This is a genomic window from Actinomadura chibensis NBRC 106107 (assembly GCF_001552135.1).
In the GTDB taxonomy this organism is placed as follows: Bacteria; Actinomycetota; Actinomycetes; order Streptosporangiales; family Streptosporangiaceae; genus Spirillospora; species Spirillospora chibensis.
The window spans coordinates 1-114578 of record NZ_BCQP01000012.1 but is presented as its reverse complement, the minus strand read 5'-3'; the positions used below and the strand labels follow the sequence as shown (position 1 = coordinate 114578).

Sequence of the window (114578 nt, the reverse complement as noted above, 5' to 3'; positions counted from 1 at the left end):
CGCCAGCGAGCCCGGCACGCCGTCGGAGACGAGGCGGTCGAGGACCGCCTCGCTCTCGTCGACGACGGCGCCGCGGATGGTGACCGAGATCCCCCCGGCGGTCACCACCGAGGTCACGCGCCGGCCCTCTTGGCTTCCAGCTCGCCGGTGATGGAGTCGAGCAGCTGCTTCCAGGACGCGGCGAACTTCTCGACGCCCTCGTCCTCCAGCACGCGGACGACGTCGTCGTAGTCGACGCCCGCGTCCTTCAGCGCCGCCATGTGCGCCCGCGCCTCGTCGTAGGAGCCGCGGACGGTGTCGCCGCGCACCTCGCCGTGGTCGGCCTCGGCGTCCAGCGTCGCCTCCGGCATGGTGTTGACCACGCCGGGCGCGACCAGCTCGTCGATGTACAGCGTGTCCTTGAGGTTCGGGTCCTTCACGCCGGTCGAGGCCCACAGCGGACGCTGCGGGCGCGCCCCCGCGTCCTTCAGCGCCTTCCACCGGTCGGTGCCGAACTTCTCCTCGTACAGCGCGTACGCCAGCCGCGCGTTGGCGACGCCCGCCTTGGAGCGCAGCGCCTTCGCCTCGTCCGACCCGATCTTGTCGAGCCGCTTGTCGATCTCGGTGTCGACCCGGCTGACGAAGAACGACGCCACCGACGCGATCCCCGACAGGTCGTGCCCGTTCTCCCGCGCCTGCTCCAGGCCCGCGAAGAACGCGTCGATGACCTTGCCGTAGCGCTCCAGCGAGAAGATCAGCGTCACGTTCACGCTGATGCCCTCGGCGAGCGTCGAGGTGATCGCGGCGAGGCCCTCCTCCGTCGCGGGGATCTTGATGAACAGGTTCGGCCGGTCGACCAGCCACCACAGCGCCCGCGCCTCGGCGATCGTCTTGCGGGTGTCGCGGGCGAGCCGCGGGTCGACCTCGATGGACACGCGGCCGTCGAGGCCGTCGGTCCGGTCGTAGACGGGGCGCAGCACGTCGCAGCCCCAGCGGATGTCGTAGGTGGTGATCGCGCGGGACGCCTCCTCGACGTCCACGCCGCGCACCGCGAGGTCGCGGACCTGGTCGTCGTAGGCCGTGCCCTTGCTCAGCGCCTTGGCGAAGATCGTCGGGTTGGACGTGACGCCGACGACGTGCCGGTCCTTGACCAGTTCGGCCAGGTTGCCGGTGCGCAGCCGGTCGCGGCTGATGTCGTCCAGCCAGATCGAGACGCCCTCGTCGGAGAGCCGCTTCAGGATGTCGCTCATCGCTCTGCTCCTCACGCTCCTAGTTGCCGGTGGTCTCGCCGCGTCCCGCGTCCTTCACCGACGCCCTGATCAGGCTGGCCTTCGCCGCCGCGACGACCCGCTCGGAGGTGATGCCGAACTGCAGGAACAGGGTCTTGTAGTCGGCCGACGCGCCGAAGTGCTCCAGGCTCACCGACTCGCCGGCGTCGCCGACGTAGGCGCGCCAGCCGAGCGCGATCCCCGCCTCGACCGACACGCGGGCCTTCACCCCGGGCGGGAGCACCTCCTGCCGGTAGGCGTCGGTCTGCTCCTCGAACCACTCCACGCACGGCATCGACACGACCCGGGTGGGGGTGCCCTCGGCCTGCAGCGTGTCGCGCGCCTCCAGGGCGAGCTCGACCTCGCTGCCGGTCGCGATGATGATCACGTCGGGCCGGCCGCCGTCGGCGTCGGCGAGCACGTAGCCGCCCTTCGCGACGCCCTCCGCGGACGCGAGGCCGCCGCTGCGGTCGAGCGTCGGCAGCTTCTGCCGGGTCAGCGCGAGCCCGGCGGGCCGGTCGGTGTGCCCGAGGACGGTCCGCCACGCGACCGCCGTCTCGTTCGCGTCCGCCGGGCGGACGACGTCCAGGCCGGGGATCGCGCGCAGCGCCCACAGGTGCTCGACCGGCTGGTGGGTCGGGCCGTCCTCGCCGAGGCCGATCGAGTCGTGCGTCCACACGTAGGTGACCGGCAGCTTCATCAGCGCGGCCAGCCGCACCGCCGGGCGCATGTAGTCGCTGAAGATCAGGAACGTGCCGCCGTACGGGCGGGTGCCGCCGTGCAGCGCGATGCCGTTGCAGATCGCGCCCATCGCGTGCTCGCGGACGCCGAAGTGCAGCGTGCGGCCGTACCGGTCGCCCGGGAACTCCTTGGTCTGGAACTCCTCGGGGATGAAGGACGGCTGGCCCTTCATCGTCGTGTTGTTGCTCTCGGCCAGGTCGGCCGAGCCGCCCCACAGCTCCGGCAGCACCGGCGCCAGCGCCGCCAGCACCTCGCCGGACGCGGCCCGCGTCGCGAGGGCCTTGCCCGCCTCGAACTCCGGCAGCGCGGTCTCCCAGCCCGGGGGCAGCGTGCGGGTGGAGATCCGGTCGTACTCGGCGGCCCGCACCGGGTTCGCCGCGCGCCAGGCCGCGAACGCCTCGTCCCACGCGGCGTGCTCGGCGCGGCCCCGCTCGCTGACCTCGCGCGCGTGGGCGAGGACGTCCTCGGGGACGGCGAACGTCTCGGCCGGGTCCATGCCGAGGATGCGCTTGGTCGCGGCGACCTCGTCGGCGCCGAGCGCCGAGCCGTGGATCTTGCCGGTGTTCCGCTTGTTCGGCGCGGGCCAGCCGATGATCGTGCGCAGCGCGATGAACGACGGGCGGGACGTCTCGGCCTTCGCGGCGGCGAACGCGGCGGCCAGCGCGGCGACGTTCTCCTCGTAGTCGCCGTTCGCCGTCCAGTCGACGTGGTGGACGTCCCAGCCGTAGGCCGCGTACCGGGCCCGGACGTCCTCCGACAGCGCGATCGCGGTGTCGTCCTCGATCGAGATGTGGTTGTCGTCGTAGAGCAGCACCAGGTTGCCGAGGCGCTGGTGGCCCGCGAGGGAGCTCGCCTCGTGGCTGATGCCCTCCTCGATGTCGCCGTCGGAGGCGAACGCCCAGATCGTGTGGTCGAAGGGGGACTCGCCCTCCGGCGCGTCCGGGTCGAACAGGCCGCGCTCGCGGCGCGCCGCCATCGCCATCCCGACCGCGTTCGCGACGCCCTGGCCGAGCGGCCCCGTCGTCGTCTCGACGCCCGCCGTGTGGCCGTGCTCGGGGTGGCCGGGGGTGAGGCTGCCCCACTTGCGGAGCGACTTCAGGTCGTCCAGCGTCATCGGGTAGCCGGACAGGTAGAGCTGGATGTAGAGGGTCAGGCTGGAGTGGCCGCAGGACAACACGAACCTGTCGCGGCCGGGCCAGTGCGGGTCCGTCGGGTCGTGCCGGAGGAACCGCTGGAACAGAAGGTAGGCGGCGGGCGCGAGGCTCATCGCCGTGCCCGGGTGGCCGGAGCCCGCCTCCTCGACCGCGTCCATGGCGAGGGCGCGGACCACGTCCACGGCCCGCCGGTCCTGGTCGGACCACTCAAACGTGCTGTTGTTCCTGCTCACGGAACGCCAGGCTCCTCTCGAACCGATGTGAAGATCCACACTGTGATGTTGTGCCGCGTCCGTCCGCCCCCGCGCCCCGTGGTCGGCGACGTCCGGCGGCGCGCCGCGCTTCCCCGGCCTCCCGGCGCCCCGTGCCGGCCCCGTTCGCGGCCCGCGAAGATCCATGCCGCGCCCCGTGGCGAGCCTATCGCGCGGACGGGCCGCACCACCCTTGCCCGGACGGCCCGCGCGCTAACCACCGCGCGGGTGACGTTCCCGGGACGCGGCGGGAGGCGCGCGCGGCGCGTCCGCGCCACCCGGTGCAAGGGTCGCGGAGGGGGCGCACTACAGTGATTGCGCGGTTGACGACAGCGGCCGCGGCAGGAACGAAGCCGAAATCGAACCAGCCGAGGCCGGCCCGGATCGCGGGGGCGCCGCCGACCTGGTACGCGATTTCCCATCCCTAGTTGGACGTGGACCCGATTGTGACGGTGCTCAGTAACAAGCGCGGGGTCGAGGTCGACCTCGACTCGCAGGCGCCGGGGGCGCCGGCGGCGCCGCTCGTGCCGGTGGCCGCCGCAGAGCCGGCGGAGGCGCGGACCCTCGGCGCGCGGCTGCGCGCGTACGTGGCGCTGACCAAGCCGCGGGTGATCGAGCTGCTGCTGATCACCACCATCCCGGTGATGTTCCTCGCGGACGGGGGCGTCCCGCCGCTGTCCACCGTGCTGCTGACGCTGGCGTTCGGCACCATGTCCGCGGGCGCCGCGAACGCGATCAACTGCTACATCGACCGCGACATCGACGCGAAGATGCGCCGCACCCGGCGCCGCCCGCTGGCCCGCCACCAGGTCACCCCGGCCCGCGCGCTGATCTTCGGGATCACGCTCGCGGCGGTGTCCACCGCCGGGTTCCTGCTCGCCGTGAACCCGGTCGCCGCCGCCGGGTCGCTGTTCGCGATCCTGTTCTACGTCTTCGTGTACTCGCTGCTCCTCAAGCGCCGCACCTCGCAGAACGTCGTGTGGGGCGGGATCGCCGGGTGCATGCCCGTCCTCATCGGCTGGGCCGCGATCACCGGCGGCCTCGCCTGGACGCCGCTCGTGCTGTTCGGCGTCGTGTTCCTGTGGACGCCGCCGCACACCTGGACGCTCGCGATGCGCTACCGCGACGACTACGCGGTCGCCAAGGTCCCGATGCTGCCGGTCGTCGCGAGCGAGCGCCGCGTCGTCACCGAGAGCCTCGTCTACACCTACGCCACCGTGGCGTGCTCGCTGCTGCTGTGGCCGGTGGCCGGGATGGGCCCGGTGTACGGGGCGGTCGCCGTCGTCCTCGGCCTCGTGTTCCTCGCCGAGGGGCACCGGCTGCTGCGCGCCGTGCGGGCCGGGGTGACGGGCGTCCACCTGCGTCCGATGCGGTTCTTCCACCTGTCCAACGTGTACCTCGCGCTGCTGTTCACGGCCGTCGCCGTCGACCCGATCCTGCGCTGAGCCGGGTCGCCGGGCGGTCACCGTCCGTGTCGGGGCGGCCTTAGCGCTCCGGACGACCGGCGGTTACGCTCTGCGGCATGGCGCAACTTGACCCCAAGGCGGTGCTGGAGGGCCGGGTGCCCGGCCGGCCCCCGGTCGGCATGATCATCGGCATGACCGTCTCGGGGCTGTGCGTGCTGATCGCGCTCGGCGCGGACGTCGCCCTCGGGGGAGCGGGGTTCTGGGTCGGGGTCGTCCTCGCCATCCTGCCCATCCCCGTGCTGGTCGCCCTCGCGCTCACCCTCGACCGGCTGGAGCCGGAGCCGCCGCGCGCCCTGGCCTTCTCCTTCCTGTGGGGCGCGGGGATCGCGGTGCTCGGCGCGCTCGTCCTCAACACCCTCGGACTGCTGTACGTGACCGTGCCCGTCTTCGGCGAGACGGAGGGGCACTTCGTCAGCGCCACGTTCGGCGCTCCGGTCATCGAGGAGACGCTGAAGGGCGCCGTCCTGTTCGGGCTGCTGTGGTTCCGCCGCAACGAGATCGACGGGTTCGCCGACGGGATCATCTACGCCGCCATGGTCGGCCTCGGCTTCGCCATGATGGAGAACATCACCTACTACATGCGGGCCTTCGAGGAGGGCGGGGCCCAGCAGCTCCAGGCCGTGTTCATCCTGCGCGGCCTGGTCGCGCCGCTCAGCCACCCGCTGTTCACCTCGATGACCGGGCTCGGCGTCGCCTACGCCGCCACGCACCGGCGCTTCCAGATCCTCGCGCCGCTCGCCGGGCTGCTCGGCGCGATGGTCCTGCACGGGCTGTGGAACGGCGCCGCCTCGTACGGGCTCGGCGGGCTCGGCGTCGTCTACCTGCTGGACTTCTGCGTCCTGGTCGTCCTGATGGTCATCGTGCTGGTGGAGCGGCGGGGGACCGTCCGGCGCATCGAGGCGTACCTGCCGATGTACGCCGGGACGGGCCTCGTCACGCCGCAGGACGTGCGGATGCTGCGCTCGCTGCCGTCCCGCCGCGCCGCCCGCCGCTGGGCCCGCGCCGTCGGCGGCCCGCCCGCCGCCCGCGCCATGACCGACTACCAGCTCGCCGCGACCGAGCTGGCGCTGCTGCACAAGCGCGCCGACCGCGGCGTGGCCGAGCCCGCCTGGTTCGTCACCCGCCGCGACTCGCTGCTGAACCTGATGGCGCTGGCCAGGCAGGCGTTCCTGCGGACGCCGCCGCGCCCCGGCGCGAGCCGCCTCGGCGGCCCGCCGTGGGCGGGGCCGGGACCGTCCGGCTTCACGCCGCAGGGCCCGTACGGGCCCTACGGAGGCCCCCCGCGCCCCGGCTACTGACCGGGCCCGGGCGCTCGGCGGGGGGCGGAGCGGGGGTGCGGCGGGGCGGCCATACGATTGGTGCCGTGGCAGAGCGTCGGACCTCCTCCCTCCTGACCCGGACCCGGGACGCCGTGTGGCGCCCGACCGCCGGGTCGCTGCGGCTGCTCGCGCTCCTCGGCGTCCTCGGCAACGTGGTGATCGTCGTCAGCGGGGGCGCCGTGCGGGTGACCAAGTCCGGGCTCGGCTGCCCCGACTGGCCGCGCTGCTCCGGCGACAGCCTCGTCCCGACGCACGACCCCGAGCACCACTGGCTCAACATGTCGATCGAGTTCGGCAACCGGCTGATCACGTTCGTGGTGCTGGGCGTCGGGGTGCTCGTGTTCGTCGCCGCGCTGCGGCTGCGCCCCCGCCGGAAGGACCTCGTGTGGTGGGCGCTGGCGCAGCCCATGAGCGTGGTCGCGCAGGCGGTCATCGGCGGGATCGTCGTCCTGACGAAGCTCCACCCGGCGGCCGTGTCGCTGCACTTCCTGGTCTCGCCCGCGCTGCTGGTCTTCTGCGTGGCGCTGTGGGTCCGCGCGGGGGAGGGCGACGCGCCGCCGCGCCCGCTCGCCGGGCCGTGGACGCGCCGCCTCGCCGCCGCGCTGCTCGTGTCGTGCGCGGCGGTGCTCGTCGCGGGCACCGTCGTCACCGGCACCGGGCCGCACGCGGGGGACGCCGAGTCCCGCCGGTACGGCTTCGACATCACCGACGTCGCCCGCGTCCACGGCGAGCTGGCCTGGGTCACGATCGGGCTGACGCTGGTCGCAATCCTCGTCCTGCACCGGACCGGCGCCCCGGCGGCGGCGCGCCGCCGCGCGCACGAGCTGGCCGCGATCATCGTGGTCCAGGGCGCGATCGGCTACATCCAGTACGCGCTCGGCGTCCCCGAGGGCCTCGTGCTGCTGCACATGCTCGGCGCGGTGCTGATGTGGATCACGGCGTTCCGGCTCTTCTTCGCCCTCCGCGACCGGGGACCGGCGCCGGTCGCCGACGGCGCCGCGCCCGCGCCGGAGCCCGCGCAGGCGGAGGCCCCGCAGCCCGCCTGACGCCCCTCGCTCAGCGCTTCTTGAGGAACGCGCGGAGGCGGTCGAGCGGCCAGGTGTTGATCACGTCGTCGGGGGTCAGCCAGCCGCGCTGCGCGGTGCCGACGCCGTAGCGGATGTTGCGGTGGTGCCCGAGCGAGTGCGCGTCGGTGTCGACCGAGAACTTCACGCCGAACCGCTTCGCGCGGCGGATCAGGTCGGCGGGCAGGTCGAGCCGGTCGGGGAACGAGTCGATCTCCATCGCGGTGCCGGTGCGGGCGGCGGCGCGGAACACCTCGTCCCAGTCGGCGTCGACCGGCGGGCGGCGGCCGATGCTGCGGGCCGTCGGATGTCCGATGACGTGGACGTGCGGGTTCTCGCAGGCGCGGACGAGCCGCCGCGTCATGGTCTCCTGGTCCTGCGTGAAGTGCGAGTGGATGGATGCGACGCACACGTCGAAGCCGGAGAGGAAGTCGGCGTCCCAGTCGACGCCGCCCTCCGGGCCGATGTTCAGCTCGGTGCCGTGCAGGAGCGTGAGGTCGCGGTACTCCTTCTGCAGCTCGGCGACCTGGGCGCGCTGGGCGAGCATCTTCTCGTCCGTCATGCGCTGCATCACGAGGTCGGGCGCGTGGTCGGTGATCGCGTAGTACTCCAGGCCGCGGGCGCGCGCGGCGGCGACCATGTCGGCGAGGGAGGCGACGCCGTCGGTGAGGTCGGTGTGGCTGTGCAGGTCGCCGCGCAGGTCGTCGACGGTGACGAGGCGGGGCAGGTCGTCCCTGAGGGCGGCCTCGATCTCGCCGGTGTCCTCGCGGAGGGCCGGGTGGATCCAGGGCAGGCCGAGCCGCTCGTAGACCTCCTCCTCGGTCGCCGAGACGATCAGCTCGTCCGACTCGGCCTCGAACAGGCCGTACTCGGACAGCTTGAGCCCCGCCTTCACCGCGATCTCGCGGGTGCGGATGTTGTGCGCCTGCGAGCCGGTGAAGTACTGCAGCGCCGCGCCCCACGACTCGGGCGGGACGACCCGCAGGTCGACCTGGAGTCCCTTCGCGGTGCGGATCGACGTCTTCTTCTCGCCGCTCGCGACGACCTCCGCGACGAACGGCAGCGCCGTGAACGCCGCCATGACCGGTTTCGGGTCGCGGGACGCGGCGAGGACGTCCACGTCGCCGATCGTCTCCCGCATCCGGCGCAGCGAGCCCGCGTGCTCGCACCGCTCGACCTCCGGCAGCCCGGAGAGCACGGCGACCACCTCGTCGGCGACGCCCGCGGCGGCGTCGAGCAGGACGCGCTCGCCCGAGCTGCGCATCAGCTCGATGCCGTGCAGGATGTTCTCCTCGGTCTTGGCGCCGAAGCCCTTCAGGCCGCGCAGCCGCCCCTCCTTGATCGCGGCGGCGAGGTCGTCCACGGAGGAGATGCCGAGCTCCTCGTAGACGGTGAGGGCCTTCTTCGGGCCGAGGGTGGGGATGGCGGTCAGCGCCCGCACCCCGGCGGGGATCTGCGTGCGCAGCTCCTCGACCTGGCGGATCGTCCCGGTGCTCGTGTAGTCGAGGACCTTCTTCGCGATCGCCTCGCCCACCGCGGGGATCTTGCGCAGCCCGGCGAGGTCGAGCTCGGAGACGTCGCCGGGATGGCCCGCGATCGCCCGCGCGGCCTTCTCGTACGCCCTGATCTTGAACGCGTCGCCGCCGGTGATGGACAGCAGGTCGGCCAGTTCCTGGATGAGGGCCGCAGCCTCGTCGTTCGCCCGTGCCATGCCTTCGAGTCTAGGAGCCGGGTACGACACTCCCCGGCCCGGCGCGGCCCCCCGGTGCGGCTCAGCGCAGCGGCGCGACCGGGCCGTTCGGGGCGTCCAGGCGGGCCCGCAGGACCTCGTCGGCGATCGCGGACACCTGCTCGTCGGGCAGCCGCCGGTAGCCGTCGGCGGTGACGACGGCGATCGTCGGGTAGATGCGGCGCGCCGGGTCCGGGCCGCCCGTCGCGGTGTCGTCGTCGGCCGCGTCGTACAGGGCCTGGACGCAGACCGTCGCCGCGTCCTCCAGGGACAGGTCGGTGCGGTACAGCTTCTTCAGCGCGCCCGCCGCGTAGGGGGAGCCGGAGCCGTCCGCGTGGAAGTGGCGGGCCTCCTGCGGGGCGCCGGTGATGTCGTAGGTGTAGATGCGTCCCTCGTCGGCGTCGGGGTCGTACCCGGCGAGCAGCGGGACGACCGCGAGCCCCTGCAGCGCCTGCGCGAGGTTCGCCTGGATGACCGCGCCGAGCCTGCGGGCCTTGCCCGGCAGCGACAGCGGGACGGTCTCCATCTTCTCGTAGTGCTCCAGCTCCACCTGGAACAGCCGGACCATCTCCAGCGCCAGCCCGACCGTCCCGGCGAACGCGACGGCTGAGTACTCGTCGCCGCGCTGCACCTTGTCGAGCTCGCGGTAGGCGATGCGGTTGCCCTGGGTGGCGCGCCGGTCGCCCGCCATCATGACGCCGCCGGGGAACGTGAGCGCGAGGACGGTCGTCCCGTGCGGCAGCTCGGGCACGTCGCCGTCCGGCACCCGGTTCACCGGCAGCAGCTCGGGGGAGTGGAGGCGCAGCAGGTCGACGAACGACGGCGACCCCGCCTCGAAGAACTCGGGCGGCATCCCCTGCTCCTCGCTCCGGCCGGCCACGGCTGCTCCCCTCCGCTGGACGATCGCTACGCCTCCGATCCTTCCACGCCGCGCCGACACCCCGCCACCGCGCCCGTCCGCGGCGCCGACGCCGCCCGCCGGTACGGGCCCACCGGCGTCATGCCTCGGGGGCCTCTGGAGGGTTCTTCTGGCCGCGGGTCGCCCCGGCGCAGGCGACGATGACGCAGCAGATCGCGACCCACTGCCGTCCGGTGAGGACCTCGCCGAGCAGCGCCAGCCCGACCAGCGCGGCGACGGCGGGCTCCAGGCTCATCAGGACGCCGAACACCCGCGCGGGCATCCGCCGCAGCGCCTCCAGCTCCAGCGAGTACGGGATCACCGACGACAGCAGCCCGACGCCGACGCCGACCAGGACCAGGCGCGGGTCGAGCAGCGCCGTCCCGGCGGACGCGACGCCGAGCGGCAGGATCGCGACCGTCCCGACGACGCTCGCGACCGCGAGGCCGGTAGAGCCGGAGAACCGCTTGCCGGTCGCGGCGGTGAGCAGGATGTACCCGGCCCAGCACGTCCCGGCGAGGAGCGCGAACGCGATGCCGACCGGGTCGAGGCCGCCGGAGCCGCCGCGCGCCAGCATCACGACGCCCGCCCCGGCGAGGACGACCCACAGCGCGTCCCGCGGCCGCCGGGACGCGACGATCGACACCGTCAGCGGCCCGAGGAACTCGATCGTCACCGCGACGCCGAGCGGGATCCGCGCGAACGACTGGTAGATCGAGAAGTTCATCAGCGCCAGCGCCAGCCCGAACCCGGCGGCGATGGCGAGGCTGGAGCGGGAGTGGTCGCGCAGCACCGTCCGCAGCGCCCGCCGGGCGAGGAACCCGAGGACGACCGCCGAGGTCAGCAGCCGCATCAAGACGATGGCGCTCGGCGGCAGCCGGTCGAACAGGTGCTTGGCGAGGCCCGCCCCGACCTGCAGCGAGATGATGCCGAGCAGGATCAGCGCGGGCGGCGGCACCGATCCGAGCGACAGCGCGCGGGCGCGGGCGCGGCCCGCCGCCCGGGACGCGCCCCCGTACGAGCCCGGCGCCTCAGCGGACGCCATCCGCCACCCCCGTCACTCCCATTTGAAGAACCTGGCGGCGAGGGCGAGGCCCGCGGCGGCCCACACCGCGAGGACGAGCATCGGCGTGCCCGGCAGGGCCGCGCCGTCCCGCAGGACGTCCCGCAGCCCCTCGGCCAGCGCGGAGATGGGCAGCAGCTCCAGGGCGTCCCGCACCCCGCCGGGGAACTTGTCCAGCGGGAAGACGACGCCGCCCACCGCGAGCAGCAGGATGTAGACGAGGTTCGCGGCGGCGAGGGTCGCCTCCGCCCGGAGCGTGCCCGCCATCAGCAGCCCGAACCCGCTGAACGCGGCCGTGCCGAGCAGCAGCAGGAGCAGCACCGACCCCGGGTCGCCGTGCGGGTGCCAGCCGAGCGCCAGCGCCACCGCGCAGATCACCGCGGCCTGCACCGTCTCGACGGCGAGCACGCTGAGCGTCTTCGCGGCGATCAGCCCGCCGCGCGGCAGCGGCGTGGCGCCGAGCCGCTTCAGGACGCCGTACCGGCGTTCGAAGCCCGTCCCGATCGCCTGCCCGGTGAACGCCGTGGACATCACCGCGAGCGCGAGGACGCCCGGCGCGAGGAAGTCGACCCGGTCGCCCGGCCCGAGGTCGAGCAGGGACGTGGCGCTGAACAGGGTGAGCAGCACCACCGGGATGATCAGCGTCAGCAGCAGCTGCTCGCCGTTGCGCAGCACGGCGCGCACCTCGTAGGCCGCCTGGGACAGGATCATCCGCGGCAGCGGCGCGGCCCCCGGCGCGGGGGACAGGTCGAGCGGGGCGGTCACGGGCGCAGCTCCCGTCCGGTCAGTTCGAGGAAGACGTCCTCCAGGGTGCGGCGCTCGATCCGCAGGTCCTCGGTGAGGACGCCGTGGGACGCGCACCAGGCGGTGACGGTGGCGAGGAGGCCGGGGTCGACGTCCGCCTCGATGAGGTAGTGCCCGGCGGGCGACTCCTTCGCCGCGCTCCCCGCGGGCAGCGCCGACAGCAGCTCCTCCAGCCCGAGCCCGGGCCGAGCCCGGAACCGCAGCTGCCGCTCCGCGCCCGTCAGCTCCTCGGGCGCGCCCTCGGCGACGACCTTGCCGTGGTCGACGATCACCACGTGGTCGGACAGGCGCTCGGCCTCGTCCATGTTGTGCGTGGTCAGCACCACCGACACCCCGGCTGCGCGCAGCTCCTCGACCAGCTCCCAGGCGGCGTGCCTGGCCTGCGGGTCGAGGCCGGTGGTGGGCTCGTCGAGGAAGACCAGCTCGGGGCGTCCGACCACGGCGACGGCCAGCGACAGGCGCTGCTGCTGCCCGCCCGACATGCGCCGGTACGGGGTGCGGGTGTGCTCGGTGAGGCCGAGCCGATCCAGCAGCGCGGCGGGGTCGAGCGGGGAGGCGTGGAACGACGCGACGAGCCGGAGGAACTCGCCCGCGCGCGCTGTGCCCGGCACGCCTCCGGACTGCGGCATCACGCCGACCCGCGGCTTGAGCGCCCGCCCGTCGGCGGCGGGGTCCAGGCCGAGGACGCGGACGGTCCCCGAGTCGGCCCGCCGGAACCCCTCGCAGATCTCGATCGTGGTCGTCTTGCCCGCGCCGTTCGGGCCGAGCAGCGCGGTGACCGCGCCCCGGGCGGCGCTGAGCGAGAGGCCGTCCACGGCCCGGCGTTCGCCGCCCGCCGCGGCGTAGCGCTTCACGAGCCGGTGCAGCTCGACAGCGCCGTCTCCGGGGGGTGTCATGCCGACGAGTCTAGATCCGGGGCGGGCGGGCCCGGCCCCCGGCACCGCCGCGGCGGCCGGGAAAGGCCGGGCAAAGCCACGGGGCTGAAGTGGATCTAGTTTCGCCCGCCTGAGCGGGGGGAATTCCCGCCGTGTCGCCGGGCCCGTCCCGGCGGCCGGGGCGGTGCGGCGCCGTGGCCGCGCCGGAGGAGGTGGGGGATGCCGTTCCATGTCGGTTCGGAGGTCGGGCGGCTGCGCGGGGTCCTGATCCACCGGCCCGAGCTGTCGCTGAAGCGGCTCACCCCGTCCAACGCCGCCGGGCTGCTGTTCGACGACGTCCTGTGGGTGCGGCGGGCGGTGGAGGAGCACGAGGAGTTCGAGGACGTCCTGCGCGCCCAGGGCGTCCGCACGTACCTGCTGCTGGACCTGCTGCGCGAGACGATCGGGATCCCGGAGGCGCGCAAGCACGTCCTCGACGCGGTCGTCGACCCGCACTGGTACGGGCCGCTCGCCACCGACGCGATCCGCAATTGCTTCGACGCCATGGAGGTCGACGAGCTGGCCGCGTTCCTGATCGGCGGCATCACCAAGCGGGAGATGCTGGAGCGGATGGAGGAGCCCGCGTCCATCGCGTTCCACTCCATCGGGACGGACGGGTTCGTCCTCACGCCGCTGCCCAACCACCTGTTCACGCGGGACACGTCCTGCTGGATCTACGACGGCGTCTCGATCAACACGATGCGCATGAAGGCGCGGATGCGCGAGACCGTGAACATGGAGGCGATCTACCGCTGGCACCCGCTGTTCGCGTCCGGGTACGGCAGGCCGGAGGCGGGCGGGTTCCACGTGTGGAACAGCGGGACGGCGATGGCCCCGGCGACGCTGGAGGGCGGCGACGTCCTCGTGATCGGCGACGGGGCGGTGCTGGTCGGGATGAGCGAGCGGACGCAGCCGCAGGCGGTCGAGATGCTCGCCCAGTCGTTGTTCGCCGCCGGGTCGTGCCAGAAGATCGTGGCGCTGCGGATGCCGCAGAAGCGGGCGTTCATGCACCTCGACACCGTGATGACCATGGTCGACCACGGCGTGTTCACCAAGTACGCGGGGATGGGGATGCTGCCGTCGCACACCGTCGAGCCGGGCGACACCGAGAAGGAACTGAAGATCACCGACCATCCGCCGGAGGACATGCACCGCGTCATCGCGGCGGCCCTCGGCCTGGACGACGTCAAGGTGCTCGTCCCGACGCAGGACGTGTTCTCCGCCGAGCGCGAGCAGTGGGACGACGGCGCCAACGTCCTCGCCGTCTCGCCCGGCGTCGTCGTCGCCTACGAGCGCAACGCGACCAGCATCGACCACCTGGCCCGCAACGGGATCGAGGTCATCACGATCCGGGGCAGCGAGCTCGGCCGGGGGCGCGGCGGGCCCCGCTGCATGACCTGCCCGCTCGAACGGGACGCCTGACCGCGGGACGATTCCCGCATGACTGAGGAGTGGACGATGGCGTTCGACCTTCGCGGGCGCAGCTTCATCAGGGAGCTCGACTTCACGCCGGGGGAGTTCGGGGCCCTGCTCGACCTCGCCGCCGACCTGAAGGCCGCCAAGCGCGGCGGCACCGAGGTCCCGGCGCTGACCGGCCGGAACATCGCGCTGATCTTCGAGAAGACCTCCACCAGGACGCGCTGCGCGTTCGAGGTCGCCGCGCACGACCAGGGCGCCCACGTCACCTACCTCGACCCGAGCGGCACGCAGATCGGCCACAAGGAGTCGATGAAGGACACGGCCCGCGTCCTCGGCCGCATGTTCGACGGCATCGAGTACCGGGGGTCGAGCCAGAAGCTCGTGGAGGAACTGGCGGCGTACGCGGGCGTCCCGGTGTGGAACGGCCTGACGGACGAGTGGCACCCGACGCAGATGCTCGCCGACCTGCTCACCATGCGCGAGCACAGCGGCGGGACGTTGGACGGCGTCACGTTCGCCTACCTCGGCGACGCGCGCAACAACATGGGCCACAGCTACGTGGCGGCGGGCGCGCTGGCGGGCGTGAACGTCCGCGTCGTCGCGCCGCGCGCCCTCTGGCCGGACGAGGAGAGCGTCGTCAAGCCGTCCGCCGAGGTCGCGGCCGCGACCGGCGCTGACCTCCGGTTCACCGAGGACGTCGCCGAGGGCGTCCGCGGCGCCGACTTCGTGATCACCGACGTGTGGGTGTCGATGGGCGAGCCCGCCGAGCGGTGGGACGAGCGGATCGCGCTGCTCCGCCCGTACCAGGTCAACGCCGAGGTCATGCGCGCGACCGGCAACCCGGACGTGAAGTTCATGCACTGCCTCCCCGCCTTCCACAACCGGGACACGGTCGTGGGGGAGCAGATCTTCCAGAAGACCGGCCTGGACGCCCTGGAGGTCACCGAGGAGGTGTTCGAGTCGGACGCCTCCATCGTCTTCGACGAGGCGGAGAACAGGATGCACACCATCAAGGCGGTCATGGTCGCGACGCTCGGCTGACCGGCCGGAGCGCGGGAGGGGAAGGGGGCAGGATGCGCGTCGTCGTCGCGCTCGGTGGGAACGCGCTGGTGGAGCGGGGCGACACGCCCGACGCCGACCTGCAGCGCGCCAACGTCGACCGGGCGGTGCGGGCGCTGGCGCCGCTCGCCGAGCGGCACGAGCTGATCGTCACGCACGGGAACGGCCCGCAGGTCGGGGTGCTGGCGCTGGAGAGCGTCAACGACCCGAACCTGACCCGGCCGTACCCGCTGGACACGATCGGCGCCGAGACCCAGGGCATGATCGGCTACTGGATGCTGCAGGCGCTGCAGAACGCGCTGCCCGGCCGCCAGGTCATGGCCATGATCAACCAGACGCTGGTGTCCGCGGTGGACCCGGCGTTCGAGAACCCGACCAAGTTCGTCGGGCAGGTCTACGAGCGGGAGGAGGCGGAGAAGCTCGCCGCCGAGTACGGCTGGACGGTCCGCCAGGACGGGGAGCTCTGGCGCCGCGTCGTGCCGTCCCCGCGCCCGCAGCGGGTGATCGAGACGCGCCTGATCAGGGAGCTGGTCCGGCTCGGCACGGTGGTGGTGTGCGCGGGCGGCGGCGGCATCCCGGTGTTCCGCAACGACGTCGGGCGGCTGGAGGGCGTCGAAGCGGTGATCGACAAGGACCTCACCGCGTCCGTCCTGGCCGAGAGCATGGACGCGGACGCCCTGCTGATCCTTACCGACGTCCCCCGGGTGATGCGCCACTACGGCACGCCGCGCCAGGAGGAGATCACCCACACGACGCCGCACGAGCTGCGCGCCGAGGAGTTCCCCGCCGGGTCGATGGGCCCGAAGGTCGAGGCGGCGGCGAGCTTCGTCGAGCGGACCGGCGACATGGCCGCGATCGGGCGGCTCGACCAGTGCGTGGAGATCCTCGACGGGACGGCCGGCACGATCGTCACCCCCAACGCGACCTGGCCGCTGGCGAGCACGCTGTGACCGCCCCGACCAGGCCCGCCCCCGTCTCGTTCGCGCGGAGCCTGCTGCGGACGAAGCCGGTCGACCGGATCGTCGCCGAGGGCGGCCGGGGCGAGGGCGGCGAGCTGAAGCGGACGATGAGCCTGCTCCAGCTCACCCTGTTCAGCGTCGGCGCGACGCTCGGCACGGGGATCTTCGTCGTCCTCGGCGAGGCGGTGCCGCTGGCCGGGCCCGCCGTCGTGCTGTCGTTCGTCCTCGCCGCCGTCACCGCGCTGTTCTCGGCCCTGTCGTACGCGGAGCTGGCCGGGACGATCCCCGTGTCCGGCTCGTCCTACTCCTACTCCTACGCGACGCTCGGGGAGCTGGTCGCGTGGGTCTGCGGCTGGTGCCTGCTGCTGGAGTACGCCGTGTCGGTGTCGGCCGTCGCGGTCGGCTGGGGCGCCTACCTGAGCGCGTTCTTCGACGACGCGGCGGGCTTCACGATCCCGGCGGCGCTGGCCGGGCCGCCGGGGGAGGGCGGCGTCGTCAACGTCCCGGCGGTGGCCGTCGTGCTGCTCGCGACGTTCCTGCTCCTGCGCGGGACGTCGGAGAGCGCCGCCGCCAACACGGTCATGGTGTTCCTCAAGATCGGCGTGCTGCTGTTCTTCTGCGCGGTCGCCTTCACCGCGTTCAAGTCGGGGAACCTGAGCCCGTTCGCGCCGATGGGCTGGGCGGGCGTCAGCGCCGCCGGGTCCAAGGTGTTCTTCTCCTACATCGGCTTCGACGCCGCCTCCACGGCGGGCGAGGAGGCGAAGAACCCGCGCCGCGACCTGCCGCTCGCGATCGTCCTGTCGCTGGCGATCGTCACGGCCGTGTACGTGCTGGTCGGGCTCGCCGCCGTCGCCGCCATGCACTGGACGAGGTTCAGCCTCAGCGGCTCGGAGGCGTCGCTCGCCGAGGTGCTGAACCAGGCGACCGGGCGCACCTGGCCGTCGATGATCCTCTCGCTCGGCGCGGTGATCGCCATCGCCAGCGTGGTCCTGACCGTCATGTACGGGCAGACCCGCATCCTGTTCGCGATGTCGCGGGACGGGCTCGTCCCCGACGTGTTCCAGAAGGTCAGCCCGCGGCGGCGCGTCCCGGTCGCCAACACCGTCATCGTGGCCGCGTTCATCGGGACGCTCGGCGCCGTCGTCCCGCTCGGCCGGCTGGTGGACGCCACGAGCATCGGCACCCTGTTCGCGTTCGCGCTGGTCAGCGTGGGCGTGATCGTGCTGCGGCGGACGCGTCCCGACCTGCCGCGCAGCTTCCGCACCCCGCTCTACCCGCTGACCCCGCTGGCGGGCGTCGCGTTCTGCGTCTACCTGATGGTCGGCCTCGGCGGGGTGACCTGGACGGTCTTCGCGCTGTGGAGCCTCGTCGGCCTCGCCGCCTACTTCCTCTACGGCCGCCGCCATTCGCGCCTGGCGGCCGAGCCGTCCGGACGGAGCGCCCCGTGAACGGGCCGCGCGTCCTGCTCGGCTACTCGCCGGACGAGCGCGGCGACGACGCGCTGGCGCTCGCGGCGCTGGTCGTCCGGTCGGCGGGCGGGTCGCTGGTGGTCGCGAACGTCCATCCGCCGCCCTGGCCCGCGCGCGGCCCCGGCTCGGTCGACGCCGAGTGGGTCGCCTACCTCAGGGACGAGTCGCGGGCGGCGCTGGACCGGGCGGCGGCGCGGCTCGCCGGGACGGGCGCGCCGGAGCCGACGTGGCGCGTCCACGGCCACCGCGGCAGCGGGCGCGGCCTCATCGAGATCGCCCGCGACACCGCCGCCGACCTGGTCGTGATCGGCTCCGCGCCGCGCGGGCGGCGCGGCCGGATCGCCATCGGCAGCACCGCCGACCAGCTCCTGCACGGCTCGCCGGTGCCCGTCCTGCTCGCCCCGCGCGGCTACGCCGCCGACCCGCCCGCCCGGCTGGCGCGGCTGACCGTCGCGTACTGGCGGCGGCCGGGCGCCGACGGCCCGCTGGCGAGCGCCGCCGCGTTCGCCGCGTCGCTCGGGGTGCCGCTGCGGCTGCTCACGCTCGTGCTCCGGCCGCCCGGCCTCGCCGCGAAGTTCCGCGACGCCGACGGGCTGATGGAGCGCCAGCGCGTCCAGGCGGAGGACGACCTGCGCCACGCCGCCGGGCTCCTGCACGCCGCCCCGCGCGTCGAGCGCGAGACGGTCACCGGGACGGGCGTCGCCAAGGCGCTCGGCGCGGTCGATATGCTGCCCGGCGAGGTGCTGGCCTGCATGTCCAGCCATGACGGGCCGCTGCGCAAGGTCTTCCTCGGGGAGCGCTCCGGCAAGATCGTCCGCGCCTCGGCGTGCCCGGTGCTGGTGCTGCCGCGCGGCGCCGCCCCGCAGGTCGCCTCGCGCACCGCCTCCGCCTAGGACGCGAAGGCGCAGGTTAGGTAAGGCTTACCTGCGTGAGGTACGACATCGGCGTTCCGGTGTTTGCCGGGAAGGAATTACGGCACACTGATGTTGTGAAAAACGTGAGCGAGGATCGGGCGAGCACGGAGACCGCGGGTGCGCGGTCCGCCGGCGTGCCGTCCGCGCCCGGCCGCACCGAGCGCGACACCCGCGCCCGGGTGGCCCGGCTGATCCTTGAGCACGGGCCGGTCACGGCGTCCACGCTGGGGGAGCGCGTCGGCCTCACGCCCGCCGCGATCCGCAGGCACCTGGACGCGCTGCTGGCCGAGGGCATGATCGAGGTCCGCAAGGCGCGGACGCCGCAGACCCGGCGCGGCCGGGGGCGCCCCGCCAAGTGGTTCGCGATCACCGACGCCGGGCGCAACGCGTTCGTGCACGCCTACGACGACCTCGCGACGAGCGCGCTGCGCTTCCTCGCCGAGACGGCCGGGGAGCGCGCGGTCGCCGAGTTCGCCCGGCGGCAGATCGCCGACCTGGAGCGCCGGTACCGGCCCGTCGTGCAGGACGCGCCGCTCCACCAGCGGGTCCGCACGCTGGCCGAGGCGCTGTCCGGCGACGGCTACGCGGCCGCCGCGGCCAAGGCCCCGCAGCCGGGCGGCGGCGAGCAGCTCTGCCAGCACCACTGCCCGGTCGCGCACGTCGCCGCGGAGTTCCCGGAGCTGTGCGAGGCCGAGACCGAGGCGTTCAGCCGCCTGCTCGGGACGCCCGTGCAGCGGCTGGCCACGATCGCCCACGGCGACGGGATCTGCACCACCCACGTCAGCCCGCACTCGCTCTGCGGGACCGGCGAGAGCGGCCGGAGCGGCGGCGAGCCCGCCGCGAGCGAAGAACTGACCAGTGACGAGGAGTCCGGAGGGACCTCCCTATGACTACGGCAGCCCACCCCGAACTGGAGGGGCTCGACAGGTACAAGTTCGGCTGGGCCGACTCCGACGAGGCCGGGGCCTCGGCGCGGCGCGGCCTGAACGAGGACGTCGTCCGCGACATCTCGGGCAAGAAGGGCGAGCCCGAGTGGATGCTCGACCTGCGCCTCAAGGGGCTGCGGCTGTTCAGCAAGAAGCCCATGCCGACCTGGGGCTCCGACCTGTCGGACATCGACTTCGACAACATCAAGTACTTCGTCAAGTCGACCGAGCAGCAGGCGGCGTCCTGGGAGGAGCTCCCCGAGGACATCAAGAACACCTACGACAAGCTCGGCATCCCCGAGGCCGAGAAGCAGCGCCTGATCGCGGGCGTCGCCGCGCAGTACGAGTCGGAGGTCGTCTACCACAAGATCCGCGAGGACCTTGAGGAGAAGGGCGTCATCTTCGTCGACACCGACACCGGCCTGCGCGAGCACCCGGAGATCTTCCAGGAGTACTTCGGCTCGGTGATCCCGGTCGGCGACAACAAGTTCGCCGCGCTGAACACCGCCGTCTGGTCGGGCGGCTCGTTCATCTACGTCCCGCCGGGCGTGCACGTCGAGATCCCGCTCCAGGCCTACTTCCGGATCAACACCGAGAACATGGGCCAGTTCGAGCGGACGCTGATCATCGCCGACGAGGGCTCCTACGTCCACTACGTCGAGGGTTGTACCGCTCCGATCTACAAGTCGGACTCGCTGCACTCGGCCGTCGTGGAGATCGTCGTGAAGAAGGACGCCCGCGTCCGCTACACGACGATCCAGAACTGGTCGAACAACGTCTACAACCTGGTGACCAAGCGCGCCGTCGCCTACGAGGGCGCCACCATGGAGTGGGTCGACGGCAACATCGGCTCCAAGGTCACGATGAAGTACCCGGCCGTCTACCTGCTCGGCGAGCACGCCAAGGGCGAGACGCTGTCCATCGCGTTCGCGGGCGAGGACCAGCACCAGGACGCGGGCGCCAAGATGGTGCACGCCGCGCCGAACACCTCGTCCAGCATCATCTCCAAGTCGGTGGCGCGCGGCGGCGGGCGGACGTCCTACCGGGGCCTCGTGCAGATCCAGGAGGGCGCCGAGCACAGCAAGTCCACGGTGAAGTGCGACGCGCTGCTCGTCGACCAGATCAGCCGGTCCGACACCTACCCGTACGTCGACGTCCGCGAGGACGACGTCGAGATGGGCCACGAGGCGACCGTCTCCAAGGTGTCGGAGCAGCAGCTGTTCTACCTGATGAGCCGCGGCCTCACCGAGGACGAGGCGATGGCGATGATCGTGCGCGGGTTCGTCGAGCCCATCGCGCGCGAGCTGCCGATGGAGTACGCCCTGGAGCTGAACCGGCTGATCGAGCTGCAGATGGAAGGAGCCGTCGGCTGATGGGGCTGGAGCAGAAGCCTCTGTCGACGCTGCACGACAAGGCGTCGTACGAGGTCGCCGACTTCGACGTGCCGACGGGCCGCGAGGAGGAGTGGCGCTTCACCCCGCTGCGCCGCCTGCGCGGCCTGCACAACGGCACCGCCGAGGAGGGCGGCAAGGTCCTGGTCGAGGCGGAGGCGGCGCCGGAGGTGACGGTCGAGACCGTCGGCCGCGACGACGCCCGCCTCGGCGCGGCCTACGTCCCCGCCGACCGGGTCAGCGCGCAGGCGTGGAACTCGTTCACCGAGGCCGTGGTCGTGACCGTGCCGAAGGAGACCGCCGCGTCCGCGCCGACCGTGCTGCGGCTGCGCGGCGAGGACGCCTCGGCCGCCGCCTACCGGCACACGACGGTGATCGTCGAGCCGTTCGCGGAGGCGACCGTCGTGCTCGCCCACCGCGGCCTCGCGACCTACGCCGACAACGTCGAGTTCGTCGTCGGCGACGGCGCCCGGCTGTCGGTGATCAGCCTGCAGGACTGGGCGGACGGCAGCGTCCACGTCTCCCACCAGCACGCCCGCCTCGGCCGCGACGCGCGGTTCGTCTCGCACAACGTGTCGCTCGGCGGCGACGTCGTGCGGATCTCGCCGTCGGTGTCCTACGACGGGCCCGGCGGCGACGCCGAGCTGTACGGGGTCTACTTCGTGGACGGCGGCCAGCACCTGGAGCACCGCCTGCTCGTCGACCACGCCGTCCCGAACTGCCGCAGCCGCGTCGACTACCGCGGCGCGCTCCAGGACCAGGACGCGCACGCCGTGTGGATCGGCGACGTCATCATCCGCGCGGAGGCCGAGGGCACCGACACCTACGAGCTGAACCGCAACCTCGTCCTCACCGACGGGACGCGGGTCGACTCCGTCCCGAACCTGGAGATCCTCACCGGCGAGGTCGCGGGCGCGGGGCACGCCTCGGCGTCCGGACGGCTCGACGACGAGCACCTGTTCTACCTCCAGGCGCGCGGCATCACCTTCGACGAGGCGCGGCGCATGGTCGTCCGCGGGTTCCTCGGCCAGCTCGTCGAGCGGATCGAGGTCCCCGACGTCCGCGAGAAGGTCCGCGAGGCGATCGAGGCCGAGTTGGATCAGGGGGCCCGATGACCGGAGCGAAGCGAGGATCACCGGACACCCGCCTCGGGGGTCTGGGGGCCGCCGCCCAGAAGGGCAGGTCGCGGTGACGTACGTGAAGGTCTGCGCGCTCGGCGACGTCCCCGCGGACGGGGCGATCGCCGTGGAGGTCGACGACACGCCCATCGCGATCGCGCGGAGCGGCGAGGACGTGTTCGCCGTCAACGACATCTGCTCGCACGCCGAGGTCTCGCTCTCGGAGGGCGAGGTGTACGACGGCACGATCGAGTGCTGGCTGCACGGGTCCTGCTTCGACCTGCGCAGCGGCAAGCCCACCAACCCGCCGGCCACGCAGCCGGTCGCCACCTACAAGGTCAAGGTCGAGGACGGCGACGTCTACGTCTCGCTCGCCGCCGACGACTAGGGCCCCACGATAAGGACAACGACGCACTATGGCCACGCTTGAGATCCGCGACCTCCACGTCTCCGTCGGCGACGGCTCCGACGGGTCGAAGGAGATCCTCCGCGGGGTCGACCTGACCGTGCAGGCCGGCGAGACCCACGCGATCATGGGGCCGAACGGCTCCGGCAAGTCCACCCTCGCGTACGCGGTCGCCGGGCACCCGAAGTACGAGGTGACCTCCGGCACGGTGACGCTCGACGGCGAGGACGTCCTCGCCATGTCGGTCGACGAGCGCGCCCGCGCCGGGCTGTTCCTCGCGATGCAGTACCCGGTCGAGGTGCCGGGGGTGTCGGTCTCGAACTTCCTGCGCTCGGCGGTGACCGCCGTCCGCGGCGAGGCGCCGAAGCTCCGCGAGTTCTCCAAGGAGATGAAGCAGGCGATGGACGACCTGTCCATCGACCCGGCGTTCGCGCAGCGCAGCCTGAACGAGGGCTTCTCCGGCGGCGAGAAGAAGCGGCACGAGATCCTGCAGCTGGAGATGCTGAAGCCGAAGGTCGCCGTCCTGGACGAGACCGACTCCGGCCTCGACGTCGACGCGCTCAAGGTCGTCTCCGAGGGGGTCAACCGGTTCGCGTCCGGCGACACCGGCGTGCTGCTGATCACCCACTACACCCGGATCCTGCGCTACGTGAAACCCGACTTCGTGCACGTGTTCGCGGGCGGCCGGGTCGTCGCCGAGGGCGGGCCCGAGCTGGCCGACGAGCTTGAGGAAGAGGGCTACGAGAAGTACGTGAAGGCGGGCGCGTCGCTATGAGCCTGAGTGAGGCGAACCGGGCGGCGTGGGAGGCCGCGCCGCCGGAGGGCGCCGGGAACCTCCTGCCGGAGGAGCTGAAGAAGGACTTCCCGCTCCTGCAGCGCACGGTCCGCGGCGGGCACCCGCTCGTGTACCTCGACTCGGGCGCGACGTCGCAGAAGCCCCTCCGGGTGCTGGACGCCGAGCGCGACTTCTACGAGCGGCACAACGCGGCCCCGCACCGCGGGGCGCACCTGCTCGCCGAGGAGGCGACGGAGGCGTACGAGAACGCGCGCGCGTCCATCGCCCGGTTCATCGGCGCGACGCCCGCCGAGATCGTGTTCACGAAGAACGCCACCGAGGGCATCAACCTGGTCGCGTACGCGATGAGCAACGCCGCGACCGCGGGCCCGGAGGCGGAGCGCTTCAGGGTCGGCCCCGGCGACGAGGTCGTCGTGTCGGAGATGGAGCACCACGCGAACCTCGTCCCGTGGCAGGAGCTGTGCCGCCGGACGGGCGCGACGCTGCGCTGGTTCGGCATCACCGACGACGGGCGGCTCGACCTGGAGCACCTCGACGAACTGGTCAACGAGCGGACGAGGATCGTCGCGCTGACGCACCAGTCGAACGTGCTCGGGACCGTCCCGCCGATCGAGCTGATCGCCGCGCGCGCGCACGCGGTCGGCGCGCTGGTCCTGCTGGACGCGGCGCAGTCCGTCCCGCACCAGCCGGTGGACGTCACCCGGCTGAACGTCGACTTCCTCGCCTTCTCCGGGCACAAGATGCTCGGCCCGACCGGCATCGGCGTCCTGTGGGGGCGGAGCGAGCTGCTGGAGGCCATGCCGCCGTTCATCACCGGCGGTTCCATGATCGAGGTCGTCCGGATGGAGGGCACCACGTTCATGCCGCCGCCGCAGCGGTTCGAGGCGGGCGTGCCGATGACCGCGCAGGCCATCGGCCTCGGCGCGGCGTGCGAGTACCTCTCCGAGATCGGCATGGACCGGGTGCACGCCCACGAGGAGGCCCTCATCGGCTACTCGCTGGAGCGGCTCACCGAGGTCCCCGGCGTCCGGATCGTCGGGCCCGGCACCACCGAGGCGCGCGGCGGCGCGGTGTCGTTCACCGTCGACGGCATCCACCCGCACGACGTCGGGCAGGTGCTGGACGACCTCGGCGTCGAGGTCCGCGTCGGCCACCACTGCGCGTGGCCGATCTGCCGCCGCTTCGGCATCCCCGCCACCACCCGCGCCACGTTCTACCTCTACAACACCCTCGGCGACATCGACGCCCTCGCCGACGGGGTGCGGCAGGCGCAGCGGTTCTTCGGGACGGTCTGACCCGGAACACGCCCACCGCCCGCCCTGTTGCACCGAGAAAGGCTTGGAAAGGACGACATGCAACTGGAGGCGATGTACCAGGAGGTCATCCTGGACCACTACCGCAACCCCCACCACAAGGGGCTGCGGGAGCCGTTCGAGGGCGAGGCGCACCACGTCAACCCGACGTGCGGCGACGAGGTGACGCTGCGCGTCCACCTGGACGGCGAGGGCCAGGCCGCCACGGTCGTCGACGTGTCCTACGACGCGATGGGCTGCTCCATCAGCCAGGCCAGCGCCTCGGTGATGTCCGACCTGATCATCGGGAAGTCCGTCAAGGAGGCGATGGCGGTCGGCGACGAGTTCCTGGCGCTGATGCAGTCGCGCGGCCAGGACGTCCACCCCGACGAGGACCTCCTTGAGGACGCCATCGCCTTCGCGGGGGTCTCCAAGTACCCCGCCCGGATCAAATGCGCCCTGCTCGCCTGGATGGCGTGGAAGGACGCGACCGCCCGCGCACTCGGAGAGGCAAGGTAGGGCCCCATGACCGAATCGACCGGCACGGCCGTCCCCGAGGAGGAGATCCTCGAAGCCCTCAAGGACGTCGTCGACCCCGAGCTCGGCATCAACGTCGTCGACCTCGGCCTGGTGTACGGCGTGGACGTCGCCGACGAGGTCGCCGTCCTGGACATGACGCTGACCAGCGCCGCCTGCCCGCTCACCGACGTGATCGAGGACCAGGCGCACAGCGCCCTGGAGGGCCTGGTCAAGGACGTCAAGATCAACTGGGTCTGGCTCCCGCCGTGGGGCCCCGACAAGATCACCGACGAGGGCCGCGACCAACTCCGCGCCCTCGGCTTCAACGTCTGACCCCGCCCCGCCCGTAAGGCGTCCGTGTGAGGCCGCGCCCCGCCGAGGGGTCGCGGCCTCACGTGTGTCCGGGGGAGTCCGGGGTGCCGACCGTCAGTCCGGGCGCGCGGGCGTCCGGGCGTCCTTGGGTTTGGTGGGCCAGAGGGTGTGGGTTATGGGCCAGAGGGACCAGATGGCGAGGACGAGGCCGAGGCGGGCCGTCCAGCCGGTGAGGGCCGCGGTGCGGTCGGCGTCGCCGACCCAGGCGATCATGGCGAGGAGCAGGGCGCAGCCGATGGCGGTGGCGAGCGCGGCCTTGCCGAACTCGCGCCACTCGTAGCGGGCCCGGGCGGCGCCGTACTTGGGCTTGCCGCGCGGGGGCGGGCCGCCCGCGAAGCGGTGCGCGAACCGCTCGTCGGCCCAGCGGACCATGCCGTGCCCGAACGCGACCGAGTAGCCGAGGTAGGCGGCGGCGAGGCCGTGCGCGAACCCGGCGGTCGCGCCGCCGCGCAGGTCGACCGCCGTCGCGACCAGCAGCACGAGGTCGATGAGCGGGACGCAGAGCAGCAGCGCCGCGCCGGTCCGCCGCAGGCGCAGCGGGTAGCGGGCGGCGAGCCCGGCCGCGAGGACGACCCAGAAGCCGATCTCGCAGCCGGCGATGACCGCGATGAGCACGTGGACCCCCTTTCCGTCGGTTCCATCGTCCGGGGCCGGGGGCCGGGAATCGTCGTCCGCTGTGCGGGTTCCGGGGGTCGTCCGAAGGATGTACGGGGCCTCCTCACCCGGACGGACGAGCCACGGCGCCGGAGATGCTGAGATGGGACGGTGCACCGCGTCCGACGCCTGACCACCCGCCACGACGCCCTGATCGTCGTGGCGGCGCTGGCCGGCGGGCTGACGATGCTCGCCGCGCACGGCTACTCCACCTGGACGAAGGACTGGGACCCCTCGTTCTGGGCGCGCCTCGTCCCGCTGCTCGGGCTGTGCTCGGCCATGCTGCTGCGCCGCACGGCGCCCCTCACCGCCCTCGCGCTGGCGACCCCGTTCAACTTCGCCGACGTCGCGTTCGGGCCGAGCATCGCCACCGCGATGATCTACGGCGACGCGCTGTACGCGGCGAGCCTGTACGGGCGGCGCCGGACGGCGGAGTGGCTGCTCGGCGCGACCGTCCTCGCCGCGCTCGGGGTCGCCGTGGGCGCCGCGATCGGGCTGCGCGGCGTCGCGCCCGGGGTGGTCGGCGGCGCGGTCGCCGGGCTCGTGTGGGTCGCGCCGGTGCTGACCGCGATGGCCGTCCGGGAGCACCGGTTCCGGGCGGAGGCCGAGCGGGCCCGCGCCGAGCAGGTCGCGCGGCTCGCCGAGCTGGACCGGCGCGCCGCCGTGACCGCCGAGCGCGCCCGGATGGCCCGCGAGCTGCACGACGTGATCGCCAACCACCTGAGCGCGGTGGCGCTGCACTCCTCGGCCGTCCTGAAGGTGCCCGACCTGGACCGGGACGGCGTCAACCGCGCCATGGAGGTCATCCGGGAGAACAGCGTCCAGGGGCTCGCGGAGATGCGCCGGATGATCGGGCTGCTGCGCGAGGGCGACGGCGACGACCCGGCCGCCCGGCCGCGGCTCGCGGAGCTGGACCGGCTCGTCCGGCACACCGCGCGGACCGACCTGTCGGCGCACCTGGAGGTCAGCGGGGAGCCGCCGGAGCTGCCCGCGGCGGTGGAGCTGGCGGCGTACCGGATCGTCCAGGAGGCGCTGACGAACGCGCTGAAGCACGCCGGTCCCGGCCGCGCCGACGTGCGGGTGGCCTACGCGCGGCGGCGCGTGGTGATCGACGTGCTGAGCCCGCTCGGCCGGGACGGCTCCCGGCTGCCGGGCACCGGCAGCGGCCTGGTCGGGATGCGCGAGCGCGCCGTGATGCTCGACGGGGAGTTCGACGCGGGCCCGGACGGCGAGCGCTGGCGGGTCCACGCCGAACTCCCCCTCGACCAGGTGAACGGCGGCCGGGCGCCATGACCGGAATGGAGCGAGGACAGGGCGGGGCGTCATGATCGATGTGCTGGTGGCGGACGATCAGGCGGCGGTCCGGGCGGGGCTGGTGCTGATCCTCGGCGCGGCGCCGGGGGTCCGGGTGGTCGGCGAGGCGGCCGACGGGCGGCGGGCCGTGGAGCTGGCGAGGGAGCTGCGCCCGCACGTGGTGCTGATGGACGTCCGCATGCCCCGCCTCGACGGGATCGCCGCGACCCGCGAGATCGCCGGGTTCACCGACGTGCTGGTGCTCACCACGTTCGACCTGGACGAGTACGTTTTCGGCGCGCTGCGGGCGGGCGCGTCCGGGTTCCTGCTGAAGGACGTCGACGCCGACCGGCTGGTGGAGGCGGTGCGGACGGTCGCCGCGGGCGAGGGGATCATCGCGCCGCGGGTGACCCGGCGGCTGATCGAGGCGTTCTCCGCCGCCCCCGCGCCGCCCGCGCCGCTGCCCCTGGACGAGCTGACCCCGCGCGAGCGGGAGGTGTTCGCGTGCCTCGGCGAGGGCCTGTCCAACGGGCAGATCGCCGCCCGCCTGGACATGGCGGAGACGACGACCAAGACCCATGTCAGCCGGATCCTGCAGAAGCTGGGGCTGACCAGCCGCGTCCAGGCGGCCATCCGCGCGCGGGAGACGGCCGCCTCCGGACTTTCCGGGCCGGACCCCCATAAGGGATCACCCGGGACGAGCTGACCCCGCAGGAACGATCTCAGCCGGACAGGCTGCGGATCAGGTCGGCGACCCGGACGATGCCGAAGCACCGGCCGAGCTCGTCCACCACGACGAGGTCGTCGTAGACGCGGTCGTCCTCCCGCCCGGCGGCCCGCAGCGCGGCGACGGCGGGCACCGTGCGCGGCACCAGGCGGGGCGGGTCGGCGAGCCGCGCCGCTGGGCGCCGGGCGTGCAGCGCGTGCCCGTAGGCCCCCGAGAGCCGCAGCAGGAACCGCGTCCGGTCGACGGTGCAGCGGGGGCGCTGCCGCTCGTCCACGAGCACGATGCTGGTGATGCCGGTCTCGGAGTTCAGCGCGGTGAGCACCTCCCCGGCGGTCGCCGTGTGCGGCATCGTCACCGCGGGCAGCGTGAACTCCGAGACGCGCGGGCCGAGCCCGAGGTCGTGCCGGGCGGGCTCGCCGGGCGCGGCGACCGGGATGTGGATCGGCATCCCGGGCCGCCACTCCGGCGGGGCGAGCGCGGGGCCCTGGACGAGCCGCACCCCCGCGTCCCGCATCCGCAGCACTTGCTCGCGGGTCGCCATCTGCGGCGCGAGGACGTGCGTCTCCAGCCGGTGCGCCAGTTCGACGAGGCTGTCCACGAGCGCGGCCCGGCGCGGCTCCGACATCGCCCTGCGGGCCAGGTCCGGATCGAGTTTCAGCAGGTAGCAGGCGCCGTCGACGAGCAGGTCGAGCGGCGCGTGCGCGGCGCCGAGGCCCGCGAAGCCGACCAGGTAGCCGGCCCTGCGCAGGCCGCCGAGCGCGGCGGTGAGTGGGGGGCGCACCGCGGGCGGGAAGCCCCCGGACACGCAGAGGATGATCTCCTGGGGGCGGCGTCCTGTCTCGGCCAGCCCGCGGTGCAGGCCGGCGAGGACGTCCTCCCCCTGGCAGAGGGTCTCGGCCCGGAGGCCGATCTGGATCGGCAGCGGGCTGCCGAGGCCGGCGCCGGCGCGGGCGGCCTCGACCGCGCGCCGCACGTCCTCGGAAGCCGGATCCGCCCGCATCGGGACGCGGGTCGGGCCGACCGGCGCGGCATGCGCCTCCACGGCGACGACGGTGCCGGTGCCGAGATCGACCACCGGATGGAACACCGCCCGCGCCGGAAGGAGGGCGTCAATCGCTTCGACGGCGGACACAACGGCATCATGTCGCCCGCCAACCCCCGAAACTAGATACGTCAGGAGAAGTTAACGCATAATTCGCGCTGCTCACAGGCCCCGACCGCCGACGAACGCGGAGAGCAGGTAGGTGGCTCCGGCGAGTGCCGCGAGCCACGCGTACGCGGAGATGTCGGCGCCGCGGAGCGCCTGCACCGTCAGCCCGCCGACCACGGCGACGGTCAGCACGTCGCCGGTCATCGCCGCCGCGCGCAGGTGCGCGCGGGCCCGGGTGCCCGAGCCGAACCCCTCGCTGAGCGGGAGCGCGGGCTCGTTGCGCCGGTACGCGAGGTAGCCCGCGTACCCCGCCAGGGCGGCGAGGGCGACGAGGGCCGTCCCGGACCGCCCGTCGGCGGCGAGCACGACCCCCACCACGACCCCGGCGCCGAGGACGACGCCGGGCACGGCCCACCTGCTGAGGCTGCGGCGTTCGGGAGCGATCCACATGGTCCTCATCCTTCCCGATCTGGGGAGCGGCGGACCGGCAACGCGCCGGGCTGTATCTTCTCGCTTCGTGGCTCGATTTCGATTGAACGGCTCGAAGATGCTCGCCGTCGACCTGGCGGGCGAGACGGTCCGGGCCCTGAACGGCTCCATGGTCGCCTACGAGGGCCAGATGGCGTTCAAGCGGCAGGGCATGACGGGCGGCGAGGGCCTGCGCGGCGCCCTCAAGCGGAGGATCGCGGGCGAGGGCATGACCCTCATGGAGGTCACCGGACACGGGACGGTGTACCTGGCGAGCGAGGCGACGGAGGTCACGCTCGTCCAGCTCGGCGGCGACACCCTGTTCGTGGAGTCGGAGAGCCTGCTCGCGCTGGACGGCAACCTCCAGACCGGCGTCCAGTTCGTGGGGCTGCGGGGGATGGGCACGGGGCAGGGCCTCGCCACCACCAAGGTTGAGGGCCACGGGACGGTCGCGATCCTCTCCGACGGCCCGGCGATCGCGCTTGAGGTGACGCCGCAGACGCCGCTGTGCGTCGACCCGCACGCCTACGTCTGCCATCACGGGCAGCTCCAGCAGGACGTGGTCACCGACGTCAACTGGCGGACGGTGATCGGCCAGGGATCGGGGGAAAGCGTGCAGTTCCGGTACCAGGGGCACGGGCTGGTGTACGTCCAGCCCGCCGAGCGCGGTGGGATTCTGGAGATCTGATGCCCGGCTATCAGGCGATCAACTCGAAGATGCTCCAGGTGCCGATCGGGCCGGGGCAGGAGGTCTACAGCAAGCGCGGCGCGATGCTCGCCTACACCGGGCCCGTATCGTTCGCGCCGACCACGACGGCCGGGCAGGGCGTCGGCGGCGCGCTCGGACGCGCCGTCGCGGGCGAGCACAGCGCGATGATGCACGTCACCGGGCAGGGCAGCGTGATGTTCGGGCACGGCGGGCTGGAGGTCACCGTCATCGACCTGAACGGCTCCGACACCCTCTACGTGGAGGCCGACCGGCTACTGGTCCACGACACGTCCCTCCAGGTCGGGACGATGTTCATGGGCGAGCAGGGCGGCGTCCGGGGCATCGTGCGCGGCGCGGTCACCGGGCAGGGCCTGTTCACCTCGACGCTCGCCGGATACGGCTCGTGCGCGGTGCTGTCGCACGGCGGCGTGCTGGAGCTGCCGATCGCCCCGCAGCGCCCGGTGCACGTCGACCCGCAGGCGTACGTGGCCCATCGCGGCCAGGTGCAGAACAAGCTCACCACGGCGGTGGGGCTGCGCGACCTGATCGGGCGCGGCTCCGGCGAGGCGTTCCAGCTGGAGCTGAGCGGGGCCGGGGTCGTCTACGTCCAGGCCAGCGAGAGGAAGATCTGACCGTGAGCATGTTCGGCACGCAGACCTGGAACCCCGGGACGCTCCCCGTCAACGACAACGTCAACCCCTACGCCTTCAGCGTCGACCTCAACGGCCAGTGGTTCGCGCAGAAGGGGAAGATGATCGCCTACTACGGGCAGATCAGGTTCGAGCAGCTCTCGGCCGGGCCGCTCGACTCGCTCGTCGCGCACACGTTCAACTCCCCGCTGTACGCGCAGGACTGGATCGTCGCGCAGGGGCAGGGCAAGCTCCTGCTCGCCGACCGCGGGTTCGACGTCAACTCCTACGACCTGGAGGACGGCAACCTCACCGTCCGGGCCGGGAACCTGCTCGCCTTCGAGCCGGGCCTCGAGCTGAAGCAGTCGATCATCCCCGGGTTCCTGACGCTGATCGGGACGGGGCGCTTCGTCGCCGCGTCCAACGGCCCGGTCCACTTCGTGGAGCCGCCGATCCGGGTCGACCCGCAGGCGCTGCTCGGCTGGGCCGACTGCCCGTCGCCCTGCCACCACTACGACCACTCCTACATGCGCGGCGCGTTCGGCGCCGCGCGGATGGTCTTCGGGATCGGCGGGTCGTCCGGCGAGGAGCACCAGTTCGACTTCACCGGGCAGGGGACGGTGCTGCTCCAGTCGTCCGAGACCGTGATGAACGAGGACGTCCTGCTCCGCGACCTCGAAGGGCAGATCGGGCTGGTCGGCACCAACGGCCTCCAGCGCCTGCACCGGACGATCTCCCAGCGGCTGTCGTCCGAGCGCCAGGGCTGACCCGGGCTCCTCGGCCGCCCGCACGGGGCGGCCGAGGACGCCGCGTCACGACTCCGGCTCGGGCGCGGGCTTCATCACGTGGAACGGAACGCCGAACGGGTCGCGGACGGACGCCGACCGCCCGTACGGGCTGTCCTGCGGCTCGGCGTCGACGGAGCCGCCGCTCGCCCGGACCTTGCGGACCGCCTCGTCGGCGTCCTCCACCGAGAAGTACGTCAGCCAGGACGGGACGGCCGCGCCGCCCCCGCCGAGCACCGTCTCGGACCCGCCCTGGATGCCGCCGACGTACCGGCCGTCCGGCCGCTTCAGGACGGTGTAGTCCATTCCGGGGACGGGCTCGAACTCGTAGCCGAACAGCGCCCCGTAGAACTCGCGGGCGGGCCCGGCGTCGGGCGTCGCCAGCTCGTTCCACACGAACGAGCCCGGGTCGTTCACGATCGCCGACCCGGGGTGCGCCTCGCCCTGCCACAGGCCGAACTGGGCGCCCTGCGGGTCCTTGAGCACCGCCATGCGGCCCTGGCCCATGACGTCCATCACGGGGACGACGACCTCCGCGCCCGCGTCGGCGGCCCGATCGGCGGAGGCGTCGCAGTCGTCGGTGGCGAAGTAGACGTTCCACCAGTACACGTCCGGCTGGTCGTCGGGGTTCTGCATCATCCCGGCGACGGGCAGCCCGCGCACCTTGCACATGTTGTAGTGGCCTGCCTCGGGGCCTGCGTCCTCGAACTGCCAGCCGAAGACCTCGCCGTAGAACGCGCGGGCCCGGTCGATGTCGGGGACCCCGATGTCCAGCCAGTTGGGGGTGCCCTCGGGTGCGTTGCTCGTGACCTGGGTCATTGGGACTCAACTCCTTCGCGCTGGGACCCACCGGTCCCGGTGTCGTCCCGTCGCACGCCCGCCCCTCCCATCCTGGCCCCTCCCCGCGAGTTCACACATCGCGAGTTCATACGTCGCGGGTTCGCACATCGCGGCGGATTCCCGGCATGGCCGCAACCGGCCCGCGGTCACGTACACTTGACGGATGGTTCCGCTCCCGAACTGACAGGCCGCCCAGCGCGCCCGCGTCTCAAGGACCGCGTGGCGCGCTTTCTCGTGCCTGTCCACCGAGCCGTCCGTCAGGGGAGCCCTGTCACTGTGATCATCGCGAAAGACATCGAGCTGCGCGCCGGGTCCCGGCTGCTCATCGAGGCCGCCACGTTCCGCGTGAACCCGGGCGACCGGGTGGGCCTCGTCGGCCGCAACGGCGCGGGCAAGACCACCCTCACCCGGGTGCTGGCGGGGGAGGGGCTGCCCGCGCAGGGGGCGGCGACCTCGTCCGGCACCGTCGGCTACCTCCCGCAGGACCCGCGCGACGTCGACCTCGACGAGCTGGCCCGCGACCGCATCCTGTCCGCCCGCGGCCTGGACGAGGTCATCCGCGACCTGCGCGCCGCCGAGGACGCCATGGCGACGGCGAGCGGCGCCGAGCGCGACAAGGCCGTCCGCCGCTACGGGCGCCTGGAGGAGCGGCTGCACGTGCTCGGCGGGTACGCCGCGGAGGCGGAGGCGTCCTCCATCGCCTCCAGCCTCGGCCTGCCCGACCGGGTGATGACCCAGCCGCTCGGGACGCTGTCCGGCGGCCAGCGCCGCCGGGTCGAGCTGGCCCGCATCCTGTTCTCCGGCGCCGACACCCTCCTGCTGGACGAGCCGACCAACCACCTCGACGCCGACTCGATCGTGTGGCTCCGCGACTTCCTGAAGTCGCACCAGGGCGGCCTCGTGGTGATCAGCCACGACGTCGACCTGCTGGACGCGGTCGTCAACCGGGTCTTCCACCTGGACGCCAACCGCTGCGTGATCGACGTCTACAACGTCGGCTGGAAGAAGTACCTCGACCAGCGCGAGACCGACGAGCGGCGCCGCAGGCGCGAGTCGGCGAACGCGCAGCGGCAGGCGTCGGCCCTGCTGTCGCAGGCCGACAAGATGCGCGCGAAGGCCACGAAGGCGAAGGCGGCCCAGCAGATGGACCGCCGCGCCCGGCAGCTCCTGGCGTCGGTGGAGGGGGAGCGGCAGGCCGACAAGGTCGCCAAGATCCGCTTCCCGGAACCCGCTCCGTGCGGCAAGACCCCCCTCACCGCGGAGGGTTTGTCGAAATCGTACGGATCTTTGGAGATATTCACCGACGTGGACCTGGCCGTCGACCGGGGCAGCCGCGTCGTGATCCTCGGCCTGAACGGGGCGGGCAAGACGACGCTGCTGCGCCTGCTGGCGGGCGTCGACAAGCCCGACACCGGGACGGTCGTGGCCGGTCACGGCCTCCGCGTCGGCTACTACGCGCAGGAGCACGAGACCCTGGACGTCGACCGGTCCGTCCTAGAGAACATGCAGTCGGCCGCGCCGGGCCTCGCGCCCGTCGAGGTGCGCAAGATCCTCGGCTCGTTCCTGTTCTCCGGCGACGACGTCGACAAGCCCGCGGGCGTCCTGTCCGGCGGCGAGAAGACCCGGCTGGCGCTGGCGATGCTGGTGGTGTCCAGCGCGAACGTCCTGCTGCTTGACGAGCCCACGAACAACCTCGACCCGGCGAGCCGCGCGGAGATCCTCGCCGCGCTGCGGACGTTCACCGGGGCCATCGTCCTCGTCACGCACGACGAGGGCGCCGTCGAGGCGCTCGCCCCGGAAAGAGTGATTTTGCTGCCCGATGGTGTGGAAGACATCTGGAGTGACGAGTTTGCCGATCTGGTGGCGCTCGCGTGACCTGCGGAACGACTTCCGCAGATCTTTTCTGGCCGAGTGGGTAGCCGAACAGCCGGGAATGACTGATCATGGCGGGGGATAACGCAGCGGTCACCACATCACTACGGGAGGTACTCGTGGCCGAGACCCTGAAGAAGGGCACCCGCGTGACCGGTGCCGAGCGCGACAAGCTGGCGTCGGACCTCAAGAAGAGGTACGACTCCGGCGAGAGCATCCGCGCCCTGGCAGCCGCCACCGGCCGCTCGTACGGTTTCATCCACCGGATTCTCACCGAGTCCGGCGTCAACCTGCGCGGTCGCGGTGGCGCGACCCGGGGCAAGAAGTCCTGAACGGACACCGGCCCCCGGATGAGCGCACCGCCTGAGCCGTTGCCGCGGCCGACCGAGTAGGGTTCGGTCGCGGCGGCGGACAGGTGTCGCGGGTCCCGTCCCGTGGACGGCGGGACGGGCCCGGCACCGCTCATCGAGAGGACGGACCCATGGCGGACGCGCAGACCGCCGGGCGACCGGAAGCGGTCACCGGCACGGGCACCGGCACCGGCGAGGCGGCCCTCCGGGAGCTCCTCGCCGACGGGGGGCTGCGCCTGGAGGTGTCCGGCGCCGTCGCGACCGTCACGCTGAACCGCCCCGAGCGGCGCAACGCCATGACGTTCGCGACCTGGCGCGGGCTCGCCGCGATCGGCCGCTCCCTCCCCGCCGGGGTGCGCGTCGTCGTCCTGCGGGGCGAGGGCCCGTCGTTCTCGGCGGGCATCGACCTCGGCCTGTTCTCCGGGGGCGGCGAGGGCTTCCCCGACGCGTCCGACCCTGAGGCCGCCGACCGCGCCATCGCCGAGCTCCAGGAGGGCTACACCTGGCTCCGCCGCCCGGAGTTCGTCACGGTGGCCGCGGTGCAGGGGCACGCCATCGGCGGCGGCTTCCAGCTCGCGCTGGCCTGTGACATCCGCGTCGCGGCCGACGACGCGAAGTTCTGCATGAAGGAGCCCGCGCTCGGGCTCGTCCCCGACCTGACCGGCACGAAGCCGCTGGTGGAGATCGTCGGCATCGGACGCGCCTTGGAGTTGTGCCTCACCGCCCGGACGGTCGCCGCCGACGAGGCCGCCCGGATCGGGCTCGCCGAGATCGTCGTGCCGCGCGACGGGCTGGACGGCGCCGTCCGCGACCTGGTGGACGCCCTGCTCGCCGTCGACCCGGGCGCGGCGGTGGCGACGAAGCGGCTGCTGTGGCAGGCCGCGCAGAACACCCTCGACGAGCAGTGCGCCGCCGAGCGCCGGGAGCAGATCGGCCGGCTCCGCGAGCTGTTCGGCGGGTGACCGGCGGGCCGGGGTCCTGGGCTTCCCGGCCCGCCGGCCGGCCTACCCGAGCGACTCGCGGCCGCCCCGCGCGAGCGGGAGCAGCACCTTGCTGACCCCCGGACGGACGGTGACCTTGGTCCCGGCCGGGTAGCGCAGCGTGTAGTCGTAGTCGGTGGACAGGAGGATCACGCCGAGCCGGTGACCGGCCTTCACGACGTAGTCGGTGGGCACGAAGTCCCACTTGAACGTGTACGTCTTGCCCGGCTTGATCGGCTCGGTGCGGGCGAAGTCGTGACGGTTGCGGGCGTCCAGCCAGCCCCGCGTGATGATCTTGAAGGGGGCCGTCTCGGTCCGCAGCGTCTGCCGGATCGTGCAGCCGGGGTCGCCCTCAACGCTCTGCCCGAAGCAGACCTGCTGGTCGGTGTTGTCGCGGGCGCCCGTCGGACGGGTGTCGGTCCCGTAGTCGACCAGCAGGGCGGTCAGGAAGGGCGACTGCCCGTCCAGCGACGCCTGGATCGACGCGGACGGGATGCCGTCCACCCGGACCGGCTTCTCCAGCGGCCCCGTCAGGTACGCGAGCCGGTTGGGGTCGGCCTGGTTCTCGTTGGCGAGGAGCTGCTCGGCGGTGCGGGTCTTGCCCGCGTCCACGAACGACTGCGCGGCGCCGTGCCGGGACCGGAGGCCGAGCGTGCCCGGCTGCCCGGACGGCCCGGCGTTCAGGCTGACCGGGACGGTCCGCGTCCCCGGGACGGGCCAGTCGGACGCGGTCTCCCAGGTGCCGTCCGCGCGCTCGACGTCGACCTTCGGCTCGCGCTCGATCCCGTTGCGGATCCCGTACAGGTAGCGGTCGAACCAGTGGTGCGTCTGCCGCAGCCACTCCTCGACGCGCCAGCGGAACGGCGTGGAGTGGTTGCCCTGGTGCAGCCACAGCTTGCGCGGGACGCCCGCCTTCTTCAGGGCGTTCCACCACTGGACGGAGTTCTTGACCTTGACGTTCCAGTCGTTCACGCCGTGCACGACCATGACGGCGGCGCGGACCTTGCGGGCCTGGCCGACGTAGTCGCGCTGGGCCCAGACCTCGCCGTAGTCGCCGGTCTCGCGGTCCTGCGCCTTCTCGATCTCGTCGATGACCTTGGCGCAGACCTCGGGGTTCTGCCGGGTCAGCACGATCTTGGCGAGGACGTCCAGGTCCTCGCCCTGGAACCCGCCGGGCGCGACGACGCCGCCGCCCGCGCGGTAGTAGTCGTACCAGCTGGAGATCCCGGCGATCGGGACGATCGCCTTCAGCCCCTCGACGCCGGTCGCGGCGGCCATGTTCGGCAGCGTCCCGTTGTAGGACTGGCCGATCATGCCGACGCTCCCGGTGGACCAGGTCGCCTTCACCGGCGAGCCGTCCGGCGCCCAGCCGCGGGCGCGGCCGTTCAGCCAGTCCACGGCGGCCTTCGCGCCCGCCTGCTCGCTGCGGTCCCCGGACGTCGGGCAGCCGGTGGAGCCGCCCGTCCCGATGCTGTCGAGGTCCGCGACCGCGTAGCCGCGCGGCAGGAAGTAGTTGTCGTAGTAGCCGGGGAAGATCTCGGCCATGTTGCGCGGCGCGGGCTTCAGCGCGCGGTTCTGCGGGTCCCCGATGTCGACCGGGTGGTTCGGGACGCTGTGCGTCCCCGCCCAGTACGGGCTCGCCTCCATGATCGTCGGGACCTTGAGCCCGGCGGTCTCGGTCTCCTTCGGGCGCATGATCCGCATCTGCACGCGGTCCCGGACGCCGTCCCGGTCGCTGTCGGCGGTCGTCTCGATCATCACCGTCTGGGTGACGGCGTCGGCCCGGGAGAACACCGGCTGCGTCTCGCCGTTCCGCACGGTGACCTGGGGGGACGGGGCGCCACCCGGCGCCTTCGCGGCGGCCGGGGGCAGGGCCGCTCCGGCCGGGAACGCGGTGAGCGCGAGCAGCGCGGCGGCGAGGGTGATCGCGCCTGCGCCGCCCCGTGTGAGGCGTCGTGTCACTGGGGCTCCTGGGGGGTGCGAAGCCTTGAGGGTGTTGATCACAGTCGCACTAGCGGGCCCGCTTGTCCAGCCGTCGTTACGCCCTGAGCGGAGCCGGGAAGCCCGCCGGGCGCGGCCGCGTTGTCCGCTCCGACTGAGATGCTTACTTGATTACCGCGCTTGATCATCGGCTCCTCGACGCGCGGTACGCCGACCAGACGACGGAGGCACTAGTGGGAATGCCGGGAACGCCGGGCAACGGCTGGCAGGTGATGGCCTCGTTCCGCCGGGACAGCTCCGTCACCCAGCAGAGGCTGAAGCCCGGCACGGTCGGGCGGATCGCGGGGTACGCCCGGCCCTACGTCCGCGAGCTTGTGCTGTTCCTCGCGCTGAACTCGGTGTCCGCGCTGATCGTCGTCGCCAACCCGCTGCTGCTGAAGGGGATCATCGACCGCGGCATCGTGCCGGGGCGGCAGGACGTCGTGGTCTGGCTCGCGGTCGCCGTCGCCGGGCTCGCCCTCGTCGAGGCCGTGCTCGGCCTCGGGCAGCGCTGGTACTCCGCGCGCATCGGCGAGGGGCTGATCTACGACCTGCGCAGCCAGGTGTTCGCGCACGTCCAGCGGCAGCCCGTCGCGTTCTTCATGCGCGCCCAGACCGGCTCCCTCGTCAGCCGCCTGAACAACGACGTGATCGGCGCGCAGCGGGCGATCACCACCACCCTGTCGTCGGTGGTGTCGAACGTGATCAGCCTGGTCGTGGTGCTGATCACCATGATGATCCTGTCCTGGCAGGTCACGCTGATCGCGCTGCTGCTGCTCCCGGTCTTCGTCCTGCCGGCCAAGTGGGTCGGCAAACGGCTGCAGCGGGTCAGCCGCGAGCAGATGGTGCTGGACGCCGAGATGGGCTCGCTCATGACCGAGCGGTTCAACGTGGCCGGCGCGATGCTGGCCAAGCTGTACGGGCGGCCGGCCGAGGAGGAGGAGAACTTCTCCGGGCGCGCCGCCCGCGTCCGCGACATCGGCGTCGTCGCCGCCATGTACGGCCGGGTGTTCTTCACCGCGCTGACGCTCGTCGCGGCCCTCGCCACCGCCATGGTCTACGGCGTCGGCGGCTCCCTGGTCGTCGGCGGCACCTTCGAACTCGGCACGCTCGTCGCGCTCGCGACCCTGCTGACCAGGATGTACGGGCCGCTCACCGCGCTGTCGAACGTCCACGTCGACGTGATGACGGCGCTCGTCAGCTTCGACCGCGTGTTCGAGGTGCTCGACCTCAAGCCGCTGATCCGCGACCGCGAGGACGCCCGCCCGCTCGCCGAGGCCCGCGCGTCCACCGCGCCCGCCGCGTCCACCGCGCCCGCCCTGTCGAAGTCGGTGTCGCCGTCGCCGCCGAAGGCGCCGTCGATCGAGTTCGGCCACGTCCGGTTCGCCTACCCGTCCGCCGAGGAGGTGTCGCTCGCCTCGCTGGAGTCGATCGCGCGCACCGACACCGCGCCGGGCCGCGAGGTCCTGCACGACGTCGACTTCACCGCCGCGCCGGGCCAGCTCGTCGCGCTGGTCGGGCCGTCCGGCGCGGGCAAGTCGACGATCACGCACCTCGTGTCGCGGCTGTACGACGTGTCCGGCGGCGCGGTCCGGATCGGCGGCGCCGACGTCCGCGACGTGACGCTGGAGTCGCTGCGCGCCGAGATCGGCGTCGTCAGCCAGGACGCGCACCTCTTCCACGACACGATCAGGGAGAACATGCGCTACGCCCGCCCGGACGCCTCCGACGAGGAGATCCTCGCCGCGCTGGAGGCGGCGCAGGTCGGGGCGCTGGTCGCGGACATGCCCGAGGGCCTCGACACCGTCGTCGGCGACCGCGGCTACCGGCTGTCCGGCGGCGAGAAGCAGCGGCTCGCGATCGCGCGGCTGCTGCTCAAGGCGCCGTCGGTGGTCGTCCTGGACGAGGCCACCGCGCACCTCGACTCGGAGTCGGAGGCGGCCGTCCAGCGGGCGCTGCGCACCGCCCTCGCCGGGCGGACGTCCCTCGTCATCGCGCACCGGCTGTCCACGATCCGGGAGGCCGACCAGATCCTCGTGATCGACGAGGGCCGGGTCGCCGAGCGCGGGCGGCACGAGGAGCTGCTGCTCGAAGGCGGCCTCTACGCCGAGCTGTACCGCACCCAGTTCGCGCACCAGCGCGACGAGGAGCGCCGGACCGAGCCGCTCGGCGCGGAGTAGCCGGGAAGGGCGGCCCGAGGGTCAGCGGTCGGAGCCGAGGCGGTAGCCGAGCCGCCGCAGCTCGGTCCCGGCGACCTTCTCGACCTGGCCGAGCTGCCGCGGGGTCAGCCGCTCGCGCCAGGCTCCGACGCCGCCGTCGTCCCTGGTCCCGGCGGGGACGAGCCCCGAGAGGACGGTCCGCGGGATCGGCGCGTCGAGGTACTCCGACAGGTCGGCGGCGACCCGGCGCGGCGCGGCGACGAGGTCCTCGTAGCGGACGGTGAGCAGCTGCTCGGCCGGGACCTGGAGGCGCAGCCGCGCGCTGAGCCGCACCGACCCGCGCCAGCGCAGCGCGCACTTGACCGCGGGCGCGGCGGCCGGCCACCGGCTCCGCTCGGTGTGGTCCTCGACGCCCAGGAAGGGGTTCGGGAACACTGTGTCGAGGTTGGCGAGGCCCGGCTTGAACCAGGCGAGGCAGCGCTCGTCGGCCAGCATGTCGGCGACCGCGTCCCGGCCGTCCCGGATCACCTGGACGAGCTGCGCGTCCGGGAAGGCGTCGAGCAGCACGTCCGCGCTGTAGATCAGGTCGGGGGAGGCGTCGGCGAACCGGGTGATGCGCCCGGGGTCGACGCACGGCCCGGCGGGTTCGCCGGGCGAGGCGAGCCCGGCCATGTCGCGGCACTCGTCCGGGCACTGGGCGCACGCCCGCGCGGACACGAGCCACGCCTCGGCGCACGCGTCCCGCAGCACCCGGGCCGCGCCCTTCCCGCGCTCGGACGCGATCGCCGGCTGCCGGGCGAACGCGTAGGTGACCCGCAGCACGCCGTGCCGGCCGGTCGTGAGGTGGAAGCCCGGCGACCGTTTCACCGCACGGGCCAGCGGCTCCACACCCGAGTGCGGAGCGCCGAGGATGAACACCGGGCGGCGGACCTTGGTGCCGTTGACCACCAGGATGTGCGGCGTCGAACTCATACCGGGCCCAAGTTTGTCACCTTTTGAGGGCTGCTCCGGCCCGCGACGCTCCGGGCGGGCCTCGGTGGAGTCCGGGCGGGGCCCCGCCTGGATCTACCATAGGGCGGGTGGAGGCTCCCCAGACGCTAGCCGAGTTCCTGCCCCGGGCGGCGGCGATCACCGTCCTCACCGGAGCCGGGATCTCCACCGACAGCGGAATCCCCGACTTCCGGGGCCCGCGTGGCGTCTGGACGAAGGACCCGGCGGCGGAGGCGATGTCCACGATCGGCTCCTACGTGGCCGACCCCGAGGTCCGGCGTCGCGCCTGGCGGGCCAGGCTCGACGACCCGGTCTGGAAGGCCGAGCCCAACGCCGCGCACGCGGCGCTCGCCGAGCTGGAGCGGGCCGGGCGGCTGCGCGCCCTGATCACCCAGAACATCGACGGCCTGCACCAGCGCGCCGGGTCGTCGGACGCCAAGGTCATCGAGATCCACGGCTCGGTGCGAGAGGCGGCGTGCCTGTCCTGCGGCCTGCGCACGCCCATGCCGGAGATCCTCGCGCGGGTCGCCGCCGGGGAGGACGACCCGCCCTGCGCCGAGTGCGGCGGCGTCCAGAAGTCCGCGACGATCTCCTTCGGGCAGGCGCTCGACCAGGACGTCCTCGACGCGGCGATCACCGCGTCCCGCGAGTGCGACCTGTTCCTCGCGGTGGGGACGTCGCTGACCGTCCAGCCCGCCGCCGGGCTGTGCCTGGAGGCGGTCGACCACGGCGCCCGGCTGGTGATCGTCAACGCGGAGGAGACCCCCTACGACGGGATCGCCGACGCGGTCCTGCGCAGGCCGATCGGCGAGACGCTGCCCCGGCTCGCCGGGCTCGCGCTCGGCGCCGGGAGATGACGGAGATGATCTGTTGGCGGGTCGTGACCGGACGCCCCTTCCGCTGGCGTCCGGATCCTGACAAGCTCTATCCGTCGCGGTGCGAGGAGGGATCGGGTTGAACAGCGGGGGCGCCCGCGCGGAGGCGGCCGAGGAGCCGCCTGACGCGTCCGCCGCCCGGCCGCCGGGCGGTCCGCCGTGCACGCCGGAGCGCCGCAGGTACGGGCGGTTGCGGCGCGGCGACCGGGTCGCCGTGGTCGCGCCGAGCGGACCCGCCGAGCCCGCCCGGCTTGAGGCGGGCTGCGCGGTGCTGCGCGACCTCGGCCTTGACGCCGTCGTCGGCAAGCACGCGCTGGACCGTGTCAACCTCGGCGCGCCCGGACGCGTCCGCGACGACTGGCACCGGCTCGCCGGAAGCGACGCCGACCGGGCCGCCGACCTGCAGGAAGCCTGGTGCGACCCGCGCGTCCGCGCGGTGGTCTGCGCGCGCGGCGGGTACGGCGCGACCCGTGTTCTCGACCTCCTCGACTGGGACGCGCTGCGCGCCGCGACCGGCGCGCCGTCCGGCCGCGGGCCGAAGATCCTGCACGGGTCCAGCGACATCACCGCGCTGCACGCGGCGTTCGGGGCGCGCCTCGGCGTCACCACGTCCTTCGGGCCGATGCCCGCGGGCGTCCTCGCCGACCTCGCCCCCGCCGCCGCGGACGGCGCGCCCGACGAGCGGCTGGACGGCCTGCGCGCCGCCCTGTTCGGCGGCCCCGTCTCGCTGCCCGGCACGCGCGCCCTGCGGCCGGGGCGCGCCGAGGGCCCGCTGACCGGCGGCACCCTCTCGCTCCTCACCGCGCTGCTCGGCACCCCGTACGCCCCGCCGCCCGCCAGGGGGCGCGTCGTCTTCCTGGAGGACGTCACCGAGGCCCCCTACCGGATCGACCGGATGCTCGTCCAGCTCCTCCAGGCGGGCTGGCTCGACGGCGCCGCCGGGTTCGCGCTCGGCTCGTGGCGCGACTGCGGCGACCCCGCCGAGCTCGACTCCGTCTTCGCCGCGCGGCTCGGGCCGCTCGGCGCCCCGATCCTCGCGGGCGTGCCCGCGGGGCATGGACCGCGCCAGCGCACGCTGGAGCTCGGCGCGCCCGCCGTCCTGGACGTCGCCGCCGCCCCGGACCCGCACGACACCCCGACGCAGGACGCCCCCGCCGTGCCGGACGCCGGCGCGCTCACCCTCCAAACGCTCCCGGGAGGCGCGCGATGAGCGGCCGCCACGCCCGCCCCGTCCCTTCGGACGACGGCACCCTCGACTCACTCCTCGTGCTGGTGGCCGAGAGCCTCGGCTACACCTGCCGCCGATGTCCCGGCGAGATCGTGATGCTGGAGGATCCGCGCCGGCTGCCGATCACCGCCCGCCGGCTGCCCGTGAACATGCGCGACGTGCGGCAGCTCGCCCGCCTCGTGCCGCCCACCGACTGGCCCGCCGTGGTGTCCGACTACGTCACGACGATCGTCACGTCGATGGAGGAGCCGCTCGACCTCGACGACTTCGACCTCGCCCAGCACCTGCTGCGCACCCGCATCTACCCCGACGAGGCCGACAACGGCGGGCTCGCGTCCCGGCCGTTCGCGCCCGGCCTGATCGAGGTCGTGGTCGTCGACACGCCGACGTCGGTACGGACGGTCTCCACCATGGACATGAACGGCTGGCCGGTGTCCGGCGACGCGCTGTTCATGCTCGGGCGCGCGAACGTCCGCGCCGACGGGCCCCTCCAGGTGGACGAGCAGGACCTCGGCGGCGTCCGCGTCTCCGTCCTGCACGGCTGGACGTTCTATGTCGCGACGCACCTGGCCTGGCTGGAGGAGTACCTCCAGATCGGCCCGCACGGCGCGCTCGTCATCGCGCCGAACCGCAGCCTGATCGTCGCCCACCCGCTCCGCGTCGCCGAGGGCGGCGTGCGGGGTCGCCACCGGACGGCCGTCGCCGCCGCCACCGAGCTGCAGGCCCAGGCGCACCGCGCGTACGAGGAGGGGCCGGGGTCGCTCAGCCCGCACCTGTACTGGTGGCGCGCCGGCGAGCTGACCTACCTGGAGACCCGCTACGAGGGCTCGACGCTCGTGCTGCCGGAGGAGTTCACCGCCATGCTCGGCACCCTGACGGCCGAACGGTGACCGGCCCGCGCGTCGTCGTCGCACCCGACTCGTTCAAGGGGAGCGTGTCCGCGCCCGAGGTGTGCGCGGCCGTCGAGGCGGGCGTCCTGCGCGCCGTGCCCGGCGCCGACGTCGCCGCCGTGCCGATGGCGGACGGCGGCGAGGGCACGCTCGACTGCTTCCTCCGCGCCCGCGCGGGCTCCGTGGCGGTCGAGGTCCGCGCGACGGACCCGGCAGGGCGCCCGGTCGACGCGCGGTACGCGCTGTCCGGCGACGACGGGTCGGCGGTGGTGGAGCTGGCCGCCGCGTCCGGGCTGCCGCTCGTGGAGGACCTCCCGCCCGACCCGCTGAGCTCCGGCAGCGCGGGCACGGGCGAGCTGATCGCGGACGCGGTGCGGCGCGGCGCCCGCGACGTCCTCGTCTGCGTCGGCGGCAGCGCGAGCACCGACGGCGGCGCCGGGCTGCTGCGCGCGCTCGGCTTCCGCTTCCTGGACGCCTCCGGCGCCGAGCTGCCGCCGGGCGGCGCGGCGCTGGCCCGGCTCGCGCGGATCGACGGCTCGGGCGTCCCGGCGGCGGTGCGCGCCGCGCGGTTCCGGGTGGCGTGCGACGTGACCAACCCGCTCGTCGGCCCGGACGGCGCCGCCGCCGTGTTCGGCCCGCAGAAGGGCGCGTCCCCGGCGCAGGTGCGCGAGCTGGACGCCGCCCTCGCCGTGTTCGCCGACGTCGTCGCCGCGCACACCGGCGTCCGCGTGCACGACCTGCCCGGCGCGGGCGCGGCGGGCGGCGCGTGCGGCGGGCTCGCCGGGCTGCTCGGCGCCGTGCCCGCGGACGGCGCGGCGCTGGTCGCGGACGCGGTCGGGCTCCCGGCCGCGCTGGCCGGCGCCGACCTGGTGATCACCGGCGAGGGGCGGGTGGACGCGCAGAGCGCGGCGGGCAAGGTCGTCTCGGCCGTCGCCGCCCTCGCGAAGGAGCGCGGGATCCCGTGCGTCGCGCTGGCGGGCGGCGTCGCCGGGCCCCTGGACGGCCTGCACGCGCTCGGCCTCACCGCCGCGTTCAGCCTCGCCGACGGCCCCCGCGCGCTGGCCGAGCTGAAGGCCGAGGCCGCGCCGCTGCTCGCGGCGGTCGCCGAGCAGGCCGTCCGCCTGTTCGCGGCCCGCTAGCCCCGGACGGGCTCCGGCTCGGGTTCAGGCCGCGCGGCCGGTGCGGCGGGCGGCGTCCGGATCGTCAGCGCGGGCAGCAGGACGTGCGTGAGCGGCCCGATCGACACCGCGTAGAGGACGGTCCCGAGCCCGACCGTCCCGCCGAGGAGCCAGCCCGCGGCGAGGACGCTCAGCTCGATCCCGGTCCGCACGGCGCGGATCGAGTGGCCGCGCGCGGCGAGCCCGGTCATCAGGCCGTCGCGGGGGCCGGGGCCGAGCCCGGCGCCGATGTAGCAGCCGGTCGCGAACCCGCCGACGAGGACGGCGGCGACGAGGAACGCCCAGCGGGCGGCGAGCGCGTCCGGGGCGGGCAGCAGCCACAGGAACAGGTCGGTGAACACGCCGATGAGGACGACGTTGCTGATCGTCCCGATCCCGGGCCGCTGCCGGAGCGGGATCCAGGCGAGCATCACGAGCGCGCCGACGATGATGATCCAGACGCCGATCGACAGGCCGAGCCGCCGGGACAGTCCCTGGTGGAGCACGTCCCACGGGTCGTTGCCGAGCCCGGACGACACCTGCAGGGCGATCCCGAGCCCGTACAAGGCCAATCCGAGGTAGAGCTGCACCAGGCGGCGCGCGAGCAAGGCCATTTATCCGCTCTCCCAGCACTGTCACGCGATATTACGCACCAACTTGCCCTACTCTGCTCGCAAGTGGACTGGTGATGACAGGGCCAATGTGGAAAAGTGGCTTAGGTGAGCACACGGTATGTCAGCGGCCCGAACCTGGCCCGCATGCTCGGGGACGTCGCCCGGGAGCGCCCGGTCTACGCGTCCCTGGCCCGGTCGGTGCGCGCCCTCGTCCAGGACGGGCGCCTCGCCCTGCGGACCCGGCTGCCCGCCGAGCGCGACCTCGCCGCCGCGCTCGGGGTGAGCCGTACCACGGTCACCGCGGCCTACGACCGGCTCCGCGACGAGGGCTACGTCGAGAGCCGCCAGGGCGCGGGGAGCTGGACGGCGCTGCCGCCCGTCCGCATGTCGTCGGCCGAGCCGCGGCCCGTGCCGCCGGGCGCGCTGTACGGCAAGGTCCACCCCGTCCCGGACGACCCGTCGTTCATCGACCTGGGCTGCGCCACCCCCGGCGCCCCGTCGATCTTCGACGAGGCCGTCGCCGCCGCCGTCGCCGAGCTGCCCCGCTACAGCTCGGGCCCCGGCTACGAGCCCGCCGGGCTGCCCGGCCTGCGGGAGGTCATCGCGGCTGGCTACGCGGCGCGCGGCGTGCCGACCCGGCCGGACCAGATCGTCGTCACCACCGGGGCGCAGCACGCGTTCACGCTGCTCACCCACGCCCTGGTCGAGGCGGGCGACGCCGTCATGGTGGAGCGCCCGACCTACCCGCACGCGCTCGGGGCGCTGCGCCGCCGGGGCGCGCGGCTCGTGCCGGTCGGCGTCAACGAGGGCTGGGACGTCGAGCTCGTCGCGGGCGCGATGCGGCAGGCCGCCGTCCGGATGGCGTACACGGTCCCGGACTTCCAGAACCCGACCGGGCTGCTGATGTCGGCGGACGACCGGGCCGCGCTGGTCGACGCGGCCCGCCGCGCGGACGCGTTCCTCGTCCCCGACGAGACGTTCGCCGACCTCGCGCACGACCCCGGCGCGCCGCGCGTGCCGCCGCTCGCCGCGTTCGACTCCGGCGGGCGGGTCGTCACGGTCGGGTCGGCGTCCAAGCTGCTGTGGGGCGGGCTGCGGATCGGCTGGATCCGCGCGACCGCGCCGCTCGCGCGGCGGCTCGTCCTCGCCCGGGAGCCGTTCGACATGGCGAGCCCGGTGCTCGACCAGCTCATCGTCCGGGAGCTGCTGCTGCGGGTGGACGAGGTCCGCGCCGAGCGCGCCGAGACCCTGGTGCGCGGCCGGGACGCGCTCGCCGCCGCGCTGCGCGAGCTGCTGCCGGAGTGGGAGTTCCGGCTCCCGGACGGCGGCATGTCGCTGTGGGTGCGGCTCGGCGCGCCGGTCGCGACGGCGCTCGCCGAGGCGGCCGAACGGCTCGGCGTCCGGGTCGTCGCCGGACCGGTGTTCGGCGCGGACGGCGTCCTGGAGGACTACGTCCGCCTCCCGTACGTCCTGCCGCCGGACACGCTCCGGGACGCCGCCGAACGCCTCGCCGTCGCCTTCCGCGAAGTGGAGGCGGCCCCGGCGACCCGCCCGCTCCCCGCGTACGTCTAGGCACTGGGCCGGGTGCGGAGCCGGGACGGGGCCGGGACCGCGGTGATCTAGGGGACGTTCTGGATGTAGCCGACCAGGTGTTCGCGTTCGCTGTGCAACTCGTCGATCGCGCTCTTGACCACGTCGCCGATGCTGACGATTCCGGCGAGGCGTCCGTCCTCGACCACGGGGACGTGGCGGAAGCGGTGCTCGGTCATGGTGCGCCGCAGGTCCTCGACCAGGTCGCCGGGGCCGCAGCTGCGCACCTCGGCGGTCATGATCTCGGAGACGGGGCGGTCGAGCAGGCCCGCGCCGCGCTCGTGCATCCGCCGCACCACGTCCCGCTCGGACGCGATCCCGGCGATGGACGCGCCGTCCGGCGAGACCACCACCGCCCCGATGTTGTGCTCGGCCAGGACGGCGAGCAACTGCCGCACGGTGGCCTCGGGCCGCACCGTGGCCACCGTGTCTCCCTTCCTCCGCAGGATGTCGCGAATCCGCATGCCTCACGCTCCGGTGCCGGTTCGGACTGGTGGGACGACGGCCGCCCGGGGCCTGGCCCCGGGCCTGTCCTGCCAAGGTCGCATGTTCCGGGCCGCGGCGAAACCCCGCGCCGGTAAACCGTTCCGCGGCGCCGCCCGGCGAAACGCCCGAACCGGGACCGGCGGGGCGGTCAGTCCGCGCCGGCGCGGGTCAGGACCCGCATGAGGCGCGGGGAGAGCCGCGCCTCCGGCGTGCCGGGCAGGAGCGCCCCGTCGCGCAGCACGGCCGCCACGACCCGCTCTGCGGCGCGCGCCGGATCGCGCTCGCCCCGTCCCGCCGTCCGCGCCGCGAACGGCCGCGACCCGTGGACGACGTCCTGGAGGTCGACTTGCAGGACGTGCTCGCGGTCGGCGGCGGTGCGGTCGAGGAACGACCCGGACACGCGGGCGCCCGCGCTGTCGACGACGACGTCCGGCACCCCGTGCTCGCGCAGGACGGCCTCGGCGAAGCCCTCCGTCGCGGCGGAGTCGGACGCGTCCACCTGGTAGGGGTGGCCTTCCGGCCCGAGCAGGCCCGCCAGCTCGGCGGTGCGCCGGGCGGCGGCGGGGTCGGGGTCGGCGGCGACGACCTCCGCGCCGCGTTCGGCGAAGGCGAGCGCGGTGGCGCGCCCCATCCCGCCGCCCGCGCCGGCGACGACGACGAGCGTCCCGTCGAACGGCCGCCGTCCGGGACGGACGCGGGCGCGCCGCAGCGAGCGCGCCTCGGCGGCGCTCAGCGGTCCGCCAAGCACGCCGGTGACGTGCTCGGCGATCCAGCGGGCGACGGTCTCGGGATGGCTGCGCGGCACCCAGTGCCCGGCGGCGATCGGCCGCAGCCACAGGTTCGGGACGCGCGCGGCGAGCCCGCCCACGAGGTGCGGCGACACGAACAGGTCCCGGGTCGGGACGACGACCTGCGTCGGGACGTCGGTCCGCCGGTCGAGGGGGGCGCGCAGCCGCCGCGGCATGTTGGCGCGGTAGAGGCCGACCCCGGCGGCGGCGTCGCGGCCCATCGTCCGGGCGGGGTGGCCGGGACGGGCCGCGACGCCCTCGCCCAGCTCCAGCGCGCGCGTGAACGGCTTCGACATCCCGGCCCGCCACAGCAGCTCCGGCAGCATTGGCGTCTGGAAGAAGGAGATGTACCAGGACCGGGCCATCTGCCCCGCCGCCCGCCTCAGGTTCCCCGGCGTCGGACGGGAGAGGGCGCGCCGCATCCACTGCCCGGCGTGGTCCAGGCACGGCCCGGAGATGGACGTGAACGACGCGAACCGCTCGGGCATGGTGCAGACCGCCTCCCACGACTGGATCGAGCCCCAGTCGTGCCCGACGAGATGCACCGCGCGGCCGGGGGCGGCGGCGTCCAGGACGGCGCACAGGTCGGCCATGAGGTACTCGAACGCGTAGCGCCTCCGCCCGAACGGGCGCGACGACGCGCCCGCCCCGCGCACGTCGTACCGGACGACGTGGAACCGCTCGGCGAGGAGGGCGGCGACCTCGTCCCAGACGGCGTGGGTGTCGGGGTACCCGTGCACCAGCAGGACGGTCGGCCGCGCCGGATCGCCCTGCTCGTAGACGGCCAGGTCGACCCCGTCGCCGCGGACCCTCCGCCGCGAAACGAGGGATGTCATGCTGCTGCCTCCCGGCCGGCCCAGCGGTGGACGTGGGGGAGGTCGTCGTCGAGCCAGTAGGCGTCGTCCCCGGTGACGACGAGGATCTCCTCGAACTTCACGCCGACGCCGCGGAACGCGATGTGCGGCTCCACCGCCCACAGGCCGGGCGTCGGCGGGTGCTGCGACCGCGCGGCCCCGCTCCAGAGCGGGGAGCGTCCTTCGAGGCGCTCCTTGACCAGCTCGCGGCCGATGGTCTGCAGGAACCGTACACCGAACGGGAATCCGACGCGCTTCGGGAGGATCCCGCCGATGACGCCGACCTGGTGGCCGATGACGCGTCCCGGGTACTTGCGGTGCCGGTTCTGGTGCCCCTGCCGGTCGATGAGGGCGTCCACCTCGGCGTAGACGTCGGCGAACGTCCGCCGCTCCCGGACGAGGTCCAGGATCAGCGTCCGGTGGGCGGCGAGGTCGGCGTCGACCCGGTCCCAGATCCGGTTCTCGCCGAGGACGCCGCCGTACCCGATGTCGGCGGCGTAGCCGTCCCGCACCGGCGCCATGTCGAGGATGTAGGGCATGCCCTCCTCCAGGCGCGTCCCGCTCGGGAGGAACTGGGTGGGGAACCGGAAGCCGCGGAAGGCGGTCCGGTCGCCGAACCAGGCGAACGGGGTGTGGAGCCAGTCGTCCACGCCGTGCGCGCGCAGCCAGCGGCGCATGCGGCGGCACGCCTCGCGCTCGGTCACGCCCGGCTCCAGGGTGGCCGCGACCTCGTCCGCGCACCGGTAGCAGAGGCGCTGGACGTCCCGGAATCGCTCGAGCTCCGCCTCGTCGTGCACGCGGGCGAGCGCCACATTATTGGACACAGAGTTAATAAATCGCCGGAAGGGGGTTCCGGTCAAGGGGCGCGGGGACGTGAGACGCGACACGGCGGGCCGGGGCGCGGCGCGGTCAGAGGGCGATGCGCTCGGCGCCGGTGTAGACGTTCATGGTCTCGCCGCGCAGGAAGCCGACGAGCGTCATGCCCGCGTCCTCGGCGAGGTCCACGGCGAGCGACGACGGCGCCGACACCGCCGCCAGCACCGGGACGCCCGCCGTCATCGCCTTCTGCGTCAGCTCGAACGACGCCCGCCCGCTCACCATGAGGACCGTTCCAGCGAGCGGCAGCCGCCCCTGCCGCAGCGCCCAGCCGACGACCTTGTCGACCGCGTTGTGGCGGCCGACGTCCTCGCGCAGCGCCAGCAGCCCGCCGCCCGCGTCGAACAGCCCGGCGGCGTGCAGGCCGCCCGTCCGGTCGAAGACCCGCTGGGCCTTCCGCAACCGGCCGGGGAGCGCGGCGAGCACCTCGGGCGTCAGCCTGAGCGGATCGGCCGCCACGTCGTAGGGGCGGTCGTCGCGCAGCGCCTCGACGCTCGACTTGCCGCACACCCCGCACGCGCTGGTCGTGGTGAACGCCCTGGTCATCGAGTCGTCCGGGGGCGGGACGCCGGGCGCGAGCGCGACGTCCAGGGTGTTCTGCTCCGCGGTGTCGGCGCAGTAGCGCATCGTCGCGAGGTCGGCGGCGCCGCCGATCACGCCCTCGGCGGCGAGGAACCCGGCCACGAGGTCGAAGTCGTGCCCGGGCGTGCGCATCGTGATCGTGAGGGGCTTGCCCGCGACGCGGATCTCCAGCGGCTCCTCGACGGCGAGCGTGTCGGGGCGCCGTCCCCGCGCGCCGGAGGTGCTCAGCCGCAGCACTGGCCTGCGCACGGTGATCCGCCCCATGGGTGCCACCGTACCCGTTTCAGTCCGGGACGCCGCGGGGGAGCGGCGCCCGCCAGCCGTACCGCATGGCGAGCACCCGCATCGCGAACGCCATGACGGCCGCGCCCGTGGTGACGGCGCCGCCGTGCAGCCCGGCCGCGTCCGCGGCGGCGACGGCGGCGGCGCCGAGCAGCGCGGGCAGCGCGTACAGCTGCCGGTCGTAGAGGACGCTCGGGATGTGCCCGGCCAGCACGTCGCGCAGCACGCCGCCGCCCACCGCCGTCACGACGCCGAGCAGCACGGCGTGCACCGGCGACAGGCCGTGGTCCAGCGCCTTCAGCGTCCCGGTCGTGCAGAACAGGCCGAGCCCGGCCGCGTCGAACAGCAGCACCGCCGGGAACAGCCGCGTCACCTGCGGATGCCAGAAGAACACGAGGGCCGACGCGGCGAGCGGCACCAGCACGTACCCGAGGTCGGTGAACGCCGCGGGCGGCACCGCGCCGATCATCAGGTCGCGGACGATCCCGCCGCCCAGCGCGGTGATCTCGGCGAGCACCACCATCCCGACGATGTCCAGCCGCTGCCGGACGGCGGCGAGCGCGCCCGACACCGCGAACACGAAGATCCCGGCGAGGTCCAGCGCCGCCGCGACGCCCGGCCCGCTCACCCGCGGCGGCCCGAGCGGTCCGAATGGTCCGTGCGGTCGGTGCGGTCGATGTTCCAGTTCGCCACGATGGCGGCGAACGGCGGGATCACCAGCGCCGCCATCGACATCGCGAACGCGGCCTCGTGCGAGTACCGCCGGACCACCGCCCACGCCAGGACGAACAGGGTGAGGCAGGTCCCCATCATGATCCCGTACGCCACCTTGCGCCGCCTCATACCCTCACGTTACGTCGCGCGTCCGGCGCGGGACGGGGGAGCGGAGGCGTACGGGAATCGAACCCGCCGTCCCGAGATCCTCGGGACCGTCGGCTTTGAAGGCCGGGGAGGCCACCAGGCGCTCACACGCCTCCGCCGATGATCTTAGCGGCCGTACAGGCCGTCGATGGCGGCGGCGTACTTGGCGTGGACGACCCGCCGCCGCAGCTTGAGCGTCGGCGTGAGCTCCTCGCTCTCGGCCGTCCACTCGGCGGGCAGCAGCCGCCACCGCTTGACCTGCTGGACGCGGGAGAGCCGCGCGTTGGCGTCCGCGACCGCCTTGCCCACCTCCGCCAGGACGATCGGGTGCTCGGCGAGGGCGGCCAGGTCGGCGGTGTCGACGCCGTGGGCGGCGGCCCAGACGGGGGCGACCTCGCCGTCCAGGGTGATCAGCGCGACGACGTAGGGGCGGCGGTCGCCGAACGCCAGGGCCTGGCCGATCAGCGGGTGCTCCTTCAGGTGGTTCTCGACCAGGGACGGCGCGACGTTCTCCCCGCCCGCCGTGATGATCAGCTCCTTCTTGCGGTCGACGACGGTGAGGAAGCCGTCGGCGTCGAGGCGGCCGACGTCGCCGGTGCGGATCCAGCCGTCCGGGTCGATGAGGTCGGCGGTCGCGTCCGGGCGGTTCAGGTAGCCGGGCGTGCAGGTCGCGCCGCGCACGAGGATCTCCCCGTCCGCGGCGAGCCGCAGCTCGACGCCGTCGAACGGCCGCCCGACCGTGCCGAGCTTGAACGAGTCGGACAGGTTCGCGGTGACCGCGCCGGTCGTCTCCGTCATCCCGTAGGCGTCGAAGATCTTCATTCCGAGCCCGGCGAAGAACCGGGCGACCTCGACCGGCAGCGGCGCGGCGGCGCTGGAGGCCTGCCGCACCCGGTCCAGCCCGAGCAGGGCGCGCATCGGGGTGAGGACGGCCGCGTCCGCCGCCTCGAACGCGGCGGTGACCTCCGGCGTCGGGGCGTTGCCGTACTCCTGGGCCGCGACGTACGCGCGGCCCGCGTCGAGCGCGGCGGCCACCGCCCGCTTCCGCGCCTCGTCCGGCTCGGCCGCCAGCACCGCCTGGATCCCCGCCATGATCTTCTCCCAGACGCGCGGGACGCCGAAGAACGAGTGCGGCCTGACCTCGGCGAGGACGCTCGTGAGCTGCGCCGGGTCCGGGCAGAAGCGGACGTGCGCCGCGAGCGCGACGGGCAGGTAGTAGCTCAGCACCCGGTCGGCGATGTGCGCGAACGGCAGGTAGGACACCCCGGACGGGTGGTCGGGCAGCACCGACGTCCGCCGCACCATCGCCGCCTCGTGCAGCACCATCGAGTGCGTGATCAGGACGCCCTTGGGGTCGCCGGTCGTCCCGGACGTGTAGAGCAGCGTGGCGGTGTCGTCGGGGGCGACGGCCCGCCAGCGGCGGTCGACCTCCGCCGGGTCGGCGGCGAGCCGCTCACGGCCGAGCGCGGTGAGGGCGTCCCAGGTGACGAAGCGGTCGCCGGGCGGGCAGGCGGCGGCGTCCACGACGACGACCGTCCGGAGCCCGGGCAGCCGGTCGAGCACCGGCAGCCAGCGGTCGAGCTGCGCCTTCCCGTCCAGGACGGCGTACCGGGCCGCGCAGTCCCCGGCGACGAACGCGATCTGGTCGGGCGCGAGCGTCCCGTAGACGGTGGTCGGGACGCCGCCCGCGTGCACGACGCCGAGGTCGGCGAGGACGTGCTCGGACCGGTTCGGCATCATCAGCGCCACCACCTCGCCCGGCGCCAGCCCGAGCGCGGCGAACCCGGCGGCCGTCTCCAGCGCCCGCGTCCGGGTCTCGGCCCAGGTCAGCGTCCGCCAACCGGCACCGGTCCGGTCGGAGTAGGCGGGCCTGCCGCCGTGCCGCTCGGCGGTCGCGGCGAGCGTCGCGCAGACCGTTCCCCCGGCGGCCCGGTCGAGGTCGGCCCGGTCGGGGTCGGGCCCGCGCCGCTGCTCCTGGATGCCCATGTCGCCCCTCGTGTCGTGTCCCGAATGTAAGTGAGGACTTGCAGAGGGGAATCGCATCATGCCGAACGATGTTCGGACAAGCCCCCCGGCGCGATTCCGTCCCAGGTCGGACGCCGGGTGCGCGCCGGTCGCGGCGGACCTCGCCCGTCGTGACCGGACCCGTACTGTCCGGTTGTTGATCATTTGAGGTAGTTGTGCGTTAAATCTTCCGGTGACCCGCCTCGCTCCGGCAGCCCGCCTCACGCAGTACGCGCACGGCGGCGGCTGCGCCAGCAAGATCCCCCCGGCGGAGCTGGAGCGCGTCGTGGCGGGCCTCACCGGCGGCGGCCCCGCCGAGCGCGACGGCGCGCTGCTCGCGGGCGGGCAGGACGGCGACGACGCCGCCGTCCTGCGGATGGACGGCGGCCGGGCCGTGGTGTCCACCGCCGACTTCTCCACCCCCGTCGTCGACGACGCCTACGACTGGGGCCGCATCGCGGCCGCCAACGCGCTGTCCGACGTGTACGCGATCGGCGGCGAGCCGCTGATGGCGCTCAACCTGCTCGGCTGGCCGGTGGACACGCTGCCCGCCGAGCTCGCCCGCGAGGTGCTGCGCGGCGGCCGGGACGTCGCCGCGCTCGCCGGGTGCGCGATCGCGGGCGGGCACAGCGTCGACGACCCCGAGCCGAAGTACGGCCTCGCCGTCACCGGCGTCGCCGACCCGGAGCGGCTGCTGCGGCTGGACGCGGGCCGCCCCGGCGTCCCGCTGTCGCTGACGAAGCCGCTCGGCGTCGGCGTCCTCAACGCCCGGCACAAGGCGACCGGGGAGGTGTTCCCGCACGCCGTGGACACGATGGCCGCGCTGAACGCGGCGGCCGGGCTCGCCGCGCTGGAGCGCGGCGTCGTGTGCGCCACCGACGTCACCGGGTTCGGGCTGCTCGGCCACCTCTACAAGCTGGCGCGGGCGAGCGGCGTCACGGCCGTCGTGGACGCGTCCGCCGTCGAGTACCTGGACGGCGCGCGGTCCGCGGTGCGGCACGGGTTCGTGCCCGGCGGGACGCGGCGGAACCTGTCGTGGGTGTCCCCGCACACCGACTTCCGGCGGATCGCCGAGGAGGAGCGGCTGCTGCTCGCCGACGCGCAGGTCTCCGGCGGCCTGCTGATCGCGGGCGAGGTCCCGGGCGCGCCCGTCATCGGCGAGCTGGTCGCCCGGCAGCGGCGCGCCCTCGTCGTCCGCTGACCCGCCGCCTGGTCCGTCCGCGCCCGGAATTTGCCCGGCGCGCGCCTGACCGGCGCGGTCGTGTCGGGACCGATACTCCGGGTAGGGCTTCCCTTGACCGGGTGTTCGCCGCCCCGGGAAGCGGAGGGACGAGATGAGCGTCGCGGGGCTCGCCGCGGCCGTGGTGCTGGGCGCGGTCGTCGGCGCGCTGGGACGGTTGGTCGCGCCGGGCCGGGAGACCATGCCGGGCTGGTGCACGGTCGCGGTCGGCGTCGTCGCCGCGTTCGCCGGGACCGGCATCGCGCACCTGTTCGGCCTCGGGAGCGGCGGCTGGGGCGGCTGGAGCGTCTGGGAGTTCCTCTTCCAGCTCGGCCTCGCCGCGGCGGGCGTGTTCCTGGTGGCGCTGTGCTGGCCGAAGCGGATCGCCCCGCCGCCGAGGGCGCCCCGGCCGCCACGTGCCCCCTGACGGGCCTCTAGGGGGCCTTGCGCAGGACGGGCCGCAGGTCGTCCAGGACGTCCGGGTCCTCGATGGTGGACGGGACGTTCACGTCCTCCCCGTCGGCGATGCCGCGCATCACCCCGCGCAGGATCTTGCCCGACCGGGTCTTCGGCAGCGCCCCGACGACCGTGATCTCCTTCAGCGCGGCGACCGGCCCGACCTGGTCGCGGACCATCCCGACCAGCTCCGCGCACACCTCGCCCGGCTCGGCGAGGACCCCGCTCTTCAGCACGACCAGCCCGCGCGGCACCTGCCCCTTGAGCGCGTCCCGGACGCCGATCACCGCGCACTCGGCGACGGCCGGGTGGGCGGCGATGACCTCCTCCATCGTCCCGGTGGACAGCCGGTGCCCGGCCACGTTGATCACGTCGTCGGTGCGGCCCATGACCCAGATGTAGCCGTCCTCGTCGAGGTGGCCGCCGTCGCCGGTCAGGTAGTGGCCGGGGAACTTCGTGAGGTAGGACTCGACGAAGCGCTCGTCGTCCTGCCAGAGGGTGGGGAGGGTGCCGGGCGGCAGCGGCAGCCGGATCGCGATGTGCCCGTCCTCGCCGGGCGGGACGGCCGACCCGTCCGGGCCGAGGACCCGCACGTCGTAGCCCGGCACCGGCACCGACGGCGAGCCGGGCTTGACCGGCATCGGCTCCAGCCCGCGCAGGTTCGCGACGATCGGCCAGCCCGTCTCGGTCTGCCACCAGTGGTCGATGACGGGGCGGTCCAGCACCCGCGCCGCCCACCGGTAGGTGTCGGGGTCGAGCCGCTCTCCGGCGAGGAACAGCGTGTCCAGCGCGGACAGGTCGTGCCCGGCGAGCAGCGCGCCCTCCGGGTCCTCCTTCTTCACCGCGCGGATCGCGGTCGGCGCGGTGAACAGCGCCTTCACCCGGTGCTGCGCGGCGACCCGCCAGAACGCGCCCGCGTCGGGCGTCCCGACCGGCTTGCCCTCGTACAGGACGGTCGTGCACCCGGTGAGCAGCGGCGCGTACACGATGTAGGAGTGGCCGACGACCCAGCCCACGTCCGACGCCGCCCAGAACACGTCGCCGGGCCCGACGCCGAACACGTTCTCCATCGACCAGCGCAGCGCCACCGCGTGCCCGCCGTTGTCGCGGACGACGCCCTTCGGCCGCCCCGTCGTCCCGGACGTGTAGAGGATGTACAGCGGGTCGGTGGCGGCGACCGGGACGCAGTCGGCGGGCTCGGCGGCGGCGACCGCCTCGTCCCACTCCACGTCGCGCGGCCTGACGAGGTCGGCGTGCAGCTGCTCGCGCTGCCGGATCACGCACCGCTCCACCTTGTGCTTGGCCAGGTCCAGGGCCCGGTCCAGGAGCGGTTTGTACGGCACGACCCGGCCGCCCTCGATCCCGCACGACGCCGACACGACGGCCTTCGGGCGGGCGTCGTCGATCCGGACGGCGAGCTCGCGCGCCGCGAACCCGCCGAACACCACCGAGTGCACCGCGCCGAGCCGCGCGCACGCCAGCATCGCCACGACCGCCTCGGGGATCATCGGCAGGTACAGCACGACCCGGTCGCCCCGGTCGACGCCCTGCGCCCGCAGCGCCCCGGCGAACCGGGCGACGAGGCGGGTCAGCTCCCGGAAGGTGTAGGTCCGCACGGTGCCGGTGACGGGGCTGTCGTAGATCAGCGCGGCCTGGTCGCCGCGGCCCTCCTCGACGTGCCGGTCCAGGGCGTTGTCGCAGGTGTTGAGCTCGCCGCCGGTGAACCAGCGGTAGAAGGGGGGCGCCCCGTCGTCCAGCACCCGGTCCGGCGGGACGAGCCAGCGCACGTCCCGCGCGGCCAGCCCCCAGAAGCGGGTCGGGTCGGCGATGCTCCGTTCGTACGCGGCCGCGTAGGCGCCCATGTGGTCCTCCCGGTGGCGGGTTCCTGGCCCCGCCCTGCGATTCGGCCCGTCCGGCGATGCGGCCCCGATCTCCGATTGGGGCCGCATTCCCTATAGGGCACGTCGGAGGGCCCGTTCGTCAAGGCTCGTTGCGGCATCGTCAAGGCGCGTCGCGGCCCGTCCCGGCCGGAGGGACGGCGCGTGAGGATGCCTCAGGCCGTGCCCCACCGCGACCGCGGAGGCGAGGACGGCGCCCGCCGCGACGATCCAGAAACACAGCTCGTACGCGCCGAGGGTCGGCACGTCCCTCCCGGCGACGGCCCGCCCGGCGAGGATCGACGCGGTGACCGCGCCCGCGACGCTGCCGCCCGTCACGCGGACGAGCGAGTTGACCCCGGAGGCGATGCCGCTCTGGTCCATCGGGACGTGCTGGACGGCGAGCGTCCCGAGCGCCGCGTAGGCGATCCCGAACCCGACGCCCTGGATCGCGCTGAACGCCAGCATGTCGTAGCCGTGCGAGTTCGACACGGCGAGCCACCCGTAGCACAGCCCGGCGAACGCCGACCCGACCGCGAGGGTGAAGGCGGGGCCGACGCGGGCGGCGATCGGCCCGGCCAGCGTCGAGAACACCAGCATCGTGACGGTGCTCGGCAGCATGTAGAGGCCGACGTCGAGGACGGAGCCGCCCAGCCCGTAGCCGACGTCGTCCGGGCGCGCCTGCACGAACCCGGCGATCAGCGTGAACGCCGCGAACATCGAGAAGCCGAGCAGCGCGGACGCGACGTTCGCCGACAGCGACCGCGGCCCGACGAGCAGGCTCAGCCGCACGAGCGGCGCGCGGACCCGCCGCTGGACCGCGACCCAGACCGCGCACAGCGCCGCCGCCCCCGCGAAGAAGCCGAGCACGCCGCGCGACGTCCAGCCCCAGGCGTTGCCCTGGCTGATGCCGAGCAGCAGGCACAGCAGCCAGGCCGCGAGCAGCGCCGCGCCCGCGAGGTCGGGCCGCCCGCCCGGCCGGGCGCCGACGTCGCGCGCCGCCGTCCCGACGAGCACGAGCCCGGCGGCCGACAGCGCGGCGGCGATCCAGAACACCGGGTGGTGGCTGGAGGTGTGCGCGGCGATCAGCCCGGTCACGATCATCCCGGCGCTGCCGCCGACGCCCATGGTGGCGCTGACGATGCCGATCGCCGTGGTGATCCGCTCCCGCGGGAAGGTGTCCCTGATCATGCCGATGGCGAGCGGGATCATCGCGGACGAGACGCCCTGCATCGCGCGCCCGGCGATCAGCACGGCGAGCGACCCGGACACCGCGCACACCACCGACCCGGCGAGCAGCAGCACCAGCGCCAGCATGATCATCCGCTTCTTGCCGTACAGGTCGCCGAACCGCGACAGCAGCGGCGTGGCGACCGCCCCGGCCAGCAGCGACGCGGTGAACACCCAGGTCACGTCCGTGATCGGGGCGTCGAACGCGCGCATGAGCTGGGGCAGCAGCGGCAGCACGAGGGTCTGCTGCACGGACACGACCATCCCCGCCGCCGCGAGCGCCAGGAGCGTGCGGCCGGTGCGCGCGGGACCCGGCTCCGGACGCCCCGCGGTCGCGCGCGCCGTGGTCGGGGCGCCGGTCATCCGAACCTCCATAAATTTCGTTAGCTTAAGTAAATTGTACGGACACGGCGGAGGGCGCGGCGCGGGCCGGGCCCGGTTTTGCGCGGGGGGCGCGCCTCCCTAGGCTTGCCTTCCGTGGACGTCCGTCTGCGCCGCCCCCGTACCGACCTCCCTCGCGCGGCCCGTCGCGTCCAGCCCCGGAAAGGACGCTGATGCAGGTCGTCACCACCGCCGGCCACGGTGGGCACGGCAAGTCCGCGCTCGTGCGCGCGCTCACCGGCAGGGACACGAAGGAGCCCGAGGCGTGGACGGAGCTGCCGTCCGGGCGGCGCGTCGCGTTCGTGGACGTCCCCGGCGACGAGCGGTCCGTCCCGGCGATGCTCGCCGGGGCCGCGCCCGCGTCCGCCGTGCTGTTCGCCGTCGCCGCCGACGAGGGCTGGATGCCGCGCTCGCAGGAGCACCTGGACGCGCTCGCCGCGCTCGGCGCCCGGTTCGGCGTCCTCGCCGTCACCCGGTCCGACGCCGCCGACCCGAAGCTCGCGCTCCGGCAGGCCCGCGAGCGGCTCGCCGGGACGGCGCTGCGCGGCGTCGAGACCGTCGCCGTCAGCGCCGGGACCGGCGCCGGGATCAAGGAGCTGACCGCCGCGCTCGACCGGCTCGCCGGGCGGCTGCCCGTCCCGGACGCCGCCGCCCCGGTCCGGCTGTGGATCGACCGCGCGTTCACCGCCGGGCGGCAGAGCGTCGTCACCGGCACCCTCACCGCCGGGACGGTCGCCGTCGGCGACGAGCTGCTGCTCATGCCCGCCGGGGAGCGCGTCCGGGTCCGGACGATCGGCTGCGCGGGCGAGCCCCGCGACTCGGTCGGGGGCGTGTCGCGGGTCGTGCTGACCCTGCGCGAGGCCGGGCGCGTCGACCCCGGGATGGCCCTCGTCACCCCAGGCGCCTGGACCCACACCACCAGCGTCGACGTGCGCACCCGGCACGGCGAGGCGTCCGGGCGGCTGGCGCGGCGGATGACGCTGCACGTCGGGTCGGCGGCCGTCCCGGTCCGGCTGCTGCCGCTCGGCCCCGACACCGCCCGGCTGACGCTGAACACGCGGCTGGCGCTGCACCTCGGCGACGCGGGGGCGCTGCGCGACCCGGAGCGCCGCTCGATCGCCGGGGTGAGCGTGCTGGACGTCCGGCCGCCGACGCTCGTCCGGCGCGGCGCGGCCGCGGCCCGGGCGCGGGAGCTCGCGTCCTGGCCCGACCGCCCGGACGGCGCGCTCGTGCTGCGCAGGCACGGCGTGCTCCGCCGCTCCGAGCTGGCGCTGATGGGCTGCGCCCCGCCGCCGGACGCCGTCGCGCTGGACGGCGGGTGGCTCGCCGACCCCGCGCACTGGCGGTCGCTGTTCGAGCGGCTCGCCGAGGAGACGTCCCGGCACGCGGCCCGGAGCCCGCGCGCCCCCGGCGTCCCGCTGGAGGCCGCGCGGCTGCGGCTCGGGCTGCCGGCGCGGCGGCTCGTGGCGGCGCTCGTCCGGCCGCCGCTGCGCGTGGAGGCGGGACGCGTCCACGGCCCAGCCCCGGCGCCCGCGCCCGCTCCCGCGTGGGAGGCGGCCGTGCGGCGGCTGCGCGCCGACCTCGCGGACGCGCCGTTCGCCGCCCCGTCCGCCGAGCGGCTGGCCGAGCTCGGCCTCACCGGCGAGGCCCTCGACGACGCGGCGCGCGCGGGCGCCGTCCTGCGGCTCGCCTCCGACGATGACAACGACGGGGACGGCGGCGGTGAGATCGTCCTGCCGAAGGGAGCGGAGGAGGCGGCGCTGCGCGTCCTGTCCGCGCTGCCGCAGCCCTTCACCCCAGGTCAGGCGGCGGAGGCGCTGTCGACCAGCCGCCGCGTCGCCGCCGCGCTGCTGCGCCATCTCGGCGGGCTCGGCCTCACCGAGCGCCGCCGCTCCTGACCGCCGGCGGGGAATAAACCGGTTGAAGCGGGGCCGGACGCTCTGGCGTCATAGATCACGGTTCGGTTCCCGTCGATCAAGGAGAAGGCATGCCGTACCAGACTCTGAAGGGCGGCCGCGTTCCCATCCGGATGTGGACCGACCCCGCCACCGTCGAGGACCTCGCCCTCGACCAGCTCCGCAACGTCTCCGCCCTGCCGTGGGTGGAGGGCCTCGCGGTGATGCCCGACGTCCACTACGGCAAGGGCGCCACCGTCGGCTCGGTGATCGCGATGCGGGACGCGGTGTCCCCGGCGGCCGTCGGCGTCGACATCGGCTGCGGGATGACCGCCGCGAAGTCGACGCTCACCGTCGAGGACATGCCGGACGACCTGTCCGGCCTGCGCAGCCGGCTGGAGAAGGCGATCCCGGTCGGGCGCGGCTCGCACAAGAGCGCGGTCGACCCGTCCGCGCTGCCGAACCTGAAGGAGCGCGGCTGGTACGAGTTCTGGAAGGCGTTCGACGACCTGCACCCGGCGGTGCGGTCCCGCCTCGGCCGCGCCCGCCAGCAGATGGGCACGCTCGGCGGCGGCAACCACTTCCTGGAGCTGTGCGCGGACGACGACGGCGCGATCTGGCTCGTCCTGCACTCGGGGTCGCGCAACATCGGCAACGAGCTGGCCGAGCAGCACATCGAGGCCGCCCGCAGGCTCCCGCACAACCAGGACCTGCCGGACGCCGACCTCGCCGTGTTCGTCTCGGGCACCCCGAAGATGGACGCCTACCGGCACGACCTGTTCTGGGCGCAGGAGTACGCGCGCCGCAACCGCGCCGTCATGCTCGCGCTCGCGCAGAACGTCGTGACGAAGCGGTTCGGCGAGAAGCGCTGCCGCTGGGAGCAGGTCATCTCCTGCCACCACAACTACGTGGCGGAAGAGGAGTACGGCGGCGTGGAGCTGCTCGTCACCCGCAAGGGCGCGATCCGCGCGGGACGCGGCGACCTCGGCATCATCCCGGGGTCGATGGCGACCGGCACCTACATCGTCCGCGGCCTCGGCAACGAGACCGCCTACAACTCCGCGTCGCACGGCGCGGGCCGCAGGATGAGCCGCAACAAGGCCCGCAAGAGCTTCACCGTGGACGACCTGATCGAGCAGACGCGCGGCGTCGAGTGCCGCAAGGACACCGGCGTCATCGACGAGATCCCCGGCGCCTACAAGGACCTGGAGACGGTGATCGGGGAGCAGTCCGACCTGGTGGAGGTCGTCGCCCACCTGCGCCAGCTCGTCTGCGTGAAGGGGTGAGCGGGACGGTCAGCGGGGACGGGCCAGGACGCGGTCTATGAAGGCGGTGACGTCGCTCAGGACCGCGTCCCGGTTCGTCTCGTTGAAGACCTCGTGCCGGGCGCCCGGGTAGCGGCGCGCGGTCAGGCCGGGGCCGCGGACCGCCTCGATGCCGACGCGCGTGTCGTCCGGGCGCACGATCTCGTCCGCGTCGCCGTGGACGTGGAGCACCGGCAGGTCGCCGAGGGAGCCGTGCTCGTTGACGCGGCGCAGCGCGGTGTCGAGCGCCCGGACGGTCGTCTTCTTGAACGGGCCGTGCCAGACGAGCGGGTCGGCGGCGTACGCCTTCCCGACGGCCGGGTCCCGCGACAGCAGGGACGTGTCGATCGGCTCGTCGGGCATCTCGTCCAGGGGGAGCAGGGCGTCGACGACGTGCCAGCGGCCGAGCACCGGCCCGGACAGCACCAGCGCCGCGAGGACGCCGCCGTGCAGCTGGGCGTACCGGGCCCCGATGAGCCCGCCCATGGAGTGGGCCACCATCACGACGGGCAGGCCGGGATGGTCCTCGCGCGCCGCCTCGACGACGGTGTGCAGGTCGGCGGCGACGTCGTCGTAGTCCTCGACCAGCACGCGCTCGCCCGCCGAGCGGCCGTGCCCCATGTGGTCGGGGCCGCAGACGACCGCGCCGTGCCGGACGAGGGCGTCCGCGACGTGCCCGTACCGGCCGAGGTGCTCGCCGTAGCCGTGCACGAGGACGGCGGCGTACCGCGGTTCGGCGGCGTACTGGGGTTCGGCGCCGTCCGTCCAGACGCGGGCGGTGACCGCGCCCCGCGTCCCGGCGAACTCCCACTCGCGGACGGCCGCCACGGCGCCTCCTCCGATGATCGACGGACTGCCACGGTCTCCCGCGATGCGACCGATCGTCAACCGCGGCAATAGTCTGGAGGGACCGACCGCATTCCCCGGCGGCCCGCGGGACGGGCGCCGGTCAGCAGGAAGGGGCCCCCGTGCTGGTCGACACCTTCGGCCGTACCGCGACGGACCTGCGGGTCTCCCTCACGGACCGCTGCAACCTCCGCTGCTCGTACTGCATGCCTCCCGAGGGCCTCGACTGGCTGCCGAAGCCGGAGCTGCTGACCGACGACGAGGTGGTCAGGCTGGTGACGCTCGCCGTCCGCGACCTCGGGGTCACCGAGGTCCGCTACACCGGCGGGGAGCCGCTGCTGCGCCGCGGGCTGGCCGGCATCGTCGCGCGGACGGCGGAGCTCTCGCCGCGCCCGCAGATCTCGCTGACGACGAACGGCATCGGCCTCGACCGGCTGGCCGCGCCGCTGGCGGCGGCGGGGCTCGACCGCGTCAACGTCTCGCTCGACACGTTGGACCGTGCCACCTTCCAGCGGCTCGCGCACCGCGACCGGCTCGGCGACGTCCTGAAGGGCCTCGCGGCGGCGCGGGCGGCCGGGCTGGAGCCGGTCAAGGTCAACGCCGTGTTGATGCGCGGGGTGAACGACCACGAGGCCGTCCCGCTGCTGCGGTTCTGCCTCGACCACGGGTACCGGCTCCGGTTCATCGAGCAGATGCCGCTGGACGCCCAGCACGGCTGGACCCGCACCGGCATGGTCACCGCCGACGAGATCCTCGACCGGCTGTCCGCCGCGTTCGCGCTCGCGCCGGACGCCGCGCACGACCGGGGCAGCGCGCCCGCCGAGTCGTTCACGGTCGACGGCGGCCCGGCGACGGTCGGCGTCATCGGGTCGGTGACGCGGCCGTTCTGCGGCGCGTGCGACCGGGTCCGGCTCACCGCCGACGGGCAGGTCCGCAACTGCCTGTTCGCCACCGAGGAGTCCAACCTGCGGGACGCGCTGCGCGGCGGCGCGACCGACGCCGAACTGGCCGACCGGTGGCGGAAGGCCGTGCTGCGCAAGCGCGCCGGGCACGGCATCGACGACCCGTCGTTCCTGCAGCCCGCGCGGCCGATGTCGGCGATCGGCGGCTGACCCCGGTGGACTTCGACGCCGTGGTGCTGGCCGGGGGGCGGGCCCGGCGGTTCGGCGCCGACAAGCCCGCCGCCTCCGTCGGCGGCCGCACCCTGGTCGAGTGGGCGGCCGCCGCCGCGGCCGGGGCGTCCCGGCTCGTCGTCGTCGGGCCGCCGCGGGACGTCCTGCCGGGGGCGGTGCTCGTCCGCGAGGACCCGCCGGGCGCCGGTCCGGTGCCCGCGCTGCGCGCCGGGCTCGCCGAGGTCCGCGCGCCGAGCCTCGCCCTGCTGGCGGCCGACCTGCCGTTCCTGCGTCCCGGGCACGTCGCCCGGCTGCTCGGCGCGGCCGCCGGGCGCGCCGGGGCCGTGCTGGTCGACGGCGAGGGCCGCGAGCAGTGGCTCGCCGGCTGCTGGGACGCCGCCGCGCTGCGCGAGGCGCTCGGCGGGTACGGCGGCGCGTCCCTGCGCGGGCTGCTCGGACCGCTCGGTCCCGTCCGGGTCGCGCTGCCCGCCGGGCCGCGGCCCGCGTGGTACGACTGCGACACCCCGGACGACCTCGCCGCCGCCCGCCGCCTGCTTTGATCGCACGAGAACGGGCAGATTCGCCCGGACGACTCCACAGGGAGGACCCATGTCGATGCTGGAGGACTGGATCAACGCGGCCTGCCTCGAACTGGGCCTCGAACGCGGCGACGTCGACCGCGACCTCGTCCTGGACCTGGCCCGTGACGTCGCGCACGGCGTCGCGCGTCCGGGCGCGCCGCTGACCGCCTACCTGCTCGGCCTCGCGGTCGGGCGCGGCGCGCCCGCGCGGGACGCCGCCGCCCGCCTCACCGAGATGGCCGAGGGCTGGCCGGACGGCGCGCCCTCGGGGACAAGCGACGTCCCAGGGCCCGCGTCGGAGCCGGTGCTGGACGCCTAGCGGCCGTCGGCGGGCGCGTCGAGGTCGCCGACCGGGACGACGTCCTTCAGGAAGTCGCGGCGGCCGAGGAATGCCGACAGGCTCTCGCGGTGCTCGTCGCAGGCGAGCCAGACCTTCCGCCGCTCCGGCGTGTGGATCTTCGGGTTGTTCCAGCGCAGCGCCCACACGGCGTCCGCGCGGCAGCCCTTGGCCGAGCACTGCATCTCGTCGCGCTGCGTCTCGTCGGGGACGGCCCCCTGGCCGGAGTCGGGCATGGCGCAACTCTGGCACACCGCGTCCGGACCCGGCCGCGCGCCCCGGCGTTTCGTCCCGTGATCGCCGGAAAGGAGCCTGCCGTGCCGACCGAGCCGACCGAGCCGACCGACTCCGACGAGCGCGAGACGCGGCGGCGGCGCTGGCAGGCGCTGTCGGTCTGCCTGGTGGCCGCGTTCATGACGCTGCTGGACGTCAGCATCGTCAACGTCGCGCTGCCGTCGATCCGCGACGGCCTGGACGCCTCCGACGCGCAACTCCAGTGGATCCTGTCCGGCTACGCGCTGACGTTCGGCCTCGTGCTCGTGCCGTCCGGGCGGCTCGGCGACGCGCGCAGCCGCCGCGCCGTGTTCATGTCCGGGCTCGCGCTGTTCACGCTGGCGAGCGCGGCGGCCGGGATCGCGCCGACGATCCTGTTCCTGGTGCTCGCGCGGCTCGTCCAGGGCGTCGCGGGCGGCATCCTGAACCCGCAGGTCGCGGGGCTGATCCAGCAGTTGTTCCGGGGCGCGGAGCGGGGCCGGGCGTTCGGCGCGCTCGGCACCGTGATCGGCGTCGCGACCGCCGTCGGGCCGCTGCTCGGCGGCGGGCTGATCGCCGTCGCGGGCTCCCACGAGGGCTGGCGCTGGGTGTTCTACGTCAACGTCCCGGTCGGCGTGGTCGCGCTGGTGCTGGCGTGGCGGCTGCTGCCCGCGCCGGTCTACGGGGAGCGGCAGGGCCTCGACCCGCTCGGCGTGCTGCTGCTCGGCGCGGGCGTGGTGTGCGTGCTGCTGCCGCTCGTCCAGGAGCAGAGCTGGCACGGCGGCCTGAAGTGGCTGCTGCTCCTCGCGGGCGCTGCGCTGATCGCCCTGTTCACCGCGTGGGAGCGGCGCGCGGCGACGCCCATGGTCGACCTCGCGCTGTTCCGGCTCCGCTCCTACGCGCTCGGCACGGCGATCGCGCTGCTGTACTTCGCCGGGTTCACCGCGATCTTCTTCATCTTCACCCTCTACCTGCAGAACGGCCTGCGCTACAGCGCGCTGGAGGCGGGCCTCGCGATCACGCCGTTCGCGGTCGGGTCGGGCGTCGCGTCCGCCGCCGGGGGACGGGTCGTCGCCCGGTTCGGCCGCCCGCTCGTCGCCGCCGGGCTCGTCCTCGTCATGGTCGGGCTCGCCTCCGCGTGGGTGGCGGTCGAACTGGTGCCCGGACGGGGCGTGGCGTGGGCGACGGCGGGGCCGCTGCTGCTCGCGGGGCTCGGCAGCGGCCTCGTCATCGCGCCCAACCAGACGATCACGCTGTCGGAGGTCCACTACACCGAGGGCGGCAGCGCGGCGGGCGTCCTGCAGACCGGGCAGCGGGTCGGGACCGCGACGGGCATCGCCGCGGTCGGGTCGGTGTTCTTCGCCGCCCTCGCCGGGACGCGCGGCGACTGGGCCGCCTCGTTCCGGCACGGCCTGATCGTGATCCTCGGGTTCGTGCTGGCGGCGCTGGCGGCGGCCGTCGCCGACCTGCTCGCGACCCGCCGCGCCGCCCGCTAGCCCCTTCTCGGGGTCCGGCGGCGGCGCAGGACGCCCGCCAGCCCGAGCGCGCCCGCCGCGCCCGCGACGGCCAGGCCCAGGACGCGGTTCTGCCGCCGGATCCGCGCCGGGATCTCCGCGTACGGGACCGTCGAGAACGACACCAGCTCGTACCGGGACACGTACCGGCCCGCGAGCCGCCGCTCCAGCGCGTGCGTCGCCGCCTGCTTCGCCCGGTACACCCGGGACGACACGCGGTCGCGCATCTCCACGAAGTTGTCCAGCGCCATCTCGGCGATCGCGTCGGTGTTGGCCTTGCGCCGCTCCTGGTAGAGCGACAGGGCGCGGGCCCAGTCGCCGCCGGTCTCGGTGAGGCACCGGTCGATCTCGATGCAGTCCTCGAACGCGCAGTTGGCGCCCTGCCCGAAGAACGGGACGATCGCGTGCGCCGCGTCCCCGAGCAGCGCCACGACCGCGCCGTCGCCGTACCGCGTCCACGGCCAGCACCGGACGGTCACGAGCGACCCGACCGGGTTGTGCGCGAAGTCGTCGACGAGGTCCGGTATCAGGCCCGCGACGTCGGGGTACTCGGCCTCGAAGCGGGCCGTGACCTTCTCCGGGGTGTCGAGCGCGGCGAAGTCGTCCTTGTCCCAGAACAGGGTGCAGGTGAACGACCGGTCGAGGTTCGGCAGCGCGATCATCATGGACGTGCCGCGCGGCCAGATGTGCAGCGCGTCCGGGTCGAGCGCGAACCCGCCGTCGCGCGGCGGGATCGTCAGCTCCTTGTACCCGTGCGCCAGGAAGTCGGCGTCCTCGTCCAGCTTGAGCGAGCGGCGGACGGCGCTGTACGCCCCGTCCCCGGCGAGGACCACGTCCGCGGGCTCGGGGTCGGCGCCCTCCAGCAGGACCGTCCCGGCGTCGACGTCGACGCCGGTCACGCGCTCGGAGAACCGCAGCGTCACGCCGGGCGTGCCGTCCGCGGTCTCCAGCAGGGCCCGGTTCAGCTCGGCGCGGCTGATGGAGTTGATGGCTCGCTCGCCGTCCGCGCTGTAGGGCTGGAAGTTCTGCGCGCCGTGCGCCGGGTGCACCATCCGGCCGTGCATGGGAAGCGCCTGCTTGAGCGCGTGGTCGCGCAGCCCGACCTGCTCCAGCGCGGCGAGGCCGCGCGCGGAGATCGCGAGGTTGATCGAGCGGCCGCGCTCGGCGCCCGCGATCCGCGGGTCGGGGCGCCGCTCGTACACCGTCACCGGGACGCCCCGGCGGCCGAGCAGCACCGCGAGCAGGCAGCCCGCGAGGCCCGCGCCGACGATCGCGACCCGCTCGCCGCCGGCGGCGGCCGCGGAGCCGTCACGCGCCATGGACGGGAGCCTCCTCGGTCCGGGAGCGGACCTCCCACAGGTCCGGGAACGCGGGCGCGAACAGGGTGCGGCGCAGGTAGTCCGCGCCCGCCGAGCCGCCGGTGCCGATCTTCGCGCCGATCGTCCGCTCCACCATCTTCAGGTGCCGGTACCGCCACTCCTGGACGCCCTCGTCGACGTCGACGAGCGCCTCGCAGACCTCGGCGGCGGGGCCGGACTCGTCCGCGTAGACGGCGAGCAGCGCCTTCTGCACCGCCTCGTCCGGCTCCCACGGCTCGGACGTGTCGCGCCCGAGGGCCTCGGCCGGCACCGGGAACCCCTGCCCGGCGAGGTAGCGCAGCAGCGAGTCGAACATCGACGGGCGGGCCACCGCCGCCTGGAGCCGCTCGTCGCCGCGCAGGTCGGAGGCGGGGAAGGAGCGCCGCCCGAGGACGGCCTCGATCTCCCGGAACTGCTCGCTCTGGAACCCGCTGGAGCTGCCGAGGACGTCCCGGAACGCGGCGAACTGGCGGGGCGTCATCGTCTCCAGGACGTCGAGCTGCCCGACCACCGTCTTGAGGATCTTGGCGACGCGGCGCGCGGTGTGCAGCGCCCCGGCGCTGTTGCCGTCCTCGAGGCGCCGCTGCAGCAGCGCCGCCTCGTGCAGGATCTGCTTGAACCACAGCTCGTAGACCTGATGGATGATCACGAACAGCATCTCGTCATGGGCCGCGGTCTTCGGCTCCTGGCAGGACAGGAGGTCGTCGAGCCGCAGGTAGCCGCCGTACGTCATCGCCCGCGATTCCGTCATCGGGTCTCCTCGCGCCACGTCGTCGTGTGATCCGCAGGATATGGGATCGCTTTCCGGGCAACGGGGCAGGGGGAGCCCAGGGACGGCCAAAGCTCGCGGGGCGGGACGTCAGTCCAGGTCGCCCGCCGAGACGCGGACGGCGCGCAGCGCGGTGGTGATGTCGGCGGCCCGCTCGGCGGGCAGGTCGGAGATCCCGAACCCGGACTCGTTGAGCGCGAGCGTCGCCTCCTCGGCCAGCTCGCGCCCGGCCGGGGTGATGCTCGCGAGGACGACCCGCCGGTCGTCCGGCCAGGACCGCCGGGCGACGAGTCCGCGCTGCTCCAGGCGTCCGATCACGTTGGTGACGGACGCGGGGTGCACCATGAGGCGGGTGCCCATCTTGCCCATCGGGAGCGTTCCCGTCCGGGCGAAGGCGAGCAGGCGCAGCGCCTCGTAGGCGGCGAACGTCAGCCCGTACGGCTTCAGGACGGCCTCGATCCGGCTCAGCAGGAGCTGCTGCGCCCGCATCACCGAGGTGACGGCGGCCATGTGGTCGGCGTGCTCGGGCCAGCGGGCGCTCCACTGGCGGTGGGCTTCGGCGATCGGGTCGGGGGTGTCGGGCACCGCCCCACCGTATGCGGTCTTGACCTGGTGGCGCACGCAAACTATTTTAACTTCCAAATATTGGATGTCCAAGGGTCGAGGTGGAGACGGTGACGGGGGAGCTGCACGCGCCGGAGCACCCGGTGCGCTTCGTGACGGCGGCCGCGCTGTTCGACGGCCATGACGCGGCGATCAACATCATGCGGCGCATCCTGCAGTCGCAGGGCGCCGAGGTCGTGCACCTCGGGCACGACCGCGCGGTCCGCGAGGTCGTCGACGCCGTCCTGGAAGAGGACGCGCAGGGCGTCGCGATCAGCTCCTACCAGGGCGGGCACGTCGAGTACTTCGAGTACCTGTCGCGCAGCCTGAAGGAGGCGGGCGCCGAGCACGTGAAGGTGTTCGGCGGCGGCGGCGGGGTGATCGTCCACGAGGAGATCGCGCGGCTGTCCGGCGCCGGGGTGCGGATCTTCTCGCCCGAGGACGGCCAGCGGCTCGGCCTGCCCGGCATGATCAACGAGCTGGTGCGGGAGTGCGACGTCGACCTCGCCGCCGAGCCCGTCCCGGCGGACGCGGTCGTCGCGGGGGAGCGGCGCGCGCTCGCCCGCGCGATCACCTGCCTCCAGGCCGGGAAGCTCCCGGACGCCGACCGCGCGGTGCTCGCCGAGGCGGCCGGGCGGCGGAGCGTCCCCGTGCTCGGCATCACCGGGACGGGCGGCTCCGGGAAGTCGTCCCTCACCGACGAGCTCGTGCGGCGGCTGCGCGTCGACCAGCGGGACGGGCTGCGCGTCGCGGTCATCGCCGTCGACCCGACGCGGCGGCGCGGCGGCGGCGCGCTGCTCGGCGACCGGATCCGGATGAACTCCCTGGACGGCGACCGCGTCTTCTTCCGCTCCCTCGCCACCCGCGGCGCCCGCGAGCTGCCCGAGAACATCGAGGACATCGTCAACGCCTGCAAGGCCGCCGGGTACGACCTCGTCATCCTGGAGACGCCCGGCATCGGGCAGGGGGACGCGGCGATCGTCCCGCTGGTGGACGTGTCGCTGTATGTGATGACGCCCGAGTTCGGCGCCGCGTCCCAGCTGGAGAAGATCGACATGCTCGACTTCGCCGACGTGGTCGCGATCAACAAGTTCGAGCGGCGCGGCGCGGCCGACGCGCTGCGCGACGTCGGGCGGCAGCTCGTCCGCAACCGGGAGGCGTTCGGGAAGAGGCCCGACGACATGCCCGTGTTCGGGACCAGCGCCGCCACGTTCAACGACGACGGCGTGACCGCGCTCTACCAGCACCTCGGCGGGCTCCTGAGCGAGCACGGCCTCCGCCTGGCGGACGGCGCCCTGCCCCGGGTCGACACGAAGGTGTCGACCAGCGCGGCGACCGTCATCCCGCCGGGCCGGGTGCGGTACCTGTCCGAGATCGCCGAGACCGTCCGCGGCTACCACGCCGAGACCGAGGCGCAGATGGCGGCGGTGCGGCGCGTCCAGCGGCTGGACGAGGTGCGCGCCGAGTTGGCCGACGCCGCCGAGGTCGAGGCGCTGCTGGAGAAGGCCCGCCGGGACGTCGCCCCCGCGAACGCCGACCTGCTCGACGAGTGGCCCGCCGTCGTCGAGGCCTACTCGGGGGACGAGCAGGTCGTGCGCATCCGCGACAAGGAGCTGCACACCAGGCTGACCCGCGAGTCGCTGTCGGGCAGCCGGATCCCGCGCGTCGCCCTGCCGCGCTTCACCGACCACGGCGAGCTGCTGCGGTTCCTCCGCAACGAGAACCTGCCCGGGCGGTTCCCCTTCACCGCCGGGGTGTTCCCCTTCAAGCGCGACAACGAGGACCCGGCGCGCATGTTCGCGGGCGAGGGCGACCCGTTCCGCACCAACCGCCGCTTCAAGCTGCTGTCGGAGGGGCAGCCCGCGACCCGGCTGTCCACCGCGTTCGACTCGGTGACGCTGTACGGGCGCGACCCGGACGAGCGTCCCGACGTGTACGGCAAGGTCGGCACGTCCGGCGTGTCGATCGCCACGCTGGACGACATGAAGGCCCTCTACGACGGGTTCGACCTCTCCTCGCCGACGACGTCGGTGTCGATGACGATCAACGGCCCCGCGCCGACGATCCTGGCGTTCTTCCTCAACACCGCCATCGACCAGGGGCTGGACGCCTTCTACGAGGAGCACGGGCGGGAGCCGTCCGAGGAGGAGGCCGCCGCCGTCCGGGCGCGGGTGCTGTCGACCGTGCGCGGGACCGTCCAGGCCGACATCCTCAAGGAGGACCAGGGCCAGAACACCTGCATCTTCTCCACCGAGTTCTCGCTGCGGATGATGGGCGACATCCAGGAATGGTTCATCGCCAACAAGGTCCGCAACTTCTACTCGGTGTCGATCTCCGGGTACCACATCGCCGAGGCCGGGGCGAACCCCATCAGCCAGCTCGCGTTCACCCTCGCGAACGGGTTCACCTACGTCGAGTCGTACCTGGCGCGCGGAATGGACGTCGACGACTTCGCGCCCAACCTGTCGTTCTTCTTCTCCAACGGGATGGATCCGGAGTACAGCGTCCTCGGACGCGTCGCCCGCCGCATCTGGGCCGTGGCCATGCGCGACCGGTACGGCGCCAACGAGCGCAGCCAGAAGCTCAAGTACCACGTGCAGACGTCCGGCCGCTCCCTGCACGCGCAGGAGATGGACTTCAACGACATCCGCACGACGCTCCAGGCCCTCATCGCCATCTACGACAACTGCAACAGCCTGCACACCAACGCCTACGACGAGGCCGTCACGACCCCGACGGCGGAGTCGGTGCGGCGGGCCCTCGCCATCCAGCTCATCATCAACCGCGAGTGGGGCCTCGCGATGAACGAGAACCCGCTGCAGGGGTCGTTCATCATCGACGACTTGACCGACCTGGTCGAGGAGGCCGTCCTCGCCGAGTTCGACCGCATCAGCGAGCGCGGCGGCGTGCTCGGCGCGATGGAGACCGGCTACCAGCGCGGCCGCATCCAGGACGAGTCGATGCTGTACGAGCAGCGCAAGCACGACGGCTCCCTGCCGATCGTCGGCGTCAACACCTTCCGCGCCCCCGGCGCCGGGGACGGGACGCCCGACACGATCGAGCTGGCCCGCGCCACCGAGGACGAGAAGCGCTCCCAGCTCGACCGCGTGCGCGCCTACCAGCGGACGCACGCCGGGGCGTCCGAGGACGCGCTCGCCCGGCTGAAGGACGCGGCCCGCTCGGGCGAGAACGTGTTCGGCGTCCTGATGGACGCGGCCCGCGTGTGCAGCCTCCAGCAGATCACCGACGCGTTCTTCGAGGTGGGCGGCCAGTACCGCCGCAACGTATGAGCGGAGCGAACCGGGGGTGTGCCGACGACACGGGCGTCCCGGTCCCCGTTCCGGAGCGGGTGCGGCGGGTCGTGTCGATCGTGCCGTCGCTGACCGAGACCGTCGCGGTCACCGCGCCCGGCCTCCTGGCGGGCGCGACCGACTGGTGCACCCACACGGCCGGGCTGGACGTCCCGAGGGTCAGGGGCACGAAGAACCCCGACGTGGCGCGCATCGTGGAGCTGCGCCCGGACGTCGTGCTCGGCAACACCGAGGAGAACCGCCCGGCGGACGTGGCGGCGCTGCGCGCGGCGGGCGTCCCGGTCTGGATGACCGAGATCCGCACCGTGGACGAGGCCCTCGCGTCGCTGCGCCGCGTGCTCGAAGAGGCGTGCCGGGTGCCGGTCCCCGGCTGGCTGGACGAGGCGTCCCGGGCCTGGTCGGACGTGGCGCCGGGCGGGCGGCGCGCGGCGGTCGTCCCGGTGTGGCGGCGGCCGTGGATGGTGGTCGGGCGCGACACGTTCACCGGCGACGTGCTGTCCCGGCTCGGGGTGTCCAACGTGTACGCCGGGCACGCCGAGCGCTACCCGAAGATCCCGCTGGACGAGCTGAACGCGGCGGGCGCGGACCTCGTCGTCCTGCCGGACGAGCCCTACCGCTTCACCGCGGACGACGGGCCCGAGTCGTTCCCCGGGATCGACGTCGCGCTGGTCAACGGCCGGTATCTCACCTGGTACGGCCCGTCCCTGGTGGAGGCGCCGGGCGTCCTGTCCCGGCAGCTCGCCGCCGCCCGCCGCTACTGACCCGTCGGCCGGGGGCGGTCAGACCTGGAGGTCCTTGGCGATGATGGTCTTGAGCACCTCGCTGGTCCCGCCGTAGATGCGGGTGACGCGGGCGTCGGCGTACAGGCGCGCGATCGGGTACTCCAGCATGTAGCCGTAGCCGCCGTGCAGCTGGAGGCACTTGTCGACGACCCGCCCCTGCACCTCCGTGCAGAACAGCTTGCAGACGGCGGCGTCGGCGGGGGTGAGCTCACCGGCGTCCAGGGCCTCGATGCAGCGGTCCACCAGCGAGCGGGCCGCCTCCACCTCCGTCGCGCATTCGGCGAGGACGAACTTGGTGTTCTGGAACGACGACACGGTCTTGCCGAAGACCGTCCGCTCCTGGACGTACCGGCGGGCGAACTCCACGGCCGCCGCCGCGGACGCGTACGAGCTCGTCGCGATGCCGAGCCGCTCCTCGGCCAGGTTGTGGGTGAGGTACTCGAAGCCGCGCCCCTCCTCGCCGAGGAGGTCCTCGACGGGGACGCGGACGTCGGTGAACGACAGCTCGGCGGTGTCGGAGCTGCGGAGCCCGATCTTCTCCAGCTTGCGTCCGACGGCGTAGCCCTCGCTCTTGGTGTCGACCGCGAGGATCGACAGCCCGGCCCGGCGGTTCTCCGGCCCGGCGGGCGAGGTGCGCGCGACGACGAGCACCCGGTCGGCGAGGACGCCCCCGGTGATGAACGTCTTCGCCCCGTTCAGGACGTAGTGGTCGCCGTCGCGCCGCGCGGTCGTCTTCATCCCGGCGAGGTCGGACCCGGTGCCGGGCTCGGTCATCGCGATCGCCGTCATCATGTCGCCGGAGGCGAACGGCGGCAGCCACCGCTTCTTCTGCTCCTCCGAGCCGTACTTGAGCAGGTACGGCAGGACGAGGTTGACGTGCACCCCGTAGCCGCCGAAGCTCACCCCGGCGCGGGCGCACTCCTCGGACACGACCGCCTGGTACTTGAAGCTGGTCTCGCCCCCGCCGCCGTACTCCTCGGGCACCTGGACGCCGAGGACGCCGAGCTCCCCGAGCTTGCGGTAGAAGTCGCGGGGCGGATGCCCGGCGTCCTCCCACTCGCCGTACACGGGCACGACCTCGGCCTCGACGAACGACCTGATCATCGCCCGGAACGCCTCGTGGTCCTCGTTGAACAGGGTGCGGCGCACGCGGTGCCCCTTTCAGTGCCTGACCGACAGGACGCCAACCTAGCCCGAACAGAATTCTAGAATCAAATACGAGCCGGGTGGGCGCGGCGCTCAGGGGCCCGCGGGGACCTCGGCGAGCAGCCGGGTGAGGCGCGCGGCGCGGTCCGGCGCCACGTCGCCGGGGGCGCGTCCGGCGAGGGCCGCGCGCAGCCGCGCGACGCGGCGGCCGAGGTCCACCGGCTCGCCGCCGTCCACCTCGTTCAGCAGCGTCGTGACCAGGGTGGCGAACTCCCCGCCGAACCGCGCGCCGACCTCGCCCGCGGCGATGCCCACGTCGATCGCGCGCCGCAGCCGGGCGAGCGCGTCCACCGCCGCCGCCCGCGTCCCCGCCGGGACGGCCATCGGCGACGGCGGCGCGGGCGGCGCCGGGGACCGGGTCGCGGTCTCGGACGGCGCGGCGGACGGCGACCCGTCCGGCGATCCGGAGGGCGGGACCGACGAGGGGACGGCGGCGGTGCCGCTCGGCGGCGTCAGCGACACCCCGCGCGGCGCGTCGGGCAGCGACGGGAGGATCACCGCGAGCGGCGCGAGGACCAGCGCCAGCGCCGCCGCCGCGCCGCCGCCGAGGAGCAGCGCGCGGCGCGTCCGGCCGAGCCCGCGCCACCGGGACCCGCGCGCGGCGGGGGAGTGAGCCGCGACCTGCGTCGGGGGCGCCAGGCGGGCGGCGGCCAGGGCGAGGACGCGGGCCGCCTCGGCGGCCGGCGGACGCTCGTCCGCCTCGGCGGCGCGGCAGCGCTCGGCCAGTTCGACCAGCTCCACCAGGTCGGCGGGGGCCCCGGCCGCCGCGGCCGGGCCGGGCGCGGCCTCCGGGTCGCCGGTCAGGCACTCGGCGAGCAGCAGGCCGAGCGCGCGGACGTCCGCCGCCTGGCCGGGCGCGATCGGCTCCGTCGGCGGCCCGTCGGCGTCGATCTCCGGCTCGGGCTCGGGCTCGGCCTCGTCGGCGTCGTCGGCGCCCGCGACGGCGCCGGAGAGGCCGAGCCCGAGGAGCTTCACCCCGTCCGCGGTGAGGAACACCTGCGCGGCCCTCAGATCGCCGTGCGCGATCCCGCAGGCGTGGACGGCGGTCAGTGCGCCCGCGACCTGTGCGCAGACGCTCACGGCCTCCCAGGCGGGCGGACGGCCCCGTGCGAGGCGCGCGGCGAGGGACTCGCCGCCCAGGTGCTCGGTCACCGTGTAGACGAGCGCGTCGCGGTCGTCGCCCTCCGCCTCGCCGTAGTCGTAGGTGGTGGCGATGCCCGGGTGCTCGACGGACGCGGCGGCGCGGGCGGCGTCGCGCAGCCTCCGCCGCAGGTCGCGCCGCGACCGCCGGACGGAGACGAGGGTGACTGCGACGCCGCGGGCGAGCAGCTCGTCGCGCGCGGCCCACACCTGCGCCGGGCCGCGCCGCCCGAGGCGGCGCTCCATGCGGTAGCGGTCTTCCAGGCGGAATCCTGGCTTCACGGGGACCTCCCCCGGCGTGGGGACGGTGGGGTGTGTCGCGTCCAGCAGTACGCACCGGGGCCCGGGTTCGGATCGGCGGCCGGCCTTCCCGGCCTCCCGGACGGCACCGGGACGGGCGGGCGGCGAGCGCCGCACGAGTGCGGGGGGCGAAAAGTTCGCTCGGGCGGGGTTTCGGCCTCTGGCCGGACCAGGCCACCGCCGGGGGTTGCCTTCCCGCCCGGATGTGCCTACCGGGGCGGGGCGCCGGTGCGGGACGTCGCGGACGAGCCGGTCGGGACCGGGTGCGGCGGGCGGCGGGTCACGCGGAGGTCATCGGCGTCTCGCGAAAGACCCAGGAGAAGGCCCCGGACATGAAAAGCGGCGCCGGGTGGATACGGGGGCAATCCACCCGGCGCCGCATCATCGGTGTTCCGACGGGGGCCCGGAACACCGGCACGGGCGCTCCGACGGGGGACCAGAGCGCCGGTACAAATCGTACACCGAAACCCCCCGCGGTTAGTCAAGAGAATGTCACGACCCGATTTCCGGTCGTTGTCCGGAAACCGGCTTCTGTTCGCGCGCATCGTCCCGTCCGGCGGCGTCGCCGAAGGTCGCCGAGGCGGTCGGCTCGCGGCCGCCGTTCGCGACGATCACCGCGACGTAGGGCAGGAACAGCGCGCCGACCACGAGGAGGATCACCAGCCAGACCGGCGCGCCCGCCACGGCGGCGAGGATCGCGCCGACGAAGCACCCGGTCCGCACCGCCATCGACATCAGGTAGCGGCGCTGGCGGTGGCCGATGTCCTCCGACATGGGGCGGGGGGCGTCGGTGACCGTGTAGACCGCCGGCGCGCGGTGGTGGTGGTGATTGACCCTCACGTTTCCACGGTAAGCCCAAGGCGTCCGACTGGCGACAGGAGTACGGGTCAAGACATGGGAGGAATGCCATGACCGATCGCACGTACCGGGTGACGGAGATCGTCGGGACCTCGCCGGAGTCGGTCGAGACCGCGATCCGCAACGGGATCCGGCGGGCCGCGCAGACCATCCGCCACCTGGACTGGTTCGAGGTGAAGGAGGTCCGCGGCCACATCGAGGACGGCGAGGTCGCCCACTTCCAGGTCACCCTCAAGGTCGGCTTCCGCCTCGAGGACACCTGACCGGCACCTGACCGGTACCTGACCGCCCGGCCGCCCCGCCGCCTGACGGCCCGCGCGGGGCGCTGAGCGCGCCGAGGACGCCTCGGCGCCCCGCGGCCCGCCCCGGCGCCCCGCCGGGCCGGGACGGGCCGCGCGAGCGGCGTCAGGACGCCTGCGACACCGTCGACATGTTGAAGTCGGGGACGCGCAGGGCGGGCATCGCGGCGCGGGTGAAGTAGTCCGACCACTCGCGCGGCAGCGTCGGGCCCGTCGAGCCGACCTCGGTGAGGCGGGACAGCAGGTCGACCGGGCTCTCGTTGAACCGGAAGTTGTTCACCGCCCCGACGACCTCGCCGCCCTCGACGAGGTACACGCCGTCGCGGGTGAGGCCGGTGAGCAGCAGGCTCTGCGAGTCGACCTCGCGGATGTACCAGAGGCACGTCAGCAGCAGCCCGCGCTCCGTGCGGGCCACCATGTCCTCCAGTGACGCGCCGCCGCCCGGCCCGGTCATCGTCAGGTTGTCGACGGCGGGGGTGAGCGGCAGCCCGGTGCGCTCGGCGGAGTGCCGGGTCTGGGTGAGCGCGGTGAGCGCGCCGTCGGCGATCCAGTCGGTGCGGCCGAGCGCGAGGCCGTTGTCGAACACCGACGACTCGCGGCTGGAGGCGTGCGCGATCACGAACGGGGCGCACTCCAGGCCGGGCGCGGCCGGGTCGCTGGACAGCGTGACGGGCAGGCTCGCGAGCTTCGCGCCGACGCGGGTGCCGCCGCCGGGTGCGCTGAACACGGTGCGCCCGTCCTGCGCGTCCTGAGCGCCCGCCGACCAGTACAGGTAGATCATCAGGTCGGCGACGGCGGACGGGGGCAGGACCGTCTCGTACCGCCCGGCGGGCAGGTCGACGCGCCGCTCGCCCCAGCCCAGGCGGCGGGACAGGTCGGCGGCGAGGGCCGGGACGTCCACGTCGGCGAAGTCGGCGGTGCCGACGCCCGTCCACGCCGAGCCGCCCGCGCCCTTGGCGTTCAGCTCCAGCAGCCCGGTCGGCTGGTCGTGGCGCAGTCGCAGCCCGCCGGAGCTGCCGACGAACGTCGAGGTCAGCTCGTGGTTGGCGAACCCGTACAGCCGCCGGTCGGCGGCGCTCGCCGCGGCGAACGCCTCCCCGAGCGCGGGCGCGACGCCCTCGAAGACGCCGATGCCGGTCTCGGCGGGTTCGTCGTCCCAGTTCGCGGACGCGTCGGCCGTGACGAGCGGCGCGGCGTCCTCGGCGGGCTCGTTGCCGGCGGCGTCGGCCTCGGCGGCGCGCACGAGGTCCTCGATCCCGTCGGCGCCGACCGCCGACCGGGACACCACGCCCGCGGCGACGCCGCCCCCGGTGTGCTTCAGCGCGATGACGGTGAGGCGGTTGGAGCGGGTGACGCCGTTGGTGGTGAGCGTGTTCCCGGCCCACCGCAGGTTCGCGGTGCTCGCCTCGTCGGCGATGACGACGCACTCGTCCGCGCGGGACAGCGCCAGGGCCCGCTCGACGGCGTCCTGCGGCCTGATCGTGCTCACTGTCCGGCCTCCTTCAGGGCGTTGAGGATGTTGACGCCGCGGAACAGCGCGGACGGGCAGCCGTGGCTGACCGGCGCGACCTGCCCCGGCTGGCCCTTCCCGCAGTTGAACGCGCCGCCGAGCACGTAGGTCTGCGGCCCGCCGACGGCCTCCATCGAGTTCCAGAAGTCGGTGGTGGTGGCCTGGTAGGCGACGTCGCGGAGCTGCCCGGCAAGGCGCCCGTTCTCGATCCGGTAGAAGCGCTGCCCGGTGAACTGGAAGTTGTACCGCTGCATGTCGATCGACCAGCTCTTGTCGCCCATGATGTAGATGCCGCGCTCGACGCCGGAGATCAGCTCGTCGGTGGACGGCCCGCCCTCGGCGGGCCGCAGCGACACGTTCGCCATCCGCTGGATCGGCATGCTGGACGCCGCGTCCGCGAACGCGCACCCGTTGGACCGGTCGGCGCCGGTGAGGCGGGCGATCCGCCGGTCGGTCTGGTAGCCGGTGAAGCGGCCCTCGGAGATGATGTCGAACGCCTGCGCCTGGACGCCCTCGTCGTCGTAGCCGATCGTCGCGAGGCCGTGCTCGGCGGTGCGGTCGCCGGTGACGTTCATGACCTTCGAGCCGTACTGGAGGTTCCCGAGCTTGTCGGGCGTGGCGAACGACGTCCCCGCGTAGGCGGCCTCGTAGCCGAGCGCCCGGTCCAGCTCGGTGGCGTGCCCGATCGACTCGTGGATCGTCAGCCACAGGTTGGACGGGTCGACCACCACGTCGTACACGCCCGGCTCCACCGACGGCGCGGCGAGCTTCTCGGCGAGCAGCTCGGGGATGCGGGCGAGCTCGCCGTCCCAGTCCCAGTGCGCGCCCGACAGCCACTCCCACCCGTACCCGGCGGGCGGCGCGAGCGTCCGCATCGTGTCGAACAGGCCGCCGGAGATGCCGACGGCGTTCACCACCGGGTGCAGCCGGACGCGCTGCTGCGTGGTGACCGTCCCGGCGAGGTCGGCGAAGAACTTGTTCTCCTTGACCTGGAGGAGGGTCGCGTCGACGTGGTCGACGCGGTCGTCGCCGAGCAGGCGGCGGCTCCAGTCGGCGAGCAGGGCGACCTTGTCGGCGGTGGGGACGGCGAACGGGTCGGTCTCGTAGGCCGACACCCACGTCCGCTCGCCGTGGACGGGCTCGGGCGCCAGCTCGATCGGCTCGCGGTTGACGGGCTTCGCGACGGCGGCGACCTCCACGGCCCGGGCGGCGACGCGGGCCGCGCCGTCCGGGGTGAGGTCGATGCCTGCGGCGAACCCCCACGTGCCGTCCTTGACGACCCGGACCGACAGGCCGACGTCGTCGGCGTCGAGGGCGGTCTCCAGGGCGGCGTCGTGCAGCCGGAGGGTCTGGCTGCGGATGCGTTCGAGGCGGAAGTCGGCGTGCTCCGCGCCGAGCTCGCGCGCGCGGGCGAGGGCCGCGTCGGCCAGCGCGCGGAGCGGAAGCGAGAGGAAGGTTGGATCGATGTCATGCACCCTTGGCAACCTACCCGCCGCGCCCACGCGGGATACCGTGTGGGACATGCGGGTGAGGCCGTGCGGGACACGCGGGTGAGACCGCGCGGGACGCCGAACAAACGGGGTGCGCGGATCTTGTCGGGTCGGTACATCCGCAGCCCCGCCCGGTGCCGCTAGGGTCGAGCCGCAGCCACAGCGGAACAGTCGGTGAAATGCACGGACGTGCAGCAGACGAGAGGGTCGTGATGAGTCGCTCTGTCCTCGTGACCGGGGGGAACCGGGGCATCGGCCTCGCGATCGCCCGGGAGCTCGCCGCGGCGGGCGACGCGGTCGCCGTCACCTACCGGTCGGGCGAGCCCCCCGAGGGGCTGTTCGGCGTGCGGTGCGACGTCACCAGCGCCGAGGACGTCGACGCCGCGTTCGGGAAGGTCGAGGCGGAGCAGGGCCCGGTCGAGGTGCTGGTCGCCAACGCCGGGATCACCAAGGACACGCTCCTCGCCATCATGAGCGAGGACACGTTCACCTCCGTCCTGGACACGAACCTGACGGGCGCGTACCGGGTCGCCAAGCGCGGCGTGAAGGGCATGATGCGCAAGCGGTCGGGGCGGATCGTCCTGGTCTCCTCGGTCGTGGGGCTGATGGGCTCGCCGGGGCAGTCCAACTACGCCGCGTCCAAGGCGGGCCTGGTCGGCTTCGCCCGGTCGCTCGCCCGCGAGCTCGGCTCGCGCGGCATCACGGTGAACGTGGTGGCGCCGGGGTTCGTCGACACCGACATGACGGCCGTGCTGACCGAGGACCAGCAGAAGTCGATCACCGCGGCGGTGCCGCTCGGCCGGATCGCGCGGCCGGAGGAGATCGCGAAGGCGGTGCGGTTCGTGGCGAGCGAGGACGCCGCCTACATCACCGGGGCCGTGATCCCGGTGGACGGCGGCCTCGGCATGGGGCACTGACGGGGAATGGGGCACTGAGGGACATGGGGCACTGACGGTCATGGGCATTCTCGAAGGCAAGCGGATCCTGGTCACCGGCGTCCTCACCGACGCGTCGATCGGCTTCCACATCGCGCGGGTCGCGCAGGAGCAGGGCGCGGAGGTGGCGCTGACCGCCTACCCGCGGCCGACGCTGACGCAGCGGACGGCGAAGCGGCTGCCGTCCGGTCCCGACTCGCCGCCCCCGGTGATCGAGCTGGACGTGACGAGCTCCGAGCAGCTCGGCGCCCTCGCCGGGAACCTGCGCGAGCACGGCTTCGATCACCTGGACGGCGTCGTCCACGCGATCGCGTTCGCGCCGCAGACGGCGCTCGGCGGCACGTTCCTGGACACGCCGTGGGAGGACGTCGCGACGGCCGTGCACGCGTCGACGTACTCGCTGAAGTCGCTGACGATGGCGTGCCTGCCGCTGATGAAGGACGGCGGGTCCGTCGTCGGGCTCGACTTCGACGCGTCCAAGGCGTGGCCGGTGTACGACTGGATGGGCGTGGCGAAGGCCGGGCTGGAGTCGTGCTCCCGCTACCTCGCCAAGTACCTGGGCCCGCAGGGCATCCGGGTGAACCTCGTCGCCGCGGGCCCGCTCGCGACGATGGCGGCCAAGAGCATCCCCGGGTTCGAGGGGCTGACGGAGATCTGGGCGCAGGCGGCACCCCTCGGTTGGGACCTCAAGAACAGCGAGCCCACGGCGCGCGCGTGCGTGGCGCTTCTGTCGGACTGGTTCCCGGCGACGACGGGCGAGATCGTCCACGTGGACGGCGGCCTCCACTCGGTCGGCGCCCCCGCCATGTAGCGCGGCCGCACGAGCCTCTGAACGCGAGGAGAGGCCCCTCCCACCGCGCGGGAGGGGCCTCTCGGCCGTCCGGCCGCGCACGGCCGGACGGCCGTCTCCGGGGCCGTCAGCGGCGGGCCGGGGCGGCGCGGCGGCGCAGGGCGCGGCCCGCGACGCTGAAGTGCAGCGCGGCGACGGCTCCGGCGGCCCCGGCCGCCGCGGCGACCCACGGCGTGCGGGCGGCCCCGCCGTCCTCGGCGGCGGCGACGGGGGAGACGAGGCGGGTCCGCGGCGTGCCGGACGTCTGGTAGACGTCCGGGTCGGCGACCTCCGGCGGCGGCAGGACGCCGGGCGGGGCGACCGTCCCGGACGGCGGCGCCGCGCCCCCGTAGGGACGCAGGCCGCGCGCGTCGGTCATCGTGGACGGCGGCGGAGCGCCGCGCGGCGCGGCCCGCCGGGGCGGCGTCCGCGCGGGCGCCTTGTGCGGCGTGGTCTTCGAGGTCTTCTTCGGCGGGGCGGGGCTCGCGGGCTTGGTCGGGGCGGGCGTCGGCGCCGCCGGGCTCTTCGGGAGGATCGCCTCGCGCAGGTTGCCGAGGTTGCACTTCCAGTTCTCGATGGTGCTCGCCGGGTCGGTGCCCTTCTTGCAGACCTCCGCCGCCGCCGCGTCGGCCGGTCCCGCGGACAGGACCAGGACGATCGCGCCGGCCGAGACCGCCGCCGAAGCCGAACCGAGCCGCACGAGCCGCTGGGGCATGTGGTCCTCCACCCGATGCCGTCCCTCACCCTTGTTGACATCGTGTCCCATAAGAGGGGGCGGGTAAACCCGGCCACGGCGCTTTCTTTGCTCCGCCGCGACCCTCGGGGCCCCTACTGCACGACGAGCCTCGCGAGGCGGGTGCGCCGTCCGGGCGCGTCCTCCTCGCGGACGGCCCTGGCGAGCGCGGGCCCGGCGGCCTGCACGACCGACAGGTGCCGCCGCGCCAGCCCGAACGCGGTGGCCACGAGCGGCCGGGACAGCCCGTCCGGCGTCAGGACGGCGACGACGCCGGGGCGGCGCGTCCCGCGCGCCAGCGCGACCGGCACCGCCCACCCGTGCCGGAGCCGCGCGGCGTCGGCGGGCGCGACGACGGCCGCGCCGCCGGGGAACTCGACGTCGAGGCCGTGCGGTCCGCCGCCGGTGACGACGCCGGTCTCGCCGGTCGGGGCGCAGGGGAGCGGCGCGGCGACGACGACGCGGTCGCCCGGGTCGAGGCCCGCGAACCGTCCGGGGCCGGGGTTCAGCCGGGCCTTGAGCGCCGCGTTGAGCGCGGCGGCGCCCGCGTCGCCGCCCGCGGCGGGCGCCACGACCTGGACGTCCTCCGCCGGGATGCCGAGCGCGCGGGGGATCGAGTCGGTGACGAGCTGCACGGCCCGGTGCACGGCCTCGCCGGGGCTCTCCGCCGGGACGATGACGACCTCGCGGCCGGGGGCGTCCACGGCGGCGAGGTCCCCGCCGCGCACCGCCTCGGTCAGCGCGGCCAGCGGGCCGGACGGCGCCGCGTCCAGCGTCACCACCGGGACGGTCTCGGACGCCTCAAGGTCGTCCAGCGGGCGCCCGGGACCGGCGGGCGGCGGCGCGCCCGGCTCCGCGCACAGCACGAGGTGCGCGCCGTCGGGGCACGCCTCGACCAGCACGGCGCACAGCTCGACGTCGAGCGCCGCCGCGTCGGCGACGACGACCAGGTCGAGGTCGAAGGGCTCGCGCTCGCCGCGCCCGTAGACGACGGCGCCGGGCGCGGCGGACGGGTCCTCGCGCGGCTCCAGCAGCCGGTGCAGGCTCGCCACCGTCACCCCCTCGGCGCCGAGGTCGGTCGCGAGGTCGGTCGCGAGTTCGGTCGCGAGGTCGGCGGCGGCGCGGTCGGTGGGCGCCGCCACCGCGACCCGCAGGCCCCGGCCGGCGGCGGCGGAGGCGAGGCCGAGCGCGGCGCGCTCCAGGTCGCCGGGCGCGCCGCGCAGGACGCTCACCCCGGTGCGCAGCGCGGCGGTGAGCGCGAGCGAGCGGTCCTCGGGCAGGCCGTCGCGCAGCTCCTTGACGGCGGCGTCGTCCAGCAGCGGGACGGCGGTGAGCGTCAGCCGCTGGAAGCCCTCGGCCGCCGCCTCCTCCGCGAGCGCCCACCGCGCCGGGCCGAGCGTCTCCTCCGGCTCGGGCGGCTCGGCGTCCTCGGCGAAGGACTCCTCGTCGAACTCGGGCTCCTCGGTGAGGGCGAGGACGTCCGCCTCGTCCAGCGCGGCCTCGACGGCCCCGCGCGGGTCGCCGACCCGCACGCGCTCCAGCGCCGCCACGACGTCCGCCGCGGGCGTCACCGTGTGCCCGCCGCGCGCCGCCTCCGTCAGCAGGTGCAGGACGAGCGCCCGGCCGCGCCGGGGGTCGTCCGGCCGCGCGGCGTCGCCGAGCACGGCGCGGGCGAAGTGGTCGGCCTGGCGGGGCGCGACGCCGGGGACGCGCAGCAGCCGCCACGGGTCGTCGCGGAGCCGGCCGGCGGCGCCCGGTCCGAGGCGGGCGGCGGCGCGGGCGGCGAGCGGCGCGGGCACGCCCGTCGCGGCGAACAGCTCGGCGAGGGCGGGGAGGCCGTCCCGCGCCGCCGCCCCGCCGTCGCGGGGCGCGGGCGCGCGGTCCTCCTCGGGCTCCGGGGCCCTCTCCGGGACGGTCGCGGCGGCGGCCTCGGCGGCGCGCATCGCCGCGGCGGCGCGCGCCGCCCGCTCGGCGCGGGACGGGCCGCCGTCCCCATCGGGGGCGGGGCGGGGTGTGTCGGTCACGGGCTTCCCGTAGCGGTGTCGGAGACGTCGTCGAGCGCTGCCCGGATCTCGTTCGGCAGCGTGAGGTCCTCGCTCTCCAGTATCGCGCCGAGCTGCGCCGCCGTGCGCGCCCCGACGATCGGCGCGGCGACGCCCGGCCGGTCGCGGACCCAGGCGATCGCGACCGCGAGCGGGGAGCGGCCGAGGCCCTCGGCGGCGGTCACCACCGACTCGACGATCCGGGAGCACTCCTCGTCCAGGTACGGCTTGACGAACTCGGAGTAGTGCGCGGCGGCGGCGCGCGACCCGGCGGGGATGCCGGTGCGGTACTTGCCGGTGAGCACGCCCCGCCCGAGCGGCGACCACGGCAGCAGCCCGGCCCCGGCGTCCAGCGCGGCGGGCACCACCTCCCGCTCGATGTCGCGGCTCAGCAGCGAGTACTCCAGCTGCGCGGACACGACCGGGGCGCGGCCCGGCCAGGCGCGCTGCCACGCGGCGGCCTTCGCCACCTGCCAGCCCGCGTAGTTCGACACGCCGACGTAGCGGGTCCGGCCGGACGCGACGGCCTCGTCCAGCGCGGACAGCGTCTCCTCCAGCGGCGTCGCCGGGTCGTAGACGTGGAGCTGCCACAGGTCGACGTGGTCGAGGTCCAGGCGGTCCAGCGAGGCGTCGAGGGCGCGGAGCAGGTGCCGCCGGGACCCGTCGTAGCGCCCGTTGGGCCTGATCGCGGCCTTGGTGGCGACGACGAGGCCGTCCCGGTCGACCAGCTCGCGCAGCAGGTGCCCGAGGATCCGCTCGCTGTCGCCGTCGTTGTACACGTCGGCGGTGTCCACCAGCGTGCCCCCCGCCTCGGCGAACGCGACGAGCTGCGCCGCCGCCTCGTCCGGCTCGGTGTCCTGGCCCCAGGTCATGGTGCCGAGGCCCAGCCGGGACACCAGCAGCCCGCTCCGCCCGAGGTGACGCTCCTTCATAGGCGGCAAATGTAGCGGTCCGCGGCCCGGCTGTTGCCGCCGCCCGCCGCCGCGCTAGGGTGCGCGACCATGGCGCCACCTCCCTTTTCGAAGTACTCCCCGGACGCGCCGGACGGCGGCGGCGCGCCGGGCGCGGCGCCCGCGTTCGGCGCCGGGCCGGGCGACGACCCCGGCTACCTCGCGTCCCTGCGCGGCCGCACGGAGCTCGGCCGCGTGCGCCTGCTGATGCTCGCCCTCGCCGCCGCGCCGGTGCTGATCCTGGCGATCACGCCGCTGATCGTCGTCGGCGGCCCGGACGACCCGGCGCCCTGGCTGTTCGCCCCGCTCGTCGCCGCCGCCGCGACCGCCGCGCTGGCCGGGCCGCGCACGCCGCGCCCGATGGCGCCGGAGGACGACCCGCGCCGCGCCGCCGCCACCGCGCTGCCGCTGTTCCGGCAGGCGGTGCTGACGCGGTTCGCGCTCGCCGAGGCCGTGATCGTGCTCGGCATGCCGCTCTCGCTCGCCGGGAACAGCGAACTGGTGTTCGCCGCCGGGTTCGTCCTCGGGTACCCGCTGCTGCTGTGGCTGGCCCTGCCCACCCGCGGCGGCGTCGAGCGGCTGCGCCGCAGGCTGGAGTCGCGGGGCGCCGAGTCGCACCTGTGGGCCGCCCTGCTCGCCGAGCCCGCGCCGCACGGCGCCGTCCCCCGCGACACCGTCCCCCGCGACACCGCGGACTAGAGCCAGCCGCTCTTGCGCAGGCGGCGGAACAGCAGTGTGCACGCCACCGCCATCGCCACGATGACCAGCGGGTATCCGTACCTCCAGTGGAGCTCCGGCATCTGGTTGAAGTTCATGCCGTAGATCCCGGCGATCGCGGTCGGCACCGCGATGATCGCCGCCCACGCCGAGATCTTCCGCATGTCCTCGTTCTGCCGTTTGCCGAGCAGCGCGAGATGCGCCGTCAGGACGCTGTTGAGCAGCTCGTTGTGCGCGTCGACCTGCTCGTCCACGCGCAGCAGGTGGTCGAGGACGTCGCGAAAGTACTCGCGGGTCGAGCCGCACTCGGCGACCCGGCCCTTCACGATCTCCGTCAGCACCGGGACCAGCGGGTCCTCCGCGCCGCGGAACTCCAGCACCTCCCGCTTCAGGGAGTAGACGTCCTCGGTGACGTCGCGCGCCTGCGGGTCGAACACGGCCCGCTCCAGCCCGATGATGTCGACCTCGACCTCGTGCGCGACGACGCCGTAGCGGTCGACGACCTCGTCGCACACCGCGTACAGCACGCTCGTCGCGCCGTGCTTCAGCATCTCGGGGGAGTCCTCCAGCCGCTTGCGGACGGTCCCGAGCGGGTTCCCCGCGCCGTGCCGGACGGTGACGACGAAGTCCGGGCCGAGGAACACCATGATCTCGCCGACCTCGATGTCGGACGTCTCGTCGATGTAGGTCAGCGTCTTCAGCACGATGAACAGCGTGTCGTCGTAGCGCTCCAGCTTCGGCCGCTGGTGCGCGGACACGGCGTCCTCGGCGGCCAGGGGATGCAGCTGGAGCTCGTCCCTGACCAGCTCGAACTCGTCCTCGTCGGGTTCGAACAGCCCGATCCAGACGAAGCAGTCGCCCTCCTCGCGGGCGAGGTCGAACGCGTCGCTGATGTCGCCCTCGATGTCGCGGCGGGTCCCGTCGGCGTAGATGGCCTTGTCCACGATCACAGCCCGCATTGTCGCGCATCCGGGGCGCGCCCGCGCCGTGCCGGGACGTTCCGTGATCTCTTAGAGTGGCCGGTGTGACCACCCTTCTCCTGGTGCGGCACGGCCTGACCGCGATGACCGGCCCGGTGCTGGCCGGCTGGACGCCCGGCGTCCGCCTCGACGAGCGCGGCCGCGCGCAGGCCGCCGCGCTCGCCGCCCGCCTCGCGCCGCTGCCGCTCGCCGCCGTCGTCGCGAGCCCCCTCGACCGCTGCGCCGAGACCGCCGAGGCCGTCGCCGCCGGCCGGACCGGCCCCGCCGGGAAGGTCGAGACCGACGACCGGTTCGGCGAGGTCCGCTACGGCGACTGGACCGGCCGCCCCCTCAAGGAGCTGGCCGAGGAGCCGCTCTGGCGGGTCGTGCAGGCCCACCCGAGCGCCGTCCGGTTCCCCGGCGAGGACGGGGAGTCGCTCGCGGGCGCGCAGCACCGCGCCGTCACCGCCGTCCGCGACTGGAACCGGCGGATCGCCGCCGAGCACGGGCCCGACGCCCTCTACGCCGTGTGCAGCCACGGCGACATCATCAAGGCGGTCGTCGCGGACGCGCTCGGCCTCCACCTCGACCAGTTCCAGCGGATCCAGGCCGACCCCGCCTCGCTCACCGTCATCCGGTACACCGAGACGCGGCCGTTCGTCGTCCGCGTCAACGACACCGGCGGCGACGTCGCCGCCCTCGTTCCGGAACCGCCGGGGGAGGGTTCCGGAAAAGCCGGACTCGGGCCGGGGGACGCGCCGGTCGGCGGCGGCGCGTAGGGTCGGTGTCATGCCCGTCATCTCCTACGACCCGCCGGAGCGGTTCGTCGCCGGCGCCGTCGGGCGTCCCGGCGACCGGGCCTTCTACCTGCAGGCGCGCTCCGGCCGCCGGGTCACCAGCGTCGGACTGGAGAAGTTCCAGGTCACGCTGCTGGCCGAACGGCTGGAGGAGTTGCTGGACGAGGTGCTGCGGCGCAGCGGCGGCGAGGCCCCGGTGCCCGCGGTCACGCCGTCCGAGCTGCTCGACGACGGCCCCCTCGACCAGCCCGTCGAGGAGGAGTTCCGGGTCGGCACCATGGCCCTCGCCTGGGACCCCGACGACGAGCAGGTCGTCATCGAGGCGCAGGAGGTCACCGAGACCGAGGAGGAGGCCGAGGTCGGCGAGGACGACCCCGCCATCGCCGTGCTCCGCGTCCGGATCAGCGCCGCCCAGGCCCGCGCGTTCGCCGAGCGCGCCCTGAAGGTCGTCGCCGCCGGGCGCCCGCCCTGCCCCCTGTGCGGCCTGCCCCTCGACGCCGAGGGCCACGTGTGCCCCCGGCAGAACGGATACCTGGGCTGAGATGGCGACCCGTTGTGCTGGATCATGGACGGCGCGGCCGGGAGAATGAGGCCATGACGCAGTCCTCCCGCGACCGGGCCCCCGCCGGCGACGCCGCCGGGCAGGGCGCGTCCGAACGACCCGTCCACCCCCGGGACGTCGCCGCCGCCGAGGAGCTGCTGTCGGCCGGGCGGCTCGGCGTCGAAGGGCGGCTCGTCCAGGCGTCCAACGCCACCCTGTACTGCTCCATCGAGCACGACGGGCGCACCGCCGCCTGCGTCTACAAGCCCGTCGCGGGCGAGCGCCCCCTCTGGGACTTCCCCGACGGCACCCTCGCCGAGCGGGAGGTCGCCGCCTACGAGGTGTCCAAGACGATGGGGTGGGGGACCGTCCCGCCGACCGTCCACCGCGACGGCCCCTACGGGCCCGGCATGGTCCAGCTCTGGGTCGAGCCCGACCCCGACATCGACCTCGTCGGCCTGTCCCGCTCCGACGACGACGCCATCCGCCGCATGGCCGTCTTCGACGCCGTCGTCAACAACGCCGACCGCAAGATCGGCCACCTGCTGCCCCCCGGCGACGGGCACGTCTACGGCTGCGACCACGGCGTGTGCTTCTCCGTCGAGTACAAGCTGAGGACCGTCCTCTGGCAGTGGCGCGGCAAGCAGCTCACCGCCGAGGCCCTCGACGCGCTCGGCCGCGTCCACGCCGCCCTGCGCGGCGGGCCCCTCGCCGCCCGCCTCGCCGAACTCCTCACCCCCGCCGAGGTCGACGCCACCCGGCGGCGCGTCGAGCTGATGCTCAAGCACCGCATCCACCCGTACCCGCCGGAGGACTGGCCCGCGATTCCCTGGCCGCCCCTTTAGTGTGGGGGGGCGACCCCCCACGCCCCCCGGCTGCGCGCTCGGGTCTCCTCGCTTCGGTCGCTGGCGCTCCCTCCGCTGCGGGGACGCGGCGCGCCGGGCATTGCCGCTGCGCTCGCTGGCGCTCGCTCCGCGGCCCTGCCCGTGGCGCTGGCTGAGGTCTCGTCCAAGAGGGGTTCCGCACTGTTCGGCTGGGTGGGACCCGGGGGTGTGGACGGAATGTCGCTGGTGTTGGAATTGGGGGATGTGTACGGCGATCGTTCATGTTGATCCGGGTTCTGTGGTGCCTGTCCTTGTTGTGGGGGTCCGGGATGAGTTCGTTGCCCGATCCTGGGAGGCGCCGGGGGCCCATTGGGGCGATCGGCCTTCGGTCATCGGCGGGCGGGATCTGCGGGCCGGAGGGACTTGGCTCGCTGTGGAGCCGGGGGTGCCCCGGGTCGCCACCGTGCTCAACGGGCGGGGGCGGATGGCTGATGAGGAGGGGCGCGTCTCGCGGGGGGAACTGCCCCTGCTGGTCGCTTCTGAGGGGAAGTTGGGGGAGCTCGATCTTCGGGCCTTCGATCCGTTCCATCTCTTGGCGGCCGAGCCCGGGCGGGTTCGGTTGTGGAGCTGGGACGGGGGTGAGGTGAGCGAGCGGGAGCTCGGGGCCGGGCTCCATGTGATCGTCAACAGCGGGCTTGAGGGGGAAGGGCAGCTCGAAGGGGCCACCGAAGACGCCTACATGGCGGCGCGCCTCGCCTACTTCCGGCCTCGGCTGGAGGCCGTGGGGCGGCCCACGCCCGGGTTCGAGGAGCCTGTGGGCGTGGCCTGGGGGGAGTGGCTGCCGCTCGTGAACGGGGACGGGCTGCCGCGGGCGGATCACCGGGCGCTGCTCCCGCTGCTCGACCTCGGGGACGGGCGGGTCTGGGGGACCACGTCCGTCAGCCTCGTGGCCCTGCGGCGGGACGGGGTGCGCTACGACTTCTCCGCCGCGCCGGGCGACGCCGGGGCCTGGAAGCGCGTGCTGTAGCCGTTTTCCGCCGAGTGGGCACGGGCGCATGACGCTCGGTGCTAGGTTTGCTACTCATCGCGATCTTCGTGGGGCGGCGGGGACCGCCCGGTCACCGGCAGACGGGGAGTGCGGCGGATGGCAGGTGGGGCACGGGGGCAGGGCGACGTCCTTCCCGTCTTACCGCGGTCGCCGGATCGGGGCGCCGCCCCGCCGCCGGTGCGGGGGCGCACCCCGGTGCAGATCGCCTGGACGCGGTTCCGCCGCGACCGGGCCGCCGTCGCCGCCCTCGCCGTCCTGTTCGCGGTCGGGCTGTTCGCGCTGCTCGCGCCGCTGTGGGCGCACCTGACCGGGCACCCCTACGACGCCACGTTCCCGGCCACCGGGCTCGACGTCGACGGGCAGCCGCGCGGGCCGGGCGCCGAGTTCCCGCTCGGCGCCGACCAGCTCGGCCGCGACGTCCTCGTCCGCGCCGCCTACGGCACCCGGATCTCCCTGGTCGTCGGGATCTGCGCGGCGCTGCTCGCGTCCGTCGCGGGGACGGCCGCCGGGACGTTCGCGGGGTTCGCGGGCGGCCTCACCGACACCCTTCTCGCCCGGTTGATGGACATGACGCTCGCGCTGCCCTACCTGCTCGTCGCGATCACGCTGGCGACGACGTTCCAGGTCTCCTCCGCGGGCGCCGGGCTCGCCATGACGACCCTGGTGATCGCCTTCTTCTCGTTCGCGGCGTTCGGCCGGGTGATCCGCGGGCAGGTGCTCGCGCTGCGGCGGCGGGAGTTCATCGAGGCGGCCCGCGCGGCCGGGTCGTCCAACGCGCGGATCATGCTGGCCGACGTCCTGCCGAACCTCGCCGCGCAGGTCACCGTGCTGACCTCGCTGCAGATCCCGGCGGCGATCGGGTTCGAGGCGACGCTGTCGTTCCTCGGCGCGGGCGTGCGGCCGCCGATGCCGAGCCTCGGCTCGATGCTCGGCGAGGGCGGCGACGTGTTCCGCACGGCGTGGTGGCTGCTCGCCGTCCCCGGGGCGCTGCTGCTGCTGACCACGCTGTCGTTCAACCTGATCGGCGACGGGATCCGCGACGCGCTCGGCCCGGGCGGCCGGGCCCGGCGCGGGAGGTGACCGGGGCCGTGCCGCGCCACGTCCTCCGCCGCCTGCTGTACTCGGTCACCGTGCTGTGGCTCGTGTCCACGCTGGTGTTCGTGTTCCTGCACGTGTCGCCGGTCCCGGTGGAGCGGGTGATCGGCGGGCCGCGGGCGACCGCCGAGACCCTCGCCCGGATCCGCACGGGCCTCGGGCTGGACCGGCCCGTCCTCGTCCAGTACTGGCGGTTCGCCGAGCGGCTGCTGCGCGGCGACCTCGGCGACTCCTACGTCAACGGGACGCCGGTGTCCGCGCTGATCGCCGAGCGGCTCCCGACGACGCTGTGGCTCGTCGGCGGCGCGGCGTGCCTGTGGTCGGCGGGCGGCGTCGCGCTCGGCGTGCTGAGCGCCACCCGCGCGCGCAGCCTGTGGGACCGGGCCGCCACCGTGTTCGTGCTGGTCGGGCTGTCCACGCCGCCGTTCGTGCTGGCGCTCGTGCTGCTGTACGCCTTCGCGACGGGGCTCGACCAGGCGGGCGTCCACCTGTTCGAGGCGGGCCCGCCGATGCAGGAGCACTTCCTGCGCCGGATGACGCTGCCGTGGATCGCGCTGGCGCTGCTGATGCTCGCGTCCTACACCCGCCTCACCCGCGGCGCGATGCTGGACGTCCTCGGCGAGGACTACGTCCGCACCGCCCGCGCGAAGGGGCTGCCGGAGCGGCGGGTCGTCCTGCGACACGGGCTGCGCGCGGCGCTGACCCCGGTCGTCACCCAGTTCGGCGTCGACCTCGGCGCGCTCGTCGGCTCCACCGTCGTGACCGAGAAGGTGTTCGGGCTGCAGGGCGTCGGCCAGCTCGTCTACCAGTCCATCGCGGCGGGCGACACCCCGGTGATCATCGGGGTGACGCTGACCGTGACGCTGTTCGTGATCGCCGCGAACCTGCTGGTCGACATCGGGTACTCCGTCCTCGACCCGCGCGTCCGGTCCGGGTGAACCCGGCATGCCGGGCACCGGGCGGCGCTTGGTGCGATCTCGCCGCGAACCCGCCGGGAGCGCATGGCTAAGCTTTCGATATGCGATCGTGGTCGGCACCCGAAGTCCCCAGCCTCCCCGCGTCGGGGCTGCCCGCGGCGGCCAGGCCGCTCAGCCTCCACGACACCGGGACGGGGACGACCCGGCCCACGTCCCCCGGCCCGACCGCCCGCATGTACGTGTGCGGGATCACCCCCTACGACGCGACGCACCTCGGCCACGCCAACACCTACGTGGCCTTCGACCTCGTGAACCGCTTCTGGCGGGACCTCGGGCACCGCGTCCACTACGTCCAGAACGCCACCGACGTCGACGACCCCCTCCTGGAACGTGCCCGCGACACCGGGCAGGACTGGCGCGCCCTCGCCGACCGGGAGATCCAGCTCTTCCGCGACGACATGACGGCGCTGCGCGTGCTGCCGCCGGACCACTACGTCGGCGCGGTCGAGGCGATCCCGCTGATCGTCGAGATGATCGAGAAGCTGCGCGGCCGGGACGCCGCCTACGAGGTGGCCGGCGACGTGTACTTCCCCGTCGCCTCCGACCCGTCGTTCGGGCAGGTCAGCCGCCTCACCCGGGACGAGATGGCGCCGCTGTTCGCCGAGCGCGGCGGCGACCCGGGCCGCGACGGCAAGCGCGACCCGCTCGACCCGATGCTGTGGATGGCGCGGCGCCCCGGCGAGCCCGGCTGGGAGTCGCCGTTCGGGGAGGGCCGCCCCGGCTGGCACGTGGAGTGCTCGGCGATCTCCATCGAGTACCTCGGGATGGCGTTCGACGTGGAGGGCGGCGGCTCCGACCTGGCGTTCCCGCACCACGAGATGAGCGCGTCCCACGCCCAGGTCGCCACCGGCGAGCGGCCGCACGCCCGCGCCTACGTCCACGCGGGCATGGTCGGGCTGGACGGCGAGAAGATGTCCAAGTCGCGCGGGAACCTCGTGTTCGTGTCGAAGCTGCGGCAGGCCGGCACCGACCCGATGGCGATCCGGCTGGCGCTGCTCGCGCACCACTACCGCGCCGACTGGGAGTGGACGGACGCGGGCCTCGCCGAGGCGGTCGCCCGGCTCGACCGGTGGCGCGCCGCCGTGGCCCGGCCGTCCGGCCCGCCCGCGGAGCCCGTGGCCGCCGCCGTCCGCGCCGGGCTCGCCGACGACCTGGACGCCCCGGCCGCGCTCGCCGCCGTCGACGCCTGGGCCGCCGCCGACGGGGCGGACGAGTCGGCGCCGGAGCGGGTCGGGGCCGTCGTCGACGCGCTCCTCGGCGTCGCGCTCTAGCCTCGGCGGGTCATCTCAGGACGTAGCAGTCCCAGTCGGACGGGGTGGCGGCGTCGCCGCGCAGCCGCGCCTCGGCGTCGGGCGCGTACTGCGACGCGCACACCGTCGTCATCGTGATCGGGGTGTCGACGCCGATGTCGCCGTTCCGCGGCACGCAGTACCACTTGCTGACCCGGTAGACGGCGTTCCGGTCGCGCGCCCCGCAGTAGCGGTCCGGGTCGGGGGAGCCGAGCACGACCCGCTTCGGCGGCGGGTCCGAGGACGGCGGCGGCCGCCCGGTCCCGCCCCCGCCGCCGGGGCGCGTCCCCCCGCTCGGGCTCGGCCGCGGCGGCGCCGCCGCCGTCGTGGACCGGCCGGGGCTCGGCCGCGCCGACGACGGCCTCGACGCGGTGGCCGTGCCGGGGACGGTCACGCGGTCCTCGCCCTGCGGCCCGCCCGCCTCGGGCGGCGTGTCGGGCGGACGGTCCAGCAGCGTGTATCCGGCCGCCCCGGCGAGGGCGGCGGCCGCGAACGCGGCGACGGCGGCGCCGATCGCGCGCCCCCACCTGCGGCGGCGCGGCCCACGGGGGCCGTCGCGCGCGGTGTCCGGGGCGGTCTCGGTGGGCGCGGGCGGCAGCGTGTCCGAGCCGCCGCCGTCCTGCGGCGGGGGAGGAGGCTGCGGCGCGGGCGGGGCGGCGGCCGCGGCGGCGGTGTCGAAGGCGTCCTCGTGCCCGACGAGCCGCAGCAGGAGCTGCGCCGCCGTCGGCCGCGCCGCCGGGTCCTTGGCGAGGGACGCGCCGACCAGCTCGCGCAGCTCGCCGTCCAGGCCGCCGAGGTCGGGCTCGTGGTGCAGCACCCGGTACATCACCGCCGGGATGGAGTCGGACCCGAACGGCGGGCGGCCCGTCGCCGCGAACGTGATCGTCGCGCCCCACGCGAACACGTCGACGGCGGCGCCGACGTCCTGCCCGGACACCTGCTCGGGCGCCATGTACGCGGGGGTGCCGACGGCGCGGCTGCTGACGGCGCTCGCCGCGTCCAGCACCCGCGACAGCCCGAAGTCGATCACGCGGGGGCCGTCCGGGCCGAGCAGGACGTTGTGCGGCTTCAGGTCGCGGTGCACGATCCCGGCGCGGTGGATGGCGGTGAGCGCGCTCGCGGTGCTGACGGCGAGCCGGTCCAGCGCGCCGCCGGCGAGCGGCCCGTCCCTCGACACGGTCCGGTTCAGCGCCTCGCCCGGGACGTACTCGCTGACGAGGTACGGGGTGTCCCCGGCGACCTCGGCGTCGAGGAACTGGGCGGTGCAGAACCGGGCGACCTGCTTCGCGACCTCGGCCTCCCGGACGAACCGGGCCCGCGCGGTGTCGTCGTCGTCGAACTGGACCCGCAGCAGCTTGACCGCGACGTGCTCGCCGTCCACGCCCTCGCCCAGGTAGACGGTGCCCTGCGCGCCCGAGCCGAGGCGGCCGAGCAGCCGGTAGCGGCCCAGGCGCGGCGGGTCGTGCGCCCGCAGCGGCTGTGCGTCCGGCACCGGCGCTTCCTCCCCGTTCCCCTCGTGCTGGCTCGTGCTGGCTGGCGTGACCCGTCAGAGTAGGGCCGCCAGCCTATACACGGCCAGCCAGGGGCGACGCCCGCCGCCGGGGCGGTCAGCCGGGGTCGCGGCGGCGCAGGTACCGCTCGAACTCGCGGGCGATGGCGTCGCCGCTCGCCTCGGGCAGCTCGGTCGCGTCCTTCTGCTCCTCCAGCGTCCGGACGTACTCGGCGACCTCCGAGTCCTCCTCGGCGAGCTCGTTGACGCCGTTCTCCCAGGCCCGCGCCTCCTCGGGCAGCTCGCCCAGCGGGACGGTGACGTCCAGGAGGTCCTCGACGCGGCGCAGCAGCGCGAGCGTCGCCTTCGGCGACGGCGGCTGCGCCACGTAGTGCGGGACGGCCGCCCACAGCGACACGGTGTCGAGCCCCGCCTTGGCGCACGCGTCCTGCAGGACGCCGAGGATGCCGGTCGGCCCCTCGTAGCGGGCGGGCTCCAGGTTCAGGGTGTTGACCAGCCCCGCCTCGGACGCCGCTCCGGTCACCGGCACGGGACGCGTGTGCGGCGCGTCCGCGAGCAGCGCCCCGAGCAGGACGACGTTGCGGACGTCCAGCTCCAGCATCAGCCCGACCAGCTCCCGGCAGAACGACCGCCACCGCATGTTCGGCTCGATCCCGTGCAGCAGGACGACGTCCTTGCCGCCGGGCAGCCGCGCCCACGACACGCGGGTCGTGGGCCAGGTGATGCCGCGGGTCTCGCCGTCGGTCATCTCCACGATCGGGCGGGTGACCTGGAAGTCGTAGTAGTCGTCGGGGTCGAGTTCGGCGACCGGCACGGCCTCCCAGGCGGCCTCCAGATGCGAAATGACCCCGCTCGCGGCCTCCCCGGCGTCGTTCCATCCCTCAAAGGCGGCCACGAGCACCGGATCGACCAGTTCCGGCAGGTTCTCGATCTCGACCACGCGCTGCCTCCTTCCGACGCCTGGGTACAGCGTCACCGACGGGGGCCGTCATTCCCGGGGGCGGGGGCCCCGCTCATGATCGGTGGCTGTCAGCCTACGTCCTGACGGTGACCTACCCCACCCCCGCCGGACCAGACGCCCCCGCGCTACGCCCGCGGCGGAATGGGCACGGAACGCACAGCCCCCGGCGTCACCGCCCGCGCGGGGTGGTGTGCGCGATCAGCACGTCGCAGGGGGCCCGGTGCGACAGGTTCGCCGGGACGGACCCGAGGATGCGCCCGGCGAGGCTGTTCAACCCGCGGTTCCCGACGACGACGAGGTCGGCGCCGCGCTCCTTCGCCAGCCTGCTGATCACGTCGACGGCGTCGCCCTCCACCGCGACCTGGTCGATGTCGCGGGCGCCCGCGGCGACGGCCCGCTCCCGGGCGGCCCGCAGCGCGTCGTCGGCCGGCGTGGACCCCTGCACCTTGTACGCCAGGTCGCCGAGCCGGTCGGCGGCGCTCGCCCGCTCCCGCTCCGGCATCGGGCTGTAGGCGCTGGCGAGCAGGAGCGCGGCGCCGGTCGCGGCGGCGAGCTGGGCGGCGCGGTCGACGGCGCGGAACGAGGAGTCCGAACCGTCGGTGCCGACGAGGATGATGCGGTACGCGCTCATGCCGATCCTTACCGGGTAGTAGTTTACTGGTGGCACGGTATCGGTCCGGTGACCCGCACGTCACCGTCTCTTTGCACACGGCGTCTATTAGGGGGAGCGACGTGACCCGAGGTGGCCCGCGGGCGGTCCTGTTCGACATGGACGGGCTGCTCATCGACTCCGAGCGCGTGTGGCTGGAGGTCGAGACCGAGGTGATGGCCTGGCTCGGCGGCGAGTGGAGCCCCGCCCACCAGGAGCGGCTCGTCGGCGGCTCGCTCGCCATCGCCGTCGACTACATGCTGGAGCTGACGGGCTCGGACGCCCCGCGCGAGGAGATCGGCGGGCGGATGCTGGACGGCATGGTCGAGCGCCTGAGCACCTGCGTCCCGATGATGCCCGGCGCGAAGGACCTGCTCGCCGAGATCCGCGCGGCCGGGGTCCCGGCGGCGCTCGTGTCCTCCAGCCACCGGCGGCTCATCGAGCCGGTGCTGGACGCGGTCGGCCGCGAGCACTTCGCGCTCAGCGTCGCGGGCGACGAGGTGGCCCGCACCAAGCCCGACCCCGAGCCGTACCTGACGGCCGCCGCCCGGCTGGGCGTCCCGCCGGGGGAGTGCGTCGTCCTGGAGGACTCCCCGAACGGCGTCGCGGCGGCGGAGGCGGCGGGCTGCGTCACGGTGGCGGTGCCGAACGTCCTGCCGATCCCGCCCGCGCCGGGGCGGACGGTGGTCGCGTCGCTGCGCGAGGTGAGCCTCGCGACGCTGCGGTCGCTGCCCGCGTTCGCCGCCGGGGCGTGACGGCCCGGCTCACAGCCCGGCCGGAGGGCCGTCCCGACGCCCAACCGTTGCGGGATGTTGACCGATATGCGCCATTCGCCCATCTCGTCCCCGGTAGGGGATGCATCGGAGGCGGTAGCGGCCCCTGATACCGGCGGGGCGGTCCCTAGGGGACGGGTCCCGCCGGAGGAGGAGGGACACATGTGGGCAAACCGTCCGCCCGGAGGATCGGAAAGGCCCCTGGACGTGTGACGATGGGAGGAGCACCACCGTGACGAGTGAGGGGCCGGCATGAGCGACGCAGCCATTTTCGCGATCAGCCTCGGGGTGACCGTGCTGGGGCTGGTCATCAGCTGGGGGGTCTACCGCCGCCGGGGCGCGGGCACGGCCCTGCGCGGGGTCGCGCTGTCCCTGGTGCCGCTCGCGGCGGCGCTCACCGGGGTCACCGAGTTCTTCGTCGACCTCGCCTTCAGCCCGGTCAAGTGGGCGGGCGTCGCGCTGGCGGGGCTCGCCGTGGTGCTCTACATGGCGTCCGGGGCGATGATGAGCCGCCGCGCGTCCGGCGGCGACGCCGGCGGCGGCCGGGCCGCCGAGGACGGCGGGCGCAAGTCCGCCGGGCGGTCGCGCAAGCCGAAGGGCGCGGTGGAGGGTCCCGCCCGGGGCGGCGGCGACCCCGAGATGGCGGAGATCGAGAAGATCCTGCGCGACCGCGGCATCTCCTGACCGCGGCCCGGCCGCCTCCGGGCGGCGGGCCGCCTTCCGAACGTCGACGGCGGGCCGGGACGTCCCCACGCGGGGGCGCCCGGCCCGCCGTTTCTTGCGCGGACGCGGCTGACCTGCGGAGGAACGGTCTCGGAACGGACTCGGTACGGTAAAGCTTTCCGGTCTAGACCGGTTTTCGGTTGCTGGGCACGACGTGGGCGTACGTACTATTCGGGCGATTTGTCCGATGCGGAGTCGGCACGCGTGTTCCCCAGATGACGACGAGATCACAAGTCAGATACGGGTACTGGCGAAGGTCGCTTCACGGATGGACAGTCGTGCCCGAAGGACTACGTTTCCCTTCAGCGAACGCGGCGTAACGGGCACGGGGGCAGCGGATGATCTCCGCGGCCGCCGGTCACACGCCGGCGGCAGGGCCGAACCAGTGGCCGGACGGTAGGAGGTATGGAGCGTGGCCGCACCCATCGAGGTGAGCGGGTCCGACACCGAGGCACAACCGGAATCGGTACTTGCCGGAGTCGACCGCAAGAAGATCCAGGGGCGCTCCCTAGGCCAGATCGCGTGGATGCGGTTGAAGCGCGACAAGATCGCCCTCACCGGCGCGGTCGTGGTCCTCGTGCTGATCCTCATCGCGATCGTGGGCCCGTACTTCGTGCAGGACCCCCTGGCGTACCACCAGAACCTGATCGACCCGACCTACAACCGCCCAAAGAGCGGCTTCTGGCACTCGGGCATCAGCGGCGACCACCTGCTCGGCGTGGAGCCCGGCACCGGGCGCGACATGCTCGCCCGCATCGTCCACGGCGCCCGGATCTCGCTGCTCGTCTCGTTCCTCGCGACCCTCATGTCGGTCGTCATCGGCACGATCATGGGCATCACCGCCGGCTACTTCGGCGGCTGGGTCGACTACGTGATCAGCCGCGCGATGGACGCCTTCCTCGCCTTCCCGCTGCTGCTCTTCGCGATCGCGCTGGTCGGCGTCGTCGCGGACGGCGCGTTCGGGCTGAGCGGCAACGGCCTGCGCGTCTCGGTGCTGGTCGTGGTCATCGGGTTCTTCAACTGGCCCTACATCGGCCGCATCATCCGCGGCCAGACGCTGTCGCTGCGCGAGCGCGAGTTCGTCGACGCGGCCCGCAGCATGGGCGCCCGCAACTCCTACGTGCTGTTCAAGGAGATCCTGCCGAACCTGGTCGCGCCGATCCTCGTCTACTCGACGCTGCTGATCCCGACCAACATCCTGTTCGAGGCGGCGCTGTCGTTCCTCGGCGTCGGCGTCATCCCGCCGAAGCCGTCCTGGGGCGGCATGCTCACCCTGGCGGTGCCGATCTACTCCTCGGACCCGATGTACATGATCATCCCCGGTATGGCGATCTTCATCACGGTCCTCGCCTTCAACCTGTTCGGTGACGGGTTGCGGGACGCTCTCGACCCTCGGTCAAGGTGACTCGGGTTCCTTCCGACCCGTCTATTTGAAGGGGTGCGCCTGCACATGAACAAGATGAGACCGATCGCGGTCGTCGCGGCCGGTGTGGTCGCGGCCGCGGGGCTCGCCGCCTGCGGCGGCGGGGATTCCGGATCGTCGGGGAGCGGCCCCGGCTACAACGCCGGTGTCAACGCCGTCGTGAACAAGTCGGACAAGAAGGGCGGCACTCTCAAGTTCGCCAGCTCCGACGACTTCGACGCGCCGGACCCGGGCAACACCTACTACGCCTTCTCGCAGAACATCGCGCGCCTCTACGGCCGCGGGCTGACGACGTTCAACCCGGCCGCGGGCGAGGAGAGCCTGAAGGTCGTCCCGGACCTCGCCACCGACCTCGGCCAGTCCAGCGACGGCGGCAAGACCTGGACGTACAAGCTGCGCACCGGCGTCAAGTACGACGACGGCTCCACGGTCACGTCGAAGGACGTGAAGTACGCGGTCGAGCGGAGCAACTACTCCGAGGAGCTGCAGCTCGGGCCGAAGTACTTCAAGCAGTACCTGGTCGACAACAAGCCGGCGTACAAGGGTCCGTACAAGGACAAGAGCGACGAGGGCCTCAAGTCCATCGAGACCCCCGACGACCAGACGATCATCTTCCACCTGAACACGCCGTTCCAGGAGTTCGACTACCTGGTCGCGATGTCGCAGACCATGCCCGTGCCGAAGGCCAAGGACACCGGCCTGAAGTACGAGAGCGCGATCGTCTCGTCCGGCCCGTACAAGGTCGACAACTACACGCGCGGCAAGTCCATGTCGCTGTCGCGGAACCCGAACTGGAACCAGAGCACGGACCCGATCCGCAAGGCTCTGCCCGACAAGGTCGAGATCCAGCTCAAGCAGAACGCGGACGACATCGACCAGCGGCTCCTCGCGGGCTCGCTGGACATGGACATCGCGGGCGTCGGCGTCCAGTCGGGCACCCAGCCGAAGGTGCTGGCCGCCGACCAGAAGCCGTACGTCGACAACCCCGTCCAGGGCTTCCTGCGGTTCATGTCGCTGAACCAGCACGTCAAGCCGCTGGACAACATCCACTGCCGCATCGCCGTGCAGTACGCGACCGACAAGGTCGCCGCGCAGACGGCCTACGGAGGCCCGCTGGCCGGCGGTGACACCGCCACCACGGTGCTGCCCCCGTCGGTCGCCGGGTACACCAAGTTCGACCTGTACCCGCAGAAGCAGGCCGAGGGCGGCGGGCTCGACCAGGCCACGCTCGCGAAGGCCAAGCAGGAGCTGCAGCAGTGCGGCCAGCCGAACGGCTTCAGCACCAAGATCTCGGCCCGCTCCGACCGGCCGAAGGAAGTCGCGATGGCACAGGCCATCCAGCAGAGCCTGACGAAGGTCGGCATCAAGACCGAGATCGTCCAGTTCCCCGCCGGTGACTACTTCAACAAGTACGTCGGCGTGCCGAAGTACGTCCACGACCACGGCATCGGCATGATGATCATGGCGTGGGCGGCGGACTGGCCGACCGGCTACGGCTTCCTCGCGCAGATCGTGCACGGCAGCGCCATCAAGCCGTCCGGTGGGAACAACCTCGCCGAGCTCAACGACCCGAAGGTCAACAAGGGTCTGGACGACGCCATCGCCAACCCGGACGAGGCGGCCCGTCTGAAGGCCTACGGCGAGGTCGACAAGCTGGTCATGCAGACGGCCATGGAGGTCCCGCTGGTCTACGCGAAGGCCCTGATGTACCGGCCGAAGCGCGTCACCAACGCGGGCATCACCTACTCCTACGGCGGAATGTACGACTACCTCAACATGGGCGTGGAGTAACCACTCCGCTCGTCCATGCGTCCCTCTGAAGGCAGGTGAAGGCGACGCCCGCCGGCCGGGTCAGGACCCACAGGTCCGCCCGGCCGGCGGGTGGGGCCGCGCAATGTGTTCGCATACATCGTCCGGCGCCTCATCGGTGCCGTCCTCATGTTGCTGCTGGTCAGCCTGGTGACCTTCGGCATCTTCTTCTGGCTGCCGAAGCTGGCCGGGCAGACGACCGACCAGATCGCGGCCGCCTACGTCGGCAAGGCGCCGACGAAAGAGGCCATCCTCGACACCAAGGAGCGCCTCGGCCTGGACGACCCGGTCGTCGTCCAGTACGGCAACTACCTGAAGGCGCTCGTCGTCGGCAAGGACTACAAGGCCGGCCCGGTCACCGACCACTGCCCGGCGCCTTGCATGGGGTTCTCGTTCCGCAGCAGCCAGCCCGTCCTGGAGACGCTGCTCGACCGCGCCCCGGCGACGGCGTCGCTCGCGCTCGGCGCCGCGGTCGTCTGGCTCGCCGGCGGTATCACCGTCGGCGTCATCTCGGCCCTGAAGAGAGGCACGCTCTGGGACAGAGCGGCGATGATCATCGCGTTGAGCGGTGTGTCGCTGCCCATCTACTTCACCGGCCTCGTGTCACTAGCGCTGTTCTCATACAGCATCAAGATCTTCCCAGGCGGCGGCAGTTATCTGCCCATAACCACTGATCCGGTGAAATGGTTCCAGTCGCTGGTGCTGCCCTGGGTGACGCTCGCGTTCCTTTACGCGGCGATGTACGCGCGGCTCACCAGAGCGGGCATGCTGGAGACGATGAACGAGGACTACATCCGCACCGCCCGCGCCAAGGGCCTGCCGGAGAAGACCGTCGTCACCAAGCACGCGCTGCGCGCCACGCTGACGCCAATCATGACGGTGTTCGGCCTGGACCTCGGCCTGCTGCTCGGCGGCGCGGTCCTCACCGAGAGCACCTTCGGCATCCCGGGCCTCGGCCGGCTCGCGATCGACTCGATCAACACCGGTGACCTGCCCATGGTGCTCGGCGTCACGCTGATCACCGCCAGTTCCATCGTGGTGATCAACCTGATCGTCGACCTGCTGTACGCCGTCGTCGACCCGAGAGTGAGGCTGGGCTGATGGCCGGGACCGCACCCGTCGCGGACGCCGCGGGCGCCGGCGAGGCCTCCGGCGCGTTCCTCGACGTCCGCGACCTGAAGATCCACTTCCCGACCGACGACGGCCTGGTGAAGTCGGTGGACGGCCTGACGTTCCAGCTGGAGCGCGGCCGCACCCTCGGCATCGTCGGCGAGTCCGGGTCGGGCAAGAGCGTGACGAGCCTCGGCATCCTCGGCCTGCACAACAAGCGCAACGCCGACGTGTCCGGGGAGATCTGGCTGAACGGCAAGGAGCTCGTCGGCGCCTCGCAGACCGAGGTGCGCCGGCTCCGCGGCCGCGACATGGCGATGATCTTCCAGGACCCGCTGTCCTCGATGCACCCCTTCTACACGGTGGGGAACCAGATCATCGAGGCGTACCGGGTCCACAACGACGTGTCGAAGCAGGTGGCGCGCAAGCACGCCATCGACATGCTCGGACGGGTCGGCATCCCGAAGCCGGACAAGCGGGTCGACGACTACCCGCACCAGTTCTCCGGCGGGATGCGGCAGCGTGCGATGATCGCGATGGCGCTGTCCTGCGACCCGGAGCTGCTGATCGCCGACGAGCCGACGACGGCGCTGGACGTGACCGTCCAGGCGCAGATCCTCGACCTCATCCGCGACCTGCAGCAGGAGTTCAACTCCGCCGTCATCATGATCACCCACGACCTCGGGGTGGTCGCCGAGCTGTCCGACGACATCCTCGTGATGTACGCGGGCCGCTGCGTCGAGTACGCGTCGGTCGACGACGCGTTCCACCGCCCGCAGCACCCCTACACGTGGGGGCTGCTCGGCTCGATGCCGCGGCTGGACCGGGAGCGGTCGGAGCGGCTCATGCCGATCCAGGGGTCGCCGCCGAGCCTGATCAACGTGCCGTCCGGGTGCGCGTTCCATCCGCGCTGTCCCTACGCTGAGCTGAACGACGGCAAGAGCGAGACCGAACGACCCGAGCTGGTCGAGGTCGAGCCCGGCCACAAGGCCGCGTGCCACCTGCCGCTGGAGAAGCGGCGGGAGATCTGGGCCGACGAGATCAAGCCGAAGCTGTGACGAGCGCGGGTGGGAACGTGAGTGTGAGCACATCGAAGACCCCTGCGGACGAGACCCGTCCGATCCAGGAGGGCGAACCGCTGCTGGAGGTCGAGAACCTCGGCAAGCACTTCCCCGTCACCGCGGGGCTGCTGCGCCGGCAGGTGGCGGCGGTGAAGGCCGTGGACGGCGTGTCGTTCTCGGTCCGCAAGGGCGAGACCCTCGGGCTGGTGGGCGAGTCGGGCTGCGGCAAGTCCACCACCGGCCGGATGATCATGCGGTTGCTCGACCCGAGCTTCGGCAAGATCGTCTTCGAGGGGCAGGACATCACGAAGATGTCGCAGGGGCGGCTCCGGCCGTACCGCCGCGACCTTCAGATGATCTTCCAGGACCCGTACTCGTCGCTGAACCCGCGCAAGACGGTCGGCGCGATCGTCGGGGCCCCGTTCCGGCTGCAGAACATCGAGGCCAAGCAGGGCGTGAAGAAGGCCGTCCAGGAGATCCTGGAGCTCGTCGGCCTGAACCCCGAGCACTACAACCGGTACCCGCACGAGTTCTCCGGCGGGCAGCGGCAGCGCATCGGGATCGCCCGCACCCTCGCCCTGAAGCCGAAGCTGATCGTCGCCGACGAGCCGGTCTCCGCGCTCGACGTATCGGTGCAGGCGCAGGTGGTAAACCTCCTGGAGGACCTGCAGGACGAGCTCGACCTCACCTACGTGGTGATCGCGCACGACCTGTCGGTGGTCCGGCACATCTCCGACCGCGTCGCCGTCATGTACCTAGGCAAGATCGTCGAGGTGGCGGACCGGTCGGACCTGTACGAGCGGCCGATGCACCCGTACACGAACGCGCTGCTGTCGGCGGTCCCGATCCCGGACCCGTCCGAGCGGGGCGAGCGGCAGCGGATCCGGCTGCAGGGGGACGTCCCGAGCCCCCTCGACCCGCCGCCCGCGTGCCGGTTCCACACCCGCTGCTGGAAGGCGCAGGACATCTGCAAGCAGGTCGAGCCGCCGCTGGTCGAGCTCAGCCCCGGCCACCAGGCCGCCTGCCACTTCCCGGAGAACACCACGGTCAGCGCGACCGACGCGGTCGCCAAGGCCGCGGTGGCGCCGGGCACCGCCCCGGCCGACGACTCCGAGCCCGCGGAGTAGCCCGCGGCCCGGCAGGCTCCCGCACGACGAAGGCCCGGCCCCCTCCACGTGGAGGGGGCCGGGCCTTGTCCGTCGTGCCGCCGCGCGGCTACTCGGTGGCGATGGCCTTCAGGACGTCCATGCGCCCGGCCCGCCACGCCGGCCACAGCGCCGCCAGCACCCCGATCAGCGCGGCGACCACCAGGTAGACGCCGAGCGTCCCGTACGGGACGGCGAGGACCCCGAGGCCCTTGTCGGCGAGGGCGTTCTGCATCGCCGCGCCGAACCCGACGCCGATGCCCATGCCGAGCAGCGCCCCGAACACCGCGATCATGATGGCCTCGACGCGGATCATGCGGCGCAGCTGGCGGCGGCTGATGCCGATCGCCCGCAGCAGCCCGATCTCGCGGGTCCGTTCGATCACCGACAGGGCGAGCGTGTTCACGACGCCGACCGCGGCGATGATGACGGACATGGCCAGCAGGATCGTCAGGAACGTCACGAGCCCGTCGACCTGCTTGCTGATCTGGTCCTTCAGCGCCGCCTGGTCGGACACGTCCAGCGCCGGGTAGTCCCGCAGCGCGTTCTCGATGCCCGCCTTGGTGGCGGCGTCGGTCGTCGCGGTGTCGACGATGACCGCGTCGATGAACGGGCGGACCGTGTGCTGCCGGTACACCTGCTCGGCGATGACGTTCTGGCCGATCAGGTCGCTCTTGGTGTAGATGCCGGTGAGCCGCAGCGACTCGGTCCTGCCGTCGGTGAACTGGACGGGGACGGAGGACCCGACCGTCCAGCCGTGCTTCTTCGCCGACTTGTCGTCCACCATCATCCCGGCGGCGCCGAGGTCGCTGGAGCCCGCGACCATCTTCAGCCGCGCGGCCTTCACGATCTCGGTGACGTCACCGGACATGACCGACCCGCGCTTCCCGGCGATCTTGGCGTCGGCGCTGTAGGTCGGGGACGCGTTCCGCACCCCGGGCGCCGTCTTGATCTTCCCGGGGACCTCGGCGCCGATGGAGCCCGCGCCGGTCGGCATGACGAGGTAGTCCGCGCCGAACTGCGCGTCGACCTGCTCGTCCACGGACGCGCGCATCGTCGCGCCGAGCACGTTCACCGTCGTGATCAGCGCCAGGCCGATCATCAGCGCGGCGGCCGTCGCGGCGGTGCGGCGCGGGTTGCGCAGCGCGTTCTGCCGCGCGAGCCGTCCCGGCGACCCCATCAGCCGCGCGAACGGCGAGCCGAGCACCCGCAGCACCGGGACGCTGATCACCGGGGCGAGCATCGTCACCCCGACGAACACCGAGAACGCGCCCGCCCCGACGAGGACGGCGGGGTTGCCGCTGCCCGCGAGGCCCACCGCGATCAGCCCGGCGCCCGCGAGGGTCAGCAGCGACCCGAGCGCCACCCGGATCCGCAGCGACCGCTGCGGCAGGGCCACGTCGTCCCGCATCGCCGCGACCGGCGGGATCTTCGCCGCGCGCCGCGCCGGGAAGTACGCCGACACGACCGTGACGACGATCCCGACGACATACGACCAGATCACCGGCTTCGCGGTGAACGTCAGCCCGCCCTGCCCGGCGTCGCCCATCTGCGACTGCAGCAGCGACGCGAGGCCCGCGCCGACGACGAGGCCGAACGTCGACCCGATCACGCCGACCGCGACCGCCTCGCCGATCACCGCGCGGGTGACCTGGCCGCGGGCCGCGCCGATCGCGCGGAGCAGCGCGAGCTCGCGGGTCCGCTGCGCGACCAGCATCGAGAACGTGTTGAAGATGATGAACGCCCCGACGAAGATCGAGATCAGCGCGAACACCAGCAGGAACGTCCGGAAGAAGTTCATCATCGCGGCGACGTCGCTCTTGGACTCCTCGCGGAGCTTCTCCCCGGTGACGGCCTCCACGCCCTGGGGGAGGACCTTCGCGACCCGGTCGCGCAGCTCCGCCTGCGACACGCCGGTGGAGCCCATCTCGATGTCGCTGAAGTAGCCGGGCTTCAGCATCAGCGCCTGCGCCGTCGGGGTGTCGAACGCGGTGACCGTCGCGCCCATCAGGTTCCCCGTGTCGATCAGCCCGACGAGCTTCATCCGCTGCGGCGGACCCGCCGTGATGACCCGCACGGTGTCGCCGACGGCCAGCTTGCCCTTCTCGGCGGTCTTCGCGTCGACCACGACCTCGGCGGGGCCCTGCGGCGCCCGCCCCGACTTCAGGTCGTACGACCCGCCGGTCGTCCAGTTCGCGCCGATCTGCGGCGGCCCGTTCTGCGGGGTGCCGACGACCTTGCCGTCCTTGCCGACGACCGCCGCGTACCCGGTGACGTTGCCCTTCGGGTCCTTGACGCCCTCGACGCCCCGCAGCGCCGTCAGCACCGACGCCGGGACGGGCTGCGCCGCCATGCCGTCGTCGTCGCCGTCCACGACCTTCTTGGCCCGCACGTCCACGGCCACGTTCTTGCCGACCCGGCTGAACAGGTCGTCGAACTGCTTGTTCATGCTGTCGGTGAAGATCAGCGTGCCCGCCACGAACGCGACGCCGAGGATCACCGCGACGCCGGTCAGCAGCAGCCTGATCTTGTGCGCCGCGAGGTTGCGGAGCGTGACCTTGCCCATCATCGCGCCGCGACCCCCGGCTCCTCACCGGACGGGCGGACGGGCGCGCCGACGGAGTCGAAGCCCTTCATCCGCTCCAGCACCCGCTCGGCGGTCGGCTCGTGCATCGTGTCGACGATCTGCCCGTCCGACAGGAACAGCACCTGGTCGGCGTACGCCGCCGCGGACGGGTCGTGCGTCACCATCACGATCGTCTGGCCCATCCGCCGGACCGAGTCGCGCAGGAAGCCGAGCACCTCCGCGCCGGACCGCGAGTCGAGGTTCCCGGTCGGCTCGTCCGCGAAGATGATCTCCGGGCGGGCGGCGAGGGCGCGCGCGCACGCCACCCGCTGCTGCTGCCCGCCGGACAGCTCCGACGGGCGGTGCTTCAGCCGCGGCCGCAGCCCCACCGTGTCGATCACCGCGTCCAGCCACTGCCGGTCCGGCTTGCGGCCCGCGATGTCCATCGGGAGGGTGATGTTCTCCAGCGCCGTCAGCGTCGGCACCAGGTTGAACGCCTGGAAGATGAACCCGACCTTGTCGCGGCGCAGCCGCGTGAGCTGCTTGTCGCGCAGCCGGGTCAGCTCGGTGTCGCCGATGAAGACCTGCCCGGAGTCCACCGAGTCCAGGCCCGCCATGCAGTGCATGAGCGTCGACTTGCCGGACCCGGACGGGCCCATGATCGCGGTGAAGCGGCCGCGGGGGATGCCCACGGTGACCCCGTCCAGCGCGACGACCTGGGCGTCGCCGCGCCCGTACACCTTCGCGATCTGCTGGGTCCGTGCGGCGAAGTCGCCCGCCCCGGGCGCGGTCTGCGCGCCGGCGGTCGATGGGGCGGTGTTCGTCACGAGAAACTCCCGAGTGTGAGTGAGCTGGGTTCCACCGGACCGCGCCCGAGCCCCCGGCGATCCGACTCTCAAAACAGTAGGAGTCCGGCACGCTCGTGTGATGCGCCCCAGGAACGGACTTGGCCGTCCACCCGTGGCAGGAGGCGCACCCGCCTGATCGTCCTCCCGGAGTAGGCGCGTCCACCCGGAGGACAGGGGTCTCTCAGGGCCCTACCCTGAGGCCCCGTCCCCGGGGCCCCGCGCCCGCCTGCGGCGGGACGCCGACGGCGCGTCAGGGACGTCCCCGACGCGCCGTTGTCGCTCACTGTAGCCGTGGCACCGTGGTGCTAGGACCAGGGTGTTACCGCAGGCTGGCTCTCTGTACCTCGGGCTAGCTCTGGCCCGGGCGGCTCAGGCCCGTCTCGTACGCGTACACCACGGCCTGCACCCGGTCCCGCAGCCCGAGCTTCGCGAGGACGTTCCCGACGTGCGTCTTCACCGTCGTCTCGCTCACCACCAGCTCGGCCGCGATCTCCGCGTTCGACTGGCCCCGCGCCACGTGCGACAGCACCTCGCGCTCCCGCTCGGTCAGCGTGTCCAGGCCCGGCGGCGGGGACGCGTCCCGCACCGCGGGCAGCCGCGTCGCGAACTTGTCCAGCAGCCGCCGCGTCACGCTCGGCGCCACGATCGCGTCGCCCGCCGCCACGATCCGGATCGCCTGCACCAGGTCCTCCGGCGGCGAGTCCTTCAGCAGGAACCCGCTCGCGCCCGCGCGGACCGCCTCGATCACGTACTCGTCCAGGTCGAACGTCGTCAGGATCAGCACCCGCGGATCGTGCGAGGCCGCCTCCTCCCGGATGATCCGCCGGGTCGCCTCGATCCCGTCCACGCCGGGCATCCGGATGTCCATCAGCACCACGTCCGGCAGCAGCGAACGCGTCATCTCCACGGCGGCCGCGCCGTCCCCGGCCTCGCCCACCACCGCGATGTCGGACTCGGCCTCCAGGATCAGCCGGAACCCCGTGCGCAGCAGCGGCTGGTCGTCCACGAGCAGCACCCGCACCGCACTCATCGCGCTCCGCCCTTCCGGGGGACGTCCCCCAGGCCCGCCGCGGTCATCGCGCCGCCTCGCGTCCGTCCATGGTCCCCGCTCCTCGCCTCACGCCGCTCCTGCCCAACCTACGGCCTCGCGCCGCACGCCTCGTGCCGTACGCCTCGTGCCGCCCGCTCTTACTCGCCTCACGCCTCGAGCGGGAACCGCGCCCGCACACCGAACCCGCCGCCGACCCGCGGCCCGATCCTCAACTCGCCACCGTACAGCGCGACACGCTCGTACATGCCGACGAGCCCGTGGCCCGGATTGTCGCCGTCGTCCGCCATGATCGTCGCGGTGCCGTGCCCGTCGTCCTCGATCTCCACGGTCAGGTCGCGGTCGCCGTAGTACAGCCGCACCCACGCCCGCGCCTGCGGGCCCGCGTGCTTCAGCGTGTTCGTCAGCGCCTCCTGGATCAGCCGGAACGCCGCCACGTCCACCCCCGGCGACGGCGGACGCGCCTCGCCCTCGATCCACAGCTGCACCGCGAGGCCCGTCTCCCGGACGTGGTCGAGCAGCTCCCCGAGATCGCCGAGGCCCGGCTGCGGCGCCAGCTCCCGGCCCGCCCGCTCCGGGTCGCGGTCGGTCCGCAGGACGCCGACGATCCGCCGCATCTCGCTCAGCGCCGTCCGGCCGACCTCCTCGATCGTCGACATCGCCTCCCGCGCGCTGCCCGGGTCCCGGTCGATGATCCGCCGTGCCGCGCCCGCCTGCACCGTCATCACGCTCACATGGTGCGCCACCACGTCGTGCAGCTCCCGCGCGATCCGCGACCGCTCCTCGATCCGCGCCGCCCGCGCGTCGGTGCCCCGCGCCCGCTCCAGCCGGGCCGCGCGGTCCTCCAGCTCGGCGAAGTACGCCCGCCGCAGCCGCAGGTTCCGACCGAGCACCCACACACCGATGACCAGCGCGCAGTCCGTCAGCAGCGCCCCCGGCGACACCGACACCGGCAGCAGCGCCAGATACGCCACGAAATAGGCGAACGCCGCCGCCCCGCCCAGCGCGCTCTGCGCCAGCCCCCGGTGCGCCGCCACGCTGTACACCGCGATCAGGAACGCCCCGACGTCCGGCAGCGACGGCGGATATCCCGCCACCACCAGCGCCAGCTCCCCGCCGAGCACCACCAGCAGCACCGCCATCGGATGCCGCCGCCGCCACGTCAGCGCCATCGTCACCACGACGACCAGGAGCCCGTCCCACACGTCCGGCGTCCGGAACTTCTCAAGATCGGAGTCGGCCGGGAGGTTCTCCAGGAACAACTGCGGCAGCCCCGCCGCCAGCAGCCCGAGCGCCAGCAGGGCGTCCGCCGCCTGCGGACGCCCCCGGAGCCAGGCGCGGAGGGAACGAAAACCACGGATGCGGGGTGACACGACTCTCACCCTAGGAGGTCGCGCCAGGTCGTGACCCCTCCTGTACGGGGATCCGCCGTCATCCCCAAGGAGGACGCGCAGGCCCCGCCCCTACGCCGCTCCGGACCGGCCGGCGCACAGGCCGACACGCCGAGCGCGCCGGGGCGTCCCGATCAGAGGTCGTCGCGCTCGCGCGCCGACGGACGCGCCCCGCCCGCCGGCTCCAGATCCGCCGGGGACGGACGCCGCACCGGCGCCTCCGGCAGCGGCGGGGGAGTGCCCCCGAACTCCGGGCACCGCTCCCGGTGGTCGCACCAGTCGCACAGCCGCCCGGCCCGCGGACGCCACTCCCCGGTGTCCATCGCCCGCCGGATCGCCTCCCACAGCGCCTCCACCTTCCGCTGCGTCGCCCGCAGGTCCGACTCGTCCGGCTCGTACCGCAGCACCTCGCCGTTGCCGAGGTACATGAGCTGCAGCAGCCGCGGCACCCGCCCCTGCAGCCGCCACAGCACCAGCGCGTAGAACTTCATCTGGAACAGCGCCCGCGCCTCGAAGTCCGCGCGCGGCGCCGTGCCCGTCTTGTAGTCGACGATCCGGACGTCGCCGCTCGGCGCCACGTCCACCCGGTCGATGTAGCCCCGCAGCTTCAACCCCGAGTCGAGCACCGTCTCGACGAACAGCTCCCGCTCCGCGGGCTCTAGCCGCCGCGGATCCTCCAGCGTGAAGTACCGCTCCACCATGCGCCGCGCCTGCTCCAGCCACTCCGCCCGCTCGGCGTCGCCCTCCTCGCCCGCCTCGAACAGCCCCGCCAGCTCCGGCTCCGCCGCCAGCAGCCGCTCCCACTCCGGATCGAGCAGCTCCGCCGCCGCCGCGGCCGTCCGCCCGTCCCGAGGAAGGTCGTACAGCCGCTCCAGCACCGCGTGGACCAGCGTCCCCCGCGCCGCCGCGGCGCTCGGCCGCTCCGGCAGCCGGTCGATCACGCGGAACCGGTACAGCAGCGGGCACGTCATGAAATCGCTCGCCCGCGACGGCGACAACGACCCCACCACCTCGACCTCCGGCGCCTCCCCGCCGGAACCCCCGCGCGCGGACGGAACGGACGCCTCACTACCCGCCTCGGTCGTCGTCATGGCACAGCACACTAGGCGACGCCCCCGACGAAATCCCGCAACCCGGCGCCCCCGCCCGCGCCCCCGCCCGGCCCGCCGCCCGGCCCCGACCGCGCCGCGTCCCGGGCCCTCCCGCCGGACGCCGCCGGACCGCCCGCCCCACCGGGGCCGTAGCATCGGTGACGTGACACACAGCGCGCCCCCGACCCAGGGCAAGACGCCCGAAGGCCAGCACGGCCCCGACCGCGGCCCCGCCGCGCGGCCCGGCCTGCTCATGGGCCGCCCCTTCGGCGTCCCCGTCTACGTCTCGCCCAGCTGGTTCCTGGTCGCCGTCCTCGTCACCGTCATGTTCGAAGGACAGGTCCACGACGTCGTCGAACGCCCCCTCAGCTACCTCGTCGCGTTCGCCTACGCCCTCCTGCTCTACGGGTCGGTGTTCGTCCACGAGCTCAGCCACGCCGTCACCGCCCGCGCGTTCCGGCTGCCCGTCCGCTCCGTCACCCTCCACGTCCTCGGCGGCGAGACCTCCATCGAACGCGAGGCCCCCACCCCCGGACGCGAGTTCCTCATCGCCTTCGCCGGGCCCCTCGTCAACCTCGTCCTCGCCGGGATCGGCGTCCTCGCCCACGTCCTCCTCCCGCTCCCCGACGTCGCGGTCCTCCTCGTCGACGCCCTCACCTTCGCCAACCTCCTCGTCGGCGTCTTCAACCTCCTGCCCGGCCTGCCCCTCGACGGCGGACGCCTCGTCCGCGCCGCCGTCTGGAAGGCCACCGGACGCAGCCGCACCGGCGCCATCATCGCCGGGTGGGTCGGCCGCGGCGTCGCCATCGCCACCCTCGTCGCCGGAGCCCTCCTCGCCACCTACGGCACCGGCGCGGACGGCGGCATCGGCTGGCTCGCCCTCCTGTGGTCCGCGCTCGTCGCGTCGTTCATCTGGGTCGGCGCCACCCAGTCCATCCGCGCCGAGTACGTCCGCGACCGCATCCCCCTGCTGTCCGCCCGCCGCCTCGCCCGCCGCGCCACCCTCGTCACCGCCGACACCCCCCTCGCCGAGGCCGTCCGCCGCGCCCGCGACGACCACTCCGGCGCCATCGTCATCGCCGACCACGACGGCAGGCCCCTCGGCCTCGTCAGCGAGAAGGCCGTCACCGCCACCCCCGAGCACCGCCGCCCCTGGATCACCGCGGGCGAACTGTCCCGCGGCGCGGGCGACCTCACCCTCCCCGCCGACCTCACCGGCGAAGACCTCATGGACGCACTCCGCCGCGCCCCCGCGTCCGAATACCTCCTCGTCGAACCCGACGGACGCGTCTACGGCGTCCTCGCCACCGCCGACGTCGACCGCGCCTTCGCGGGCATCTGAACCACCCGCCCCCGGCGCCCCGCGGCGGCCTGACCTGCCCGCGCCCGCCGATAGCCTTGACCACCATGAGCGAACCCCAGCCGAACGACCCCCCCACCACCCCAGGCCGCACCCCCCACGGCCCGTTCCGGCCAGGAGACCAGGTTCAGCTCACCGACCCCAAGGGCCGCATCAACACCATCACCCTCCAGCCAGGCAAGCTCTACCACTCCCACAAGGGCTCCGTCCCCCACGACGACATCATCGGCAGCCCCGAAGGAACCGTCTTCCGCTCCACCGGCGGCACCGAATACCTCGCCTTCCGCCCCCTCCTCGCCGACTACGCCCTCCGCATGCCCCGCGGCGCCGCCGTCGTCTACCCCAAGGACGCCGCCCAGATCGTCGCCATGGCCGACGTCTTCCCCGGCGCCCGCGTCGTCGAGGCGGGCGCCGGATCAGGCGCCCTGTCCTGCTTCCTCCTGCGCGCCGTCGGCGAACACGGCCTCCTCTCCTCCTACGAGCGCCGCCCCGACTTCGCCGACATCGCCCGCGCCAACGTCGAGAGGTTCTTCGGCGGGCCCCACCCCGCCTGGCGCCTCACCATCGGCTCCCTCGAACACGCCCTCGCCGAGACCGACGTCGACCGCGTCGTCCTCGACATGCTCGCCCCCTGGGAATGCCTCGACGCCGTCGCCAAGGCCCTCGTCCCCGGCGGCATCGTCTGCGCCTACATCGCCACCACCACCCAGATGTCCCGCGTCGTCGAGGACCTCCGCGCCCACGGCACCTTCGCCGAACCCCACGCGTCCGAGACCATGCT

Annotated in this window: 106 protein-coding genes and 1 tRNA gene (1 of these 107 running past the window's edge); 60 read left to right on the top strand and 47 right to left on the bottom strand. The window is 73.8% G+C overall.

The window, feature by feature from the left end; all coding sequences use genetic code 11:
* The 3 genes in view from ACH01S_RS07795 to tkt are tightly spaced (at most 19 nt apart) and all read right to left on the bottom strand, a layout consistent with a single transcriptional unit that may run on beyond the window.
* Positions 1–117: the 5' portion of a glucose-6-phosphate isomerase gene (locus ACH01S_RS07795; protein ID WP_067887023.1), read on the bottom strand. The gene continues 1557 nt to the left of window position 1, outside the view; 117 of the gene's 1674 nt are visible here — the first part of the coding sequence; its start codon is at positions 115–117; its stop codon lies beyond the left edge, outside the window.
* Positions 114–1229, bottom strand: a complete 1116-nt coding sequence (gene tal, locus ACH01S_RS07790) for a transaldolase (RefSeq protein WP_067887020.1) — start codon at positions 1227–1229, stop codon at positions 114–116. The genes ACH01S_RS07795 and tal overlap by 4 nt, the downstream gene beginning before the upstream one ends.
* A gap of 19 nt (positions 1230–1248) precedes the next feature.
* Positions 1249–3300 (bottom strand): transketolase, encoded by a 2052-nt coding sequence (gene tkt, locus ACH01S_RS07785; RefSeq protein ID WP_246237170.1) that lies wholly within the window; start codon positions 3298–3300, stop codon positions 1249–1251.
* Between the two features lie 539 nt (positions 3301–3839).
* Here tkt and ACH01S_RS07780 point away from each other — a divergent pair.
* The 3 genes from ACH01S_RS07780 to ACH01S_RS07770 all read left to right on the top strand — a co-directional run bounded on the left by ACH01S_RS07780 (position 3840) and on the right by ACH01S_RS07770 (position 7224).
* On the top strand, positions 3840–4838 hold the full coding sequence (locus tag ACH01S_RS07780) for a heme o synthase (protein ID WP_083980433.1): 999 nt from the start codon (positions 3840–3842) through the stop codon (positions 4836–4838).
* Positions 4839–4915: 77 nt separating this feature from the next.
* On the top strand, positions 4916–6157 hold the full coding sequence (locus tag ACH01S_RS07775; protein WP_067887014.1) for a PrsW family intramembrane metalloprotease: 1242 nt from the start codon (positions 4916–4918) through the stop codon (positions 6155–6157).
* 65 nt (positions 6158–6222) lie between these two features.
* The gene (locus tag ACH01S_RS07770) at positions 6223–7224 is read left to right on the top strand and encodes a COX15/CtaA family protein (protein WP_067887012.1); all 1002 of its coding nucleotides are present in this window, start codon (positions 6223–6225) and stop codon (positions 7222–7224) included.
* Positions 7225–7234: 10 nt separating this feature from the next.
* On the opposite strand, the gene polX is transcribed toward ACH01S_RS07770, so the two are convergent.
* The 5 genes from polX to ACH01S_RS07745 form a co-directional block, all read right to left on the bottom strand.
* Positions 7235–8953 (bottom strand): DNA polymerase/3'-5' exonuclease PolX, encoded by a 1719-nt coding sequence (gene polX, locus ACH01S_RS07765; RefSeq protein WP_067887009.1) that lies wholly within the window; start codon positions 8951–8953, stop codon positions 7235–7237.
* 61 nt (positions 8954–9014) lie between these two features.
* Positions 9015–9824: a proteasome subunit beta gene (prcB, locus tag ACH01S_RS07760; RefSeq protein WP_067887222.1), complete on the bottom strand. Its 810-nt coding sequence runs from the start codon at positions 9822–9824 to the stop codon at positions 9015–9017.
* A gap of 145 nt (positions 9825–9969) precedes the next feature.
* A complete protein-coding gene (locus ACH01S_RS07755; RefSeq protein WP_067887006.1) occupies positions 9970–10914 on the bottom strand; it encodes an EamA family transporter in 945 nt (314 codons plus the stop codon).
* Between the two features lie 12 nt (positions 10915–10926).
* Positions 10927–11643: an ABC transporter permease gene (locus ACH01S_RS07750; RefSeq protein ID WP_083980448.1), complete on the bottom strand. Its 717-nt coding sequence runs from the start codon at positions 11641–11643 to the stop codon at positions 10927–10929.
* Between the two features lie 50 nt (positions 11644–11693).
* Complete coding sequence (locus ACH01S_RS07745) at positions 11694–12632, bottom strand: ABC transporter ATP-binding protein (RefSeq protein WP_067887002.1); 939 nt, start codon at positions 12630–12632, stop codon at positions 11694–11696.
* Positions 12633–12830: 198 nt separating this feature from the next.
* On the opposite strand from ACH01S_RS07745, the gene ACH01S_RS07740 reads away from it, so the two are divergent.
* The 13 genes from ACH01S_RS07740 to ACH01S_RS07680 all read left to right on the top strand — a co-directional run bounded on the left by ACH01S_RS07740 (position 12831) and on the right by ACH01S_RS07680 (position 25251).
* Positions 12831–14072 (top strand): arginine deiminase, encoded by a 1242-nt coding sequence (locus tag ACH01S_RS07740; protein ID WP_067886999.1) that lies wholly within the window; start codon positions 12831–12833, stop codon positions 14070–14072.
* A 36-nt stretch (positions 14073–14108) separates the two neighbouring features.
* Positions 14109–15110: an ornithine carbamoyltransferase gene (argF, locus tag ACH01S_RS07735; protein WP_067887219.1), complete on the top strand. Its 1002-nt coding sequence runs from the start codon at positions 14109–14111 to the stop codon at positions 15108–15110.
* A gap of 32 nt (positions 15111–15142) precedes the next feature.
* Complete coding sequence (gene arcC, locus ACH01S_RS07730; protein WP_067886996.1) at positions 15143–16078, top strand: carbamate kinase; 936 nt, start codon at positions 15143–15145, stop codon at positions 16076–16078.
* Complete coding sequence (locus ACH01S_RS07725) at positions 16075–17535, top strand: amino acid permease (protein WP_218010178.1); 1461 nt, start codon at positions 16075–16077, stop codon at positions 17533–17535. Before arcC ends, ACH01S_RS07725 begins: the two co-directional genes overlap by 4 nt.
* On the top strand, positions 17532–18449 hold the full coding sequence (locus ACH01S_RS07720) for a universal stress protein (protein WP_067886992.1): 918 nt from the start codon (positions 17532–17534) through the stop codon (positions 18447–18449). Before ACH01S_RS07725 ends, ACH01S_RS07720 begins: the two co-directional genes overlap by 4 nt.
* Positions 18450–18604: 155 nt before the next feature.
* A complete protein-coding gene (locus tag ACH01S_RS07715; RefSeq protein ID WP_067887212.1) occupies positions 18605–19360 on the top strand; it encodes a helix-turn-helix transcriptional regulator in 756 nt (251 codons plus the stop codon).
* A complete protein-coding gene (gene sufB, locus ACH01S_RS07710; RefSeq protein WP_067886989.1) occupies positions 19357–20769 on the top strand; it encodes a Fe-S cluster assembly protein SufB in 1413 nt (470 codons plus the stop codon). Before ACH01S_RS07715 ends, sufB begins: the two co-directional genes overlap by 4 nt.
* The gene (gene sufD, locus ACH01S_RS07705; RefSeq protein ID WP_067886986.1) at positions 20769–21902 is read left to right on the top strand and encodes a Fe-S cluster assembly protein SufD; all 1134 of its coding nucleotides are present in this window, start codon (positions 20769–20771) and stop codon (positions 21900–21902) included. Before sufB ends, sufD begins: the two co-directional genes overlap by 1 nt.
* Before the next feature lie 73 nt (positions 21903–21975).
* Positions 21976–22293 carry a non-heme iron oxygenase ferredoxin subunit gene (locus ACH01S_RS07700; RefSeq protein ID WP_067886983.1) on the top strand — a complete coding sequence of 106 codons (318 nt, stop codon included), beginning with the start codon at positions 21976–21978 and terminating at the stop codon, positions 22291–22293.
* A gap of 28 nt (positions 22294–22321) precedes the next feature.
* A complete protein-coding gene (gene sufC / locus ACH01S_RS07695; RefSeq protein ID WP_067886981.1) occupies positions 22322–23086 on the top strand; it encodes a Fe-S cluster assembly ATPase SufC in 765 nt (254 codons plus the stop codon).
* The gene (locus ACH01S_RS07690; RefSeq protein WP_083980432.1) at positions 23083–24402 is read left to right on the top strand and encodes a cysteine desulfurase; all 1320 of its coding nucleotides are present in this window, start codon (positions 23083–23085) and stop codon (positions 24400–24402) included. The genes sufC and ACH01S_RS07690 overlap by 4 nt, the downstream gene beginning before the upstream one ends.
* Before the next feature lie 57 nt (positions 24403–24459).
* A complete protein-coding gene (sufU, locus tag ACH01S_RS07685; RefSeq protein ID WP_067886978.1) occupies positions 24460–24918 on the top strand; it encodes a Fe-S cluster assembly sulfur transfer protein SufU in 459 nt (152 codons plus the stop codon).
* A 6-nt stretch (positions 24919–24924) separates the two neighbouring features.
* Positions 24925–25251 (top strand): metal-sulfur cluster assembly factor, encoded by a 327-nt coding sequence (locus tag ACH01S_RS07680; protein WP_067886975.1) that lies wholly within the window; start codon positions 24925–24927, stop codon positions 25249–25251.
* 93 nt (positions 25252–25344) lie between these two features.
* Here ACH01S_RS07680 and ACH01S_RS07675 read toward each other — a convergent pair whose 3' ends face one another.
* A complete protein-coding gene (locus ACH01S_RS07675; RefSeq protein ID WP_067886972.1) occupies positions 25345–25905 on the bottom strand; it encodes a hypothetical protein in 561 nt (186 codons plus the stop codon).
* 150 nt (positions 25906–26055) lie between these two features.
* Between ACH01S_RS07675 and ACH01S_RS07670 the strand changes: the two genes are divergently transcribed.
* Together ACH01S_RS07670 and ACH01S_RS07665 are read left to right on the top strand one after the other, a co-directional pair.
* Entirely contained in the window at positions 26056–27237 is a 1182-nt protein-coding gene (locus ACH01S_RS07670; RefSeq protein ID WP_067886969.1) for a sensor histidine kinase, read from the top strand.
* Between the two features lie 31 nt (positions 27238–27268).
* Complete coding sequence (locus ACH01S_RS07665; RefSeq protein WP_067886966.1) at positions 27269–27943, top strand: response regulator; 675 nt, start codon at positions 27269–27271, stop codon at positions 27941–27943.
* A gap of 16 nt (positions 27944–27959) precedes the next feature.
* Here the strand turns inward: ACH01S_RS07665 and ACH01S_RS07660 are convergent, their stop codons facing one another.
* Positions 27960–29096, bottom strand: coding sequence for an EAL domain-containing protein (locus ACH01S_RS07660; RefSeq protein ID WP_246237158.1), 1137 nt, complete (start codon positions 29094–29096; stop codon positions 27960–27962).
* Positions 29097–29168: 72 nt separating this feature from the next.
* A complete protein-coding gene (locus ACH01S_RS07655; RefSeq protein WP_067886961.1) occupies positions 29169–29564 on the bottom strand; it encodes an ABC transporter permease in 396 nt (131 codons plus the stop codon).
* Between the two features lie 67 nt (positions 29565–29631).
* Here ACH01S_RS07655 and ACH01S_RS07650 point away from each other — a divergent pair, with 67 nt between their 5' ends.
* The 3 genes from ACH01S_RS07650 to ACH01S_RS07640 are packed head-to-tail and all read left to right on the top strand — an operon-like array spanning position 29632 to position 31687.
* The gene (locus ACH01S_RS07650; RefSeq protein ID WP_246237157.1) at positions 29632–30270 is read left to right on the top strand and encodes an AIM24 family protein; all 639 of its coding nucleotides are present in this window, start codon (positions 29632–29634) and stop codon (positions 30268–30270) included.
* The gene (locus ACH01S_RS07645) at positions 30270–30923 is read left to right on the top strand and encodes an AIM24 family protein (RefSeq protein WP_067886955.1); all 654 of its coding nucleotides are present in this window, start codon (positions 30270–30272) and stop codon (positions 30921–30923) included. Before ACH01S_RS07650 ends, ACH01S_RS07645 begins: the two co-directional genes overlap by 1 nt.
* An 8-nt stretch (positions 30924–30931) precedes the next feature.
* On the top strand, positions 30932–31687 hold the full coding sequence (locus ACH01S_RS07640) for an AIM24 family protein (protein ID WP_067887202.1): 756 nt from the start codon (positions 30932–30934) through the stop codon (positions 31685–31687).
* 45 nt (positions 31688–31732) lie between these two features.
* Here the strand turns inward: ACH01S_RS07640 and ACH01S_RS07635 are convergent, their stop codons facing one another.
* Positions 31733–32524, bottom strand: a complete 792-nt coding sequence (locus ACH01S_RS07635; RefSeq protein ID WP_067886952.1) for a VOC family protein — start codon at positions 32522–32524, stop codon at positions 31733–31735.
* Between the two features lie 297 nt (positions 32525–32821).
* Between ACH01S_RS07635 and ACH01S_RS07630 the strand changes: the two genes are divergently transcribed.
* The 3 genes from ACH01S_RS07630 (at position 32822) to ACH01S_RS07620 (ending at position 35729) form a co-directional block, all read left to right on the top strand.
* The gene (locus ACH01S_RS07630; RefSeq protein WP_067886948.1) at positions 32822–34420 is read left to right on the top strand and encodes an ABC-F family ATP-binding cassette domain-containing protein; all 1599 of its coding nucleotides are present in this window, start codon (positions 32822–32824) and stop codon (positions 34418–34420) included.
* 116 nt (positions 34421–34536) lie between these two features.
* Positions 34537–34749, top strand: a complete 213-nt coding sequence (locus ACH01S_RS07625) for a helix-turn-helix domain-containing protein (protein WP_067886945.1) — start codon at positions 34537–34539, stop codon at positions 34747–34749.
* 149 nt (positions 34750–34898) lie between these two features.
* On the top strand, positions 34899–35729 hold the full coding sequence (locus tag ACH01S_RS07620) for an enoyl-CoA hydratase/isomerase family protein (RefSeq protein WP_067886944.1): 831 nt from the start codon (positions 34899–34901) through the stop codon (positions 35727–35729).
* Between the two features lie 42 nt (positions 35730–35771).
* Here ACH01S_RS07620 and ACH01S_RS07615 read toward each other — a convergent pair whose 3' ends face one another.
* Complete coding sequence (locus tag ACH01S_RS07615; RefSeq protein WP_067886941.1) at positions 35772–37709, bottom strand: Xaa-Pro dipeptidyl-peptidase; 1938 nt, start codon at positions 37707–37709, stop codon at positions 35772–35774.
* 218 nt (positions 37710–37927) lie between these two features.
* Here ACH01S_RS07615 and ACH01S_RS07610 point away from each other — a divergent pair, with 218 nt between their 5' ends.
* Positions 37928–39907, top strand: coding sequence for an ABC transporter ATP-binding protein (locus ACH01S_RS07610; protein ID WP_067886938.1), 1980 nt, complete (start codon positions 37928–37930; stop codon positions 39905–39907).
* A 21-nt stretch (positions 39908–39928) separates the two neighbouring features.
* Here ACH01S_RS07610 and ACH01S_RS07605 read toward each other — a convergent pair whose 3' ends face one another.
* A complete protein-coding gene (locus ACH01S_RS07605; protein ID WP_067886936.1) occupies positions 39929–40858 on the bottom strand; it encodes a sulfotransferase family protein in 930 nt (309 codons plus the stop codon).
* A 107-nt stretch (positions 40859–40965) separates the two neighbouring features.
* Between ACH01S_RS07605 and ACH01S_RS07600 the strand changes: the two genes are divergently transcribed.
* The 4 genes from ACH01S_RS07600 to ACH01S_RS43255 all read left to right on the top strand — a co-directional run bounded on the left by ACH01S_RS07600 (position 40966) and on the right by ACH01S_RS43255 (position 45008).
* A complete protein-coding gene (locus ACH01S_RS07600; RefSeq protein WP_083980430.1) occupies positions 40966–41733 on the top strand; it encodes an SIR2 family NAD-dependent protein deacylase in 768 nt (255 codons plus the stop codon).
* A gap of 91 nt (positions 41734–41824) precedes the next feature.
* Positions 41825–42961 carry a S66 peptidase family protein gene (locus ACH01S_RS07595; protein WP_370671561.1) on the top strand — a complete coding sequence of 379 codons (1137 nt, stop codon included), beginning with the start codon at positions 41825–41827 and terminating at the stop codon, positions 42959–42961.
* Positions 42958–43869, top strand: a complete 912-nt coding sequence (locus tag ACH01S_RS43260) for a DUF1444 domain-containing protein (protein WP_067886930.1) — start codon at positions 42958–42960, stop codon at positions 43867–43869. Before ACH01S_RS07595 ends, ACH01S_RS43260 begins: the two co-directional genes overlap by 4 nt.
* Positions 43866–45008: a glycerate kinase gene (locus tag ACH01S_RS43255; RefSeq protein WP_067886927.1), complete on the top strand. Its 1143-nt coding sequence runs from the start codon at positions 43866–43868 to the stop codon at positions 45006–45008. Before ACH01S_RS43260 ends, ACH01S_RS43255 begins: the two co-directional genes overlap by 4 nt.
* Here ACH01S_RS43255 and yczE read toward each other — a convergent pair.
* Positions 45005–45640, bottom strand: coding sequence for a membrane protein YczE (gene yczE, locus ACH01S_RS07580; RefSeq protein WP_067886924.1), 636 nt, complete (start codon positions 45638–45640; stop codon positions 45005–45007). The two genes, ACH01S_RS43255 and yczE, sit on opposite strands and share 4 nt — an antisense overlap.
* A gap of 105 nt (positions 45641–45745) precedes the next feature.
* On the opposite strand from yczE, the gene yczR reads away from it, so the two are divergent.
* Positions 45746–47212: a MocR-like transcription factor YczR gene (yczR, locus tag ACH01S_RS07575; protein WP_441359665.1), complete on the top strand. Its 1467-nt coding sequence runs from the start codon at positions 45746–45748 to the stop codon at positions 47210–47212.
* 47 nt (positions 47213–47259) lie between these two features.
* On the opposite strand, the gene ACH01S_RS07570 is transcribed toward yczR, so the two are convergent.
* The 8 genes from ACH01S_RS07570 to ACH01S_RS07535 all read right to left on the bottom strand — a co-directional run bounded on the left by ACH01S_RS07570 (position 47260) and on the right by ACH01S_RS07535 (position 53945).
* A complete protein-coding gene (locus tag ACH01S_RS07570; RefSeq protein ID WP_067886921.1) occupies positions 47260–47694 on the bottom strand; it encodes a CBS domain-containing protein in 435 nt (144 codons plus the stop codon).
* 170 nt (positions 47695–47864) lie between these two features.
* Positions 47865–49340, bottom strand: coding sequence for an SDR family oxidoreductase (locus tag ACH01S_RS07565; protein ID WP_148344723.1), 1476 nt, complete (start codon positions 49338–49340; stop codon positions 47865–47867).
* The gene (locus tag ACH01S_RS07560; RefSeq protein ID WP_246237156.1) at positions 49337–50182 is read right to left on the bottom strand and encodes a M24 family metallopeptidase; all 846 of its coding nucleotides are present in this window, start codon (positions 50180–50182) and stop codon (positions 49337–49339) included. The genes ACH01S_RS07565 and ACH01S_RS07560 overlap by 4 nt, the downstream gene beginning before the upstream one ends.
* An 85-nt stretch (positions 50183–50267) precedes the next feature.
* Positions 50268–51080, bottom strand: coding sequence for a formate dehydrogenase accessory sulfurtransferase FdhD (gene fdhD, locus ACH01S_RS07555; protein ID WP_067886916.1), 813 nt, complete (start codon positions 51078–51080; stop codon positions 50268–50270).
* A 19-nt stretch (positions 51081–51099) separates the two neighbouring features.
* The gene (locus ACH01S_RS07550) at positions 51100–51726 is read right to left on the bottom strand and encodes a trimeric intracellular cation channel family protein (RefSeq protein WP_067886913.1); all 627 of its coding nucleotides are present in this window, start codon (positions 51724–51726) and stop codon (positions 51100–51102) included.
* The gene (locus ACH01S_RS07545; RefSeq protein ID WP_067886910.1) at positions 51723–51941 is read right to left on the bottom strand and encodes a DUF3099 domain-containing protein; all 219 of its coding nucleotides are present in this window, start codon (positions 51939–51941) and stop codon (positions 51723–51725) included. Before ACH01S_RS07545 ends, ACH01S_RS07550 begins: the two co-directional genes overlap by 4 nt.
* Positions 51942–51982: 41 nt before the next feature.
* A tRNA-Sec gene (locus tag ACH01S_RS07540) sits at positions 51983–52075 on the bottom strand.
* Positions 52076–52085: 10 nt separating this feature from the next.
* Positions 52086–53945: an AMP-dependent synthetase/ligase gene (locus tag ACH01S_RS07535; protein ID WP_067886906.1), complete on the bottom strand. Its 1860-nt coding sequence runs from the start codon at positions 53943–53945 to the stop codon at positions 52086–52088.
* Between the two features lie 211 nt (positions 53946–54156).
* Between ACH01S_RS07535 and selD the strand changes: the two genes are divergently transcribed.
* Positions 54157–55164: a selenide, water dikinase SelD gene (gene selD / locus ACH01S_RS07530; RefSeq protein ID WP_067886903.1), complete on the top strand. Its 1008-nt coding sequence runs from the start codon at positions 54157–54159 to the stop codon at positions 55162–55164.
* Between the two features lie 133 nt (positions 55165–55297).
* Positions 55298–55609 (top strand): hypothetical protein, encoded by a 312-nt coding sequence (locus ACH01S_RS07525; RefSeq protein WP_067886900.1) that lies wholly within the window; start codon positions 55298–55300, stop codon positions 55607–55609.
* A 7-nt stretch (positions 55610–55616) separates the two neighbouring features.
* On the opposite strand, the gene ACH01S_RS07520 is transcribed toward ACH01S_RS07525, so the two are convergent.
* Both ACH01S_RS07520 and ACH01S_RS07515 read right to left on the bottom strand, forming a co-directional pair.
* Positions 55617–57500, bottom strand: coding sequence for a propionyl-CoA synthetase (locus tag ACH01S_RS07520; protein ID WP_067886897.1), 1884 nt, complete (start codon positions 57498–57500; stop codon positions 55617–55619).
* 90 nt (positions 57501–57590) lie between these two features.
* Positions 57591–59108 (bottom strand): MFS transporter, encoded by a 1518-nt coding sequence (locus ACH01S_RS07515; RefSeq protein ID WP_083980428.1) that lies wholly within the window; start codon positions 59106–59108, stop codon positions 57591–57593.
* A gap of 191 nt (positions 59109–59299) precedes the next feature.
* Here ACH01S_RS07515 and ACH01S_RS07510 point away from each other — a divergent pair, with 191 nt between their 5' ends.
* A complete protein-coding gene (locus ACH01S_RS07510) occupies positions 59300–61024 on the top strand; it encodes a GTP-binding protein (protein WP_067886894.1) in 1725 nt (574 codons plus the stop codon).
* Between the two features lie 89 nt (positions 61025–61113).
* A complete protein-coding gene (locus ACH01S_RS07505) occupies positions 61114–62307 on the top strand; it encodes an RtcB family protein (RefSeq protein WP_067886891.1) in 1194 nt (397 codons plus the stop codon).
* A 9-nt stretch (positions 62308–62316) separates the two neighbouring features.
* On the opposite strand, the gene ACH01S_RS07500 is transcribed toward ACH01S_RS07505, so the two are convergent.
* Positions 62317–63153, bottom strand: coding sequence for an alpha/beta hydrolase (locus ACH01S_RS07500; protein WP_067886889.1), 837 nt, complete (start codon positions 63151–63153; stop codon positions 62317–62319).
* A 140-nt stretch (positions 63154–63293) separates the two neighbouring features.
* Between ACH01S_RS07500 and moaA the strand changes: the two genes are divergently transcribed.
* The 3 genes from moaA to ACH01S_RS07485 are packed head-to-tail and all read left to right on the top strand — an operon-like array spanning position 63294 to position 65183.
* Positions 63294–64283, top strand: coding sequence for a GTP 3',8-cyclase MoaA (gene moaA / locus ACH01S_RS07495; protein WP_067886886.1), 990 nt, complete (start codon positions 63294–63296; stop codon positions 64281–64283).
* A gap of 5 nt (positions 64284–64288) precedes the next feature.
* Positions 64289–64843, top strand: a complete 555-nt coding sequence (mobA, locus tag ACH01S_RS07490) for a molybdenum cofactor guanylyltransferase (RefSeq protein WP_067886883.1) — start codon at positions 64289–64291, stop codon at positions 64841–64843.
* Positions 64844–64892: 49 nt separating this feature from the next.
* Positions 64893–65183 carry a DUF6457 domain-containing protein gene (locus tag ACH01S_RS07485; RefSeq protein WP_222869222.1) on the top strand — a complete coding sequence of 97 codons (291 nt, stop codon included), beginning with the start codon at positions 64893–64895 and terminating at the stop codon, positions 65181–65183.
* Here the strand turns inward: ACH01S_RS07485 and ACH01S_RS07480 are convergent.
* Positions 65180–65437, bottom strand: a complete 258-nt coding sequence (locus ACH01S_RS07480) for a hypothetical protein (RefSeq protein WP_067886880.1) — start codon at positions 65435–65437, stop codon at positions 65180–65182. The two genes, ACH01S_RS07485 and ACH01S_RS07480, sit on opposite strands and share 4 nt — an antisense overlap.
* Before the next feature lie 81 nt (positions 65438–65518).
* Here ACH01S_RS07480 and ACH01S_RS07475 point away from each other — a divergent pair, with 81 nt between their 5' ends.
* Entirely contained in the window at positions 65519–66949 is a 1431-nt protein-coding gene (locus ACH01S_RS07475) for an MFS transporter (protein ID WP_067886877.1), read from the top strand.
* Here the strand turns inward: ACH01S_RS07475 and ACH01S_RS07470 are convergent.
* The 3 genes from ACH01S_RS07470 to ACH01S_RS07460 form a co-directional block, all read right to left on the bottom strand.
* Positions 66946–68286: an FAD-dependent oxidoreductase gene (locus tag ACH01S_RS07470; RefSeq protein ID WP_067886874.1), complete on the bottom strand. Its 1341-nt coding sequence runs from the start codon at positions 68284–68286 to the stop codon at positions 66946–66948. The genes ACH01S_RS07475 and ACH01S_RS07470 overlap by 4 nt on opposite strands.
* The gene (locus ACH01S_RS07465; RefSeq protein WP_067886871.1) at positions 68276–69076 is read right to left on the bottom strand and encodes a tryptophan 2,3-dioxygenase; all 801 of its coding nucleotides are present in this window, start codon (positions 69074–69076) and stop codon (positions 68276–68278) included. The genes ACH01S_RS07470 and ACH01S_RS07465 overlap by 11 nt, the downstream gene beginning before the upstream one ends.
* A 108-nt stretch (positions 69077–69184) precedes the next feature.
* On the bottom strand, positions 69185–69715 hold the full coding sequence (locus ACH01S_RS07460; protein ID WP_246237155.1) for a MarR family transcriptional regulator: 531 nt from the start codon (positions 69713–69715) through the stop codon (positions 69185–69187).
* A 53-nt stretch (positions 69716–69768) separates the two neighbouring features.
* On the opposite strand from ACH01S_RS07460, the gene icmF reads away from it, so the two are divergent.
* Positions 69769–72987 carry a fused isobutyryl-CoA mutase/GTPase IcmF gene (icmF, locus tag ACH01S_RS07455; RefSeq protein ID WP_067887193.1) on the top strand — a complete coding sequence of 1073 codons (3219 nt, stop codon included), beginning with the start codon at positions 69769–69771 and terminating at the stop codon, positions 72985–72987.
* Positions 72984–73769 (top strand): helical backbone metal receptor, encoded by a 786-nt coding sequence (locus ACH01S_RS07450; protein ID WP_218010176.1) that lies wholly within the window; start codon positions 72984–72986, stop codon positions 73767–73769. The genes icmF and ACH01S_RS07450 overlap by 4 nt, the downstream gene beginning before the upstream one ends.
* A gap of 18 nt (positions 73770–73787) precedes the next feature.
* Here ACH01S_RS07450 and ACH01S_RS07445 read toward each other — a convergent pair whose 3' ends face one another.
* The 3 genes from ACH01S_RS07445 to ACH01S_RS07435 form a co-directional block, all read right to left on the bottom strand.
* Positions 73788–74939: an acyl-CoA dehydrogenase family protein gene (locus ACH01S_RS07445; RefSeq protein ID WP_067886863.1), complete on the bottom strand. Its 1152-nt coding sequence runs from the start codon at positions 74937–74939 to the stop codon at positions 73788–73790.
* A 90-nt stretch (positions 74940–75029) separates the two neighbouring features.
* Positions 75030–76418 carry a protein kinase domain-containing protein gene (locus ACH01S_RS07440; RefSeq protein ID WP_067886860.1) on the bottom strand — a complete coding sequence of 463 codons (1389 nt, stop codon included), beginning with the start codon at positions 76416–76418 and terminating at the stop codon, positions 75030–75032.
* A gap of 510 nt (positions 76419–76928) precedes the next feature.
* Positions 76929–77276, bottom strand: a complete 348-nt coding sequence (locus ACH01S_RS07435; protein ID WP_067886858.1) for a DUF3099 domain-containing protein — start codon at positions 77274–77276, stop codon at positions 76929–76931.
* A gap of 68 nt (positions 77277–77344) precedes the next feature.
* Here ACH01S_RS07435 and ACH01S_RS07430 point away from each other — a divergent pair, with 68 nt between their 5' ends.
* Entirely contained in the window at positions 77345–77557 is a 213-nt protein-coding gene (locus ACH01S_RS07430) for a dodecin (protein WP_067886855.1), read from the top strand.
* Between the two features lie 142 nt (positions 77558–77699).
* On the opposite strand, the gene ACH01S_RS07425 is transcribed toward ACH01S_RS07430, so the two are convergent.
* Positions 77700–79073, bottom strand: a complete 1374-nt coding sequence (locus ACH01S_RS07425; protein WP_083980443.1) for a metallopeptidase TldD-related protein — start codon at positions 79071–79073, stop codon at positions 77700–77702.
* Positions 79074–79078: 5 nt separating this feature from the next.
* Complete coding sequence (locus tag ACH01S_RS07420) at positions 79079–80578, bottom strand: TldD/PmbA family protein (protein ID WP_218010175.1); 1500 nt, start codon at positions 80576–80578, stop codon at positions 79079–79081.
* A gap of 227 nt (positions 80579–80805) precedes the next feature.
* Here ACH01S_RS07420 and ACH01S_RS07415 point away from each other — a divergent pair, with 227 nt between their 5' ends.
* Both ACH01S_RS07415 and fabI read left to right on the top strand, forming a co-directional pair.
* Positions 80806–81510: a beta-ketoacyl-ACP reductase gene (locus ACH01S_RS07415; RefSeq protein WP_067886847.1), complete on the top strand. Its 705-nt coding sequence runs from the start codon at positions 80806–80808 to the stop codon at positions 81508–81510.
* A 40-nt stretch (positions 81511–81550) separates the two neighbouring features.
* The gene (fabI, locus tag ACH01S_RS07410) at positions 81551–82339 is read left to right on the top strand and encodes an enoyl-ACP reductase FabI (protein ID WP_067886844.1); all 789 of its coding nucleotides are present in this window, start codon (positions 81551–81553) and stop codon (positions 82337–82339) included.
* Positions 82340–82445: 106 nt separating this feature from the next.
* Here the strand turns inward: fabI and ACH01S_RS07405 are convergent, their stop codons facing one another.
* The 3 genes from ACH01S_RS07405 to ACH01S_RS07395 form a co-directional block, all read right to left on the bottom strand.
* Entirely contained in the window at positions 82446–83072 is a 627-nt protein-coding gene (locus ACH01S_RS07405; protein ID WP_067886842.1) for a hypothetical protein, read from the bottom strand.
* A 113-nt stretch (positions 83073–83185) separates the two neighbouring features.
* Positions 83186–85114, bottom strand: a complete 1929-nt coding sequence (locus ACH01S_RS07400) for a helix-hairpin-helix domain-containing protein (RefSeq protein WP_246237154.1) — start codon at positions 85112–85114, stop codon at positions 83186–83188.
* Complete coding sequence (locus ACH01S_RS07395) at positions 85111–86064, bottom strand: aldo/keto reductase (RefSeq protein WP_067886840.1); 954 nt, start codon at positions 86062–86064, stop codon at positions 85111–85113. Before ACH01S_RS07395 ends, ACH01S_RS07400 begins: the two co-directional genes overlap by 4 nt.
* A 69-nt stretch (positions 86065–86133) precedes the next feature.
* Between ACH01S_RS07395 and ACH01S_RS07390 the strand changes: the two genes are divergently transcribed.
* Positions 86134–86781, top strand: a complete 648-nt coding sequence (locus ACH01S_RS07390) for a hypothetical protein (protein WP_067886838.1) — start codon at positions 86134–86136, stop codon at positions 86779–86781.
* Here the strand turns inward: ACH01S_RS07390 and corA are convergent.
* Complete coding sequence (gene corA, locus ACH01S_RS07385) at positions 86778–87749, bottom strand: magnesium/cobalt transporter CorA (RefSeq protein ID WP_067886835.1); 972 nt, start codon at positions 87747–87749, stop codon at positions 86778–86780. The two genes, ACH01S_RS07390 and corA, sit on opposite strands and share 4 nt — an antisense overlap.
* Positions 87750–87823: 74 nt before the next feature.
* On the opposite strand from corA, the gene ACH01S_RS07380 reads away from it, so the two are divergent.
* The 7 genes from ACH01S_RS07380 to mshC all read left to right on the top strand — a co-directional run bounded on the left by ACH01S_RS07380 (position 87824) and on the right by mshC (position 94311).
* Positions 87824–88537: an MSMEG_4193 family putative phosphomutase gene (locus ACH01S_RS07380; RefSeq protein ID WP_067886831.1), complete on the top strand. Its 714-nt coding sequence runs from the start codon at positions 87824–87826 to the stop codon at positions 88535–88537.
* A 10-nt stretch (positions 88538–88547) separates the two neighbouring features.
* Positions 88548–89096 carry a DUF3090 domain-containing protein gene (locus ACH01S_RS07375; RefSeq protein ID WP_067886827.1) on the top strand — a complete coding sequence of 183 codons (549 nt, stop codon included), beginning with the start codon at positions 88548–88550 and terminating at the stop codon, positions 89094–89096.
* Positions 89097–89149: 53 nt separating this feature from the next.
* Positions 89150–89941, top strand: a complete 792-nt coding sequence (locus tag ACH01S_RS07370; RefSeq protein ID WP_067886824.1) for an SCO1664 family protein — start codon at positions 89150–89152, stop codon at positions 89939–89941.
* Positions 89942–90182: 241 nt separating this feature from the next.
* Positions 90183–90947 (top strand): NRDE family protein, encoded by a 765-nt coding sequence (locus tag ACH01S_RS07365; protein WP_067886821.1) that lies wholly within the window; start codon positions 90183–90185, stop codon positions 90945–90947.
* Between the two features lie 117 nt (positions 90948–91064).
* Positions 91065–92048: an ABC transporter permease gene (locus ACH01S_RS07360; RefSeq protein WP_083980426.1), complete on the top strand. Its 984-nt coding sequence runs from the start codon at positions 91065–91067 to the stop codon at positions 92046–92048.
* An 8-nt stretch (positions 92049–92056) separates the two neighbouring features.
* The gene (locus ACH01S_RS07355; RefSeq protein WP_067886816.1) at positions 92057–93001 is read left to right on the top strand and encodes an ABC transporter permease; all 945 of its coding nucleotides are present in this window, start codon (positions 92057–92059) and stop codon (positions 92999–93001) included.
* An 80-nt stretch (positions 93002–93081) separates the two neighbouring features.
* Positions 93082–94311 (top strand): cysteine--1-D-myo-inosityl 2-amino-2-deoxy-alpha-D-glucopyranoside ligase, encoded by a 1230-nt coding sequence (gene mshC / locus ACH01S_RS07350; protein ID WP_067886813.1) that lies wholly within the window; start codon positions 93082–93084, stop codon positions 94309–94311.
* Positions 94312–94321: 10 nt separating this feature from the next.
* On the opposite strand, the gene ACH01S_RS07345 is transcribed toward mshC, so the two are convergent.
* From ACH01S_RS07345 to ACH01S_RS07335, 3 genes are all read right to left on the bottom strand, one after another.
* Positions 94322–95821: a serine/threonine-protein kinase gene (locus tag ACH01S_RS07345; RefSeq protein ID WP_067886810.1), complete on the bottom strand. Its 1500-nt coding sequence runs from the start codon at positions 95819–95821 to the stop codon at positions 94322–94324.
* Positions 95822–95936: 115 nt separating this feature from the next.
* Positions 95937–96779, bottom strand: a complete 843-nt coding sequence (locus ACH01S_RS07340) for a PAC2 family protein (RefSeq protein ID WP_067886807.1) — start codon at positions 96777–96779, stop codon at positions 95937–95939.
* Positions 96780–96969: 190 nt separating this feature from the next.
* Positions 96970–97431, bottom strand: a complete 462-nt coding sequence (locus ACH01S_RS07335; protein ID WP_067886805.1) for a universal stress protein — start codon at positions 97429–97431, stop codon at positions 96970–96972.
* 101 nt (positions 97432–97532) lie between these two features.
* Here ACH01S_RS07335 and ACH01S_RS07330 point away from each other — a divergent pair, with 101 nt between their 5' ends.
* The 7 genes from ACH01S_RS07330 (at position 97533) to ACH01S_RS07300 (ending at position 105475) form a co-directional block, all read left to right on the top strand.
* Entirely contained in the window at positions 97533–98204 is a 672-nt protein-coding gene (locus ACH01S_RS07330) for an HAD family hydrolase (protein ID WP_083980425.1), read from the top strand.
* A gap of 270 nt (positions 98205–98474) precedes the next feature.
* Positions 98475–98906 carry a hypothetical protein gene (locus ACH01S_RS07325; RefSeq protein WP_067886798.1) on the top strand — a complete coding sequence of 144 codons (432 nt, stop codon included), beginning with the start codon at positions 98475–98477 and terminating at the stop codon, positions 98904–98906.
* 451 nt (positions 98907–99357) lie between these two features.
* Positions 99358–100350 carry an ABC transporter permease gene (locus ACH01S_RS07320; protein WP_067886795.1) on the top strand — a complete coding sequence of 331 codons (993 nt, stop codon included), beginning with the start codon at positions 99358–99360 and terminating at the stop codon, positions 100348–100350.
* A gap of 45 nt (positions 100351–100395) precedes the next feature.
* On the top strand, positions 100396–102159 hold the full coding sequence (locus ACH01S_RS07315; RefSeq protein WP_067886792.1) for an ABC transporter substrate-binding protein: 1764 nt from the start codon (positions 100396–100398) through the stop codon (positions 102157–102159).
* Between the two features lie 105 nt (positions 102160–102264).
* Positions 102265–103278, top strand: a complete 1014-nt coding sequence (locus tag ACH01S_RS07310; protein WP_148344721.1) for an ABC transporter permease — start codon at positions 102265–102267, stop codon at positions 103276–103278.
* Positions 103278–104345 (top strand): ABC transporter ATP-binding protein, encoded by a 1068-nt coding sequence (locus ACH01S_RS07305; RefSeq protein ID WP_067886790.1) that lies wholly within the window; start codon positions 103278–103280, stop codon positions 104343–104345. The genes ACH01S_RS07310 and ACH01S_RS07305 overlap by 1 nt, the downstream gene beginning before the upstream one ends.
* A 23-nt stretch (positions 104346–104368) precedes the next feature.
* On the top strand, positions 104369–105475 hold the full coding sequence (locus ACH01S_RS07300) for an ABC transporter ATP-binding protein (RefSeq protein ID WP_148344720.1): 1107 nt from the start codon (positions 104369–104371) through the stop codon (positions 105473–105475).
* 88 nt (positions 105476–105563) lie between these two features.
* On the opposite strand, the gene ACH01S_RS07295 is transcribed toward ACH01S_RS07300, so the two are convergent.
* The 5 genes from ACH01S_RS07295 to ACH01S_RS07275 form a co-directional block, all read right to left on the bottom strand.
* The gene (locus tag ACH01S_RS07295; RefSeq protein WP_246237152.1) at positions 105564–108062 is read right to left on the bottom strand and encodes an ABC transporter permease; all 2499 of its coding nucleotides are present in this window, start codon (positions 108060–108062) and stop codon (positions 105564–105566) included.
* The gene (locus tag ACH01S_RS07290; protein ID WP_067886784.1) at positions 108059–108886 is read right to left on the bottom strand and encodes an ABC transporter ATP-binding protein; all 828 of its coding nucleotides are present in this window, start codon (positions 108884–108886) and stop codon (positions 108059–108061) included. The genes ACH01S_RS07295 and ACH01S_RS07290 overlap by 4 nt, the downstream gene beginning before the upstream one ends.
* 370 nt (positions 108887–109256) lie before the next feature.
* Positions 109257–109937, bottom strand: a complete 681-nt coding sequence (locus ACH01S_RS07285) for a response regulator (protein WP_067886782.1) — start codon at positions 109935–109937, stop codon at positions 109257–109259.
* Positions 109938–110104: 167 nt separating this feature from the next.
* Positions 110105–111328, bottom strand: a complete 1224-nt coding sequence (locus ACH01S_RS07280; RefSeq protein WP_067886777.1) for a sensor histidine kinase — start codon at positions 111326–111328, stop codon at positions 110105–110107.
* A gap of 152 nt (positions 111329–111480) precedes the next feature.
* Positions 111481–112437, bottom strand: coding sequence for a RecB family exonuclease (locus ACH01S_RS07275; protein WP_083980424.1), 957 nt, complete (start codon positions 112435–112437; stop codon positions 111481–111483).
* A 163-nt stretch (positions 112438–112600) separates the two neighbouring features.
* Between ACH01S_RS07275 and ACH01S_RS07270 the strand changes: the two genes are divergently transcribed.
* Complete coding sequence (locus ACH01S_RS07270; protein ID WP_067886772.1) at positions 112601–113779, top strand: site-2 protease family protein; 1179 nt, start codon at positions 112601–112603, stop codon at positions 113777–113779.
* Positions 113780–113844: 65 nt separating this feature from the next.
* Positions 113845–114578 (top strand): tRNA (adenine-N1)-methyltransferase (locus ACH01S_RS07265; protein ID WP_067886770.1); only part of this gene is annotated, 734 nt, incomplete at its 3' end.

Coding starts and splice junctions, on each gene's coding strand:
- tal (WP_067887020.1), bottom strand. CDS start 1,229: ATGAGCGACATCCTGAAGCGGCTCTCCGACGAGGGCGTCTCGATCTGG.
- tkt (WP_246237170.1), bottom strand. CDS start 3,300: ATGGACGCGGTCGAGGAGGCGGGCTCCGGCCACCCGGGCACGGCGATG.
- ACH01S_RS07775 (WP_067887014.1), top strand. CDS start 4,916: ATGGCGCAACTTGACCCCAAGGCGGTGCTGGAGGGCCGGGTGCCCGGC.
- polX (WP_067887009.1), bottom strand. CDS start 8,953: ATGGCACGGGCGAACGACGAGGCTGCGGCCCTCATCCAGGAACTGGCC.
- prcB (WP_067887222.1), bottom strand. CDS start 9,824: ATGCCGCCCGAGTTCTTCGAGGCGGGGTCGCCGTCGTTCGTCGACCTG.
- ACH01S_RS07755 (WP_067887006.1), bottom strand. CDS start 10,914: ATGGCGTCCGCTGAGGCGCCGGGCTCGTACGGGGGCGCGTCCCGGGCG.
- ACH01S_RS07750 (WP_083980448.1), bottom strand. CDS start 11,643: ATGATCCTGTCCCAGGCGGCCTACGAGGTGCGCGCCGTGCTGCGCAAC.
- ACH01S_RS07745 (WP_067887002.1), bottom strand. CDS start 12,632: ATGACACCCCCCGGAGACGGCGCTGTCGAGCTGCACCGGCTCGTGAAG.
- ACH01S_RS07740 (WP_067886999.1), top strand. CDS start 12,831: ATGCCGTTCCATGTCGGTTCGGAGGTCGGGCGGCTGCGCGGGGTCCTG.
- argF (WP_067887219.1), top strand. CDS start 14,109: ATGGCGTTCGACCTTCGCGGGCGCAGCTTCATCAGGGAGCTCGACTTC.
- arcC (WP_067886996.1), top strand. CDS start 15,143: ATGCGCGTCGTCGTCGCGCTCGGTGGGAACGCGCTGGTGGAGCGGGGC.
- sufB (WP_067886989.1), top strand. CDS start 19,357: ATGACTACGGCAGCCCACCCCGAACTGGAGGGGCTCGACAGGTACAAG.
- sufD (WP_067886986.1), top strand. CDS start 20,769: ATGGGGCTGGAGCAGAAGCCTCTGTCGACGCTGCACGACAAGGCGTCG.
- sufC (WP_067886981.1), top strand. CDS start 22,322: ATGGCCACGCTTGAGATCCGCGACCTCCACGTCTCCGTCGGCGACGGC.
- ACH01S_RS07690 (WP_083980432.1), top strand. CDS start 23,083: ATGAGCCTGAGTGAGGCGAACCGGGCGGCGTGGGAGGCCGCGCCGCCG.
- sufU (WP_067886978.1), top strand. CDS start 24,460: ATGCAACTGGAGGCGATGTACCAGGAGGTCATCCTGGACCACTACCGC.
- ACH01S_RS07680 (WP_067886975.1), top strand. CDS start 24,925: ATGACCGAATCGACCGGCACGGCCGTCCCCGAGGAGGAGATCCTCGAA.
- ACH01S_RS07665 (WP_067886966.1), top strand. CDS start 27,269: ATGATCGATGTGCTGGTGGCGGACGATCAGGCGGCGGTCCGGGCGGGG.
- ACH01S_RS07655 (WP_067886961.1), bottom strand. CDS start 29,564: ATGTGGATCGCTCCCGAACGCCGCAGCCTCAGCAGGTGGGCCGTGCCC.
- ACH01S_RS07645 (WP_067886955.1), top strand. CDS start 30,270: ATGCCCGGCTATCAGGCGATCAACTCGAAGATGCTCCAGGTGCCGATC.
- ACH01S_RS07640 (WP_067887202.1), top strand. CDS start 30,932: ATGTTCGGCACGCAGACCTGGAACCCCGGGACGCTCCCCGTCAACGAC.
- ACH01S_RS07635 (WP_067886952.1), bottom strand. CDS start 32,524: ATGACCCAGGTCACGAGCAACGCACCCGAGGGCACCCCCAACTGGCTG.
- ACH01S_RS07620 (WP_067886944.1), top strand. CDS start 34,899: ATGGCGGACGCGCAGACCGCCGGGCGACCGGAAGCGGTCACCGGCACG.
- ACH01S_RS07610 (WP_067886938.1), top strand. CDS start 37,928: ATGCCGGGAACGCCGGGCAACGGCTGGCAGGTGATGGCCTCGTTCCGC.
- ACH01S_RS07605 (WP_067886936.1), bottom strand. CDS start 40,858: ATGAGTTCGACGCCGCACATCCTGGTGGTCAACGGCACCAAGGTCCGC.
- ACH01S_RS43260 (WP_067886930.1), top strand. CDS start 42,958: ATGAGCGGCCGCCACGCCCGCCCCGTCCCTTCGGACGACGGCACCCTC.
- yczE (WP_067886924.1), bottom strand. CDS start 45,640: ATGGCCTTGCTCGCGCGCCGCCTGGTGCAGCTCTACCTCGGATTGGCC.
- ACH01S_RS07570 (WP_067886921.1), bottom strand. CDS start 47,694: ATGCGGATTCGCGACATCCTGCGGAGGAAGGGAGACACGGTGGCCACG.
- ACH01S_RS07565 (WP_148344723.1), bottom strand. CDS start 49,340: ATGACATCCCTCGTTTCGCGGCGGAGGGTCCGCGGCGACGGGGTCGAC.
- fdhD (WP_067886916.1), bottom strand. CDS start 51,080: ATGGGGCGGATCACCGTGCGCAGGCCAGTGCTGCGGCTGAGCACCTCC.
- ACH01S_RS07545 (WP_067886910.1), bottom strand. CDS start 51,941: ATGAGGCGGCGCAAGGTGGCGTACGGGATCATGATGGGGACCTGCCTC.
- ACH01S_RS07535 (WP_067886906.1), bottom strand. CDS start 53,945: ATGGGCATCCAGGAGCAGCGGCGCGGGCCCGACCCCGACCGGGCCGAC.
- ACH01S_RS07525 (WP_067886900.1), top strand. CDS start 55,298: ATGAGCGTCGCGGGGCTCGCCGCGGCCGTGGTGCTGGGCGCGGTCGTC.
- ACH01S_RS07520 (WP_067886897.1), bottom strand. CDS start 57,500: ATGGGCGCCTACGCGGCCGCGTACGAACGGAGCATCGCCGACCCGACC.
- ACH01S_RS07515 (WP_083980428.1), bottom strand. CDS start 59,108: ATGACCGGCGCCCCGACCACGGCGCGCGCGACCGCGGGGCGTCCGGAG.
- ACH01S_RS07510 (WP_067886894.1), top strand. CDS start 59,300: ATGCAGGTCGTCACCACCGCCGGCCACGGTGGGCACGGCAAGTCCGCG.
- ACH01S_RS07505 (WP_067886891.1), top strand. CDS start 61,114: ATGCCGTACCAGACTCTGAAGGGCGGCCGCGTTCCCATCCGGATGTGG.
- ACH01S_RS07485 (WP_222869222.1), top strand. CDS start 64,893: ATGTCGATGCTGGAGGACTGGATCAACGCGGCCTGCCTCGAACTGGGC.
- ACH01S_RS07480 (WP_067886880.1), bottom strand. CDS start 65,437: ATGCCCGACTCCGGCCAGGGGGCCGTCCCCGACGAGACGCAGCGCGAC.
- ACH01S_RS07470 (WP_067886874.1), bottom strand. CDS start 68,286: ATGGCGCGTGACGGCTCCGCGGCCGCCGCCGGCGGCGAGCGGGTCGCG.
- ACH01S_RS07465 (WP_067886871.1), bottom strand. CDS start 69,076: ATGACGGAATCGCGGGCGATGACGTACGGCGGCTACCTGCGGCTCGAC.
- ACH01S_RS07450 (WP_218010176.1), top strand. CDS start 72,984: ATGAGCGGAGCGAACCGGGGGTGTGCCGACGACACGGGCGTCCCGGTC.
- ACH01S_RS07430 (WP_067886855.1), top strand. CDS start 77,345: ATGACCGATCGCACGTACCGGGTGACGGAGATCGTCGGGACCTCGCCG.
- ACH01S_RS07415 (WP_067886847.1), top strand. CDS start 80,806: ATGAGTCGCTCTGTCCTCGTGACCGGGGGGAACCGGGGCATCGGCCTC.
- fabI (WP_067886844.1), top strand. CDS start 81,551: ATGGGCATTCTCGAAGGCAAGCGGATCCTGGTCACCGGCGTCCTCACC.
- ACH01S_RS07405 (WP_067886842.1), bottom strand. CDS start 83,072: ATGCCCCAGCGGCTCGTGCGGCTCGGTTCGGCTTCGGCGGCGGTCTCG.
- ACH01S_RS07395 (WP_067886840.1), bottom strand. CDS start 86,064: ATGAAGGAGCGTCACCTCGGGCGGAGCGGGCTGCTGGTGTCCCGGCTG.
- ACH01S_RS07390 (WP_067886838.1), top strand. CDS start 86,134: ATGGCGCCACCTCCCTTTTCGAAGTACTCCCCGGACGCGCCGGACGGC.
- ACH01S_RS07375 (WP_067886827.1), top strand. CDS start 88,548: ATGCCCGTCATCTCCTACGACCCGCCGGAGCGGTTCGTCGCCGGCGCC.
- ACH01S_RS07370 (WP_067886824.1), top strand. CDS start 89,150: ATGACGCAGTCCTCCCGCGACCGGGCCCCCGCCGGCGACGCCGCCGGG.
- ACH01S_RS07365 (WP_067886821.1), top strand. CDS start 90,183: ATGTGTACGGCGATCGTTCATGTTGATCCGGGTTCTGTGGTGCCTGTC.
- ACH01S_RS07360 (WP_083980426.1), top strand. CDS start 91,065: ATGGCAGGTGGGGCACGGGGGCAGGGCGACGTCCTTCCCGTCTTACCG.
- mshC (WP_067886813.1), top strand. CDS start 93,082: ATGCGATCGTGGTCGGCACCCGAAGTCCCCAGCCTCCCCGCGTCGGGG.
- ACH01S_RS07335 (WP_067886805.1), bottom strand. CDS start 97,431: ATGAGCGCGTACCGCATCATCCTCGTCGGCACCGACGGTTCGGACTCC.
- ACH01S_RS07325 (WP_067886798.1), top strand. CDS start 98,475: ATGAGCGACGCAGCCATTTTCGCGATCAGCCTCGGGGTGACCGTGCTG.
- ACH01S_RS07315 (WP_067886792.1), top strand. CDS start 100,396: ATGAACAAGATGAGACCGATCGCGGTCGTCGCGGCCGGTGTGGTCGCG.
- ACH01S_RS07305 (WP_067886790.1), top strand. CDS start 103,278: ATGGCCGGGACCGCACCCGTCGCGGACGCCGCGGGCGCCGGCGAGGCC.
- ACH01S_RS07295 (WP_246237152.1), bottom strand. CDS start 108,062: ATGATGGGCAAGGTCACGCTCCGCAACCTCGCGGCGCACAAGATCAGG.
- ACH01S_RS07285 (WP_067886782.1), bottom strand. CDS start 109,937: ATGAGTGCGGTGCGGGTGCTGCTCGTGGACGACCAGCCGCTGCTGCGC.
- ACH01S_RS07275 (WP_083980424.1), bottom strand. CDS start 112,437: ATGACGACGACCGAGGCGGGTAGTGAGGCGTCCGTTCCGTCCGCGCGC.